The organism is Inquilinus sp. 2KB_23 (assembly GCF_052115705.1).
Taxonomy (GTDB): Bacteria; Pseudomonadota; Alphaproteobacteria; order DSM-16000; family Inquilinaceae; genus Inquilinus; species Inquilinus ginsengisoli_A.
The window spans coordinates 1-110,440 of record NZ_JBFRHF010000011.1; the positions used below are offsets into that span (position 1 = coordinate 1).

At 68.6% G+C, this 110,440-nt stretch carries 105 protein-coding genes, 1 tRNA gene, 7 pseudogenes, 1 riboswitch and 1 other annotated feature (1 of these 115 cut by a window edge); of the genes and pseudogenes, 54 read left to right on the forward strand and 59 right to left on the reverse strand.

Annotated features, from left to right (window positions below; genetic code table 11):
- Positions 1–566 precede the first annotated feature (566 nt).
- Positions 567–827, forward strand: a complete 261-nt coding sequence (locus tag AB4112_RS15450; protein ID WP_309791981.1) for a DUF1127 domain-containing protein — start codon at positions 567–569, stop codon at positions 825–827.
- Here the strand turns inward: AB4112_RS15450 and AB4112_RS15455 are convergent, their stop codons facing one another.
- From AB4112_RS15455 to AB4112_RS15465, 3 genes are all read right to left on the reverse strand, one after another.
- A complete protein-coding gene (locus tag AB4112_RS15455; RefSeq protein ID WP_309791982.1) occupies positions 828–2,087 on the reverse strand; it encodes an MFS transporter in 1,260 nt (419 codons plus the stop codon).
- Between the two features lie 262 nt (positions 2,088–2,349).
- Complete coding sequence (locus tag AB4112_RS15460) at positions 2,350–3,729, reverse strand: glycerophosphodiester phosphodiesterase family protein (RefSeq protein ID WP_441720794.1); 1,380 nt, start codon at positions 3,727–3,729, stop codon at positions 2,350–2,352.
- 131 nt (positions 3,730–3,860) lie between these two features.
- Entirely contained in the window at positions 3,861–4,751 is an 891-nt protein-coding gene (locus AB4112_RS15465) for a 50S ribosomal protein L11 methyltransferase (RefSeq protein ID WP_309791985.1), read from the reverse strand.
- A 205-nt stretch (positions 4,752–4,956) separates the two neighbouring features.
- On the opposite strand from AB4112_RS15465, the gene AB4112_RS15470 reads away from it, so the two are divergent.
- The 5 genes from AB4112_RS15470 to map all read left to right on the forward strand — a co-directional run bounded on the left by AB4112_RS15470 (position 4,957) and on the right by map (position 7,473).
- Positions 4,957–5,415, forward strand: a complete 459-nt coding sequence (locus AB4112_RS15470) for a hypothetical protein (protein ID WP_309791986.1) — start codon at positions 4,957–4,959, stop codon at positions 5,413–5,415.
- An 81-nt stretch (positions 5,416–5,496) separates the two neighbouring features.
- On the forward strand, positions 5,497–5,814 hold the full coding sequence (locus AB4112_RS15475; RefSeq protein ID WP_441720797.1) for a GFA family protein: 318 nt from the start codon (positions 5,497–5,499) through the stop codon (positions 5,812–5,814).
- 116 nt (positions 5,815–5,930) lie between these two features.
- Positions 5,931–6,407: an NUDIX hydrolase gene (locus tag AB4112_RS15480; RefSeq protein WP_309791989.1), complete on the forward strand. Its 477-nt coding sequence runs from the start codon at positions 5,931–5,933 to the stop codon at positions 6,405–6,407.
- An 89-nt stretch (positions 6,408–6,496) separates the two neighbouring features.
- Positions 6,497–6,709 (forward strand): ParD-like family protein, encoded by a 213-nt coding sequence (locus AB4112_RS15485; protein ID WP_309791990.1) that lies wholly within the window; start codon positions 6,497–6,499, stop codon positions 6,707–6,709.
- On the forward strand, positions 6,706–7,473 hold the full coding sequence (map, locus tag AB4112_RS15490) for a type I methionyl aminopeptidase (RefSeq protein ID WP_441720800.1): 768 nt from the start codon (positions 6,706–6,708) through the stop codon (positions 7,471–7,473). The genes AB4112_RS15485 and map overlap by 4 nt, the downstream gene beginning before the upstream one ends.
- Here the strand turns inward: map and AB4112_RS15495 are convergent.
- Together AB4112_RS15495 and AB4112_RS15500 are read right to left on the reverse strand one after the other, a co-directional pair.
- Complete coding sequence (locus tag AB4112_RS15495) at positions 7,459–8,124, reverse strand: hypothetical protein (protein WP_441720802.1); 666 nt, start codon at positions 8,122–8,124, stop codon at positions 7,459–7,461. The genes map and AB4112_RS15495 overlap by 15 nt on opposite strands.
- Before the next feature lie 20 nt (positions 8,125–8,144).
- Positions 8,145–10,391 (reverse strand): ATP-dependent helicase, encoded by a 2,247-nt coding sequence (locus AB4112_RS15500; RefSeq protein ID WP_309791996.1) that lies wholly within the window; start codon positions 10,389–10,391, stop codon positions 8,145–8,147.
- A 103-nt stretch (positions 10,392–10,494) separates the two neighbouring features.
- Between AB4112_RS15500 and AB4112_RS15505 the strand changes: the two genes are divergently transcribed.
- Together AB4112_RS15505 and AB4112_RS15510 are read left to right on the forward strand one after the other, a co-directional pair.
- Complete coding sequence (locus AB4112_RS15505) at positions 10,495–10,977, forward strand: GNAT family N-acetyltransferase (protein ID WP_441720804.1); 483 nt, start codon at positions 10,495–10,497, stop codon at positions 10,975–10,977.
- Positions 10,977–11,639 carry an HAD-IA family hydrolase gene (locus AB4112_RS15510; protein ID WP_441720806.1) on the forward strand — a complete coding sequence of 221 codons (663 nt, stop codon included), beginning with the start codon at positions 10,977–10,979 and terminating at the stop codon, positions 11,637–11,639. Before AB4112_RS15505 ends, AB4112_RS15510 begins: the two co-directional genes overlap by 1 nt.
- A gap of 9 nt (positions 11,640–11,648) precedes the next feature.
- Here the strand turns inward: AB4112_RS15510 and AB4112_RS15515 are convergent, their stop codons facing one another.
- The 12 genes from AB4112_RS15515 to AB4112_RS15570 form a co-directional block, all read right to left on the reverse strand.
- Positions 11,649–12,041, reverse strand: a complete 393-nt coding sequence (locus AB4112_RS15515; protein ID WP_441720808.1) for a hypothetical protein — start codon at positions 12,039–12,041, stop codon at positions 11,649–11,651.
- Positions 12,042–12,127: 86 nt separating this feature from the next.
- Positions 12,128–12,661, reverse strand: a complete 534-nt coding sequence (locus AB4112_RS15520; protein WP_441720810.1) for a hypothetical protein — start codon at positions 12,659–12,661, stop codon at positions 12,128–12,130.
- 37 nt (positions 12,662–12,698) lie between these two features.
- On the reverse strand, positions 12,699–13,220 hold the full coding sequence (locus AB4112_RS15525) for a pentapeptide repeat-containing protein (RefSeq protein ID WP_441720812.1): 522 nt from the start codon (positions 13,218–13,220) through the stop codon (positions 12,699–12,701).
- A 74-nt stretch (positions 13,221–13,294) separates the two neighbouring features.
- Positions 13,295–14,221 carry a DMT family transporter gene (locus AB4112_RS15530; protein ID WP_309792006.1) on the reverse strand — a complete coding sequence of 309 codons (927 nt, stop codon included), beginning with the start codon at positions 14,219–14,221 and terminating at the stop codon, positions 13,295–13,297.
- Positions 14,222–14,371: 150 nt separating this feature from the next.
- On the reverse strand, positions 14,372–15,307 hold the full coding sequence (locus AB4112_RS15535) for an ABC transporter substrate-binding protein (protein WP_441720814.1): 936 nt from the start codon (positions 15,305–15,307) through the stop codon (positions 14,372–14,374).
- 80 nt (positions 15,308–15,387) lie between these two features.
- Positions 15,388–16,383, reverse strand: a complete 996-nt coding sequence (locus tag AB4112_RS15540; protein ID WP_441720816.1) for an ABC transporter permease subunit — start codon at positions 16,381–16,383, stop codon at positions 15,388–15,390.
- 14 nt (positions 16,384–16,397) lie between these two features.
- Positions 16,398–17,987: a sugar ABC transporter ATP-binding protein gene (locus tag AB4112_RS15545; RefSeq protein ID WP_441720818.1), complete on the reverse strand. Its 1,590-nt coding sequence runs from the start codon at positions 17,985–17,987 to the stop codon at positions 16,398–16,400.
- The gene (locus AB4112_RS15550) at positions 17,971–19,224 is read right to left on the reverse strand and encodes an ROK family transcriptional regulator (RefSeq protein WP_309792011.1); all 1,254 of its coding nucleotides are present in this window, start codon (positions 19,222–19,224) and stop codon (positions 17,971–17,973) included. The genes AB4112_RS15545 and AB4112_RS15550 overlap by 17 nt, the downstream gene beginning before the upstream one ends.
- A gap of 312 nt (positions 19,225–19,536) precedes the next feature.
- Positions 19,537–20,262, reverse strand: a complete 726-nt coding sequence (locus tag AB4112_RS15555; protein WP_441720821.1) for a hypothetical protein — start codon at positions 20,260–20,262, stop codon at positions 19,537–19,539.
- Positions 20,263–20,270: 8 nt separating this feature from the next.
- Positions 20,271–21,206: a methylenetetrahydrofolate reductase [NAD(P)H] gene (gene metF, locus AB4112_RS15560; protein WP_309792013.1), complete on the reverse strand. Its 936-nt coding sequence runs from the start codon at positions 21,204–21,206 to the stop codon at positions 20,271–20,273.
- Positions 21,203–22,153 (reverse strand): ArsR/SmtB family transcription factor, encoded by a 951-nt coding sequence (locus AB4112_RS15565; RefSeq protein WP_441720823.1) that lies wholly within the window; start codon positions 22,151–22,153, stop codon positions 21,203–21,205. Before AB4112_RS15565 ends, metF begins: the two co-directional genes overlap by 4 nt.
- A gap of 199 nt (positions 22,154–22,352) precedes the next feature.
- Complete coding sequence (locus AB4112_RS15570) at positions 22,353–22,964, reverse strand: HAD family hydrolase (RefSeq protein WP_441720825.1); 612 nt, start codon at positions 22,962–22,964, stop codon at positions 22,353–22,355.
- Between the two features lie 67 nt (positions 22,965–23,031).
- Here AB4112_RS15570 and maiA point away from each other — a divergent pair, with 67 nt between their 5' ends.
- From maiA to AB4112_RS15585, 3 genes are all read left to right on the forward strand, one after another.
- Positions 23,032–23,673, forward strand: coding sequence for a maleylacetoacetate isomerase (maiA, locus tag AB4112_RS15575; RefSeq protein WP_441720827.1), 642 nt, complete (start codon positions 23,032–23,034; stop codon positions 23,671–23,673).
- A gap of 174 nt (positions 23,674–23,847) precedes the next feature.
- Positions 23,848–25,122, forward strand: a complete 1,275-nt coding sequence (locus tag AB4112_RS15580; RefSeq protein ID WP_309792018.1) for an MFS transporter — start codon at positions 23,848–23,850, stop codon at positions 25,120–25,122.
- Complete coding sequence (locus AB4112_RS15585; protein WP_441720829.1) at positions 25,109–25,996, forward strand: amidohydrolase family protein; 888 nt, start codon at positions 25,109–25,111, stop codon at positions 25,994–25,996. The genes AB4112_RS15580 and AB4112_RS15585 overlap by 14 nt, the downstream gene beginning before the upstream one ends.
- Before the next feature lie 27 nt (positions 25,997–26,023).
- Here the strand turns inward: AB4112_RS15585 and AB4112_RS15590 are convergent.
- Positions 26,024–26,992: pseudogene (locus AB4112_RS15590) on the reverse strand (quinone oxidoreductase family protein); the annotation flags it as partial.
- A gap of 94 nt (positions 26,993–27,086) precedes the next feature.
- Here AB4112_RS15590 and AB4112_RS15595 point away from each other — a divergent pair.
- Positions 27,087–27,965 carry a LysR family transcriptional regulator gene (locus AB4112_RS15595; protein ID WP_309792021.1) on the forward strand — a complete coding sequence of 293 codons (879 nt, stop codon included), beginning with the start codon at positions 27,087–27,089 and terminating at the stop codon, positions 27,963–27,965.
- Positions 27,966–28,074: 109 nt separating this feature from the next.
- Here the strand turns inward: AB4112_RS15595 and AB4112_RS15600 are convergent, their stop codons facing one another.
- The 3 genes from AB4112_RS15600 to AB4112_RS15610 are packed head-to-tail and all read right to left on the reverse strand — an operon-like array spanning position 28,075 to position 30,719.
- Complete coding sequence (locus tag AB4112_RS15600) at positions 28,075–29,376, reverse strand: O-acetylhomoserine aminocarboxypropyltransferase (protein WP_309792022.1); 1,302 nt, start codon at positions 29,374–29,376, stop codon at positions 28,075–28,077.
- 11 nt (positions 29,377–29,387) lie between these two features.
- Complete coding sequence (locus tag AB4112_RS15605; RefSeq protein ID WP_309792023.1) at positions 29,388–29,891, reverse strand: CoA-binding protein; 504 nt, start codon at positions 29,889–29,891, stop codon at positions 29,388–29,390.
- Positions 29,892–29,894: 3 nt separating this feature from the next.
- Entirely contained in the window at positions 29,895–30,719 is an 825-nt protein-coding gene (locus tag AB4112_RS15610; protein WP_441720832.1) for an enoyl-CoA hydratase, read from the reverse strand.
- 128 nt (positions 30,720–30,847) lie between these two features.
- Between AB4112_RS15610 and AB4112_RS15615 the strand changes: the two genes are divergently transcribed.
- The gene (locus tag AB4112_RS15615) at positions 30,848–31,270 is read left to right on the forward strand and encodes a PaaI family thioesterase (protein WP_441720834.1); all 423 of its coding nucleotides are present in this window, start codon (positions 30,848–30,850) and stop codon (positions 31,268–31,270) included.
- Positions 31,271–31,273: 3 nt separating this feature from the next.
- On the opposite strand, the gene AB4112_RS15620 is transcribed toward AB4112_RS15615, so the two are convergent.
- Both AB4112_RS15620 and AB4112_RS15625 read right to left on the reverse strand, forming a co-directional pair.
- On the reverse strand, positions 31,274–32,848 hold the full coding sequence (locus AB4112_RS15620) for a calcium-binding protein (protein WP_441720836.1): 1,575 nt from the start codon (positions 32,846–32,848) through the stop codon (positions 31,274–31,276).
- Positions 32,849–33,181: 333 nt separating this feature from the next.
- Positions 33,182–36,016 (reverse strand): beta strand repeat-containing protein, encoded by a 2,835-nt coding sequence (locus AB4112_RS15625; RefSeq protein WP_441720838.1) that lies wholly within the window; start codon positions 36,014–36,016, stop codon positions 33,182–33,184.
- 271 nt (positions 36,017–36,287) lie between these two features.
- On the opposite strand from AB4112_RS15625, the gene AB4112_RS15630 reads away from it, so the two are divergent.
- The 3 genes from AB4112_RS15630 to rpsI all read left to right on the forward strand — a co-directional run bounded on the left by AB4112_RS15630 (position 36,288) and on the right by rpsI (position 38,623).
- Positions 36,288–37,451, forward strand: a complete 1,164-nt coding sequence (locus tag AB4112_RS15630; protein ID WP_441720840.1) for a helix-turn-helix transcriptional regulator — start codon at positions 36,288–36,290, stop codon at positions 37,449–37,451.
- 232 nt (positions 37,452–37,683) lie between these two features.
- Positions 37,684–38,142, forward strand: coding sequence for a 50S ribosomal protein L13 (rplM, locus tag AB4112_RS15635; protein WP_309792029.1), 459 nt, complete (start codon positions 37,684–37,686; stop codon positions 38,140–38,142).
- A gap of 4 nt (positions 38,143–38,146) precedes the next feature.
- Positions 38,147–38,623: a 30S ribosomal protein S9 gene (gene rpsI, locus AB4112_RS15640; RefSeq protein WP_374710592.1), complete on the forward strand. Its 477-nt coding sequence runs from the start codon at positions 38,147–38,149 to the stop codon at positions 38,621–38,623.
- A 4-nt stretch (positions 38,624–38,627) separates the two neighbouring features.
- On the opposite strand, the gene AB4112_RS15645 is transcribed toward rpsI, so the two are convergent.
- Both AB4112_RS15645 and AB4112_RS15650 read right to left on the reverse strand, forming a co-directional pair.
- Positions 38,628–39,476, reverse strand: a complete 849-nt coding sequence (locus tag AB4112_RS15645; protein WP_441720843.1) for a hypothetical protein — start codon at positions 39,474–39,476, stop codon at positions 38,628–38,630.
- 162 nt (positions 39,477–39,638) lie between these two features.
- Positions 39,639–40,181 (reverse strand): helix-turn-helix domain-containing protein, encoded by a 543-nt coding sequence (locus tag AB4112_RS15650; RefSeq protein WP_309792031.1) that lies wholly within the window; start codon positions 40,179–40,181, stop codon positions 39,639–39,641.
- Between the two features lie 86 nt (positions 40,182–40,267).
- Between AB4112_RS15650 and AB4112_RS15655 the strand changes: the two genes are divergently transcribed.
- The 3 genes from AB4112_RS15655 to AB4112_RS15665 all read left to right on the forward strand — a co-directional run bounded on the left by AB4112_RS15655 (position 40,268) and on the right by AB4112_RS15665 (position 43,101).
- Positions 40,268–41,386: an aminotransferase class I/II-fold pyridoxal phosphate-dependent enzyme gene (locus AB4112_RS15655; RefSeq protein WP_441720845.1), complete on the forward strand. Its 1,119-nt coding sequence runs from the start codon at positions 40,268–40,270 to the stop codon at positions 41,384–41,386.
- A gap of 182 nt (positions 41,387–41,568) precedes the next feature.
- Positions 41,569–42,540 carry an N-acetyl-gamma-glutamyl-phosphate reductase gene (argC, locus tag AB4112_RS15660; protein ID WP_441720847.1) on the forward strand — a complete coding sequence of 324 codons (972 nt, stop codon included), beginning with the start codon at positions 41,569–41,571 and terminating at the stop codon, positions 42,538–42,540.
- Between the two features lie 9 nt (positions 42,541–42,549).
- On the forward strand, positions 42,550–43,101 hold the full coding sequence (locus AB4112_RS15665; protein ID WP_309792036.1) for a gamma carbonic anhydrase family protein: 552 nt from the start codon (positions 42,550–42,552) through the stop codon (positions 43,099–43,101).
- Here the strand turns inward: AB4112_RS15665 and AB4112_RS15670 are convergent.
- Positions 43,098–44,090, reverse strand: a complete 993-nt coding sequence (locus AB4112_RS15670; RefSeq protein WP_309792037.1) for a lysophospholipid acyltransferase family protein — start codon at positions 44,088–44,090, stop codon at positions 43,098–43,100. The genes AB4112_RS15665 and AB4112_RS15670 overlap by 4 nt on opposite strands.
- A gap of 253 nt (positions 44,091–44,343) precedes the next feature.
- On the opposite strand from AB4112_RS15670, the gene AB4112_RS15675 reads away from it, so the two are divergent.
- Together AB4112_RS15675 and AB4112_RS15680 are read left to right on the forward strand one after the other, a co-directional pair.
- The gene (locus AB4112_RS15675) at positions 44,344–44,547 is read left to right on the forward strand and encodes a hypothetical protein (RefSeq protein WP_309792038.1); all 204 of its coding nucleotides are present in this window, start codon (positions 44,344–44,346) and stop codon (positions 44,545–44,547) included.
- Positions 44,548–44,579: 32 nt separating this feature from the next.
- The gene (locus AB4112_RS15680; RefSeq protein ID WP_441720850.1) at positions 44,580–45,965 is read left to right on the forward strand and encodes a tetratricopeptide repeat protein; all 1,386 of its coding nucleotides are present in this window, start codon (positions 44,580–44,582) and stop codon (positions 45,963–45,965) included.
- Here AB4112_RS15680 and AB4112_RS15685 read toward each other — a convergent pair.
- Positions 45,937–46,734 (reverse strand): DUF6065 family protein, encoded by a 798-nt coding sequence (locus AB4112_RS15685; protein ID WP_441720851.1) that lies wholly within the window; start codon positions 46,732–46,734, stop codon positions 45,937–45,939. The two genes, AB4112_RS15680 and AB4112_RS15685, sit on opposite strands and share 29 nt — an antisense overlap.
- Before the next feature lie 96 nt (positions 46,735–46,830).
- On the opposite strand from AB4112_RS15685, the gene AB4112_RS15690 reads away from it, so the two are divergent.
- Positions 46,831–47,604, forward strand: coding sequence for a transporter substrate-binding domain-containing protein (locus AB4112_RS15690; protein WP_309792043.1), 774 nt, complete (start codon positions 46,831–46,833; stop codon positions 47,602–47,604).
- 80 nt (positions 47,605–47,684) lie between these two features.
- Positions 47,685–48,662, forward strand: a complete 978-nt coding sequence (locus tag AB4112_RS15695) for a Tim44 domain-containing protein (RefSeq protein ID WP_441720853.1) — start codon at positions 47,685–47,687, stop codon at positions 48,660–48,662.
- Positions 48,663–48,698: 36 nt separating this feature from the next.
- On the opposite strand, the gene coaA is transcribed toward AB4112_RS15695, so the two are convergent.
- Positions 48,699–49,637 (reverse strand): type I pantothenate kinase, encoded by a 939-nt coding sequence (coaA, locus tag AB4112_RS15700; protein WP_441720855.1) that lies wholly within the window; start codon positions 49,635–49,637, stop codon positions 48,699–48,701.
- A 178-nt stretch (positions 49,638–49,815) separates the two neighbouring features.
- Between coaA and ku (AB4112_RS15705) the strand changes: the two genes are divergently transcribed.
- On the forward strand, positions 49,816–50,610 hold the full coding sequence (ku, locus tag AB4112_RS15705) for a non-homologous end joining protein Ku (RefSeq protein ID WP_441720857.1): 795 nt from the start codon (positions 49,816–49,818) through the stop codon (positions 50,608–50,610).
- A gap of 137 nt (positions 50,611–50,747) precedes the next feature.
- Here the strand turns inward: ku (AB4112_RS15705) and ku (AB4112_RS15710) are convergent, their stop codons facing one another.
- A complete protein-coding gene (gene ku / locus AB4112_RS15710; protein ID WP_441720859.1) occupies positions 50,748–51,590 on the reverse strand; it encodes a non-homologous end joining protein Ku in 843 nt (280 codons plus the stop codon).
- Between the two features lie 132 nt (positions 51,591–51,722).
- Here ku (AB4112_RS15710) and ligD point away from each other — a divergent pair, with 132 nt between their 5' ends.
- Entirely contained in the window at positions 51,723–54,368 is a 2,646-nt protein-coding gene (gene ligD, locus AB4112_RS15715) for a DNA ligase D (protein ID WP_441720861.1), read from the forward strand.
- Between the two features lie 143 nt (positions 54,369–54,511).
- On the opposite strand, the gene AB4112_RS15720 is transcribed toward ligD, so the two are convergent.
- Complete coding sequence (locus AB4112_RS15720; protein WP_309792051.1) at positions 54,512–54,718, reverse strand: hypothetical protein; 207 nt, start codon at positions 54,716–54,718, stop codon at positions 54,512–54,514.
- Between the two features lie 68 nt (positions 54,719–54,786).
- A riboswitch (SAM-I-IV-variant riboswitch) is annotated at positions 54,787–54,896 on the forward strand.
- Positions 54,897–54,941: 45 nt separating this feature from the next.
- Between AB4112_RS15720 and AB4112_RS15725 the strand changes: the two genes are divergently transcribed.
- The gene (locus AB4112_RS15725; protein WP_309792052.1) at positions 54,942–55,220 is read left to right on the forward strand and encodes a hypothetical protein; all 279 of its coding nucleotides are present in this window, start codon (positions 54,942–54,944) and stop codon (positions 55,218–55,220) included.
- A gap of 24 nt (positions 55,221–55,244) precedes the next feature.
- On the opposite strand, the gene phaC is transcribed toward AB4112_RS15725, so the two are convergent.
- The gene (gene phaC / locus AB4112_RS15730; protein ID WP_441720863.1) at positions 55,245–57,068 is read right to left on the reverse strand and encodes a class I poly(R)-hydroxyalkanoic acid synthase; all 1,824 of its coding nucleotides are present in this window, start codon (positions 57,066–57,068) and stop codon (positions 55,245–55,247) included.
- A gap of 139 nt (positions 57,069–57,207) precedes the next feature.
- On the opposite strand from phaC, the gene AB4112_RS15735 reads away from it, so the two are divergent.
- The 6 genes from AB4112_RS15735 to AB4112_RS15760 all read left to right on the forward strand — a co-directional run bounded on the left by AB4112_RS15735 (position 57,208) and on the right by AB4112_RS15760 (position 63,907).
- Entirely contained in the window at positions 57,208–58,251 is a 1,044-nt protein-coding gene (locus AB4112_RS15735) for an OmpA family protein (protein ID WP_441720865.1), read from the forward strand.
- Positions 58,252–58,296: 45 nt separating this feature from the next.
- A complete protein-coding gene (locus AB4112_RS15740; protein WP_309792055.1) occupies positions 58,297–59,532 on the forward strand; it encodes an LL-diaminopimelate aminotransferase in 1,236 nt (411 codons plus the stop codon).
- Positions 59,529–60,821, forward strand: coding sequence for a homoserine dehydrogenase (locus tag AB4112_RS15745; protein WP_441720867.1), 1,293 nt, complete (start codon positions 59,529–59,531; stop codon positions 60,819–60,821). The genes AB4112_RS15740 and AB4112_RS15745 overlap by 4 nt, the downstream gene beginning before the upstream one ends.
- 178 nt (positions 60,822–60,999) lie before the next feature.
- Positions 61,000–61,971 carry a class II fructose-bisphosphatase gene (gene glpX / locus AB4112_RS15750; RefSeq protein ID WP_309792246.1) on the forward strand — a complete coding sequence of 324 codons (972 nt, stop codon included), beginning with the start codon at positions 61,000–61,002 and terminating at the stop codon, positions 61,969–61,971.
- A 10-nt stretch (positions 61,972–61,981) separates the two neighbouring features.
- Entirely contained in the window at positions 61,982–63,793 is a 1,812-nt protein-coding gene (gene recJ / locus AB4112_RS15755) for a single-stranded-DNA-specific exonuclease RecJ (RefSeq protein ID WP_441720869.1), read from the forward strand.
- A 38-nt stretch (positions 63,794–63,831) separates the two neighbouring features.
- Positions 63,832–63,907 (forward strand) — tRNA-Glu (locus tag AB4112_RS15760).
- A 519-nt stretch (positions 63,908–64,426) separates the two neighbouring features.
- Here AB4112_RS15760 and AB4112_RS15765 read toward each other — a convergent pair.
- From AB4112_RS15765 to AB4112_RS15795, 7 genes and pseudogenes are all read right to left on the reverse strand, one after another.
- Positions 64,427–65,527: pseudogene (locus tag AB4112_RS15765) on the reverse strand (recombinase family protein); the annotation flags it as partial.
- Positions 65,528–65,546: 19 nt separating this feature from the next.
- On the reverse strand, positions 65,547–65,720 hold the full coding sequence (locus tag AB4112_RS15770) for a hypothetical protein (protein ID WP_441720871.1): 174 nt from the start codon (positions 65,718–65,720) through the stop codon (positions 65,547–65,549).
- Positions 65,721–65,836: 116 nt separating this feature from the next.
- Positions 65,837–66,142 (reverse strand): helix-turn-helix transcriptional regulator, encoded by a 306-nt coding sequence (locus AB4112_RS15775; protein ID WP_441720873.1) that lies wholly within the window; start codon positions 66,140–66,142, stop codon positions 65,837–65,839.
- 305 nt (positions 66,143–66,447) lie between these two features.
- Positions 66,448–66,522: pseudogene (locus tag AB4112_RS15780) on the reverse strand (hypothetical protein); the annotation flags it as partial.
- Between the two features lie 169 nt (positions 66,523–66,691).
- Positions 66,692–66,988: pseudogene (locus AB4112_RS15785) on the reverse strand (phosphoketolase); the annotation flags it as partial.
- Positions 66,889–67,812, reverse strand: a pseudogene (locus AB4112_RS15790) (hypothetical protein). The pseudogenes AB4112_RS15790 and AB4112_RS15785, both read right to left, overlap by 100 nt.
- Positions 67,772–68,245 (reverse strand): hypothetical protein, encoded by a 474-nt coding sequence (locus AB4112_RS15795; protein WP_441720875.1) that lies wholly within the window; start codon positions 68,243–68,245, stop codon positions 67,772–67,774. Before AB4112_RS15795 ends, AB4112_RS15790 begins: the two are co-directional and overlap by 41 nt.
- A gap of 539 nt (positions 68,246–68,784) precedes the next feature.
- On the opposite strand from AB4112_RS15795, the gene AB4112_RS15800 reads away from it, so the two are divergent.
- Complete coding sequence (locus AB4112_RS15800) at positions 68,785–70,458, forward strand: Na/Pi cotransporter family protein (RefSeq protein ID WP_441720877.1); 1,674 nt, start codon at positions 68,785–68,787, stop codon at positions 70,456–70,458.
- A 315-nt stretch (positions 70,459–70,773) separates the two neighbouring features.
- Here the strand turns inward: AB4112_RS15800 and AB4112_RS15805 are convergent, their stop codons facing one another.
- The 6 genes from AB4112_RS15805 to AB4112_RS15830 form a co-directional block, all read right to left on the reverse strand.
- The gene (locus tag AB4112_RS15805) at positions 70,774–71,148 is read right to left on the reverse strand and encodes a hypothetical protein (RefSeq protein ID WP_441720879.1); all 375 of its coding nucleotides are present in this window, start codon (positions 71,146–71,148) and stop codon (positions 70,774–70,776) included.
- A 284-nt stretch (positions 71,149–71,432) separates the two neighbouring features.
- Positions 71,433–71,756, reverse strand: coding sequence for a DUF736 domain-containing protein (locus tag AB4112_RS15810; RefSeq protein ID WP_441720881.1), 324 nt, complete (start codon positions 71,754–71,756; stop codon positions 71,433–71,435).
- Positions 71,757–72,133: 377 nt separating this feature from the next.
- Positions 72,134–73,810 (reverse strand): ParB/RepB/Spo0J family partition protein, encoded by a 1,677-nt coding sequence (locus tag AB4112_RS15815; protein ID WP_441720883.1) that lies wholly within the window; start codon positions 73,808–73,810, stop codon positions 72,134–72,136.
- Positions 73,807–74,154 (reverse strand): hypothetical protein, encoded by a 348-nt coding sequence (locus tag AB4112_RS15820; RefSeq protein ID WP_441720885.1) that lies wholly within the window; start codon positions 74,152–74,154, stop codon positions 73,807–73,809. The genes AB4112_RS15815 and AB4112_RS15820 overlap by 4 nt, the downstream gene beginning before the upstream one ends.
- A gap of 47 nt (positions 74,155–74,201) precedes the next feature.
- Entirely contained in the window at positions 74,202–74,597 is a 396-nt protein-coding gene (locus AB4112_RS15825; protein WP_441720887.1) for a DUF2958 domain-containing protein, read from the reverse strand.
- Positions 74,588–75,487, reverse strand: coding sequence for an ArdC family protein (locus AB4112_RS15830; RefSeq protein ID WP_441720889.1), 900 nt, complete (start codon positions 75,485–75,487; stop codon positions 74,588–74,590). The genes AB4112_RS15825 and AB4112_RS15830 overlap by 10 nt, the downstream gene beginning before the upstream one ends.
- 397 nt (positions 75,488–75,884) lie before the next feature.
- On the opposite strand from AB4112_RS15830, the gene AB4112_RS15835 reads away from it, so the two are divergent.
- Positions 75,885–76,949 carry a tyrosine-type recombinase/integrase gene (locus tag AB4112_RS15835; RefSeq protein WP_441720891.1) on the forward strand — a complete coding sequence of 355 codons (1,065 nt, stop codon included), beginning with the start codon at positions 75,885–75,887 and terminating at the stop codon, positions 76,947–76,949.
- A gap of 122 nt (positions 76,950–77,071) precedes the next feature.
- On the opposite strand, the gene AB4112_RS15840 is transcribed toward AB4112_RS15835, so the two are convergent.
- The gene (locus AB4112_RS15840) at positions 77,072–77,527 is read right to left on the reverse strand and encodes a hypothetical protein (RefSeq protein WP_441721149.1); all 456 of its coding nucleotides are present in this window, start codon (positions 77,525–77,527) and stop codon (positions 77,072–77,074) included.
- Between the two features lie 31 nt (positions 77,528–77,558).
- Positions 77,559–77,696, reverse strand: a pseudogene (locus AB4112_RS15845) (hypothetical protein); the annotation flags it as partial.
- Positions 77,697–78,482: 786 nt separating this feature from the next.
- On the opposite strand from AB4112_RS15845, the gene AB4112_RS15850 reads away from it, so the two are divergent.
- The 7 genes from AB4112_RS15850 (at position 78,483) to AB4112_RS15880 (ending at position 84,554) form a co-directional block, all read left to right on the forward strand.
- Complete coding sequence (locus tag AB4112_RS15850; protein WP_441720893.1) at positions 78,483–79,541, forward strand: glycosyltransferase; 1,059 nt, start codon at positions 78,483–78,485, stop codon at positions 79,539–79,541.
- A gap of 9 nt (positions 79,542–79,550) precedes the next feature.
- Entirely contained in the window at positions 79,551–79,919 is a 369-nt protein-coding gene (locus AB4112_RS15855) for a VOC family protein (RefSeq protein ID WP_441720895.1), read from the forward strand.
- 9 nt (positions 79,920–79,928) lie between these two features.
- On the forward strand, positions 79,929–80,684 hold the full coding sequence (locus tag AB4112_RS15860) for a sugar phosphate isomerase/epimerase family protein (RefSeq protein WP_441720898.1): 756 nt from the start codon (positions 79,929–79,931) through the stop codon (positions 80,682–80,684).
- A gap of 91 nt (positions 80,685–80,775) precedes the next feature.
- Positions 80,776–81,786 (forward strand): zinc-dependent alcohol dehydrogenase, encoded by a 1,011-nt coding sequence (locus AB4112_RS15865; protein WP_441720901.1) that lies wholly within the window; start codon positions 80,776–80,778, stop codon positions 81,784–81,786.
- The gene (gene folE / locus AB4112_RS15870) at positions 81,783–82,385 is read left to right on the forward strand and encodes a GTP cyclohydrolase I FolE (protein WP_441720903.1); all 603 of its coding nucleotides are present in this window, start codon (positions 81,783–81,785) and stop codon (positions 82,383–82,385) included. The genes AB4112_RS15865 and folE overlap by 4 nt, the downstream gene beginning before the upstream one ends.
- Before the next feature lie 23 nt (positions 82,386–82,408).
- Positions 82,409–83,359 (forward strand): NAD(P)/FAD-dependent oxidoreductase, encoded by a 951-nt coding sequence (locus tag AB4112_RS15875; RefSeq protein WP_441720906.1) that lies wholly within the window; start codon positions 82,409–82,411, stop codon positions 83,357–83,359.
- Positions 83,346–84,554 carry an MFS transporter gene (locus tag AB4112_RS15880; protein WP_441720909.1) on the forward strand — a complete coding sequence of 403 codons (1,209 nt, stop codon included), beginning with the start codon at positions 83,346–83,348 and terminating at the stop codon, positions 84,552–84,554. The genes AB4112_RS15875 and AB4112_RS15880 overlap by 14 nt, the downstream gene beginning before the upstream one ends.
- A gap of 283 nt (positions 84,555–84,837) precedes the next feature.
- On the opposite strand, the gene AB4112_RS15885 is transcribed toward AB4112_RS15880, so the two are convergent.
- Positions 84,838–86,325: a SulP family inorganic anion transporter gene (locus AB4112_RS15885; protein ID WP_441720912.1), complete on the reverse strand. Its 1,488-nt coding sequence runs from the start codon at positions 86,323–86,325 to the stop codon at positions 84,838–84,840.
- A gap of 70 nt (positions 86,326–86,395) precedes the next feature.
- Positions 86,396–86,451 (reverse strand) — a sequence feature (sul1 is cis-regulatory element that is thought to sense ions involved in sulfur or methionine metabolism; They are found in Alphaproteobacteria).
- A 419-nt stretch (positions 86,452–86,870) separates the two neighbouring features.
- Here AB4112_RS15885 and AB4112_RS15890 point away from each other — a divergent pair.
- The 5 genes from AB4112_RS15890 (at position 86,871) to AB4112_RS15910 (ending at position 92,460) form a co-directional block, all read left to right on the forward strand.
- Positions 86,871–87,452, forward strand: a complete 582-nt coding sequence (locus AB4112_RS15890) for an AAA family ATPase (protein ID WP_441720915.1) — start codon at positions 86,871–86,873, stop codon at positions 87,450–87,452.
- Between the two features lie 68 nt (positions 87,453–87,520).
- Entirely contained in the window at positions 87,521–88,579 is a 1,059-nt protein-coding gene (locus tag AB4112_RS15895) for a tyrosine-type recombinase/integrase (protein WP_441720918.1), read from the forward strand.
- A gap of 559 nt (positions 88,580–89,138) precedes the next feature.
- Complete coding sequence (locus AB4112_RS15900; RefSeq protein WP_441720921.1) at positions 89,139–90,119, forward strand: ABC-three component system protein; 981 nt, start codon at positions 89,139–89,141, stop codon at positions 90,117–90,119.
- A complete protein-coding gene (locus tag AB4112_RS15905) occupies positions 90,107–90,592 on the forward strand; it encodes an ABC-three component system middle component 2 (protein ID WP_441720924.1) in 486 nt (161 codons plus the stop codon). Before AB4112_RS15900 ends, AB4112_RS15905 begins: the two co-directional genes overlap by 13 nt.
- On the forward strand, positions 90,589–92,460 hold the full coding sequence (locus AB4112_RS15910; protein ID WP_441720927.1) for a hypothetical protein: 1,872 nt from the start codon (positions 90,589–90,591) through the stop codon (positions 92,458–92,460). Before AB4112_RS15905 ends, AB4112_RS15910 begins: the two co-directional genes overlap by 4 nt.
- 432 nt (positions 92,461–92,892) lie before the next feature.
- Here the strand turns inward: AB4112_RS15910 and AB4112_RS15915 are convergent, their stop codons facing one another.
- The gene (locus AB4112_RS15915) at positions 92,893–94,185 is read right to left on the reverse strand and encodes a hypothetical protein (protein WP_441720930.1); all 1,293 of its coding nucleotides are present in this window, start codon (positions 94,183–94,185) and stop codon (positions 92,893–92,895) included.
- A 181-nt stretch (positions 94,186–94,366) separates the two neighbouring features.
- Here AB4112_RS15915 and AB4112_RS15920 point away from each other — a divergent pair, with 181 nt between their 5' ends.
- Positions 94,367–94,528 carry a hypothetical protein gene (locus tag AB4112_RS15920; protein ID WP_441720933.1) on the forward strand — a complete coding sequence of 54 codons (162 nt, stop codon included), beginning with the start codon at positions 94,367–94,369 and terminating at the stop codon, positions 94,526–94,528.
- A gap of 314 nt (positions 94,529–94,842) precedes the next feature.
- Complete coding sequence (locus tag AB4112_RS15925) at positions 94,843–95,562, forward strand: hypothetical protein (RefSeq protein ID WP_441720935.1); 720 nt, start codon at positions 94,843–94,845, stop codon at positions 95,560–95,562.
- Between the two features lie 125 nt (positions 95,563–95,687).
- Here the strand turns inward: AB4112_RS15925 and AB4112_RS15930 are convergent.
- Positions 95,688–95,852: pseudogene (locus AB4112_RS15930) on the reverse strand (helix-turn-helix domain-containing protein); the annotation flags it as partial.
- Positions 95,853–96,116: 264 nt separating this feature from the next.
- Between AB4112_RS15930 and AB4112_RS15935 the strand changes: the two are divergent.
- Positions 96,117–96,743 (forward strand): LysE family transporter, encoded by a 627-nt coding sequence (locus AB4112_RS15935; protein ID WP_441720938.1) that lies wholly within the window; start codon positions 96,117–96,119, stop codon positions 96,741–96,743.
- On the opposite strand, the gene AB4112_RS15940 is transcribed toward AB4112_RS15935, so the two are convergent.
- A complete protein-coding gene (locus tag AB4112_RS15940) occupies positions 96,624–97,262 on the reverse strand; it encodes a GIY-YIG nuclease family protein (protein ID WP_374710601.1) in 639 nt (212 codons plus the stop codon). The two genes, AB4112_RS15935 and AB4112_RS15940, sit on opposite strands and share 120 nt — an antisense overlap.
- Positions 97,263–97,298: 36 nt before the next feature.
- A complete protein-coding gene (locus tag AB4112_RS15945) occupies positions 97,299–97,937 on the reverse strand; it encodes a hypothetical protein (RefSeq protein ID WP_309793122.1) in 639 nt (212 codons plus the stop codon).
- Between the two features lie 165 nt (positions 97,938–98,102).
- Here AB4112_RS15945 and AB4112_RS15950 point away from each other — a divergent pair, with 165 nt between their 5' ends.
- The 4 genes from AB4112_RS15950 (at position 98,103) to AB4112_RS15965 (ending at position 101,118) form a co-directional block, all read left to right on the forward strand.
- Complete coding sequence (locus AB4112_RS15950) at positions 98,103–98,378, forward strand: helix-turn-helix domain-containing protein (RefSeq protein ID WP_309793121.1); 276 nt, start codon at positions 98,103–98,105, stop codon at positions 98,376–98,378.
- A 228-nt stretch (positions 98,379–98,606) separates the two neighbouring features.
- On the forward strand, positions 98,607–99,014 hold the full coding sequence (locus AB4112_RS15955; protein ID WP_309793120.1) for a hypothetical protein: 408 nt from the start codon (positions 98,607–98,609) through the stop codon (positions 99,012–99,014).
- Between the two features lie 161 nt (positions 99,015–99,175).
- Positions 99,176–99,451, forward strand: a complete 276-nt coding sequence (locus AB4112_RS15960) for a hypothetical protein (protein ID WP_309793119.1) — start codon at positions 99,176–99,178, stop codon at positions 99,449–99,451.
- A complete protein-coding gene (locus AB4112_RS15965) occupies positions 99,448–101,118 on the forward strand; it encodes a recombinase family protein (protein WP_309793118.1) in 1,671 nt (556 codons plus the stop codon). Before AB4112_RS15960 ends, AB4112_RS15965 begins: the two co-directional genes overlap by 4 nt.
- A 271-nt stretch (positions 101,119–101,389) precedes the next feature.
- Here the strand turns inward: AB4112_RS15965 and AB4112_RS15970 are convergent, their stop codons facing one another.
- Positions 101,390–103,624 carry a copper-transporting P-type ATPase gene (locus AB4112_RS15970; protein ID WP_309793117.1) on the reverse strand — a complete coding sequence of 745 codons (2,235 nt, stop codon included), beginning with the start codon at positions 103,622–103,624 and terminating at the stop codon, positions 101,390–101,392.
- 158 nt (positions 103,625–103,782) lie between these two features.
- On the opposite strand from AB4112_RS15970, the gene AB4112_RS15975 reads away from it, so the two are divergent.
- On the forward strand, positions 103,783–104,160 hold the full coding sequence (locus tag AB4112_RS15975) for a DUF427 domain-containing protein (RefSeq protein ID WP_309793116.1): 378 nt from the start codon (positions 103,783–103,785) through the stop codon (positions 104,158–104,160).
- Positions 104,161–104,203: 43 nt separating this feature from the next.
- On the opposite strand, the gene AB4112_RS15980 is transcribed toward AB4112_RS15975, so the two are convergent.
- The 7 genes in view from AB4112_RS15980 to AB4112_RS16010 are tightly spaced (at most 42 nt apart) and all read right to left on the reverse strand, a layout consistent with a single transcriptional unit that may run on beyond the window.
- Entirely contained in the window at positions 104,204–104,947 is a 744-nt protein-coding gene (locus tag AB4112_RS15980) for a VOC family protein (RefSeq protein WP_441720946.1), read from the reverse strand.
- An 18-nt stretch (positions 104,948–104,965) separates the two neighbouring features.
- A complete protein-coding gene (locus AB4112_RS15985; RefSeq protein ID WP_441720949.1) occupies positions 104,966–105,571 on the reverse strand; it encodes an alkylhydroperoxidase domain protein in 606 nt (201 codons plus the stop codon).
- A gap of 10 nt (positions 105,572–105,581) precedes the next feature.
- The gene (locus AB4112_RS15990; RefSeq protein ID WP_441720952.1) at positions 105,582–106,181 is read right to left on the reverse strand and encodes a CMD domain protein; all 600 of its coding nucleotides are present in this window, start codon (positions 106,179–106,181) and stop codon (positions 105,582–105,584) included.
- Between the two features lie 42 nt (positions 106,182–106,223).
- Positions 106,224–107,291, reverse strand: a complete 1,068-nt coding sequence (locus AB4112_RS15995; protein WP_441720955.1) for a putative FMN-dependent luciferase-like monooxygenase — start codon at positions 107,289–107,291, stop codon at positions 106,224–106,226.
- On the reverse strand, positions 107,288–108,934 hold the full coding sequence (locus AB4112_RS16000) for a dipeptide ABC transporter ATP-binding protein (RefSeq protein ID WP_441720958.1): 1,647 nt from the start codon (positions 108,932–108,934) through the stop codon (positions 107,288–107,290). Before AB4112_RS16000 ends, AB4112_RS15995 begins: the two co-directional genes overlap by 4 nt.
- A complete protein-coding gene (locus AB4112_RS16005; protein WP_441720960.1) occupies positions 108,931–109,833 on the reverse strand; it encodes an ABC transporter permease in 903 nt (300 codons plus the stop codon). Before AB4112_RS16005 ends, AB4112_RS16000 begins: the two co-directional genes overlap by 4 nt.
- On the reverse strand, positions 109,830–110,440 hold the 3' portion of the coding sequence (locus AB4112_RS16010) for an ABC transporter permease (RefSeq protein WP_441720963.1). It continues 334 nt past the right edge of the window; 611 of the gene's 945 nt are visible here — the last part of the coding sequence; the start codon falls outside the window, past its right edge; its stop codon occupies positions 109,830–109,832. The genes AB4112_RS16005 and AB4112_RS16010 overlap by 4 nt, the downstream gene beginning before the upstream one ends.

The window sequence follows — 110,440 nt, forward strand, 5'->3', positions numbered from 1 at the left end:
CGGCTCGGTCGCGTCGGGCGCCACCAGCTCCAGCCACGCCGCCTCATCCAGCGCCGCCGGCGCGGCGACCACGCCTTCCAGCAGCTCCTGCAGGGCCGAGGCGTCGTAGCGGCCGCCGGTGTCGGCCGCCGCGGCGGCGAGGGCGTCGTGGAGATCGGTGGTCATCGGCGGCAGCGTCCATGGGCTGGGATGCCCGGCCAGGCGGGCTTTGGAGTCTTATCGCGCATCGACCGTGGGAGGGGAAGCCGGCGCGGCCGGTTACGGCCGTCGCCAGGGTGGCCACTTGGTCATCCCGGGGCGGCCGCTTGGCCGTCCCCCGGCGCGGCCGGTTACGGCCGTCGTCAGTACGGCGTCGCGACGCTCTATGCTGTTATGCACAAATTCGATGTTGCGATGCACAAAATGCCGTGCATTCTGATGCTGCGGATCCCGTCCGACCGGCGGCCATCCGATAACAAAATCCTGGAAACGTCCCTCTGAAGCAGCGTTCGCCTGCGTCGCCGCGCTATGTGGCCGGCGATGGTGCAATGCAATAATTCTCGCGCAAGCGGGAGCGGAAACGGGACATGACCATGGGATACCAGCTTCTCGCCTACCTCATCCGCGGTGTCTTCCGCCTGCGCGGCAGCGTCGACCGCAGCCTGACCTATCACGAGCTGATGGAGCTGACCGACCGCCAGCTCGAGGATATCGGCCTGACCCGCAACCTGATCGAGACGGTGCTGGTGCAGGGCGACGAGGACGTGACCGCCATGCTGCCGGAAGGCGCCGTGCGTGCCTCGCTGCAGCGCGCCGCCAACACCAACCGGATGGCCGGCGTCGCCTGATCAGCCTTTGCCCGTGGGGGCCTCGACGGCGGGCGCTTCCGGCGCCCGCGGGTCGAGCCCGACCACGCCATGGGTCGCCGGCTGCAGCGGCACGAAGCCCGGCCGTGACTCGGCCGGGGCACGGGCGCGGCGTCCCATCCGGTACAGGGTGAAGGCGGCCAGCGCCAGGGTCACCACGGCGACGAAGGCGAACAGCGTCTGGGGGCCCAGATGCACCATCAGCAGGCTGGCCGGCACTGGGCCCGCGACGGCGCCGATGGCGTAGATCAGCAGCAGCCCGCTGGAGGTCTCGACGAACTCGCCCGCCTGCACCTGGTCGAAGGTGTGGGCCAGGGCCAGCGCGTAGAGCGGCAGCGAGAAGGCGCCGTAGCAGAAGATCAAGCCGAGCACCGCCTCCGCCGGCAGCGCGCCGACGGCCAGCAGCGCGATGCCGGCCGCCGCGGTGCCGACGCCCGAGATCACGATGGTCCAGCGCCGGTCGATCCGGTCGGACAGCCGGCCCAGCGGCCATTGCCCGACGGCGCCGCCCAGCACGCCCACGCTCATGAACAGCGCCACCGTCGCGGCGTCGAAGCCGCGCGCCTGGGCGAAGACGGGGCCCAGCGACCAGAAGGCGGCGTTGGAGATGCCGACCACCAGGCAGGCCGCGGCCCCGACCGGCGAGGTGGCGACCAGCCGGCCCAGCCGCAGCCGCACCACCTGCGGCACCGGCGGGGCGGCCGTCCGGGTCATGGCGATCGGCAGCACCGCCAGGCAGATCATCACCGCGATCCAGGTGAAGGCGGTCATCGGGTTGCCGGTCTCGACGCCCAGCAGCATCTGGCCGACCGTGATCGCGACCAGGGTGACGATGGTGTAGAGCGACAGCACGGTGCCGCGCGTCCGGCTGGTGGCCTGCTCGTTCAGCCAGCTCTCGATCACCATGAACACGATGGCGAAGCAGAAGCCGGTGCCGCCGCGCAGCACGATCCAGGGCGCCGGGTGGACATATTGCGGGAAGGACAGGGCGACTGCCGCCGCCAGCGCCGCCACCGCGGCGAAGGTCCGGATGTGGCCGGCGCGGCGGATCAGGTGCGGGCCCAGCAGGCAGCCCAGCACGAAGCCGGCATAGTAGCCGGAACCGAGCAGGCCGGTGACCACGGTGCCGAAGCCGGCATCGGTCGCCCGCACCGCCACCAGCACCGCCTGCAGCCCGTTGCCGCACAGCATCAGCCCGACCCCGGCCAGGAGTGCTGCGACGGAGGAGAGGACGGCGGACATGGGATGGACCTCGGCGGCGTCGGCGGCAGAAAATTCCGCCGCCGGAGACCCAGCCTAGGCCGGCCAGGGACCGCGATTTTGTCCGAAAGCGACAGTCGCTGCAGCCGGTGCGCTGCGCTGCCGTTCTCGGCTGATGTGAACTCTGATCGTCATTGCGAGGAGGCGAAGCCGACGAAGCAATCCATGGCGCCGCCTGGCATGGATCGCCACGTCCCCCGGATCAAGTCCGGGGTCCTCGCGATGACGGAGAGGGGCGACCGTATCAGCGGCCCAGTTCGTGCAGGTAGGCGGCGCGGGCGGCGACGCCGGCGTTGGTGAAGTCGGTGAACACGCCGTCGATGCCGAGGCGGAAGAACTTCAGGTACTCGGCCTGCGCGTCGCCATTGTAGTCGGCGGCCAGATACTTGCCTTCGTTGCGGAAGGTGAAGACATGCACGAACAGCCCGGCCTTGTGCGCGTCGGCGACCAGGCTGGTCGGCGGCTGGGTGGTGGCCTCGCGGGTCGATCCCGCATACGCCGTGCCGTCCGGGTTCTTGTCCTTCCAGGGGACGATTTTCACCGGCACGATCTGCGGCTTCCACGGCCCGATGCCGTCGGCATAGGTCTTGATCTCGGCCAGCCCGGCCGGGGTCAGCATCGCGTCGAACCAGCGCGGGTCGCCGGCCACCGTCCAGTCATAGGGCCGGCTGTCGACCACCTCGTTGTAGATCACCGCGCCGGTCTTGAAGTCGACGTCGTAGCCGTCGATCAGCTGCACCACCTTGGTCTTCAGCCCGTGGGCGCGCATGTATTTCAGGCTGCCGGGCTCGAAGCTCTGCACGAAGATCGGCGCGTCCTTCGCGTTCAGGCCGTTGGCGTCGATGATCTTGATCATCGCGTCCTCCAGCGGGTGGCTGCCGGGCGCGCCGCAGCCATTGGCGATGGCCTGCTCGTCGTTCCAGGTCGGGTTCTTGCTCTCGGGATAGACCGAGATCACCCGGCCGGTGGCCTGGCTCTTGGCCTTGGCCAGGTCGATGATCTCCTGGAAGCTCAGGATCGGGAACTTGCCGTTGAACTCGGCCGGCCGCTCACTGGCGGCGTCATAGGTGGTGCCGCCCAGCCACTGCTTCAGCTCGGCCAGGGTGAAGTCGGTGATCGACCAGTCGCCGGTGTGGTCCTCGCCGTCGACGATCAGGGACTTCAGGACCGATTTGGGATCCTTCGGGTCGGTCAGGTCGGTCAGGTATTCCGACGGCCCGCTGGTCGGGGTCTGGGCCCAGGCCACCTTGACCATGACGCCCGGCACCGTGCGCTTGCGCGCGGCGATCTCGGGGTTGGTCTTGGCCACCTCGGCGATATCGGTGTTGTCGCTCAGCCAGGGGTTGTGGCGGGCGACGAGGATGCAATCCTTGGTCAGGTGGAGGTCTTCCTCCAGCGCGTCGGTGCCGAGCGCCGCGGCCATGTCGTAGGACGGCAGCGTCTCCTCGGGCATCAGCCCGGGCAGGCCGCGATGGCCCACCACCAGCGGCGGCTTGCCGTCCAGCGTCAGGAACGGCTTGGCGCCGGCGGGCGCCTCGTCGGCCAGGATCGCACGGCCCCCGGCCAGCAGGGCCACGGCGGCAACGGCGATCAGGGACGCGGATCGGGGGCTGAAGCCTCTCATGCGGGCGACTTTCCAAGACGGGACAATGATGGCCCAACCTAGCGAGACGCCATGACACCCCCGTGACTCCGCCGCCGGAATCGGCGGCCGGGATCATGAAGAATTGGCAATGTTCCGGGCTGTCCCGCCCCTCAGTGCAGGATCAGGGTCGGCCAGCCGCGGATCGGGATCTTGTCCGCCAGGGTCAGGCGCTGCAGCCGGTGCGCGGCCAGCACCTGCGGCGCCTGGCGCTCCAGCAGCCCGGCCAGGATCGCCATGCCGCCCGGCGCCAGGTTGCGGCGCAGATCGGCCGCCATGCTCATCAGCGGCCGGGCCAGGATGTTGGCGATGATCAGGTCGTAGGGCCCGTTCTCGCGCACCACGCGGCTGGCGTAGCCGTTCGAGACCACGGCGGTGATCGGGTCCGCCAGCCGGTTGATCCGGGCGTTGATGCGGGTGACGCGGATCGATTCCGGGTCGATGTCGGCGGACAGCACCGGGGCGCCGAACAGCCGGGCGGCGGCGAAGGACAGGATGCCGGTGCCGCAGCCCATGTCGAGGATGCGATGGAAGCGGCGGCGGCGCGACAGCCGGTCCAGCGCCCGCAGGCAGCCCTCGGTGGTCGGGTGCTCGCCGGAACCGAAGGCGGTGGCGGCGTCGATGCACAGCGGGATGCTGCCGGCCGGCGGCCCGTCCTCGATATGCGAGCCATGGATGAAGAAGCGGCCGATGCGCAGCGGCGGAAAGGCCTGGTAGGTCGCGGCCAGCCAGTCGGTCGGCGGCACCTTCTCGACCATCGGGTCGGGCAGCGGCACATCGATCATCGCCGCCACCAGGGCCAGCCGGCTGCGCAGCGCCGCCTCGTCCGGCGGGTTGCGGTCGATGCCCTCGATGATCCAGTCGCCGCCCTCCTCGATCTCGAACGCCGCGACCGAGGCGAAATGGTCGTCGAAGGCGGTCTGCACCGCGTCGCCGATGGCGGCGTTGACGACGATGCTGGTGCGCCAGGCGGCGGCGGCTTCGGACGGGACGGTGCGGCTCATCGGGATTCCAGGCGGGACGGACTGGCCGCACAGTATCGGCCCGGGCCCCGGAATGCACCCGCCTTCATCGGACGCCGCCGCCGGCGTGGCCGGAAATGGCAAACGCGAGGCGGGCGTCCCGGCTCGGCCGAGATTCCAGCACCGGGCAGGTGTCCGTCGGGCAAAGCGGCCCTAACTCCCTGGATGACCCCGATGGAGGCGGCCGATGAAGGCGCTGCAGTTCCTGGCCGTGGTGCTGACCGCCCTGGCGCTGGTGCCGGCCGGTGCCCATCTGCTCGCCTTGCCCAACAAGATGGCGCTGGACGAGACGACCTATCTCACCGTCCAGGCGATCTATCGCGGCTGGTCGCTGCTCGGCTTTGTCCCGGTGGCGGCGCTGGCGGCCGATCTGGCCCTGGCGATCGGGGCGCGGCGACAGCCCCGTCCAGCCCGGCTGGCCCTGGTCGCGGCGCTGTGCCTGGCCGCGACGCTGGTGGTCTTTTTCTTCTGGACCGATCCCGCCAGCCGGGCGACCGCCGATTGGACCAGCAGCTCGGCCGCCTGGCTGACCCTGCGGCGCCAGTGGGAATATTCCCAGGTCGCCAATGCCGGGCTGACCTTCGTCGCCCTCTGCCTCGCGGTTGGCTCCGCGCTGTGCTGGCGGCGGGAATTCCGGCAACCCTGACGCAGGCTCGGGCTTGGCCTTGTCCCGGCTCCCGCTCTAAGGTCCGGACCCGATACCGGGCCATCATGCAGGGGGGATGCCATGCCGTTTCCGGGAAGCTGCCTCTGCGGGGCGGTGCGCTATGAGATCGACGGCCTCGACATGCCGGTCGGGCATTGCCATTGCACCACCTGCCGCAAGGCCCATGCCAGCGCCTTCACCACGACGGCCGGCGTGCTGCGCGAGCATTTCCGCTGGATCGCCGGCGAGGACCTGCTGCGGGACTACGAATCCTCAGCCGGCAAGCTGCGGCGCTTCTGCTCGGTCTGTGGCACGCATCTGGTGGCGGACGGCCGGCGCAGCCGCATGTCATCCTGCGGGTGGCCACGCTCGACCAGGATCCCGGCCAGCGGCCGGTGATGCACATCTGGACCTCGCACGACGCCCCGTGGCTGTCCGATGACGGCGAGGTGCCGCGCCATCCCGAATGGCAGCCGGGACGCTGACGGCGGCCGCGACGAAGGGGAATCGAGCGCATGCCGGACATCCCGATCCGCTGCTTTGCCGTCTCCGTCGTGGTCCTGAGGGGAAGCAGCGCGGCGACCGAGATGCTGCTCCTGCGGCGCACGCGGTCGCTGGCCGGGGAGTGGTGCCAGGTCGCCGGCGGCATCGAGGCCGGCGAGACCGCCTGGCAGGCCGCGCTGCGCGAGGTCCAGGAAGAAACCGGCCTGGTGCTCGCCAGCCTCTATTCCGCTGACATCTGCGAGCAGTTCTACGAAGCCGACCGCGATGCCATCAGCCTGCTTCCGGTGTTCGTGGGATATGCGGGGGCCGAAGACACGGTGACCCTGAACCCGGAGCACAGCGAGTTCCGCTGGGTCTCCGTCGCGGACGCCTTGCAGATGGTGCCCTTCGCGGGGCAGCGGGCGGTGATCCGCCACATCGAGAACGAGTTCATCCACAGCACGCCGAGCCGGTGGCTGCTGATTAGCCCGAAGGTCGCGACACCGTAGATCCATCGTCGGCCGCCCGACGCTGCGCTTGGCTTTCTCGTGCATGGCATACATATGCTCCATATACGTATCGTATATGGAGCAGCCCGATGGGCATTGTGAACATCGATGACGATCTGCACGACCAGCTGCGCCGGGCGAGCAAGGTCTCGTATCGGTCGATCAACGCGCAGGCCGCCTACTGGATCAAGCTCGGCATGCTGTGCGAGAGAAATCCCACGCTCAGCTTCACCGAGATCATCGAGCGGGAACTGAGTTCCGCAGGCGTCTCGGCTCAGCCATTGGCTGAGAGTGCAGCATGACGAAGCAGCCTGAAGAACTGGCGCTGCTGGCCGAATCCGGCCGGCTGCTGGCGTCCGTGTTCGGGCTGCTGGACCGGACCCCGCTGGTCGGCATGTCGACGCTTCAGGTCGACGCGCTGGTCGAGCGCTTCATCGTCGACGACCTCCAGGCGCGACCGGCCAGCAAAGGCCAATACGGCTATGGCTTCGTGCTGAATTCCTCGGTGAACGAGGTGGTCTGCCACGGCGTTCCGGCGGAATCGCACGTGCTGCGGAACGGCGACATCGTCAATTTCGACATCACGCTCGAGAAGAACGGCTATATCGCGGATTCCAGCAAGACCTATCTGGTGGGTGAGGTCGACCCGGCCGCCAGGAGGCTGGTCCGGACCACCTACGAGGCCATGTGGCAGGGCATCCGGGCGGTGCGGCCGGGCGCGCGGCTCGGGGACATCGGCTGGGCGATCGAACGGCATGCCAAGCGAAACGGCTATTCCGTGGTGCGTGAATATTGCGGCCACGGCATCGGCCGCGAGATGCATGAGGAACCGCAGGTCCTGCATTTCGGAACGCCGGGAACCGGCCTCGCCCTTCGCGAGGGCATGGTCTTCACCATCGAGCCGATGCTCAACCGAGGCCGGCGGAACGTGAAGACCGAGGCCGATGGCTGGACCGTCGTGACCAGAGACGGGTCGCTGTCCGCCCAGTTCGAGCACACCGTTGCCGTGACGGCGTCCGGCGTGTCGGTGCTGACGTTGCGTCCGGACGAACTAGTTCTCCGGTAGCAGGCTGCCCTTCAGCTCCAGCGGCGACAGGTCGGTGACCTTGTCCTTCAGCGCCGCGGCCAGGCCGGCCGGGCAGGGGGTGCCGGCGCCGGACAGCACGCAGACCCGGATGTCGTCGATGTCGGCGCCGCCGGCGGCGATGGCCTCGTTCGACAGCGGGACATGGGTCTTGTCATAGGCCGGCAGCTTCCAGAAGCGGCGGGCGACGTATAGCGCCTCGCGCCCGACCACGATGTGCATCAGCTGCAGCTCGCCGACGCCGTTGCTCTTGCGCCGGGTGCAGCCGATGGCGGTGCGCACCGTGCCGCCGGCCTTGTCCGACCGGACGTCACCCGCGACCACGTCGTCGCATTGCGATTTCAAAGCCTCGACGTTGCGGCGGATAAACTCGGCCGGGTCGCTGCCGCCCAGGCCGCCGATCCGTCCGACCATCATCACGTTGTCGACATTGTCGCTGGCGGCGCCCTGGTACCAGGAGATCGAGGTGTCGTTGCCCTCGATCGCGCTGGCGCCGCGGGTCCAGCCGGCCGGCACGGCCATGGTGAAGATCTCACCGTTGCCGCCGGGCACGACCACGGTGGTTGTGGGCCCCGCGGCGTGGGCGCCGGACACGGTGAACAGGGCCAGCGCGGCCAGGGCCGCGCGTCGCATCGTCAAACGCATCTGCAAGCTCATCCTGCTTCGGCGGCGGGGACGACGAAGCTGTCCATCACCCGCTTCTCGCCGGAATGGTCGAAGGCGATGGTCAGCTTGTCGCTGTCGACGCTGCGGACCTCGCCATAGCCGAACTTCTGGTGGAACACCCGGTCGCCGATGCCGAAGCTGCGCGACGGGCGCGGCCGTTCGCGCACCTCGTAGCCGCTGCCCTCGATCGTCACCGGCGCCCGGCGCATGAAGCCGCTCTGGGCCGGCGCGGTCCACAGCCGGGTTGGTGCTGCGTCGGCGAAGCGCTCATTGCCGAAGCCGGTGCCGGAGGTGACCTCGACATTCGCATCCGGCAGCTCGCCGATGAAGCGCGAGGGCAGGGCGTTCTGCCACTGGCCGTGGATGCGGCGGTTGGCGGCGGCGGCGACATAGGCGCGGCGCTTGGCCCGGGTCAGGCCGACATAGGCCAGCCGCCGCTCCTCCTCCAGCGCGGCGATGCCGCCATCGTCCAGCGCGCGCTGGTTCGGGAACACCCCTTCCTCCCAGCCCGGCAGGAAGACATGGGCGAATTCCAGCCCCTTGGCCGCGTGCAGGGTCATCAGCGTGACCTGCGGCCCGGTCTTGCCGGATTCGTTCTCCATCACCAGGCTGACATGCTCGAGGAAGGCGAGGAGGGTCTCGAACTCCTCCATCGCATTGATCAGTTCCTTGAGGTTGTCCAGCCGCCCGGCCGCCTCCGGCGATTTGTCGGCCTGCCACATCGCAGTGTAGCCGCTCTCGTCCAGCAGGGTCCGCGCCATGTCGACATGCGATCCGGTTTCCAGCATGGCGCGCCAGCGCTGGAAGTCGCCCATCAGGCTGCGCAGGGCGCCGCGCGGCTTCGGCTTCAGCTCGTCGGTCTCGATCAGCCGCAGCGTCGCCTCGGTCAGCGGCACGCCGAGGGCGCGGCTGGCCTGGTAGAGCAGCTGGATGGTGGCGTCGCCCAGGCCGCGCTTCGGCGTGTTGACGATGCGCTCGAAGGACAGGTCGTTGTCCGGCTGGGCCACCACCCGGAAATAGGCGATAGCGTCGCGGATCTCCTGCCGCTCGTAGAAGCGCGGGCCGCCGATGACGCGGTAGGGCAGGCCCAGGGTCAGGAACCGCTCTTCGAACTCGCGCATCTGGAAGCCGGCGCGGACCAGCACCGCCACCTCGTTCAGCGGCACCTTCTGGCGCTGCAGCGTCTCGATCTCGTCGCCGACCCAGCGCGCCTCCTCCTCGCCGTCCCACACGGTGCGGACGACCACGGTGTCGCCACCCTGCTCCTCGGTGAACAGGGTCTTGCCCAGGCGGCCCTGGTTGTGCGCGATCAGCCCGCCGGCGGCCGCCAGGATGTGGCTGGTCGAGCGGTAGTTCTGCTCCAGCCGGATCACGGCGGCGCCGGGGAAATCCTGCTCGAAGCGCAGGATGTTGCCGATCTCGGCACCGCGCCAGGAATAGATCGACTGGTCGTCGTCGCCGACGCAGCACAGGTTGCGGTGCTTCTGCGCCAGCAGGCGCAGCCACAGATACTGCGAGACGTTGGTGTCCTGGTACTCGTCGACCAGGATGTACCGGAAGCGGTCCTGGTAATCGGCCAGCACCTCCGCATGCTCCTGGAAGATGGTCAGGTTGTGCAGCAGCAGGTCGCCGAAATCGCAGGCGTTCAGCGTGCGCAGCCGCTCCTGGTAGGCGACGTACAGCTGCAGCATGCGGCCCTGCGCGACCTCGCCGGCATCGGCCGGCTTCAGCTTGGCCGGGGTCAGGCCGCGGTCCTTCCAGCGCTCGATCACGCCCAGCAGTACCTTGGCCGGCCAGCGCTTCGAATCGATGCCGTCGGCCTCGATCAGCTGCTTGATCAGCCGGATCTGGTCGTCGGTGTCGAGGATCGAGAAGTTGGAGCGCAGGCCCACCAGCTCGGCGTGGCGGCGCAGGATGCGGGCGGCCAGGGCGTGGAAGGTGCCCATCCACCAGCCCTCGGTCGGGGTGCCCAGCAGATGGGCCACGCGTTCCCGCATTTCTCGTGCGGCGCGGTTGGTGAAGGTGACGGTCAGCACCTGGCTCGGCCACGCCCGCCGGGTCGACAGGATGTGCGCCAGACGAGTGGTCAGCACCCGGGTCTTGCCGGTGCCGGCCCCGGCCAGTACCAGCACCGGGCCGTCGACCGTCTCGACCGCCTGGCGCTGGGCCGGGTTCAGGTTCTGCAGGTACGGCGGCTCGAAGCCGGCCGGGATGTTCCGGGAAAGTTCGACCATCCCCTGTCTATAGCATGACCGGCCTGCACCGGAACCGCTGGCGTCGGGTTGACGCAGGGAAAGGCTCCGCCGAGGATCGCCGCGACCTGATGACGAGAGCGCCATGACCCAGCTGCTGATCCGCCCCGCCGAACCCCGCGACGCCAGGGAGATCCTGGCGATGATCACCGAACTGGCGGTGTTCGAGAGGGAGCCCGACGCGGTGCTGGCGACCGAGGCCGACCTGCTGCGCGACGGCTGGGGGCCGCATCCGAAATTCGAGGCGCTGATGGCCGAGCGCGACGGCCAGGTGCTGGGCTTCGCCCTGTTCTTCTCCAGCTATTCGACCTGGGAAGGGCGCGAGGGCATCTATCTCGAAGACCTCTATGTCCGCGACGCGGCGCGCGGCCTCGGCGTCGGCCGGGCGCTGGTGGTGCGGATCGCGCAGCTGGTGGCCGAACGCGGCGGCAAGCGGCTGGACCTCTCGGTCCTGACCTGGAACCCCGCGCGCGACGTCTATGTCCGGCTCGGCTTCGACCACAAATCGGACTGGACCGGCTACCGCCTGACCGGCGACGCCCTGGCCGCGCTGGCGGCGGGCCGGTGATGGCGGCGATCGCCGACCGCGCCTTCGCCGCGTTCCTGTTCGACATGGACGGCACCATCCTCAGCTCGATCGCCGCCGCCGAGCGGATCTGGACGCGCTGGGCGGGCCGCCACGGGCTCGACGTCGCCGCCTTCCTGCCGACCATCCACGGCATGCGCGCGGTCGACACCATCCGCCGCCTCGGCCTGCCCGGGGTGGATGCCGAGCGCGAGGCCGCGGCGCTGACCCTGGACGAGATCGCCGATGTCGACGGTGTGCAGCCGATTGCGGGCGCGGTGGCGTTCCTGGCGGCGCTGCCGGCGGACCGCTGGGCGATCGTGACCTCGGCGCCGCGCGACCTGGCCCGGGCGAGGCTGGCCGCGGCCGGCATCGCGCCGCCGGCGCTGGTGGTGACCGCCGAGGACGTCGCGCAGGGCAAGCCCCGGCCGGACTGCTACCTGCTGGCCGCCGAACGCCTCGGCTGCGACGTGCGCGACTGCTTGGTGTTCGAGGACGCCCCGGCCGGCATCCAGGCGGCGGAGGCGGCCGGCGCGACCGTGGCGGTGGTCACCGCGACGCATCACCAGCCGATGGCGACGCCGCATGCCACCTTGGCCGGCTTCGACCATCTCCGGCTGCGGGCCGGCGAGGACGGGCTGCGGCTGACCGGGCTGGGGCGGTAGGGCCGGGCGTCAGCCCTCGGGGAACCGGGCGCTGTCGCTGACGCCGGAGATCATCCAGCGCCCGTCGATGTGGGCGAGGTTGATGATGTTGGTGCCGCTGTGGGTGATCCGGCCGTCGACCCGGAAGTCATAGGCGCACCAGATGATGCCGATGTCGCCGTCGGTGCGGACCAGCGGGTCGTAGATCCGCTCCTCCAGCACCGAGGTGCCCTCGGTCGGGAAGATGTCGAGCAGCCCGGCCAGGGTGAGCCGCTGGACCTCGCCCTTGCTGATCCGGGTCCCCATTCCCTCGGGCATGATCATGTCCCGCAGCGATTCGGGCTGGCGTTGTTCCATGCCGCGCAGGAACGCGTGGAACAGGTCCAGCACCGCCTGCTCGTCGGGGGTCAGCTGCTGCGGCATGTCGGGTCTCCGGTTGCGGTCGGCGCCAGGCTAGGCCGGCCGCATGTCGGGATGATGTCGGGCGGGTTGCAGACGACATATGGTCGCTACCAGTTCTGGCGCCGGGAATATTCCAGGATGACGCACAGGATCACCGGCAGCAGGTTCACCCCGATGATCGCGCCGGGCAGGCCGGTGTCGAGGTAGAGGCCCAGGGACAGCAGCCCCTGGAACGGGTCCAGGCCGATGCCGTAGGCGGGGGTGGTCGAGGCGGCCGCGGTGCTGGCCGACAGCGTGACCACCAGCCGGGCGACCATGTGGAAGTGATAGATCAGGTCGCCGGTGTAGATGATCGGGATCTGCAGCACCTGCACCAGGATCGAGAGGACATAGCCGATCGGGCGGCGGCGCCACAGCAGCCCCCCGGCGAGGATGCACAGCAGGAACAGCAGGGCCGCGGCGCCCAGGACCAGGCCCTGGGTCAGGGCGATGATCGCGGGGGCGTCGCGGTAGATCTGCGGCGCCATCACCCCCAGGCCGACCAGCCCGCCCAGGATCTGGACCAGGGCGATGACGCGGTCGAGCGGGGGGAAGCCGGCCCTCCGGCCCGATCCCTTCGGAGTGAGGTTGCTTGCGGTCATCGGTCTTCTCGCTTCCGCCTTCCAGCGGGGCTGCGGGCTATTCGCACAGGCCGGTCGAGCCTTCGGCGCAGATCTTGGTGCCGTCGGTCCAGGTGGCGCCGGACAGGTCGGCGTCGCGGAACACGGTGCCGCGCAGCTCCGCCCCGGTGAGGTTGGCGCCGCGCAGCTTGGTGCCGACGAAGCGGGCGTTGCGCAGGTCGGCCTTGGTCAGGTCGGCGCCGGACAGGTCGGCGTCGGTGAAATCGGCATTGCCCAGCTTCGCGCCGTCCAGCTTCGCGCCGCGCAGGTTGGCGTTGCTGAACCGGGCGCCGAAGGCCTCGGCCCCGGTCAGGATCGCGCCGTCCAGCACCGCCCGGGTCAGGCTGACCTCGCGCAGTTGGGCGCCGGTCAGGTCGACCTTGCTGAGCACCCGTTCGTCCTGCAGGCAGCGCCGCCAGTTGACCTGGGGGCCGGCGGCGTCGGAACAGCCGGCCTGGGCCGCGGCGGCCAGTCCGAGCAGCAGGGCGAGGGCGAAGGGGAGGGCCCGGACGAATCGGGGGCCGAGCGATGCGACCGACATGGCGGGACAGTCTCCGATCGCCCCGTTCTGCGCAAGGGCGGCCTGGGACACGGACCGGGGGGCCGCGGGTCGGGTCAGAGCGACTTGGCCACCGGCCGCACGATCCGGCGCTGCCGTTCGCGGAAGGCGATGAACAGGCTGGAGGAGACGATGACGGCGGTGCCGACCAGCTCGATCGGGGTCGGGAACTCCGCCCACACCACCAGGCCGAGGCCGAGGGCGAAGACCAGCGAGGCGTAGTCGAAGGGCGCGACCACCGAGGCCGGGGCCAGCTGGTAGGCCTTGGTCATCAGGATCTGGGCGACGCCGCCCAGCAGCCCCACCGCGATCAGGATCGGCACGTCGATCAGGTCGGGCCACACCCCGATGAAGGGCAGGGTGGCGGCGCCGGCGATGGTGCCGGTCAGGGTGAAATAGAAGACGATGGTGACGTTGGATTCGGTGTCCGCCATCTTGCGGATCGAGACCATGGCGAAGGCGGTGGCTAGCGCCCCGCCCAGGGCGACCACGGCGCCGAAGGAGATGCCGGCGGTGCCGGGATGCACCACCAGCAGCACGCCGACGAAGCCGATCACCACCGCGCTCCAGCGGTAGATCCGCACGGTCTCGCCCAGCAGCGGCACCGCCAGGATGGTGATGAACATCGGCGCGGCGTAGCCCAGCGCCGTGGCGGTCGCCAGCGGCAGCATGCCCAGCGCGGTGAAGCCCAGGAACATCGAGCACAGGCCGGAGCCGGAGCGGCGGAGATGGCCGCCCAGCCGCTCGGTGCGCAGCACCCGGAAGCCGCCGAGGCGATGCACCAGCCACAGCACCGGGATCATGGCGAACAGGCTGCGCACGAACACGATCTGGCCGACCGGATACTGGTCGCCGAGCTGCTTGATCAGCGCCGACATGCAGGTGAACAGGGCGGCCGAAGCCAGCTTGTAGCCGATCGCGGGCAGGTAGGAGGCCGGGGCCGACTCGCTCGACCCGTTCGGTCCGGCCTGGGAGATGGTCATCGGAAGCGGGGCCCGTCGCGGCTCGTTCGTTTCGCCAGACTAGCGCCCGCCGAATCGGCAGGGCCAGCGCCGATGACGCCGGGGCTGCCATGCGGCGGACAGCAGAAGGGCGCCGGCCGGAACCGGCGCCCAATCGCGGTGAGGCCAGCCTTACTTGCCGGTCCAGCCCTTGTAGTCCTTGACGTTGTCGCGGGTGACCAGGTTCGACGGGATCAGCGTCGGGTCCTGGGCCGGCTTCTGGCCGTTGAGCAGGCCGACGCCTTCCTCCACCGCCTTGCGGGCCATGGAGAACGGGTCCTGGGCCGAGGAGGCCTCGATCAGGGTGTTGCCCTTCAGCGCGTCGACGATGTCAGGGGCGCCGTCGACCGAGGTGATGACGATGCCGCTGCGGCCGAGCTGCTTGGCCGCCAGGTCGGCGCCGATCGCGGTCGGGTCGTTGATGGCGAAGACGCCGTCGATCTTCTCGAACCGGGTCAGCAGGCCCTGCATCACCTGCAGGCCGCCGTCGCGCGAGCCCTTGGCGTCCTGGTCGGCGGACAGGATCTTCAGGTCCGGCAGCTTGTCCCAGACATTGTGGCAGCCCTTGACCCGGTCGGTCACGGCCGAGACCTGCGGGCCGTTGACGATGATGACGTTGCCCTTGTTGCCCAGCTTGTCGGCGATGTACTTGCAGGCGATCTCACCGGCCTGGACGTTGTCGGTGGTGACCGTGGCGTCGGCGCCCTCGGCCGCGGTGTCGACCGCGACGACGATGATGCCGGCGGCCTGCGCCTTCTTGATCGCCGGGCCGATCGCCTTCGGATCGCCCGGGTTCAGCAGGATCATGTCCACGCCGGCGGCGATGAAGTTGTCGATCTGGGTGAACTGCTTGCCCAGATCGTAGTCGTAGCCGACGGCCTGGACCACGACATCCGGGTTGGTCTTCTTCGCCTCGAACTCGGCGCCGTTGGCCAGGGCGACGAAGAACGGGTTGCCCATCGAGCCGAGCGAAACGCCGATCTTCTTCAGATCCTTGGCTTCGGCGACGCTGGCGGCGCCGATCGAGAGTGCCAGCGCGACGCCGGCGAGCAGAACATGTTTCAGCACGTGATTTCCTCCCCTGGTCGGTTCGATGAGGCCGGCGGGTGACCAGAGATCCCGCCGGCCTGTCGCGAAAATGCGGACACTCAGGTGCGGGCCGACCCCTGCAGCCGCAGCCGGTCGAGCGTGACGGCGCCGATGATGATCAGCCCCTTGATGATGTACTGCCAGACATCGGGCACGCCGACGAGGATCAGCCCGTTCGACAGCACGGCGATGATCAGCGCGCCGACCAGCGTGCCCCAGATCGAGCCGATGCCGCCGACGAAGGACGTGCCGCCCAGGATCACCGCGGCAATGGCGTCGAGCTCGTAACTGGTGCCGAGCTGGGTGCCGTTGGCGGCGTAGAGCCGGGCGGCCGACATCACCCCGCCGAGGCCGGCGAGCAGGCCGGAGACGCCGTAGACGAACAGCAGCACCCGCCAGACCTTGATGCCCGACAGCCGGGCCGCATCCGGGTTGCCGCCGACCGAATAGATGTGGACGCCCAGCACGGTGCGCCGCAGCACCAGCCAGGACAGCACGATGATCACGAAGGCGATGATCACCAGCCAGGGCACCCCCAGCACGGAGGCGTTGCCGATGAAGTCGAAGGACAGCGACGAGTTGAACACGGTGGTGTCGCCGCCCATCAGCCGGGCGATGCCGCGCACCGCGGTCAGCGATCCCAGGGTGACGATGAAGGGCGGCAGCCGCAGGAAGGCGATCAGGCTGCCGTTGGCGAGGCCGAAGACCAGGCCGCAGAGCAGCCCCAGCGGAATGCCGAGCAGGCCCAGATCCGGGATCAGCGACCCGATGACCGCGGCCATGGCGGAGGCGGCGAGGATCGAGCCGACCGACAGGTCGATGCCGCCGGTCAGGATGACGAAGGTCATGCCCGCGGCCAGCACCGTGTTGATCGCGGCCTGCTGCATCACGATCGAGATGTTCTGCCAGGAGGCGAAGCGGCCGTTCTCGCTCATCAGGTAGAAGGCGATGCAGAGCAGGATCAGCACCGGCAGCATGCCGACGGTCCGGATCAGGCTCTGGATCATCATCCGGCGTTCGGCGTCGCGGTTGACGGCGGAGGTGGTGTTGGCCATGCGGTGATGATCCTTCACTGAATGGAGACGGCGGGCGCGGGGGTGGAGAGGCCGGTGGCGAGGGCCATGATCGCCTCCTGGGTCAAAGGCTGGCCGGACGACCCGCCGACCTCGCCCTCGATCCGGCCCTCGCGCATGACCAAAGCGCGGTCGGCGATGCCGATCACCTCGGGCAGCTCGGAGGAGATCACGATGATGCCGATGCCGGCCTTCGCCAGACCGTCGATGATGCGGTAGATCTCGGATTTGGCGCCGATGTCGACGCCGCGGGTCGGCTCGTCCAGAATCAGGATGCGCGGCTGGGTCTCCAAGAGGCGGGACAGCAGCACCTTCTGCTGGTTGCCGCCCGACAGCGACCCGACCGTGACCTCGGGGCTGGCCACCCGGATCGACAGGGCGGCGATGGCGTCCTTGGCGCGGATCTTGGCGCGGGCGAGGTCCAGCCAGCCGCCGGTTTTGGCGTCGGTGCCGCAGACCACCAGGTTGATGTTGTCCTGCACCGACATGTCCAGGAACAGCCCCTGGCCCTTGCGGTCCTCGGTCAGGTAGGCGATGCCGGCATCGATCGCGTCGCCCGGCCCGGTGATGTGCAGAACCTTGCCTTCCAGCGTGACCTCGCCGCTGGCCTTCGGCTCGGCGCCGAAGATCAGCCGGGCCAGTTCGGTGCGGCCGGAGCCGACCAGGCCTGCGATGCCCAGCACCTCGCCCTCATGCAGGTCGAAGCTGCAGCCGCGCACGCGGTGCCCGTCGCCGACGTCGCGCACCGACAGCACCACGCGGCCGGCGCCCTGCGACGCGTCATGGTCCTTCTTGTAGAAGCCGGAGATGTCGCGCCCGACCATCATCCTAACCAGCGCCTCGGCCGACAGCCCGGCGCGGTCCAGCGTGCCGACCTGGCTGCCGTCGCGCAGCACCGAGACGCGGTCGGCCAGCTCGTAGATCTCGGCCATGCGGTGGCTGATGTAGATGATCGCCAGCCCTTCGGCGCGCAGCCGGCGGATCAGTTCGAACAGCCGGTCGGTCTCGCGCGCCGACAGGGCGGTGGTCGGCTCGTCCATCACCAGGATGCGGGCCTCGGCATGGATGGCGCGGGCGATCTCCACCAGCTGGCGCTCGGCGATCGACAGGGTGCCGACCAGCGTGGTCGGCCGGAAGCTGGCGCCCAGGCGCTTCAGCACCTCGGCGCAGCCCGCCAGCATCGCCTTGCGGTCGACGAAGAGGCCGGATTTCGGCTCGCGGCCGAGATAGATGTTCTCCGCCACCGTCAGGTTCGGCGACAGGCTCAGCTCCTGGTAGATCACGGCGATGCCCAGGCGCTTGGCCGCCAGCGGGCCGGCGATCGCGACGTCGCGGCCGTCGACCCGGATGGTGCCGCCGGCATCGGCCTGGTAGGCGCCGGACAGCACCTTCATCAGGGTCGACTTGCCGGCCCCGTTCTCGCCCATCAGCGCGTGGATCTCGCCGGGATAGACGGTCAGGTCGACCCGGGTCAGCGCCCTCACGCCCGGGAAGGTCTTGGAGATGCCGCGCATCTCCAGCACCGGGACCGGGCCGTCGGCAGGATGGGGGGCCGGGGCCTGCGGGTGGTCAGTCTGCGGCTGCATGGTCGCGCCATCCCCTTTCATCGGCGCTGCGGGTCAGAATCGAGGCCCGCGGCGAGAAGCTGAAGAACATCGGCAGGCTGGCCGCGCCGATCGCGCCGGCATCGCAGCCGAACGACCCGTGCAGCAGCCGCGGCGGTCCGCTGGCCTCCGGCGCGGTCGCGGCCAGGCGCCGCTCCAGCCGGGCGATCAGCGCGTCGATCAGCCCGTCGTCGACATCGGCGTCGATGATCACGCTGGTCACCTCCAGCAGGGCGGACGAGGCCCAGATCGCGTCGGTCAGCGCGTCGACGCAGTCGTCGAGCCATTCGGAGACCGCCGGCAGGCCGGCAGCGACGGCGGCGGCCAGCTCGGCGCGGCTGCCGCCGGCCAGGCCGCGGAACTGCAGGTGGCGGGTCAGGGCGTTCAGCGAGGCCCGGGTCAACAGGATGTCGCGGCCCTTCGGCGCCGGCGGGGCAGAGGGCAGGCGGCCGGGACCGACCGGCAGCAGGGCGACGTCGCCGGCATTGCCGGTCGGGCCGCGCAGGCAGTCGCCGCCCAGCACCACGCCGCCGCCGATCGCCGGGCCGATGAACAGGTACAGGAAGTCGTCGAGGCCGCGGCCCAGCCCGTAGAACAGCTCGGCCACGGCGGCGGCGGTGCCGTCGTTCTCGCCGAACACCGGCAGGCCGGTGGCCTCCTCCAGCAGGGCGGCGAAGTCGACCGTGTCCCAGGCCGCGAAATCGGCCGGCGGCAGGTCCAGCTGGTGCAGCCAGGCGCCGAGATTGTAGGGCTGGGCCAGGCCGATGCCGGCCAGCTTGGACCGGTCGGCCGGGTCCAGCGCGGCCAGCAGCTCGGCCACATCCAGGCGCACGATGTCCAGCGCCTCGGCCGGGGCGGGCAGCAGCCGGTCATGGGCGCGGCGGGCGATCAGGGCGCCGTCGAAATCGATCAGCACCGTCTCCAGCGCCCGCCGGTCCAGCCGCACGCCGATGCCGTAGGCGCCTTTCGGGGCCAGCCGGTACAGCGTCGCCGGCTGGCCGCGGCCGCCGTCGTGGCGCTTGCCGGCCGAGGCGATCAGCCCGTCATCCTCGAGCTGGGCGATGATGCCGCCGATGGCGGTGTTGGTCAGTTCGGCCTGCCGGGCCAGCTCGGCCTTCGACGCCTCGCCGGCGCGGCGCAGGGTCTGCAGCACCAGCCGCTCGTTGTAGCGGCGCAGCTGCACGGAGTTGGTGCCGCGGCGGATCGCGGAGCGTCGCACTTCCATCCTCCCCCGGCACCGTTCGTGATTAATTGAACGTGATGCAATTAATCTGTCCGGTTTCCGCCGTCAAGGACCGTTTCTCTCGTTTCCGAGCGGAATTCGGACAGGAGCTTTCTAGCGCGCCGGACAATCGTATTCTTCCCACCCCGTCATTGCGACCCCGGCCTTGAGCCGGGGAAAGCAATCCATGCCAGGCGGCGCCATGGATTGCTTCGTCGGCTTTGCCTCCTCGCAATGACGATGAAGGGCGATCGAAGGAAGGGAGAGTCGTAGGTTGGGTTCGCCAGGCGAACCCAACCTACACGGCGGTCACCCCGTGGCGATCTCCGGCAGGTCGGTGATGCGCCACAGGCCCAGCGCCTTGTCGCGGTAGGCGCCGCCTTCCTCGGTGCAGCCCTCGACGATGATGCGGTGCGGCGCCGGCAGGGCGAAGGGCGGGCGCTGCAGGTTCAGCGGCCGCCAATCGCCATCGGCGATGGCCCGGTTGGCCTGCAGCTCCAGGAAGGTGGTGGTCAGCAGCCATGTCGAGCCGGAGCGGCGGAGATTGGCGAAGGATGCGGCGATGCTGGCGGCCGACAGATGAACCAGGCAGTCGCGGCACAACACCACATCGGCCCGGGGCAGCTTGTCTCGGGTCAGGTCCAGCCGCAGGAAGCGCCGCCGGTCGGTCTCGCCATACAGCACGACGTTCTTGGCGACCAGGTCGGCGACGATGTCGGCGCCGGTGTAGGCGATGCCGTCGAGGTCGACCCGGCTCATCCAGCCATAGTCGCCGCAGGGCAGGTCGAGCAGCGTGGCGGCGCCGAGATCGCGCAGCAGGGCTGGGATCGCGCGGCGCAGCTCCGCCGTGCCGTCGAGGCCGGACCCCAGGCCCGAGCGCGACTCCTCCGCGCCCCAAACGTTGTTGCGCCAGATGTAGTCGAAGGTGTCGGCCAGACCGAGGCCGTCCAGCGCCCGGGTGTGCCTGACATACACGCGCTGGGCCAGCGCCGCCGGCCGGTCGGCGTCGGACAGCGGCTTCGGATCGTCGGTCATAGGGGCCTTCAGGCGGCGACGGCCTCGGCGCGGCGCGGGCGGATGCCGAGGAAACGGCAGATCGCCAGGGTCAGCTCGGCCCGGTTCAGGGTGTAGAAGTGGAACTCCTCCACCCCATGGGTCTGCAGCAGGCGGCACTGCTCGACCGCGACCGAGGCGGCGACCAGCTGGCGCGTGTCCGGCGTCTCGTCCAGCCCCTCGAACAGCATCTCCAGCCAGTCCGGCACCGCGGCGCCGCAGGCCTGCGAGAACTCCTTGGTCCGGGCGAAGTTGGTGATCGGCAGGATGCCCGGCACGATCGGCAGGGTGATGCCGGAAGCGGCGGCGCGGTCGCGGAAGCGCAGGAAGGCGTCGGTGTCGAAGAAGAACTGGGTCAGCGCCCGGTCGGCGCCGGCATCCGCCTTGCGCTTGAGGTTGTCGAGATCGAAATCGGCCGACGGCGCCGACGGATGGGTCTCGGGGTAGGCCGCGACGGAGATGTCGAAGGGCGCGATGCGGCGTAGCCCCGCCACCAGGTCGGCGGCATAGGCGTAGCCGTCCGGCCGCACCTGGTAGGGCGCGCCGCCCGGCGCGTCGCCGCGCAGTGCCACGATGCGGCGGATGCCGGCGGCCCACAGGGCGCGGGCGACGTCGTCGATCTCTTCGCGCGAGGCGCCGACGCAGGTCAGGTGCGATGCGGTGGGCAGGCCGCTGCCGTCCTGGATCTTGGTGACGATGCCGAAGGTGCGGTCGCGGGTGGTGCCGCCTGCGCCGTAGGTGACCGAGACGAAGTCCGGCGCCAGCGGCGCCAGGCGCGTCACCGTCTCCATCAGCGTCGCCTCGGCCGCGTCGGATTTCGGCGGGAAGAACTCGAAGCTGACGATCGGGTCACGACGGCCGATATCGGCCGCGGCGGGATCACGGCGAGAGGACTCGGCCGTTGCGGTCGCGGAAGGGGAGGTCATGCCGCGGCTCTCCGTTGCATCGCCCGCTTGGCGGGCCAGATGGTGACGGTCAGGGGGGCGCCGGGCAGGTGCACCGGCGGTTCGGTATCGAAGCCGGCGCGCTGCAGCCAGCGGGCGAACAGGTCGTCGGGGAAGCCCAGCCAGCGATGCGCATGGTCGGCGCGCAGGCTCTCGACGTCGTGCGGGGCGAAGTCGGCGACGATCAGCCGGCCGCCGGGGCGCAGCACCCGCGCCGCCTCGGCGATCGCCGCCGCCGGGTCCTCGAGGTGATGCAGCACATGGTGCACCAGCGCGACGTCGAAGGACTGGCCGGGCACCGGCAGCTGGTACAGGTCGCCCTGCCGCACCTGGCAATGGCGCTGCAGCCCGGCGCGCTCGATGTTGGCGCGGGCCACCGACAGCATCTCGCGCGACAGGTCGATGCCGACCGCGCGCCGCACCCGGTCGCCCAGCAGGATCAGCATCCGGCCGCTGCCGGTGCCGAGGTCCAGCAGGTCGCCGATCTCGCCCGGCGGCAGCAGGTCGAGGATCGCCTGCTCGACCGCGCTGTCGGCGATGTGCAGGGTGCGGATGTCGTCCCAATGCGAGGCGTTGTCGCGGAAGTAGCCGGCCGCGGCCTCGGAGCGCTGGCGCTTCACCGCCTCCAGCCGCTCCAGGTCCAGGCCCACCGTGGTGTCGGCGTCGGGGATCAGGTCGACCAGGCTGCGCGCCAGATCGGCCACCGTGCCGCTCTCGGCCAGGCGGAAGAAGGCGAAGGTGCCCTCGCGGAAGCGGTCCAGCAGCCCGGCCTCGGCCAGCAGCTTGAGATGGCGCGAGACCCGCGGCTGGCTCTGCCCCAGGATCTGGGTCAGGTCTGTCACCGACAGGTCGCCATGGGCGCACAGCATCAGGATCCGCAGCCTGGTCGGCTCGGCGGCAGCCCTCAGCCCCTGCAGCAGACGTTCCACGACCTTATCGCCTCCCGCTCCGGATCCACGCTCGCGAGCAGGATAGCAAACTCTCAGAGAGACATAAACATGTCTTTATGTGTTTGCTCCCATTCCCGTGTCATCCCCGCGAAAGCGGGGATCTCGTCCCGGCGGAACCGGAGGGAGATTCCCGCTTTCGCGGTAATGACGGGAGAGGGGACGGGGGCCGAAGAGCCGCCTACAGCGCCCCCATCTCCACCAGCTCGCGGCGCAGCTGGTCGGGCGACTCGAACTGGATCGCGCGCATGCCGACGGCGCGGGCGCCGACGACGTTGCCGGGGTTGTCGTCGATGAAGATGCAGTCGGCCAGCGTCAGGCCGAAGCGGCTCTCCAGCAGCCGGTAGATCCGGGCGTCCGGCTTCAGCAGCTTCTCATGGGCCGAGACGATGACGCCGTCGAACCAGCCGAGGAACGGGTACTTGCCCTGGGCCACCGCGAACTTCTCGGCCGAGAAGTTGGTGATGGCATAGACCTTGTCGCCGCGGTCCTTCAGCCCCTTCAGGATCTCGACGGTGCCGTCGATGACGTGCGGCGCCATCTCCTCCCAGCGTTCGTCGAAGGCGCGGATCAAAGTCTCATGGTGCGGGAACTCGGCGACCTTCTCGGCGATGCCCTCGGCGAAGGGCTTGCCGCCGTCCATCGACAGGTTCCAGTCATGGGTGCAGACTTCGGCCAGGAAGGCTTCCATCGCCGCCTCGTCCGAGAACAGCTTGCGATAGAGATGCCGCGGATTCCACTCGATCAGCACCGCGCCGATGTCGAAGACGATGGTCGGACGTGACGAGGGCATGGCAAGACGCTCCGCTTCGGGCTATGTGGAATCGCTGGTAGCACGCGGGGAGAGCGGAACCCAAGCCATGAAGCTGCATACCTATTTCCGGTCATCGGCCGCCTACCGGGTCCGCATCGCGATGGCGCTGAAGGGCCTCGACTACGACTCGGTGTTCCACCACCTGCGCCGCGGCGAGCAGGCGATCGAACCCTACCGCTCGCTGAACCCGCAGAAGCTGGTGCCGGCGCTGGAGGGCGAGGGGCCGGTGATCACCCAGTCGCTGGCGATCATCGAGTATATCGAGGACACGCATCCCATGCCGCCGCTGCTGCCGCCCGACCCGGCCGGCCGGGCCCGGGTGCGGTCGATCGCGCTGTCGATCGCCTGCGAGATCCACCCGATCAACAACCTGCGGGTGCTGCGCTACCTCAAGACGCCGCTGGGCCATGACGAGGCGGCGATCGAGGCCTGGTACCGGCACTGGGTGGCGGAGGGCTTCGGCGCGCTGGAGACCCAGCTGTCGCGGTCGCCCGACACCGGCGCCTTCTGCCATGGCGGGATGCCGACCATCGCCGATTGCTGCCTGATCCCGCAGCTCTACAACGCCCGCCGCTTCGACTGCGACCTGAACCCGTACCCGACCCTGCTGGGGATCGAGGAGCGGGCGGTGGCGCTGCCGGCCTTCGCCGAGGCGGCGCCGGAACGCCAGGGCGACGCCGAGGCTTGAAGACCATTTGTAAACACGCCGGCGCGGCCGCCTGATGGCGGTGCCTGCGCTTCCGGTGCTCACGGACCAAACGTCCGCTGCGCTCCGGTTCTCGGCACCACCACCAGTCGACTCACGCCAACGCGTTTCCAAACGGTCTTCGAACTTTCAGGGCCGGTAACACCAGGGGGCAGCATGACGACCGAGTCGATCGAGGACAGCAACAGCCCGACCGCCTGGTTCAAGGAGATGACGCCGCCGGAGCGGCGGACCTTTTGGGCCTGCTTCTCCGGCTGGGGCCTGGACGCCATGGATGTCCAGATCTACAGCTTCGTGATCCCGACGCTGCTGGCGCTGTGGGGGCTGACCAATGCCCAGGCCGGGCAGCTCGCCACCGTCACCCTGCTGTGCTCGGCGGTCGGCGGCTGGGCCGCGGGCCTCCTGGCCGACCGCATCGGCCGGGTGCGGACGCTGCAGCTGACCATTCTGTGGTTCTCGGTCTTCACCTTCCTCAGCGGCTTCGCCCAGAGCTACGAGCAGCTGTTCATCGCCCGGGCCCTGATGGGCTTCGGCTTCGGCGGCGAATGGGCGGCCGGCGCCGTGCTGATGGGCGAGGTGATCCGGCCGCAGCACCGCGGCAAGGCGGTCGGGTCGGTGCAGTCCGGCTGGGCCATCGGCTGGGGCGTGGCGGCGATCGCGGCCACCGTGCTGTTCCAGCTGTTCGATCCCACGGTCGCCTGGCGCTACCTGTTCTTCATCGGCATCCTGCCGGCCGGGCTGGTGTTCTTCCTGCGCCGCTTCGTCGACGAGCCGCCGGTGTTCGCCGAGACGCAGCGGCGGATCGCTCAGACCGGCGACCGGCCGGGGCTGCTGGAGATCTTCTCCGGCCCGGTCTTGAAGACCACGATCCTGACCTCGCTCCTGGCCACCGGGGCGCAGGGCGGCTACTACGCCGTCACCACCTGGCTGCCGACCTACCTCAAGACCGAGAAGGGGCTGTCGGTGCTGAACACCGGCGGCTACCTCGCGGTGATCATCGCCGGGTCGTTCACCGGCTATCTCGTCGGCGCCTACCTCGCCGACCGGATCGGCCGGCGGATGCTGTTCTTCGTGTTCTCGCTCTGCGCCATCGCGGTGGTGTTCGCCTACACCAGCCTGGACATCGACAACACCACGATGCTGTTCCTGGGCTTCCCGCTCGGCTTCTTCGGCTCCGGCTACTTCAGCGGCGTCGGCGCCTTTCTGACCGAGCTGTTCCCGACCCGCGTCCGCGGCTCCGGCCAGGGCTTCGCCTATAATTTCGGCCGCGGCGTCGGCGCGCTGTTCCCCAGCTTGGTCGGCACCCTCAGCGCCACCATGCCGCTCGGCCGGGCCATCGGCCTGTTCGCCGTCGCGGCCTATGCCCTGCTCTTCATCGCCGCGCTGGCCCTGCCCGAAACCAAGGGGAAGACCCTGCATGCCGACGGCTGACCCGCTGCCCACCGCCCCGATGTGCCCGGCGCCGAACCCGGCGCCGCGGCCGCCCCGCCGCATCGCGCTGCCGGAAGGGGCTTGCGACACCCACGCCCATGTCATCGGCGGGCCGCCCGGCTATCCGCTGGTCGACAGCCGCAGCTACACCCCGCCCGAGGCGCCGCCGGCGGCCTATCTCGGCATGCTCGATGCCGTCGGCATGGCGCGCGGGGTGCTGGTCCAGGTCAGCGTGCACGGCACCGACAACCGGCTGATGGTCGAGACGCTGGAAGCCAACCGGGGGCGGCTGCGCGGCATCGCCGTGGTCGGCGCCGACGCCTCGGATGCCGAGCTGGTGCGGCTGAAGGCGGCCGGCGTGGTCGGGCTGCGGCTCAACGTGCTGTTCGGCGGGGGGGTCGGCTTCGACCAGCTCGAACGCCTCGGCGACCGCTGCCGCGAGCTCGGCTGGCACCTGCAGTCCCTGCTCGACGCCCGGACGCTGCCGGAGCTGGCGCCGCGGCTGGAGCGGCTGCCGGTGCCCTTCGTCGTCGACCATATGGGCCACATGCCGGTCTCGGCCGGGATCGACCATCCCGGCTTCCAGGCGCTGCTCGGACTGCTGCGCCGGGGCAAGGGCTGGGTCAAGCTGTCCGGCGCCTTCCGCACCTCGGTGGCCGGGCCGCCCTATGCCGACACCATCCCCTTCGCCCGCGCCCTGCTGGCGGCGGCGCCGGACCGCATGGTGTGGGGCAGCGACTGGCCGCATGTCGCCCATGCCGGGCCGATGCCGAATGTCGGCGACCTGCTCGACCTGCTGGCCGACTGGATCCCCGACCCGGCGCAGCGCGACGCCGTCCTGGCCGCCAACCCGGCCCGGCTCTACGGGTTCTGAGGGGGTTGGGTTAGGCAGGAGAACCGACCCCGTCGTCCGCCCGGTCTCCAGCGCGCGATGGGCCTCCGCCGCCTCAGCCAGGGGATAGACGGCGCCGATGACCGGCTTCAGCCCGGCCGCCACCTCCGCTAGCACTTCGGCGGCGGCGCGCGGATAGATCGCCAGGTCCGGCAGGTAGTGGCGCAGCACGCTGGGCCGGGCCAGGGCGATCGACCGCGCCGGGCCGAGTTCGCCGACATCGATCCTGGGCAGGCTGCCGCCGACCTGGCCGACGCTGGCGATCAGGCCGTAGGGGGCCATGGCGTCGAAGGTCCGCAGGAGGGTGTCGCCGCCGATGCCCTCGATCGCCATGTCGGCGCCGCGCCCGCCGGTCGCCGCGCGCACCGCCGCGACGAAGTCGGTCTCGCGGTAGAGGATGGTGTGGTCGACGCCGTGTCCGCGCGCCAGCGCCGCCTTGCGGGCGTCGCCGACGGTCCCGATCACGGTGGCGCCGCGCCGCTTCGCCCATTGCGTCGCGATCAGGCCCAGCCCTCCGGCGGCGGCATGGATCAGCACGATGTCGCCGGGCCTCAGCGGCCGCACCCGCTCGAACAGCATGTGGGCGGTCAGGCCGCGGACCAGCACCGCCGCCGCGGTGTCGAAGCCGACCGAGTCGGGCAGGCGGATGGCGCGGGCGGCGGGCAGGATCCGGCGCTCGGCATAGCCGCCGGCGGGCAGCCCGGCATAGGCGATGCGGTCGCCCTCCCGGAACCCGGTCACATCGGGCCCGACCCGCTCGACCTCGCCGGCGGCCTCGACCCCCAACCCGGCCGGCAGGGCTGGGGCGCCATACAGTCCGGTCCGGTGGTAGATGTCGACGAAGTTGACCCCGGCGAAGCGCTGCCGGACCAGGATCTCGCCCGGCCCCGGCTCGGCCAGGGTCACGGTGTCGAGCACCAACGCCTCCGGGCCGCCGGGGGCGTGGATGCGGATGGCGCGGGTGGTGATCGGGGGCATGGTCGCTCCTGGGCTCCGGGAAGCCCAGCATGCGGCCGTCACATTTCGTTCGGAATTCGGAGAGTCCGCACCGGATCTGTGCAATCCTGCACGGATGGAATGGGGCGATGTCCGATACTTCCTCGCCCTGGCGCGGGCCGGCTCGCTGTCGGCGGCCTCGCGCCGGCTGGGGGTGGAGCACACCACCGTGGCCCGTCGGGTCGACGCGCTCGAGGCCGCGCTCGGCATGCGGCTGTTCGACCGGCTGCCGCGCGGCTGGGTGCTGACCCCGGAGGGCGAGGGGCTGGTCGCGGATGCGGCGCGGCTGGAGGAGGAGGCGCTGGCCTTCGCCCGGCGCGCGGCCGGCGCCTCCGGTGTCGCCGGCGAGGTCCGGGTCTCGGCACCACCGGTGCTGGCCAGCCATTTCCTGGCGCCACGGCTGGGCCCGTTCCTGGCGGCGCATCCCGGCATCGTCCTGACGCTCGCCGGGGAAAAGCGCGCGGCGCTGCTGGGCCAGCGCGAGGCCGACCTGGCGCTGCGCCTGTCCCGCCCGGCCGAGCATGGCGTGGTCGCCCGGCGCGTCGCCACGCTGACCTTCGCCCTCTACGCCGCGCCGGCCTATCTCGACGGAAGGCGGCCCGAGGAGTGGTGCTTCCTCGGCGACGACGAGTCCCTGGGCGAGCTGCCGCAGCAGCGCTGGCTGCTGGCGGTCGCGGGGGCGCGGCCGCTGGTGCTGCGGACCAACGACCTGGCGACGCTGGTCCACGCGGCCCGCGCCGGCATCGGCGTCGCCGCCTTGCCCTGCTTCATCGGCGACGCCGACCCGGGGCTCCGCCACGTCGCAGCGGATCGCGACGGCGCCGCCAGCCGCGAGATCTGGATCGCCATCCATGAGGATCTGCGGCGATCGCCCCGGCTGCGGCTGGCGATGGACGCGATCGGCGAGATCTTCACCCGCGACCGCTGGTTGCTGGAAGGAATGGCCGGACGTTGAGCGGGCGGAAGCGAACGCACGCGGCGATGCGTGAGCCGGGCGCGGCGAGCCGCTCCGAGGCCGTGGCGCAGGGCCTGCTGAAGGCCTGACGCCACGGCCCCGGCTGGGTTTAGGCTTTTGTCGCCGCCCGCAGCGCCTGGTCGAGGTCGGCGATGATGTCGGCCACCGATTCCAGGCCGATCGACAGGCGGATCACCTCGGGCCCGGCGCCGGCTGCCTTCAGCCCTTCCGGCGTCAGCTGGCGGTGGGTGGTCGAGGCCGGGTGGATGATCAGCGACCGGGCGTCGCCGATATTGGCGAGGTGGCTCAGCAGCTCCACGCCCTCGACCATCTTGACCCCGGCGTCGAAGCCGCCCTTGACCCCGAAGGTGAAGACCGAGCCGGCGCCGCGCGGCAGGTACCGCTTCGCCAGCTCATGGTACTTCGACGATGGCAGCCCGGCGTAGTTCACCCATTCCACCGCCGGGTGGGTCGAGAGGAACTCCGCGACCTTCTGGGCGCTCTCGACGTGCCGGTCCATCCGCAGCGACAGCGTCTCGATGCCGAGCAGGGTGAGGAAGGCGTTCATCGGCTGCTGATTGACGCCGAGGTCGCGCAGGCCGACGGCATGGCCGTAGAAGGTGTAGGCCAGGTCGCCGAAGGTCTCGTGGAAGCGCAGGCCGTGATAGCCCGGCTCCTCGCCCGTCAGCCCCTTGAACTTGTCGGACTGGGCCCAGTTGAAGCGGCCGGAATCGACCACCACGCCGCCGATCGAGGTGCCGTTGCCCGACAGGAACTTGGTGGTGGAATGCACCACGATGTCGGCGCCGTGCTCGATCGGCCGGCACAGATACGGGGTGGCCATGGTGTTGTCGACGATCAGCGGCACGCCGAGGTCATGCGCCACCTTGGCGATCGCCGCGATGTCGCTCACCACGCCGCCGGGGTTGGCCAGGCTTTCGATGAAGATCGCGCGGGTCTTGTCGTTGGCGGCGCGGCGGATGTTCTCCGGGTCGTCGGCATCGACGAAATGGGTGACCCAGCCGAAGGCGCGCTTGAAGCTGTTGCCCAGCTGGTTGATCGACCCGCCATACAGCTTGTTGGCGGCGACGATCTCGGCCCCCGGCTCCATGAACGGGAACAGCGCCAGCAGTTGGGCGCCGTGGCCCGAGGCGGCGGCGATAGCGCCGACCCCGCCTTCGAGCGAGGCGATCCGCTCCTCCAGCACCGACACGGTCGGGTTGGTCAGCCGGCTGTAGATGAAGCCCAGCTTCTGCAGGTTGAACAGCGACGCCGCGTGCTCGGCATCCTCGAAGACGAAGGAGGTGGTCTGGTAGATCGGCGTCTGCCGCGCGCCGGTGGCCGGGTCCGGCCGGGCGCCGGCATGGATGGCCAGCGTGTCGAAGCCGGGGCTGCTGCTGTTCTCGGACATGAGGCTGTTCCTTACCCTTTTTTCTGCATCTTCGACGAAATCACGCGCGACGAGGTGCCCATCCAGCCCAGCTCGCCGTTCAGCCGCGCCCATTCGATCTTGGGGCAGCGGTTCATCACCACCTGGATGCCGGCGGCCTCCGCCTTCGCCGCGGCCGCGTCATTGCGCACGCCGAGCTGCATCCAGATCACCTTCGGCGGGACGGGCAGGGCCAGCGCCTCGTCGACGATCCCGGCCGCCGCCTCGCTGTTGCGGAAGATGTCGACCATGTCGACCGGCACCGGCACATCGCGGAGCCGGGCGTAGACCGTCTCCTTCAGGATGGCCTGGCCGGCCACGCCGGGATTGACCGGGATGACGCGGAAGCCCTTGCCCTGCAGATAGGTCATGGCGAAGTAGCTCGGCCGGTTCCAGTTGGGGCTGGCCCCGACCATGGCGATGGTCTTCACCGTGCGCAGGATGCCGCGGAGATAAGCATCGTCGTAGCGGTCGTGATTCAGGGGGGCGTGATCCACCGGTCAGCGCCCCTGCCAGACGGGTGGGCGCTTCTGCAGGAAGGCGTCGATGCCCTCCTCGGCGTCGCGCGCCAGCATGTTCCGGGTCATGGTCTCGCTCGCATAGTCATAGGCGCTCTGCAGCCCCATCTCGGCCTGGGCGTAGAAGGCTTCCTTGCCGATGGCCAGGGTCAGCGGCGATTTCGCCGCGATCTGGCGGGCCAGGGCCTCGGTCTCGGCCGCCAAGCGGTCGGCCGGCGCCACCCGGTTGATCAGGCCCAGCTCGCAGGCGCGGTCGGCGGTCACGGCGTCGCCGGTCAGCAGCATCTCCATCGCCGGCTTGCGGCCGACGGCGCGGGACAAGGCGACCATCGGCGTGGAGCAGAACAGGCCGATATTCACCCCCGGCGTGGCGAAGCGGGCCTCCGCCGCGGCGACGGCCAGGTCGCAGGTCGCCACCAGCTGGCAGCCGGCGGCGGTCGCCATGCCCTGGACCTGGGCGATCACCGGCTTGGGCAGCCGGGTGATCGCCAGCATCAGGGCGGAGCATTGGGCGAAGGTGCGCTCGTAATGCGCACGGCTGGGGTCGGCGCGCAGCTCCTTCAGGTCGTGGCCGGCGCAGAACACCGGCCCGGCCGCCGCCAGGATCACCACCGTCACCGCGGGGTCCTGGCCGATCGCGTGCAACTCGGCCTCCAGCGCCGCCATCAGCCCCAGCGACAAAGCGTTGCGCGCCACCGGCCGGTTCAGGGTCAGGGTCGCCACGCCGTCGGCATCGCGGCGCAGCAGCGGGGCCTCGGCCAGGGCGGCGGCAGGCAGGGCGGCGGCAGGCAGGGGATGGGCGGACATGGCGGCTTCCTGTGCGATGCGGACGCACTCTACCCCGATGGCCCCTGGATGAAACAGAGACCAAACTGGTCCTTGCGAGGGCCCAAGCATTTCTCCCTACTGGCACAGGAAAAAGCGGGGAGGGCGGCATGGCGCCGGCGATCGAGGCCGAGACGGTGGAGGCGATCATCCGCGACGGCGTGCCGCTGATCGGCGCCTTCGGGGTGACGGTTCGGGCGCTGGGCGACGGCACCGCGACCCTGGTGATGCCGTGCCGCGACGATTTCGTGCGGCCCGGCGGCACCATCACCGGCCCGGCCCTGTTCGGCCTGGCCGATGTCGCGCTCTATGCCGCGGTGCTCAGCCGGATCGGCCGGGTCGAGCTGGCGGTGACGACCTCGATGGCGATCAACTTCCTGCGCCGGCCCGCCTTGGTGCCGGTGATCGCCGAGGCGCGGCTGCTCAAGCTCGGCAGGCGCCTGGCCTATGGCGAGGTGCTGCTGTTCTCGGAGGGCGAGGCGGAGCCGGTGGCGCATGCCACCGGCACCTACTCGATCCCGCCGCGGGGCTGACCGCTACAGCACGAAATCCGCCGCGACCAGGGTGAGCGCGCCGGTCAGGGTGATGGCGAAATCGGCCGCGCCGTCGCCGTCGACATCGCCGGCCACGATGGTGATGCCGCCGGCCACGGTGGCGCGCACCTCGCCGGCGTGATGGCCGAAGGCGGCCGCGCCGATGAAGCTGAAGGCCTGGTCGCCGGCCGCCGTGGTGTCGGCGTCGGCCAGGTGCAGGTCGATGCGGTCGGCCTCGGCATGGCTGAAATCGGCGATGAGGTCGGCATTGGTGCCGACCGCGCTATCGGTGACCGCGACGAGCATGAAGCGGTCGGCCCCCGCGCCGCCCATCATGGCGTCCCTGCCGCCCTGGCCGATCAATTGGTCGGCGCCGGCGGCCCCGACCAGGGTGTCGTTGGCGGCACCCCCGATCAGGATGTCATTGCCCTGGCTGCCATAGACCGCCTCGATCCCGGCCAGAATGTCGCCCTCGGCATTGCCGCCGCGGGTGGTGCCGTGGCCGTCGAGGTAGACGATGACGCCGACGCTGCCCTCGCTGTACATCACCGCGTCGAAGCCGGCGCCGCCGGAGAGCCGGTCGCCGCTGAGGCCCCCGGCACCCCCCGCGCCGCCGCGGAGCACGTCGTTGCCGGCTTCCCCGGCAAGCACGTCGTAGCCGCCGCCGCCCTGGAGGGTGTCGTTGCCGTCGCCGCCGGTGACGGAGTCATTGTCGGCGCCGCCGGTGATGGCGTCGGCGCCCGAGCCGCCGCGATAGTCCATGCTCTCGACGTTGATGACGCTGGTGCCGTCGCTGGCGGGGCCACCGTTCAGGGTGAAGGTGATCCCGACACCGCCGTCGCTGCGGTCGAGGCTCACCGTGTCGAAGCCGGCGCCGCCATCGACGGTGTCGACTCCGGTGCCGGCCTGGAGGCTGTCGTTGCCATCACCGCCGTCGAGGCTGTCATTGCCGGCATCGCCGATGAGAAAGTCGTTGCCAATCGCGCCGTCGAGCTGATCGTCGCCATCGCCGCCATAGTACAGGTCACTCCCCAGGCCGCCGTGAAGGACGTCGTTGCCGGCATCGCCGTAGACGGTCTCGCGTTCGGTGCTGGAGGTCTGAAAGACGTCGTTGCCGCCGCCGCACAGGATGGTGTCGGGCGTGCCGCCGCCTGACTGGATGGCATCGTCGCCGGCGCCACCCTCAATGTGGTTTACGCTGGAGGTGCCGCCGCCGTAGAGGGTGTCATTGCCGTCGCCGCCGTAAATGGTGTTGTAGGTATCCACGCCGCCGGTGATGGTGTCGGCGCCCGAACCGCCACGGTAGGTCATGAGTTCGATGTTGATGGCCTGGGTGCCGTCGCTGCCGGGGCCGCTGTTGAGGGCGAAGGTGACCCCGGCGCTGCTGCCGCTGCGGTCGAGATCGACCGAGTCGAAGCCGTCGCCGCCGTCGATGAAATCAGCTCCGGTGCCGGGATTGAGAATGTCGTCGCCGCCGCCGCCGTAGATCATGTCGTTGCCGGCCAGGCCGTTGATGGTGTCGAAGACGTCGGTCCCGGTCAGGATGTCGTCGCCGGCAGTTCCTGTAATGGTGGCCATGATGGAATCCTCAGTTGGAGTAATCCGCCTGCCTGTGGCGGGGCAGGCCAAGCCCGTCAGGACCCGGTGCCGCCGACGCCGATGAAAATTGCTTGTGAAAACCTGTGACGATGGACCCCGCGCGGCCGGTCTGCCCGGTCGGCGGCCTCCGGGATCAGGATCGAATATGGGCCTGGGAATCTCGGGAGAACCATTGGCCGCCCCACCGTTCCGCGCCGCAAACGGCACCGGCGGCTGATCCACCCTAACAGTGAACGGTGCCGGCGGCATCCCACCCAAATGGGAGATGCCGCCGGCGGGGGCCGGGCGATCGTCTCATCCGGCCCCTGATGGTCAGAGCGTGAAATCCGCGGCGACGAAGGCGATGGTGCCGATGGCGCGGATCTCGAAATCGGCCACCCCGTCGCCATTGACGTCGCCGGAGATCGTGGTGACGCCGCCGGCGCTGGCCGCCCGCAGCTCGCCGGCATGGTGGCCGAAGGCGGCGGCGCCGATGAAGGCGAAGGCCTGGTTGCCGGCCACGGCCGAGTTGGCGTCGATCGCCGCGAGGTCGATGCGGTCGGCCTGGGCGTGGCTGAAATCGGTGATCACGTCGCTGGCGGCGCCGACCGGGCTTTCGCCGATCGCGGTGTAGATGAAGCGGTCGCCCCCGGCGCCCCCGGTCAGCCGGTCGGCCCCGCCGGCACCGTACAAGGTGTTGGCGACGGCGTTGCCGATGAGGGTGTCGCCGCCGCTGCCGCCATAGACGATCTCGATCCCGGTCAGGGTATCGCCCTGGGCGGTGCCGCCGGTTGCGGTGCCGGTGGCGAGATTGACCTGCACCGCGACGGTGTTCTCGTTGTACAGCGCGACGTCGATGCCGGCGCCGCCGTCGAGATGGTCGGCCCCGGCTTCCCCGCGCAGCGTATCGTTGCCGGCCTGGCCCCGGAGCGTGTCATTGCCGGCGCCGCCCTGCAGCGTGTTGGCGCCGGCGTCGCCGCCCAGATTGTCTGCGAAGGACGAGCCGGCCAGGGATTCGATGGCCGAGAGCTGGTCGCCCGTCGCATCGCCGCCCGAGGCGGTGGCGGCGGCCAGGTCGACCGCCACGCCGGCGGCGCTGCCGGCGTAGCTGGCGGTGTCGCTGCCGTCGCCGCCGGACAGGTAGTCCGCGCCGGCGCCCCCGACCAGCGCGTCGTTGCCGGTGCCGCCATAGAGCGTGTCGTTGGCGGCCATGCCGTAGAGGGTGTCGTTGCCGGTATCGCCGGACAGGCTTTCGGCATCGGTCGAGCCGATGATGAGATCGTCGCCATCGCCGCCGCTCACGCTGCCGGCGCCGCCGCCACCGGTCTCCAGCCGGTCGTTGCCGCCGGCGCCATAGAGGTAGTCGGTGCCGAGGCCGCCGCGGAGGATGTCGTCGCCGTCGCCGCCGCTGAGGCTGTCGTTGCCGCCCTGGCCGTAGAGCGTGTCGGCGCCGCCGTAACCGCTGATGGAATCGGCGCCGGTGCCGCCGACAACGACGTCGTTGCCCGAGCCGCCGTAATAGGTCATCAGCTCGATGTTGATGGCGCGGGTGCCGTCGCTGCCGGCGCCGCTGTTGAGGGCGAAGGTAACCCCGAGCGAGGTGTTGCTGCGGTCGATATAAAGCGTGTCGGTGCCGGCGCCGCCGTCGACGAACTCGGCGCCGGTGCCGGGGTTGAGATAGTCGTCGCCGTCACCGCCATAAAGGGTGTCGTTGCCGGTGCCGCCATAGAGCGTGTCGTTGCCGGCCAGGCCCTGGATGGTGTCGTTGTCGGCATCGCCGCCGAGGCTCTCATTGTCGGCCGAGCCGATGATGAGATCGTTGCCGTCGCCGCCGGAGACGCTGCCGACCCCGCCGCCGCCGGTCTCCAGCCGATCATTGCCGCCGGCGCCATAGAGATAGTCGGTGCCGAGGCCGCCGCGGAGGATGTCGTCGCCGTCGCCGCCGCTGAGGCTGTCGTTGCCGTCCTGGCCGTAGAGCGTGTCGTTGCCGCTGTAGCCGGTGATCGAGTCGGCGCCGACACCGCCGACAACGACGTCGTTGCCCGAGCCGCCGTAATAGGTCATCAGCTCGATGTTGATGGCGCGGGTGCCGTCGCTGCCGGCGCCGCTGTTCAGGGCGAAGGTGACCCCGAGCGAGGTGTTGCTGCGGTCGAGATACAGCGTGTCGATGCCGGCGCCGCCATCGACGAACTCGGCCCCGGTGCCGGGATTGAGATAGTCATCGCCGTCACCGCCATAAAGGGTGTCGTTGCCGGTGCCGCCATAGAGCGTGTCGTTGCCGGCCAGGCCCTGGATGGTGTCGTTGTCGGCCTCGCCGCTGAGGCTCTCGTTGTCGGCCGAGCCGATGATGAGATCGTTGCCGTCGCCGCCGGAGACGCTGCCCACCCCGCCGCCGCCGGTCTCCAGCCGGTCGTTGCCGCCGGCGCCATAGAGGTAGTCGGTGCCGAGGCCGCCGCGGAGGATGTCGTCGCCGTCGCCGCCGCTGAGGCTGTCGTTGCCGTCCTGGCCGTAGAGCGTGTCCGCGCCGGCGTAGCCGCTGATGGAATCGGCGCCGACGCCGCCGACGACGACGTCGTTGCCCGAGCCGCCATAATAGGTCATCAGCTCGATGTTGATGGCGCGGGTGCCGTCGCTGCCGGCGCCGCTGTTGAGGGCGAAGGTAACCCCGAGGGACGTGCCGCTGCGGTCGAGATAGAGCGTGTCGATGCCGGCGCCGCCGTCGACGAACTCGGCCCCGGTGCCGGGGTTGAGATAGTCGTCGCCGTCGCCGCCATAGAGCGAGTCGTTGCCCAGGCCGCCATAGAGCGTGTCGTTCCCGGCGAGGCCCTGGATGAAGTCGTTGCCGGCGTCGCCGCTGAGGGATTCGGCGTCGCCCGAGCCGATCACGATATCATCGCCATCGCCGCCGCTGACACTGCCGGCCCCGCCGCCGCCGGTCTCCAGCCGGTCGTTGCCGGCGCCGCCATAGAGGTAGTCGAGGCCGTTGCCGCCGCGGAGGGTGTCGTTGCCGTCGCCCCCGGTCAGGCTGTCATTGCCGTCGCCACCCTCCAGGGTGTCGTTGCCGAGCCCACCATTGAGCGAGTCGTTGCCGGCCAGGCCGGTGATGGTGTCGTCGGTGGTGGTTCCGGTCAGGGTGTCGTCGCCGGGGGTTCCTGGAATGATGGCCATGATGAATCCTCTGCTGCGGTGATCCGAACGCCCTTGGTGGGGCAACAGGGCCGGTCAGGGCCCGAAATCCGAAGCTGCGAGGGGAGCCCGGCCGATCATCGGCCCGGCTCGCCCGTTCGTGCTGCAAACGGCACCCGCGGCTGTCACCAGCCTGCCTGGGAACGGCGTCGGCGGCATCGGCCGAACGGAGGATGCGCGCTGTCCCGGATGCGGATATTTTGATAGGTTTCGGTCCGGACGCGGAGGGTCGGCTCTTCTGACGGGGGGGTGGATGGACCGGGCAGATGCCATTCTCGAGGCCGTGCAGCGGACCTACGACGCCGCGGTGTCGCCGGATGCGTGGCCCAGCGCGCTCGAGGCCATTACCGATACCGCCCGCGGCCTGCGCGGCTTCCTGGTGGTCGAGAACCGGCTGCAGCAGCGGGTGGAGCTGTGCCTGCTGGCGCGGCACGACCCGGTCCATGTCGAGCGCTTCGCCGCCGCAGCCGAGGCCGGGATGCTGCCGTCCTGGATCTCCGGCATCGGCGTCGGGCGGGCGGTGCGCTCCTCGGCGATGCAGACCGACCGCGACTACGCCCGATCGGATTTCTACAACGAGGTGGTGCGGCGGAACGGCTGCTACCACGGCGCGGTGGCGCAGGTGTCGGACACGCCGACCCATCGCGGCGTCCTCTCGCTCTGCCGTGCCCGGGGCTGGGACGACTATGGCGACGAGGATGTCGCGGCGCTGCAGGTGGTGCTGCCCCATCTCACCCGGGCCCTGCAGCTGCGCGAGCGCATCGGCGACGCCGACCTGCGCGCCGCCGATGCGGAGGCGGTGCTCGACCGGCTCGACGCCGGCGTGATCCTGGCCGATGCCGGGGCGCGGCCGATCCGCCTCAACCGCCGCGCGGAAGCGATCATCGCCCAGACCGACGGGCTGTCCTCCGGGCTGGCCGGCCTCGCCGCGGCGCTGCCGGAAGAGACCCGCCGCCTGCAGCATGCCATCGCCTTGGCCGCTGCTGTTGGCGCCGCCGTCGCCGGGCTTGACGCGGCGAGCCGTGTCGCCTCGGCCGGAACCCGGATGCAGGTGTCGCGCCCCTCGGGGCGCTGCCCGCTGCTGGTGACCGTGATCCCGATCCGGGGCGCTGTGGCCGAGGGGCGCCGCCGGCCGGCCCCGCAAGTGGCGATCTTCGTCACCGATCCCGATCGGGTGGACGTCCCGGCCGCGGCGTCGCTGCAGGAGCGGTTCGGCCTGACCGCGGCGGAGGCCGCCTTCGCCGTCGAGATCGGCTGCGGCGACGGGCTGCAGGCGGTGGCCGAGCGCCTGTCGATCGCGCGCAGCACCGCCCGCACCCATCTCGCCCGCATCTTCGACAAGACCGGCACCAGCCGCCAGGCGGAGCTGGTGCGGCTGCTGATGCGCTGCGACCAGCCGATGCTGCGTGACGGGTGAGGCCGCGAGTGACGGGTGTCGCCCGTCACAGCCCGAAATCCGCGGCGCCGAAACCCAGCGCTGCGGCCATGTTCGTGAGAGGTATTATAATACCTTGGCGCTAAGATGCTGGTGTTTCGATGCTTTTTCCGTTGACGTCGGGGAACGCCCCGCGTAAACAGCCGCCTCTCGCCGGTGCCCCTGCCAGGGGTGGCCGGCGGCATCCGTTCCCGACCCCGATCAAGGGCCCGTCATGAAGACATATTCCGCCAAGCCTGCCGAGGTGGAGAAGAAGTGGATCGTGGTCGACGCCGAAGGCGTCGTCCTCGGCCGGCTCGCCAGCATCATCGCGATGCGCCTTCGCGGCAAGCACAAGACCATCTTCACCCCGCATGTCGACACCGGCGACAACGTCATCGTCGTCAATGCCGAGAAGGTTCATCTGACCGGCAACAAGCGCCAGGACAGTGTCTTCTACTGGCACACCGGCTTCCCCGGCGGCATCAAGGGCCGTTCGAAGGGCCAGATCCTCGACAGCGCCCATCCCGAGCGCGTGATCGAGAAGGCCGTGGAGCGCATGATCACCCGCGGTCCGCTCGGCCGCAAGGTCATGGGCAACCTCAAGGTCTATGCCGGCGCATCGCATCCGCACGAGGCTCAGCAGCCCGAAGTGCTGGACGTCGCTGCGATGAATCCGAAGAATAAGAGGTAAGGCCGTGGCCGATCTGCAGTCCCTCTCCGATCTGAAGCCCGCCCTGGACAGCGTCGCGGTCGAAGTCGCTCCGGTCCAGCCGAAGCGCGACGCCCAGGGCCGCTCCTACGGCACCGGCCGCCGCAAGAACGCGGTCGCCCGCGTCTGGATCAAGCCGGGTTCCGGCAAGGTCACCGTCAACGGCCGCGACCAGGAAGTCTATTTCGCCCGCCCGGTGCTGCGCATGCTTCTGCTGCAGCCGTTCGAGGTGTGCGACCGGGTCAAGCAGTTCGACATCATCTGCACCGTCAAGGGCGGTGGCCTCTCCGGCCAGGCCGGCGCGGTCCGTCACGGCCTCAGCCGCGCGCTGGAGCATTACGAGCCGACCCTGCGCCCGACGCTGAAGGCCCATGGCTTCCTGACGCGCGACTCGCGTGTGGTCGAGCGTAAGAAGTACGGCAAGTCCGGCGCCCGCCGCAGCTTCCAGTTCTCGAAGCGCTGATCGTTCAGACCGCTCGCGGGGCAACCCGCGGACGGGACCTTCGGTTCGGCAAGGGGCGCCCTCGGGCGCCCCTTTGTCGTTCCTGGAGGTGCCGTCTCAGAGGCCTCGGGTGCGGCGTGGTGGCGACCAGGGTCGGGACCACCATGGCCGGGTCAGCCGTGGCGGGGGCAACCGGACCTTGCGTCGCCGAGGTGGGGGCCACCAGTGTCGGCATGACCGCCGGCCGGGTCGGCTCGATCGCGAGGAAGCCGGCGAAGCGGCGGCCGTAGTCGCTGATCCGCATGCCGTTGTCGTCGGCCGGGTCATAGGCGCCGCCGGTGGCGATGAAGCGCTCGGTCCCATCCGGGCCGCCCAGATGCATCATGGCGCGCAGCCCGTCCCAGGTGATCGGCACCCCGGCGACGTAGAGGCCGATCTGCCGGTCCAGGCCGCGGCGCTGGATCTCGCTGTCGAGATAGGCAAGGTGCATGCGGAAGGCCGCCTGCTGCGCCGCCGGCGTGTCCAGGAAATCGCCGATGGTCCTGACCTCGGGATAGCCGGGGATGTGGAAGGTGCCGCGCCAGCGGTTGCGGGTGTCGTCCGCTGTCACCGGGGCCCCCGGGTCGTACAGGCCGGCGACCGCCGCCGCGGCCTCGCCCAACTGGAACAGCCCGGCATAGCCGCCCTTGTTCATCTGCAGCGGGTCCCGGCTGCTCTCGGCCGTGGCCAGCAGGGCGGCGAAGACCGGGTCGCTGGCATGCGGCGACCGGATGTCGGGGCCGAGGGGCGGGAAGGACACGGCAAGGCCCGGCGCGGTCGGAACATGCGCCGATGGGGCCGTCAGCAGCAGGCTGCCGGCCAGAATCGCCAACACAGCGTTGCGTCGCGATGGTGTCATCCGATCGCCGCTCTGGTGGATCCGTGGGCCGCACTGTGCCGGCCGGGGCCGTCCGGGGCAAGCCTGCATCGCCAATGCCCGCGCCGCCTCGGCCGAGCTCAGGACCCGATGCAGATTGAGCCGGAACGTCGGCCCGACTCAGCTCACCACCTTGACGAACCGCACCGGCCCGCCCTCGGCGCGGTAGGCGTAAGCGCGGTCGCTGGCCAGGCGCAGGGCGTGGCCGGCGGGAACGGCATGCGTGGCGCCGTCGACCTCCAGCACCAGCACGCCCTCCTGCACCTGGATCAGCTCCATCGTCCCGGCCGGGTCCGGCGAGGCGTCGTAGCGGCCGCCGGTCTCGATCCGCCAGTCCCACAGCTCGGCCTTGCCGCCGGAGGCCAATAGCCGGGCGCTGCCGGCCGGCGACTGCCACACCGTGGCGAAATCCTGCGGCGGGATCACCCGGGCCGCCGCCTCATCGCCGCTGCCGACCAGCGCGCCGAGGCTGATGCCCAGGCCGGCCGCGATCTCCGCCAGCGTGGCGATGCTCGGGTTGGTCTCCGCCTTCTCGATCAGCGCCAGCATGCGCAGCGACACGCCGCTGCGCTCGGCCAGCGCCGCCTGGCTGAAGCCCCGCGCCTGGCGCTCCTGGCGCAGCCGCTGCGCGATCCGGTCCAGCACCTCTCGCGACGATGTCATCGCCGGGCCTCGCTTTCACATCTTGTTGCCGATCAAGATGTAATATATTGCATATGGGATTGCGATCGATTTCCGGGGATGCGGCGATGACCTTCCAGCCTTTCGCGCTCGAGCAGTGGCAGTCGGAGTGGGAACACACGGTCGAGATCAACCTCGCCGACAGCTCGGTGCGCTGCGCCACGCTGCGCGAGGTGCTGGGCGCCGGCGCGGTCGACCGGCTGCTGGACCAGGTGCTGTTCTATCCCCAGGTCAACGGCACCGACGCGCTGCGGACCCGGATCGCCAGCCTCTATGCCGGCGCGCAGGCCGACCAGGTGCTGGTGACCACGGGGGCGTCCGAGGCCAACCAGATCCTGTGCCAGGCCCTGCTGTCGCCGGGCGACGAGATCGTGGTGATGGAGCCGGGCTACCGCCAGGTCTGGGGCATCGCCCGCAACCTCGGCTGCACGGTGAAAAGCTTCCCGCTGCTGCCCGACCAGGGCTGGCGGCCGGATCTCGATGCGCTGGAGGCGGCGGTCGGGCCGCGCACCCGGATGATCGCCATCGTCAACCCGAACAACCCGACCGGCAGCATCCTGACGGTGGAAGAGGCGGCGCGGATCACCGCCATCGCCGCCAAGGCCGGCGCCTGGCTGCATGTCGACGAGGTCTATCGCGGCACCGAACGCCTGACCGATGCGGAGACGCCGAGCTTCTGGGGCGGCTATGAGCGGGTGGTGGTGGTCGGCAGCCTGTCCAAGGCCTATGGCCTGGCCGGCCTGCGCATCGGCTGGCTGGTCGGGCCGAAGGATCTGGTCGAGGATGCGTGGCGCCGGCACGAATACGTCGTCATCGCCGCCGCCGGCCCGTCGATGCTGCTGGCCGAGATGGCGCTGGAGCCGGCCACCCGCGCCCGGCTGGTCGGACGGCAGCGGGAGCTGTCGCGCAGCGGCTGGGCCGGGCTGGAACGCTGGCTGTCGGCCCATGCCGACCTGGTCTCGGCGGTGCCGCCGGCGGCCACGGCGCTTGGCTTCGTGCGCTATCACCTCGACCTGGATTCGGTCGCGGTCGCCGATGTCATCCGGCGCCGGACCTCGGTGCTGGTGGCGCCGGGCGTCTATCTCGGCGCCGAGCACCATCTGCGCATCACTCATGGCTACGAGCACGCCCCGGCGGCGCTGGACCGCATCTCCACCGTGCTGCGGGACCTGAAGACCGGGCGCTGACGCACTCTTCCTTTTCTGTCATTGCCCGGCTTGACAGTTGAGAGAGTGGCTGGGTGAAACGGGACCTCTTCGCCTGCAACCGGCGTCCCGCAGATATCCGCCATGACCGCGATGCCGGTTCGGCGGCGCCCTCACCTATGGTAAGTACTCACACACTTATATCCCTTTCCGAGGGCAGGGCGATGCCGGCAACCGTGTTCATCGATGGCGAGGCTGGAACCACGGGGCTGCAGATCCGCGACCGCCTGGCCAAGCGCGCCGACATCGAGGTCGTCAGCCTGGCCGATTCCGAGCGCAAGGACCCGGCGGCGCGCCGCCGGCTGCTGAACGAGGTCGACGCCGCGATCCTGTGCCTGCCGGACGATGCGGCGCGCGAGGCGGTGGCGATGGTCGAGAACCCCGATGTGCGGGTGATCGACGCCTCGACCGCCTATCGCACCGCCGAGGGCTGGACCTATGGCTTCGCGGAGCTGGCGCCCGGCCAGGCCGAGGCGATCGCCAGGTCGAAGCGCATCTCCAACCCCGGCTGCTATCCGACCGGCGGCATCGCCCTGCTGCGGCCGCTGATCGACCGCGGCCTGGTGCCGGCGTCGCATCCCGTTACCATCAATGCGGTCAGCGGCTACACCGGCGGCGGCAAGAGCCTGATCGCCCGTTACGAGGCCGCCGATGCGCCGGCCGCGGGGAAGGTGCCGTTCTTCCTCTACGGCCTGAAGCTGGCCCACAAGCATGTGCCGGAGCTGAAGCGCTGGGCCGGCCTCGGCCATGCGCCGATCTTCGTGCCGTCGGTCGGGCGCTACGCCCAGGGCATGCTGGTGTCGGTGCCGCTGCCGCTGTGGTCGCTGCCGAAGCGGCCCTCGGCCGCCGATCTGCATGCGGCGCTGGCAGAGCATTACCAGGGCCAGCCCTTTGTCACCGTGGCGCCGCTGGCCGAGGCCGCGGCGGCGGCCGAGCTGGAGCCCGAGGCGCTGAACGGCACCAACGCGCTGCGCCTGTTCGTGTTCGAGAACGCGGCGGAGCAGCAGGCGCTGCTGGTCGCTCAGCTCGACAATCTCGGCAAGGGCGCGTCGGGGGCGGCGGTGCAGAACCTCAACCTGGCGCTGGGGCTGGACCCGACGGCGGGGCTGCTGCCGGCGCGGTCGCAGGCGGCCTGAGGCCGCGGCATGTCCACCGGCGCGATCATCCTGCCCTATCGCGACCGGCTGCCGCGGATCGCGGCCGACGCCTTCATCGCGCCGGGCGCGGTGGTGATCGGCGATGTCGAGATCGGGCCGGGCACCAGCGTCTGGTTCGGCTGCGTCATCCGCGGCGATGTCAGCCCGATCCGCATCGGCGCCCGCACCAACATCCAGGACGGCACGGTGGTGCATGTCGCCACGGCGGACGGCCCGAGCCATATCGGCGACGACGTCACCATCGGCCACATGGCGCTGATCCACGCCTGCACCCTGGCCGACCGCAGCTTCGTCGGCATGAAGGCCTGCGTCATGGACCGGGCGGTGGTGGAAAGCGACGCGATGGTCGCGGCCGGGGCGCTGCTGACCCCCGGCAAGCGTGTGCCGGCCGGCCAGCTCTGGGCCGGCAGCCCGGCGCGCTTCGTGCGGACCCTGACCGACGACGAGCACGAGCATCACCGCAAGCTCTGCGAGGGCTATGTGTCGCTCGGCGTCGAATACCGCGCCAACGTCCTGCTGGACGCCGGGTCGGCGCTTTAGCCTTCGTCGCCGCCTGCGGCCAGGCTGGCCTTGTAGGCCAGCACGCGTTGCCGCAGCTTGCGCGGGCGCGGCATCATCCAGCGCTTGTGCAGCCACAGCCACTGTTCCGGCCGGCCGCGGACCCAGCGTTCGATCGCCTCGTTCATGGCGATGGTCGCGGCCTCGACATCGGCCTTGCGGTCGCCGGTGCGCTCGATCGCCAGCGGCGGCTCGAACACCGCGCGGTAGTTGGCGCCGGCGGTGCGCTCGATCCGCACCGGGATCACGGCGCAGCCGAGATGGTAGGCCATGGCCACGGCGCCGGGCGAGGTCATGGCGTCATGGCCCATGAACGGGACCTTCAGCCCGCCATTGTAGCGCTGGTCGACCATCATCCCCAGCACGCCGCCGGCGCGCAGGATCGACAGCGCCTTCTTGGCGTCCGCCCCCTCCATCCGCTTTTCCAGCATGATGGTGCCGACCGAGCTGCGGATGCGGTGCAGCAGCCAGCCGACCATCGGGTTCTTCGGCGGCTTGGCGATGGCGGTGAAGGGCACGCCGTGGTTGGCGGCGACGGCGGCGCCGACCTCCCAATTGCCGAAATGGCCGATCGCCATCACCACCGGCCGGCCTTCGCCGCGGGCGGCCAGGAAATGCTCGATGCCCTCGACCTGGACCCGCTTGGGGCGCCTGGCCTCGCTGCGGCGCAGCCGGCCGAGATGCGGGAACTCCGCGATCACCCGGCCGAGATTGTCCCACATGCCGCGGATGACGCGCTGGCGGTCGGCGGCCGACAGCTCCGGCATGACCAGGCTGAGATTGGCGTCGGCCCGGCGCGAGGCGCCGATGCGCGGCCCGAAGGTCCGGCCGACCCAGCCGCCCAGGGCCGACGCGCTGCCGATCGGCAGGGCCCGCATCACCCCGTATAGCGCATAGATCGGCATCGCCTGCACCAGGGTCGTGGCATGGCGGCGGCCGTGCTTCCGCAGCTGTTTCCTCAGCCGGTGCATGCGCTTCGACCAACCGGCTCTGGCCGGGTCCGGGGTGTCCATTGTACCGGTGATTTGGCTACCTCGCCATGCACAGGACACCGCCCGCCAAGCGGGTCCCGATGGGGTTCATTCGATCCTACTCGTGGCATGAACCCCTGTCCGTCGCCAGATGTTTCCGACATTCGACAGGAATCCGGTCGGCACGCGGCGCTTGCATCCGGGCCCGCCGATGCCATATCAGCGACCGTCCAGCCCCTGAAAGGAAAGGCAGATGAAGAAGCCCAAGCCCCCGATGGCGGGGCCGAAGCGGCGCGATCCCTTCGCGCTGGTCGCCCGCCGGCTCGGCCACCGGATCGTCCGGTCCGACAAGGTCTACAGCCGCAAGGACAAGCACCGAAGCCCCCGCTCACCCGACGGGGGCTTCGCTGTTTTCGGGGTGACGCAGGTCACGAGCTGCGTCGGACGCGCGGCTTAGGCTATCCTGGTCCGGACCACAGGAGGATGGTGATGGGCCTTCACGACAGCCGCGGCGTTCCGGTCTCGACCACCAGCCGCGCCGCGCTCGACCGCTACGAGATCGCGGCCGACCGGCTGCACAGCTATTTCCGCGACCCGCTGGCCGAGATCGAGGCGGCGCTGGCCGAGGATCCCGGCTTCGTCATGGGCCATTGCCTGCGCGGCACGCTGATGGCGCTGGCGACCGAGAAGGCGGCCGAGGCGCCGCTGCGCCAGAGCGTCGAGGCGGCCGAGGCGCTGCGCACGGACGCCAATGAGCGCGAGCGCGGCCACATCGCGGCGCTGCGGGCCTGGCTCGACGGTGATTTCGCCGGGGCGGTCGACACCTGGGGCCGGGTGGCCGAGGCGCATCCGCGCGACGGGCTGGCGCTGCAGGCGGCGCATATCGGCGACTTCTATCTCGGCCACACCCAATTGCTGCGCGACCGCATCGCCCGGGCGCTGCCGGGCTGGGACGAGTCGGTGCCGGGCTACGGCTATGTCCTCGGCATGCACGCCTTCGGGCTGGAGGAGACCGGCGACTACCGCGCCGCCGAGGCGACCGGCCGCCGCGCCGTGGCGCTGCAGCCGCGCGACCCCTGGGCGATCCACGCCGTCGCCCATGTCATGGAGATGCAGGGCCGCCTGCCGGAGGGCGTCGCCTGGCTGAACGGCCGCAGCGGCGACTGGGCGCCGGACAACATGTTCGCCTTCCACAACTGGTGGCATCTGGCGCTGTACCATCTCGACCTCGGCGACACCGCGACGGTGCTGCGGCTCTATGACGAGGCGATCCGGCCGCTTCCGTCCCCGGTGGCGCTGGAGACGCTGGACGCGACGGCGCTGCTGTGGCGGCTGCATCTGCGCGGCGTGGATGGTGGCGGCCGCTGGGCCGAACTGGCCGACAGCTGGGCGCCGATGGCCGAGGACGGCTACTACGCCTTCAACGACATGCACGCGATGATGGCCTTCGTCGCCACCGGCCGCGGCGCCGATGCCGACCGGCTGCTGGCGGCCCAGGCCCGGCGGGCGGCCCAGGTCCAGGGGGCGGCCGGAGGCACCAATGCGGCGATGACGGCGGAGGTCGGGCTGCCGGTCTGCCGCGCTCTGCGGGCCTTCGGCGCCGGCGACTATGGCACGGCGGTGGAATTGCTGGCCCCGGTGCGGTCGGTGGCGCATCGCTTCGGCGGCAGCCACGCCCAGCGCGACGTGCTGGCCCTGACACTGGTCGAGGCGGCGCTGCGTGGCGGCCAAACCGATCTGGCCCGGACGCTGGCGGCCGAGCGGACCGAGGCCAAGCCCGGCAGCCCGTTCAACTGGCGCCTCACGGCCAGGGCGTTGCGGCTGGCCGGGGATGAGGCGGGGGCCGTCAAGGCGGAGGCTCGGGCCGGCGCTTAGGTGCGTGTTGCCTCTCCCGTTTACGGGAGAGGCAATCAGTCCACCCCTCCTTGAACGGTTTGACCCGGAGCTTGGTCTGGTGCTGCGGCGCCGCCTTGCCCTCGGTGTCGAGGCCGCGGTAGTAGCCCTTCTGCCACTTCGCCTCGTTGGCGTCGGTGCCGGGCACGGGCAGGTCGGCCAGGAAGCTGCTGCGGCCCTGGTGGAAGGCCCAGTAGCGGGCCTCAAGCTCCGGATCGTCGCTCAGCGGCCGCACCTCCGGCTCCACCGCCTCGACCATGTCGCGGGCCAGGGGGAAGAACAGGCAGAACGGCTCTCCGGCCGCGAACTCCACCAGGTGGTTGGGCCGGGTGAAGCGCCAGTTCATGGTGAAGCCGTAGGGCGACCAGTCGGTCTCGACCACGCCGGTCAGGGCGGCGATGCCGTCCTTCGGCGCGTTGGTCGGGCCGGAGACCCAGAGGTTGGCCCCCGGCTCGGTGCGCAGCAGCAGCGGCACATGGAAGGTCAGGATGCCGGAGCCGAAATGCCCCAGCGCCGGGGCCGGGGCGTCGCCGTCGACCTCGACGCGCACCGATCCGGGGGACGTCCCGCCGTCCCACCAGGCGCGGATCGCGGTGGGGCACAGGATCTCCCAACCATGGGCGTTGGCGATGTTCAGCGGCAGGCAGCGATAGGCGAAGCCCTCCGGCGTCGCCGACATCCAGTCGCGGGTGGCCGGGGCCGGGCGGATGACGGGCGGCGCGCCGCCGATGGTGTGGGCGATCAGCTTCATCCTGCGACTCTAGCGACGGCGGCCGTCCGCGACGACCCTGTTGGTGGCCGCGCATGGGTCCGATTAAGATCCTAGCCTACTCGCTCCGGAGGTCTCATGCGCCCGCTTCTCGCTGCCGCCCTGCTGATCGCCCTGCCCATCGCCGCCGCCCGGGCCGAGCCCGCGGACCGGCTCGCCGCCGTGACCCAGGCCGGGGTGCTGAAAATCTGCACCACCGGCGACTACAAGCCCTTCACCTATCTCGATCCGGCCAAGAACGCGTTCGAGGGCATCGACATCGACATGGCCAAGGATCTCGCCGCCGCGATCGGGGTGAAGGCCGAATTCGTCAAGACCAGCTGGAAGACGATGATGGCCGACTTCACCGGCGGCGCCTGCGACGTCGCCATGGGCGGCATCAGCATCACCCTGCCGCGGCAGAAGCAGGCCTTCTTCAGCGTTCCGGTCATGGTCGACGGCAAGACCCCGATCACCCGCTGCGAGAATGTCGACAAGTTCGAGACCATCACCCAGATCGACCGGCCCGACGTCACGCTGGTGGTCAATCCCGGCGGCACCAATGAGAGCTTCGCGCGCGAGACGATGAAGGCGGCGAAGATCGATCTCTTCCCCGACAACACCAAGATCTTCGACGAGATCCTGGCCGGCCGCGCCGACCTGATGATCACCGATGCCAGCGAAACCCGGCTGCAGCAGAAGCTGCGGCCCGGCCTGTGCGCGGTGCATCCGGACCAGCCCTTCACCTTCGCCGAGAAGGCCTATCTGCTGCCGCAGGGCGACGAGGTGTTCAAGGCCTTCGTCGACCAGTGGCTGCACCTGCGCCTGCACGACGGCGGGTACCGCAAGATCAGCGCCGCCTGGCTGGGCTGAGGCGAGAGACCCCCTCCCATTGCCGCCGAGATTCACCATATGTGGCGGGCCATGAAAACAGAACGCGACCGGAAAGAGTGATGAGCACCTTCTTCAGCCGATCGGGCAGGATCTTCGCGACCCTCGCCCTCGGGCTGGGTGTCATGCTGGTCGCCGTCGACCATGCCGATGCGCGGCGCATATCTCCTGGTGGGGGCTTCGGCAGCCGCGGCGAGCGGACGTACCAGTCCCCGCCCGCCACCCCCACCGCACCCGGCACGGCGGCGCCGATCGATCGGTCCATGACGCCGCGCAGCCAGGCGGCCCAGCCGGCTCAGGCCCAGCCGGCGCCCGGCATGCAGGACCCTGCGCGCGGCAGGTTCGGTGGCTTCGGCGGCATCTTCGGCGGCCTGATGCTGGGTGGTCTCGTCGGCATGCTGCTCGGCAACGGCATCGGCGCCGCCGCCGGCCTGGTCGGGCTGGTTCTGCAGATCGGCCTCGTCGTCCTTGCGGTGATGGCGTTCAGGCGCTTCTTCGGGCGTGGGGCCGCCTATGCCGGTGCGGCAGCGCCTTCCATGCAGCGCCAGGCGTCCGGCGGCCTCGCTGCGGGGCTGGCGAATTTCAGGTCTGCGCCGCAGCCAGGGGCGTCGACGCCCCGGTCATCGGGAGACGAGATCGGCATCGGTCGTTCGGACCTCGACGCCTTCGAGCGGCTGCTCGGCGAGATCCAGGCCGCCTATGGCGCCGAGGATTTCGCGCGCCTGCGCGCTCGCACCACGCCGGAGGTCATGTCCTTTTTCGCCGAGGAACTGGGCCAGAACGCGACCCAGGGCGTGAAGAACGAGGTTTCGGACGTTCGCCTGCTGCAGGGTGACCTGGCGGAGTCGTGGCGCGAGGGCGACACCGACTACGCGACCGTCGCCATGCGGTATTCGAGCGTCGATGCCACGCGCGACCGGGAGACCGGCCGGATCGTCGAGGGCGACGCGGAGAAGCCGACCGAGACCGCCGAGATCTGGACCTTCGCCCGCCGGAATCGCGCCGATTGGAAGCTCTCGGCGGTTCAGGCGGCCGCCTGAGGCGACCGGGGCCTGCTCCAGAGCTGGCCCCGCCGCTTACATCCGGCGCAGGGCGATGCCGTCGACCGAATGGTCGGCCGCCTTGTGCAGCACCAGCCGGGCGCGCTGGCGGGTGGGCAGGATGTTCTCGCGCAGGTTGACCCGGTTGATCTCGTCCCAGATGCCGCGGGCGACGCGGCGGGCCTCGGTCTCCGGCAGGTCGCGGTGGTGGTGGAAGTAGGAGGTGGGCTGCTGGAACGCGGTGCGCTGCAGCAGCAGCCGGCGCTCGACGAACCAGCCGGCGATGTCCTCCTCATCGGCGTCGACATAGACCGAGAAGTCGAAGAAGTCCGAGGTCACGACCGACGCGCCGGACGGGGCCTGCAGCACGTTCAGCCCTTCGAAGATCAGGATGTCCGGGCGCCGCACCACCTGCTTCTCGCCCGGCACGATGTCGTAGGCCAGATGGGAATAGACCGGCGCCTCGACCTCGGGCCGGCCGGCCTTCACCGCCGAGAGGAAGCCGATCATCCGGCGCAGGTCGTAGCTTTCCGGGAAGCCCTTGCGCCGCATCAGCCCGCGCTCCTCCAGCTCCTTGCCGGGCAGCAGGAAGCCGTCGGTGGTCACCAGCTCGACCCGGGGATGGTCGGGCCAGCGCGACAGCAGCAGGCGCAGCAGCCGGGCGAAGCTGCTCTTGCCCACGGCGACGCTGCCGGCGACGCCGATGATGTAGGGCGGCGGCGCGCCGGGCCGGCCGAGGAACGCATCCTCCACCCCGCCCAGCGCCCGGGCGGCGGCGACATGCAGGTTCAGCAGGCGCGACAGCGGCAGGTGGATCTCGGTGACGTCGGCCAGCGACACCGGGTCGTTCAGCCCGCGCAGCTCGGCCAGCTCGGCATCCGACAGCGCCAGCGGCGTCGCCGCCCGCAGCGCCGCCCATTCGGCCCGGGTGAAGCGGTCATAGGCGGCGGGCCGGGCCGCGAACAGGTCGGGCACGCGCGACGACCGATTGGGGGAGACCCGAGGGGAGGGGGCTGCTGGCGGATTCGACATCGGGCACTCGCCGTGGACAGGCCGGCAGGGTCCGACGATCCGGCCCCTGAGGGCAAGGCCGATGGAACCCCGGGGCCCACCCGTGGCTTTCTACGGCAGGCATGCGCAGCGGAGGCAGGCGATGGCGGGTCGCAGTTTCTGGTCCGGCTACCTCAAGCTCACCTTGGTCACCTGCCCGGTGCAGATGACCCCGGCGGTGACCCAGGCCGAGCGGGTGCGGTTCCACACCCTGAATGCGGCGACCGGCAACCGCGTGGTCAGCCGCTATGTCGACGGCGTGTCCGGCAAGGCGGTGGCGGAGGCCGACCAGATCCGCGGCTATCCCGTCGGCGAGGACGAGTTCGTGATGCTGGAGGATGACGAGCTCGACGCCGTCGCCCTCGAGACCACCCGGACCATCGACATCGAGACCTTCGTGCCGCGCGATTCGGTCGGTCTGCTGTGGCGCGACCGGCCGCACTACCTGGCGCCGAGCGAGCCGGTCGGCGAGGAGGCCTTCAGCGTCATCCGCGAGGCCATGGTCGCGACCAGGACCGTGGGCCTGTCCAAGCTGGTGCTGTACCGCCGCGAGCGGCCGATCATGATCGAGCCGCGCGGCCTGGGCATGGTGGTGTGGACCCTGCGCCAGGCCGACGAGGTGCGCGACGAGGACACCTATTTCCGCGGCATCAAGCCGGTCGCGCCGTCGAAGGAAGCGATGACCCTGGCCCTGTCGGTGATCAAGGAGCGGCAGACCGACTGGAGCGAGGAGCTGCTGGGCGACCGGGTGCAGGCGTCGCTGAAGAAGATCATCGCGCGCAAGAAGAAGGGCCAGAAGGTGGTCGCATCGAAGCCGGCGCCGGCCGAGACGGGCAAGGTGATCGACCTGATGGCGGCGTTGCGGAAGAGTTTGGAGGCGGACAAGAAGAAGCGGTGAGGGGGCGTCGCCTCTCCCGAGGGGCGCACCCCAACCCCGTCATTGCGAGCGCAGCGAAGCAATCCATGCCAGGCGGTGCCATGGATTGCTTCGTCGGCTTCGCCTCCTCGCAATGACGGAGGGGGGCGCTCTACCGACTACCCGGTCTTTCGCTTGGGCGAGACCGTCTTCCGCTTCGTCTTGCCGGCCGCCTTGGCTTTGGCCGCCTTCACCCCCGCGCTCTCGCGCAAAGCCGCCATCAGGTCGATGACCTGGCCGCGCTTCGGGGCCGGCGGGCGCTTGATGGTCTCGCCGCGCTGCTTCGCCCTGATCAGCTCGGTCAGCGCCGCCTCGTAGCGGTCCTCGAACTTCTCCGGCTCGAACTTGCCCTTCTTCTTGCCGATGATGTGCTCGGCCAGCTCCAGCATCTCGCCGCCGATCTTCAGCTTCGGGATGTCGGCGAAGGCGTCGGCCTCGTCGCGCATCTCGTATTCGAAGTGCAGCAGGTTGGCCAGGAAGCCGGGGCCCTCGGGGCACAGCAGCACCACCCGGTCGCGCCGGAACAGCACGGTGCGGGCGATGCCGACCACGCCGGCCTTCTCGGTGGCGGCGCGGATGACGCCGAACGCCTCCTCCGCCACCTTGTCGGTGGGTGCGAGGTAGTAGGGCCGGTCGATCGCCAGCCGGTCGACCTGGGCACGCGGCACGAAGGCCTCGATCTCGATGGTCTTGGTGCTGTCGGGGATCGCGGCCTCGATCTCCTCCTCGGTCAGGACGACATACTGGTCGTTGTCCAGCGCGTAGCCCTTGACCTGCTGGTCGCGCTCGACCGGCTTGCCGGTCTCGTCGTCGACGAACAGGCGCCGCAGCCGGTTGCCGGTGCGGCGGTTGACCATGTTGAGATGGATCTCGTCGCCGTCGCTGACGGCCGAATACAGGGCGACCGGGCAGGACAGGAAGCCCAGCTTCAACGTGCCCTTCCAGTTCGCGCGCGGCGCCATGGCGTCACCCCGGGATCGACCAGCCTCTTCCCGCAACGGCCGAAGCGACTTTATCGTTCCCGCGCGGGGCGCAGCCGCCGGAACGTTCACCGGCCCGGCGTCGTTGTCCCGGCAGGGAATGCGGAGGCGCCGGTGGCCAAGAGCAGCCTGTCGACCTACAGGACCAAGCGCGACTTCACCAAGACCGCGGAGCCGAGCGGCGCCGACGCCGTGGCCCCGTCCGAACACGGGCGCTTCGTCATCCAGAAGCATGCGGCGACGCGGCTGCACTACGACCTCAGGCTCGAGCTCGACGGCGTGTTCAAATCCTGGGCGGTGACCAAGGGGCCGTCGCTCGACCCGCATGACAAGCGCCTGGCGGTCGAGGTCGAGGACCATCCGCTCGACTATGGCGACTTCGAGGGCACCATCCCCAAGGGCCAGTATGGCGGCGGCACCGTCCAGCTGTGGGACCGCGGCACCTGGGAGCCGGAGGGCAAGCTGTCGCCGCAGCGGGCGCTGGCCAAGGGCGACCTGAAGTTCACCCTGCATGGCAAGCGCTTGCACGGCAGCTGGGTGCTGGTGCGGATGAAGCGCGACCGCACCGGCGGCCAGCGCACCAACTGGCTGCTGATCAAGCATCGCGACGAGCATGCGGTCGAAGGCGACGGCGACGCGGTGCTGGCCGAGGACCGCTCGGTCGCCTCCGGCCGCGCCATGGCCGACATCGCCGCCGGGCGGGGACGCGGGCCGAAGCCGTTCATGCTGGCCGGCAAGGCCGCCGCCAAGGCCGATGCGGTGTGGGAGTCGACGCCGGAATCGGGGGCGGCGAAATCCGGCACGGCGAAGCCCAAGGCCACCCGCGCCCGCAAGGCGCCGGCCGCGGACATGCCCGATTTCATCCCGCCGCAGCTGGCCCAGTCGGTCGACCGGCCGCCGACCGGCGGCGGCTGGGCGCATGAGATCAAGTTCGACGGCTACCGGACGCAGCTGCGGATCGAGGACGGCACCGCCACGCTGAAGACCCGCAAGGGGCTGGACTGGACCCAGAAGTTCGGCGCCATCGCCGCGGCGGCGAAGGGCTGGCCGGACGCCATCATCGACGGCGAGGTGGTGGCGCTGGACGAGAACGGCCATCCGGATTTCGCTGCGCTGCAGGTGGCGCTGTCGGAGGGCAAGACCGAGGATCTGGTCTTCTTCGCCTTCGACCTGCTGTTCGAGGGCGGCCGCGACTGGCGGGCCGATCCGCTGTCGGCGCGCAAGGGCCGGCTGCAGGAGCTGCTGGCGGGGCAGGGGGCCGACGCCACTTCCGCCATCCGCTATGTCGAGCATTTCGAGGAGGCCGGCGACGCGGTGCTGCGCTCGGCCTGCCGGCTGTCGCTCGAAGGCATCATCTCGAAGCGCCTCGACGCCGCCTACCAATCCGGCCGCACCGACCGCTGGACCAAGGCCAAGTGCCGCGGCGGGCACGAGGTGGTGATCGGCGGCTGGTCGACCACCGGCAACCGCTTCCGCTCGCTGCTGGTCGGGGTCCATCGCGGCGGCCATCTCGTCCATATCGGCCGGGTCGGCACCGGCTATGGCGCCGCCAAGGTCGCCCGGCTGCTGCCGAAGCTGCAGGCGGTGGAGGCCGAAACCTCGCCCTTCACCGGCCCTGGCGCGCCCCGCGGCGACAAGACCATCCATTGGGTGAAGCCCGAGCTGGTGGCCGAGATCGAATTCGCCGGCTGGACCGGGTCGGGCATGGTCCGCCAAGCCGCGTTCAAGGGCCTGCGCGAGGACAAGCCGGCGGCGGAGGTCGAGGCCGACGCCCCGGCGCCGCGGACGGAGCTGGCGGAGCCGGTGCCGGCCAAATCCGCCGCTCCGGCGCGCGGCCGCGCCACCAGCGGCGGCAAGCCGGTGGTGATGGGCGTCGCCCTGTCCCATGCCGACAAGGCGCTGTGGCCGGATGCCGGCGACCGCAAGCCGGTGACCAAGCAGGATCTGGCGCTGTATCTGGAGGCGGTCGGGCCCTGGATGCTGCCGCACATCCAGGGCCGTCCGTGCTCGATCCTGCGGGCGCCGGACGGGATCGGCGGCCAGATCTTCTTCCAGCGCCACGCCATGCCCGGCACCTCCAGCCTGATCTCGCTGGTCAAGGTGGCGGGCGACCGCAAGCCCTATCTGCAGATCGACCGCATCGAGGGGCTGGCCGCGGTGGCGCAGTCGGGCGGGCTGGAGCTGCACCCCTGGAACAATTGGCCGGGCGAACCCGACCGGCCCGGCCGGCTGGTGTTCGACCTGGATCCGGGCCCCGGGGTCGAGTTCGCCGCGGTGGTCGAGGCCGCGCGCGAGATGAAGGACCGGCTGGAGGCGTTGGGCCTGGTCCCGTTCTGCAAGACCACCGGCGGCAAGGGGCTGCATGTGGTGACGCCGCTGGCCAAGGCACGCAGCGTCGACTGGCCGGCGGCAAAGGCCTTCGCCCGCGAGGTCTGCCGCCGCATGGCCGAGGACCAGCCGGACCGCTATCTCGTCACCATGGCCAAGGCCAAGCGCGAGGGCCGCATCTTCCTCGACTATCTCCGCAACGACCGGATGTCGACCTCGGTGGCGCCGTTGTCGCCGCGGGCCAGGCCCGGCGCCACGGTGTCGATGCCCCTGACCTGGGACCAGGTGCGCCACGACCTGGACCCCAAGCGCTACACCCTCCGCACCGTGCCGGCGCTGCTGGCCAAGAGCAAGGCGTGGGACGGCTACGACGCCGCCGCCCGCCCGCTGGACGGCGCGATCAAGCGCCTGGAGGGAAAGAAGGCGGCCTGAGGGGGTGGCACGGCCTCACCATCCCCACCGTCGTCATTGCGAGCGCAGCGAAGCAATCCATGGCGCCGCCTGGCATGGATTGCTTCGTCGGCTGCGCCTCCTCGCAATGACGAAAGAGGGGAAGGCCTCGAAAAATCCGCCCTTTACCCCGTCTCCGGCCCTGCGCGTCGCTGTCCGGCATAGGGTGACCCCGGCGGCTTGTCCCGGGCCTCGGCCTCCGCCCAGTCCTCCTCCGCCCAGGGGCTCCAGTCGGGTTCGATGCCCAGCTGCCGGCACAGCCGGGCCGCGGCCTCGCCCAGCGGGCGGTCCAGCACATCAGGGTCCAGCACCGGATCGATCTCCGGGAGCATGTGTTTGCAGGTCGGGACAGTGCGTCGCCGATCCCTCTTGCGCATCGCCGGGCGCCGCGTTAAACCCGATCCCGCATCCAGAGCTGGGCTGACGCCCACGCCAACCTGCCTCCCGGGCAAGGTGGTGGCTCCTCGCAAGAGGGGCGATGCGGCCAGACCGGCAAACAAACGGGTCGAAAGCCGCGCGTCAGCCCTCCTCGCAACCGCGATGGAGGGTTTTTAAATGTCCGAGATCAGCCCCGCCGAGATCCCGCTCGCCGGCCCCGAAGACACCGTCGAACGGCTCGACGAGCGCCCCTGTCCCGGCCGCCACGACCCCGACCGGCGCGAGATCCTCTACGGCGTGGTCCATCGCGGCGCCGGGCTGTGGACCCATCTCTACCGCGTCGTCATCGCCCGCGCCGCGGTGCGCCCGGAAATCCATCTCGACCGCGTGCTGCCGGGCGACCGCCTGGGCGACCTGCGGCGGGCCTATGGTGTGGCGGCGGAGCTGGCGGCGTAAGCCGTCGCGGATCGCGACGGCCTTTCAGGCCGCCCGGACGTAGCGGCCGGGGGCGTCTTCGATCGGGGTCAGTTTGCCGTCGCCGGGCTGGCGGGCCGGGACCTGGCCGCCGGCGTGGCGGGCCACCCATTTCTGCCATTCCGGCCACCACGACCCCTCCACCGCCGTGGCCGCCTTCAGCCAGGCCTCGGGGCTCTTCGGCGTGCGGGTGTTGACCCAATGGCTGTACTTCTTCGCCGCCGGCGGGTTGACCACCCCGGCGATGTGGCCGGAGGCGCTGAGGCAGAACCGCACCGGCCCGCCGAACAGCTGGGTCGCGGCATAGGTCGAGGCCCAGGGCGCGATGTGGTCCTCGCGCGTCGACAGCATGAAGGTCGGGGTCTTGATGGTGCCGAGGTCGATCGGCACCCCGGCCAGGCTGATCCCGCCCGGCTGCGCCAGCCGGTTCTCCTGGTACATGTTGCGCAGGTAGAAGCTGTGCATCGCCGCCGGCATGCGGGTGGTGTCGCTGTTCCAGTACAGGAGGTCGAAGGGGAAGGGGTCCTTGCCCAGGAGGTAGTTGTTGACCACGAAGGACCAGATCAGGTCGTTGGCGCGCAGCAGGTTGAAGGTCGACGCCATCGCCCCGCCCTCGAGATAGCCCTTGCCGGCCATCCGCGCCTCGATCGCCTGCAGCTGCTCCTCGTCGACGAAGATGCCGAGCTCCCCGGGATCGGTGAAGTCGGTCAGGGTGGTCAGGTAGGTGGCGCTCTTGATGCGGTCGTCGCCCTTGGCCGTCATCCAGGCCAGGGTGCTGGCCAAGAGCGTGCCGCCCAGGCAGTAGCCGACGGCGTTGACCTCGCGCTCGCCGGTCGCCTGCTCGATCGCGCCCAGCGCCGCCAGCGGCCCCTCCAGCATGTAGTCGGCGAAGCTCTTGCCCGCCAGCCGGCCGTCGGGGTTGACCCAGGAGATCACGAAGACGGTGTGGCCCTGCTCGACCGCCCAGCGGATCAGGCTGTTCTGCGGCTTGAGGTCCAGGATGTAGAATTTGTTGATCCAGGGGGGGATCACCAGCAGCGGCCGCCGCGCCACCGTCTCGGTGGCCGGGTGGTACTGGATCAGCTGCATCAGCTCGGTCTCGAACACCACCTTGCCCGGGGTCAGGGCGATGTTGCGGCCGATCTCGAAGGCGTCGCGGTCGGTCATGCTGATCGCCAGCTCGCCGCGGCCGCGCTCCAGGTCGGCCAGCATGTTCTCCAGCCCCTTGACCAGGTTCTCGCCGCGCGACTCCAGGGTGCTGCGCAGCACCTCGGGGTTGGTGGCGACGAAGTTCGAGGGCGCCATCGCGTCGATGAACTGGCGGGTGTAGAAATCGACCTTCTTGGCGGTCTTGGCGTCCAGCCCCTCGACCTCGCGCACCGACCCCTGCAGCCAGCGCGCGGTCAGCAGGTAGGACTGCTTGATGAAGTCGAACACCGCGACCTCGTTCCAGGCCGGGTCCTTGAAGCGCTTGTCGCCCTTCTCCGCCGTCACCAGCGGCTCGGCCTCCTGGCCCATCAGGCGCTGGGTGGTGCGGCTCCACAGCGTGGCGTAGTCCTGCCACAGCGACATCTGGGTCTGCAGCAACCGGGTCGGGTCGCTCATCATCCGCTTGGTCATCGCCAGGAAGGCCGAGCCGATGTTCAGCGGGTCGATCTCCGGCGTCTCGCCGTGGCGCTGCTTCTCCAGGAAGGCCGTGACCAGGCGCGAACTGCGGTCGGCGATCTCCATCATGCGGCGGCCGAGTTCGGCCGGATCGGCGGTGGGGGCTTGCGCTGCGGCCGGGCCGGGCTTGGCCGGGTCGGAGCCGGCGCGGACGCGTTCGGTCATGGACGGCGGTCTCCCCTGCGGATCTGCGGCGCTGCCCGATGCGACCGTTTCAACGGGTCGAACGCCGCTTATCCGCCACTTTGCACGGCCATCCTCTTTCCAGTCCACCCTTTCAACGAAGTGTGCTAGGCACGTGCCCATGCGTCGCACCGTCCCTCTCTCGATCGTCTCCGCCCGCCCCCGGCTTCCGGCCCGGGGCGTCGTCGCCGCCACTGTCCTCGGCCTCGCTCTGGCAGGCTGCGGCGGTCGCCTGTTCGACGGCACGCCCTATGCGGGCGATGTGCAATCCTCCGTCCCGAAGGCCGAGACCGCCGAGGTCACGCCGCTCGGACCAGCCGAGGCACCGCCGGTGCCCAGCGTCGGCGGGCCGCTCGGGACCGAGCAGACGGCGAACACCAAGACCTATCAGGTGCCGCTGCTGGCCCAGACCGACGCCGACCGCGCGGCGATGCAGCAGGCCCAGGCGCAGCAGCGGGCAGGGCAGCAGGCCCAGCAGCAGCAGCGCCAGGCGCAGCTGAACGCCCAGCGCCAGGCCGCCTTCGAGGCCCAGCAGCGCCAGGCCGCGGCGCAGCAGCAGGCCCAGCAGCAGCCGGCCCAGCAGCCCACCGGCACCGTGGCGCCCCTGACCTTCGGCCAGCGCCGCGCCACCGCCGCCCCGTCGGCGATGGAGGCGATGCCGCGCCCGGCCTCGCCGCAGACCTATCCCAATCTCGGCAGCGTGCCCGAGAAGCCCGAGAACCTGCCGACGCCGGAAGAGCGGGCGGCGGTGCGCAACCAGCTCGAGGCCGACCGTGCCGCCTCCGGCGCGCCGGGTGCCTTGAGCTTCGGCAACAAGGCGGCGGGCACCGCCCCGGCCCCGGCGGAATCGAAGCCGGCCTTCAGCTTCAACAACCGGGTGGTCGGCACGGTCAAGTTCGACAGCGGCAGCACGACCATGCCGGCCGCCGGCAACAGCACCGTCGAGACCGTCGCCAAGACGGCGCAGAGCCCGAAGCTGCGCGTCGTCGGCTACGGCGCGGGTGACGGCGCGGCCCAGGCCAAGGCGCGGGCCGAAGCGGTGGCCGCGGCCCTGCGCGCCGCCGGCGTCGACCCGGCCCGCATCGTCACCGGCGGTTCGGCCGACACCCGGGCGAACATCACCGACGAGCAGGCCGCCCGCGTCGAAATCTACCTCGCCAACTAAGCCACGCACCGGACGCCCCGACATGGGCGTCGGGGGGATACGTCGATGACCGACCAGGACTTCCACCGAATCAAGCGCCTGCCGCCCTATGTGTTCGCCGAGGTGAACGCGATGAAGGCGGCGGCGCGAGCTCGGGGCGAAGACATCATCGACCTCGGCATGGGCAACCCGGACGGGCCGCCGCCGAAGCATGTCATCGAGAAGCTGGCCGAGGCGGCGCAGAACCCGCGCAGCCACGGCTATTCGACCTCGCGCGGCATTCCTGGGCTGCGCCGCGCCCAGGCCGCCTACTACCAGCGCCGCTTCGGCGTCGACCTCGACCCCGAGAGCGAGATCGTCGTCACCATCGGGTCGAAGGAAGGGCTGGCCAACCTGGCCCAGGCCATCACCAGCCCGGGCGACATCATCCTGGTGCCGAACCCCAGCTACCCGATCCACATGTTCGGCTTCATCATCGCCGGCGCCTCGGTGCGGTCGCTGCCGCCGATCGCGCCCGGGGGCAGCTTCCTCGAGGTGCTGGAGCGTGCGGTGCGGCACAGCGTGCCGAAGCCGACCGCGCTGGTGCTGAACTACCCGTCGAACCCGACCGCCGAGGTGGTCGACCTCGACTTCTACCGGCCGATCGTCGAGTTCTGCCGCCAGCACGGCATCTGGATCCTGTCTGACCTGGCCTATGCCGAGATCTATTTCGACACCGCGCCGCCGCCCTCGATCCTGGCGATCCCCGAGGCGCGCGACATCGCGGTCGAGTTCACGTCGCTGAGCAAGACGTACTCGATGGCCGGCTGGCGCATCGGCTTCGCCGCCGGCAACAAGCGCCTGATCGCCGCCCTGGCGCGGGTGAAGTCCTATGTCGACTACGGCGCCTTCACCCCGTTGCAGGTGGCGGCGACGGCGGCGATCAACGGGCCGCAGGATTTCGTCGACGAAATGCGGGCGCGCTACCGCCTGCGCCGCGACACCCTGGTCGACGGCCTGCGCGCCGCCGGCTGGGCGGTGGAGAAGCCCGAGGCCAGCATGTTCGTCTGGGCGCAGATTCCGGAGCCCTTCGCCAAGATCGGCTCGCTCGCCTTCTCCAAGCTGCTGCTGGAGGAGGCCGGGGTCGCGGTCGCGCCGGGCGTCGGCTTCGGCGAATACGGCGACGGCCATGTCCGCATCGCCCTGGTCGAGAACCACCAGCGCATCCGGCAGGCCTGCAAGAACATCAAGACCTTCCTCAGCCGGCGCCGCAACGACCCGGAGCCGGCCAGCCTGAAGCCCGGCCTTAAGGCGGTGTCGTGACCCCCGTGCTTCGCATCGGCATCGCCGGCCTCGGCACGGTCGGCGGCGGCGTGCTGCGCCTGCTGCAGGCCAATGCGGACCTGCTGGCCCAGCGCAGCGGCCGGCGCATCGTCGTCGCAGCGGTCTCGGCCCGCGACCGCCACCGCGACCGCGGCATCCCGCTCGACGGGGTGCGCTGGTACGACGACGCGGTGGCCCTGGCCGCCGATCCCGAAATCGATGTGGTGGTCGAGCTGATCGGCGGGGCCGACGGCGTCGCCCGGACGGTGTGCGAGACCGCGATCGCCCATGGCAAGTCGGTGGTCACCGCCAACAAGGCGCTGCTGGCCCTGCGCGGCCCGGCGCTGGCCGCCCAGGCCGAGGAGGCCGGCGTCGGCCTGGCCTTCGAGGCGGCGGTGGCCGGCGGCATCCCGGCGATCAAGGGGCTGCGCGAGGGCCTGGCCGCCAACCGCATCGACGGCGTCTTCGGCATCCTCAACGGCACCTGCAACTACATCCTGACCGAGATGCGGACGACCGGCCGGGAGTTCGCGGAGGTCCTGGCCGAGGCGCAGAAGCTGGGCTACGCCGAGGCCGACCCCAGCTTCGACGTCGACGGCGTCGACGCGGCGCACAAGCTGGCGGTGCTGGCGGCCCTGGCCTTCAACGCCCGGGTCGAGTTCGACGACCTGCACATCGAGGGCATCCGCCACGTCTCGGCGCTCGACATCGCCTATGCCGAGGAGCTGGGCTACCGCATCAAGCTGCTCGGCATTGCCCGGCGCACGACCGAGGGGCTGTCGCTGCGGGTGCATCCCTGCATGGTGGCCGCGGCCTCGCCGATCGCCCATGTCGAGGGCGTGTTCAACGCCGTGGTGGCGCAGGGCGACTTCGTCGGCCAGGTGATGATGACCGGCCGCGGCGCCGGCGCCGGCCCGACCGCGTCGGCGGTGGTGGCCGACCTGGTCGATCTCGCCCGCGGCCTGCGGGTACCGGCGCTGGGCATCCCGGCGGCGCGGCTTGAGGCCGCACCCATCGTGGCGATGGACCATCGCCGCGGCGCCTACTACCTCCGCCTGATGGTGGTGGACCGGCCCGGCGTGATCGCCGACGTCGCCGCCGCCATGCGCGACCAGCAGATCTCGGTGGAAAGCCTGCTGCAGCGCGGCCGGTCGCCGGGCGACGCGGTGCCGCTGGTGATCATCACCCATGAGACCGACGAGGCGGCGATGAACCGCCTGCTGGCCACCATCGGTTCGCTCGACGCGGTGCTGGAACCGCCGCATGTCATCCGCATTGAAGACCTGTGATCATCCCGCGTGCCGAGCGTCACGGAAGCTTGGTACACCCGTCGCTGACTAGAATAGAACGGTGCCGGTCCTCGCCGAACCAAGCCGCAGCCCCCAGGGCCTCGGATGGTGGCGATGACGCGGACGAGGCAAGAGGATCCGAGAGACGATGAAACGGCCGGAAGCCAAGACCCAGGTGATGGACCGCAACCTCGCGCTCGAGGTGGTGCGGGTGACGGAAGCCGCAGCCCTCTCCGCCTCGCGCCTGATGGGCCGCGGCGACGAGCGCCAGGCCGACCAGGCCGCGGTCGACGCGATGCGCCAGGCGCTGAACAGCCTCGCCATCGACGGCGAGGTGGTGATCGGCGAAGGTGAGCGCGACGAGGCGCCGATGCTCTACATCGGTGAGAAGGTCGGCACCGGTGAGGGCCCGGAGATCGACATCGCGCTCGACCCGCTGGAAGGCACCACCATCACCGCCAAGGGCGGCCCCAACGCGCTGGCGGTCATCGCCATGGCGAACAAGGGCGGCTTCCTCAAGGCGCCCGACGTCTACATGGACAAGATCGCGGTCGGCGGCGACCTGCCGAAGGACCTGATCGACATCGACGCCACCCCGGCGCAGAACCTCAAGGCGCTGGCCCTGGCCAAGCGGGTCGACGTCTCCGACCTCGTGGTCTGCGTGCTCGACCGGCCGCGCCACCAGGAGCTGATCACCCGGATCCGCGAGGCCGGGGCCCGGATCATGCTGATCTCCGACGGCGACGTCTCCGGCGTGATCGCGACGGCCGAGGCCGGCACGGGCGTCGACCTCTATCTCGGCACCGGCGGCGCGCCCGAGGGCGTGCTGGCGGCCGCGGCGCTGCGCTGCATCGGCGGCCAGATGCAGGGCCGCCTGCTGTTCCGCAACGACGACGAGCGGGAGCGGGCGAAGCGCCAGGGCATCGAGGATTTCAGCCGCGTCTACGGGCTGATGGACCTGGCCGGCGGCGACGTGATGTTCGCGGCCACCGGCGTGACCTCGGGCCCGATGCTGCGCGGCGTCCGCCTCATCCCGGGCGGGGCCATCACCCATTCGATCATCATGCGGTCGAAGAGCGGCACGGTGCGGACGATCGAGGCGACGCACAATTTCCGCCGCAAGACCGGCTTCGAGTTCATCGGCGGGTGACGTCGAAGCCATGACCGGGGCGGCCGTGGCCGCGCCCTCTCCCGAATTCCCGGCGCCGGCGCTGTTCGGCGTCGAGAGTTCGGCCAAGGGCGCGCGCTGGATCGGCCGTGCCGCGGATGACCGGCTGGCGCTGGCGCTGGCCCAGCGCCATGCCCTGCCCGAGATCGTGGCCCGGGTGCTGGCGGCACGCGGCATCGGCCTGGACGACGCGAAGGATTTCCTCAATCCGACCCTGCGGGCGCTGCTGCCCGATCCCTTGGTGCTGCGCGACATGGACCGCGCCGCCGACCGCATCGCCCGGGCGGTGACTTCGGGCGAGGGCATCGCCATCTTCGGCGACTACGACGTCGACGGCGCCACCTCCACCGCCCTCCTGACCCGCTATCTCCGCGCGGTCGGGGTCGAGCCGCAGATCCACATTCCCGACCGCATCGCCGAAGGCTACGGCCCCAACGCCCAGGCGTTGGAGAAGCTGCGCGCCGGCGGCGCCGGGCTGGTGGTGACCGTCGATTGCGGCACCACCGCCTTCGAGGCGCTGGAAGGCGCCATGGGCAGCGGGCTCGACGTCGTGGTCATCGACCACCACACCGCCGAGCCGCGGCTGCCCAGGGTGGCGGCGGTGGTCAACCCCAACCGCCTCGACCAGGATCCCGGCCTCGGCCAGCTCGCCGCCTGCGGTGTGGTCTTCCTGGCGCTGGTGGCGCTGAACCGCGTGCTGCGCCGCGCCGGCCTGTTCGCGAACCGGGCGGAGCCGGATTTGATGGCGCTGCTCGACCTGGTCGCGCTCGGCACCATCTGCGACGTGGTCCCGCTGACCGGGCTGAACCGGGCTTTGGTGGGGCAGGGGCTGAAGGTGATGGCCCAGCGCCGCAACATCGGCCTCGCCGCCCTGGCCGATGTGGCGCGGGTGACCGAGACGGTCGACGCCTATCACGCCGGCTACCTGCTGGGGCCGCGGATCAATGCCGGCGGCCGCATCGGCCGGGCCGATCTCGGCGCCCGGCTGCTGGCCACCGAGGACCGGGAGGAGGCGACCCGGATCGCGGCGCTGCTCGACGAGCACAATGTCGACCGCAAGACGGTCGAGGCCGACGTGATGGCCCGGGCGATCGCGCAAGCTGAGGCGGCCGGCGCCGGCCCGATGATCCTGGTCGCGGGCGAGGGGTGGCATCCCGGCGTGGTCGGCATCGTCGCCGGGCGGCTGCGCGAACGCTACGGCCGGCCCGCCTGCGTGGTGGGTTTCGAGGGCGGCATCGGCAAGGCTTCGGGCCGTTCGGTGCCGGGGATCGACCTCGGCGCCGCGGTGATCGCGGCGCGCCAGGCCGGCCTCCTGCTCTCCGGCGGCGGCCACCGCATGGCGGCGGGCTTCACCGTGCGGCAGGATCTGATCGCCGAGCTGCACGACTTCCTCTCCGGCCACATCCACGGCCAAAGCAACGCGCCGATGGTGCCGGTGGTCGAGCTCGACGGCACGCTGGTGGTCGAGGCGGCGACGGTCGGCCTGGCCGAGACCCTGGCCAAGCTGGGGCCCTACGGCGCCGGCAACCCGGAGCCGCGCTTCGCCCTGCCGCGGGTGCGGGTGGTGGCGGCCTCGGTGGTCGGCAGCGGCGGCCATGTCGCCTGCACCCTGGTCGGGCCGGACAATGGCCGGCTGCGGGCGATCGCCTTCCGCTGCGCCGACCAGCCGGTGGGCCAAGCGCTGCTGCGCCGCGACGCGCTGGTGCATGTCGCCGGCACGCTCAGGCTCGATCGCTGGAACGGCACCCTGCGGGTGCAGCTGTTCATCGAGGATGTGGCGCCGGTCTGGGCGGAAAGCGCTTGATTTCCGGCGCTGCTACGGCTAGGTCTCTGCGCCGCGCCGACCCCTTCGTCTAGAGGCCTAGGACACCGCCCTTTCACGGCGGTAACACGGGTTCGAATCCCGTAGGGGTCGCCACTTCGGTACAAAACTAAGTACCTCTGGGCCCGCGCTGGGCGAAGCGGCAAGGGTGCGCAGCAGTGCGGTTTTCGAGCCTGTAATTCGGATCTCTCGTCCGTCGATGACGTCGACGCGCTGCGCCAGCGCGCGGAGATGATCGCGCTTGAATGTTCCGTCTCCATTCCGCAGCCTGCGCCGCGCCGCCTGGGCGAATCGCCGCAGGACCTCCGGGGTGATCGTGGCGCCGACCCCGTCGACGAGTGCGGCCATGCGGTCGGCATCGGTCCGCGCCTGATCGCGGATCGCAGCCAACTCCGCCAGCCGGTCCTTTAGAGCCGGGTCGCTCAGGTCGGCGATGCCGTTTTCGATTGCCTGATAGAGGCGCTTCAGCTTCGCTTCTGCTTCCGTTGTCCGCTTGCGCAACTCGGCAACATGGCCGCGGCGGCGTTCGATCCATTCCTCACGCCGCTCCAGAAGGTGTCTCAGGATTTCATGGAGGCGGCGGGGGTCCAGCAGCCGCCATTCCAAATGGTCGACCACCACGTGGTCGAGCTTGTCCATCCGCACGCTTTGGCCCCGGCAGCCCTGTTTTCCTTGGCGGGCCGCCGTCGAGCAGGTGTAATAGCGGTATTGGTTGTACTTCCCGGTGCGCAGCGTCATTGGCCCGCCGCAGCTCCCACAGAAGCAGACGCCGGTCAGCAGGGTCGGACTGCTGACCAGACGCGGCGCCCTCCATTGTGGGCTGCGTGACCGCAGGAGCTTCTGGACTGCATCGAACTCCTCCTCGGTCACGATCGGAGGGACCGCGATCTCAACGATCTCGTCCTCCGCCTTCGGGACCCTGGTCTTGAAGTTGAGCTTGTTAAAGCGGTGCCGGCCGATATAGCTCGTATTGGTGAGGACCTTGTGGACCGAGGCGATGCCCCAGCGGCCGCCGTCGCGGGTACGGATGCCGCGCTCATTGAGATGGATGGTGATCGACTTGATCCCCATCGGACCGCTCTCCCCGTCCCCCTGGAGGGCCAGTCGGAAGATCAGGCGCACGGTGTCGGCGTGGAGGGGATCGATCTCGAGCTTCTTCTTGACCTTCTGCCCGCGCTGCTCGGCGGCGACGATGCGGTAGCCGATCGGCGGACGGGCGCCGTTCCAATAACCCTGGCGCGCATTTTCCTTCATCGCGCGCAGCGTGTGCTTGCCGTTCTCCTTCGACTGGTACTCGTCGAATAGCGCCATGATCTGCCGGATCATGTTGCTCATCGGATCGTCGCCGAGCTCCTGGGTGATCGAGATGAGCCGGACGTTGTTCTTGACGAGCTTCCGGACATAGAACTCCAGCTGGAACTGGTCCCGGAAGAAGCGCGAGAAGGAGTGGACGACGATGATGTCGAAGGCCGGCGGCTTGGAGCACGCGGCATCGATGAGGCGCTGGAATTCCGGGCGCCGGTCGTCCGTCGCCGACAGGCCCGGCTCGACATATTCTGCCACCAGCTGCCAACCTTTGAGGCGGCAATAGGCCTCGGCCTGACGGCGCTGATCGGGGATCGACAGATCGCTTTCGGCCTGTCGCCCGGTGGAAACACGGAGGTAGAGCGCGGCACGCAGAGTGTTGCCGTGTGCGTTCCGTGCTGATGTGGTCATGTCGGTACTCTCTCCTGGATCACCGGCTTAAGATCTCGTCAAGGAAGCCTCCGAAATAGGCCTCGAACACCTGCAGCTCTGCCTCGGTGACCGGCACAATCTCCGGCCAATCGTCCACAACGATCAACTCCGGATGGTGCGCCTCGGGGGGAGCCGGGCTCAGCTGCTCTCTCCGGTCCGTGTCCTCCGGCATCGCTCCGCTCCAGGACAGTGGCTCCAGGAGACAAGATCTGCGCCCGCCACGCGGGCGGATCAACGCGCCGAGGCCGACCGAGGCGGGATAAGCGGGTTGCCGGCGGCAGAGGCGCTCTAGATGCCGGAGCTTGGCTTCTTCAGCCGCACGCCGGGACCGCCCCCGTTCTCCGGGATGAACTCGATTCCAGCCGCCTCCAAGGCAGCTCGGATTGCAGCCTTATTGTTGGGGAACGGGGTACGCGCACCCCGCTCGAAGTCAACGATCGTCTGCCGAGCAACACGCGCTTCTTCAGCGAGTTTGGTCTGCCTCCATCCGAGCATGGCGCGAGCGCCCCGGCACTGCTCAACAGATATTTCATTGTCGGGCACCATAACACGTCTTTTTGATTGATGTTGGTCATTGTGATCAGCTACGGTCATGAAACTTTAACCTCATTGACCCTAGAGGCGGCCGGGGCGAGGTGGTGGCACACCTCGCCCAGCCCGACCACAATCTAGCAGCAAGGAGCCGGATCATGGCTGATTCCGATGATACCATGACTTTGCATGCGCTCAGCCGCCGCGACCAGCTTGGCGGCGTGACCGTCCTGCCGATTGGCGCGGCTGACGCCTGACGCAGCGGCGCCAGCTCCGACCCGGTCCTTGATCTGTGGAAGGAGTGGCGGACTCTCCATTCCGAGCTGGATGCCTGGCAGGACGATTGGCAGAAAAGGGACCACGTCGGGGTCGCCGTCGCCCTCGTTGCTGGCCCAACCCCAGCGGCCGATGCCGGCTCGGCAATGGGCGGCGGCTTGGTCCATTGCGGCGACGGCTCCTTGCCCGCGACGACGACGTTGATCCGGTCATAGGTGTGCAGGATGTGGTCGGTAACCCACGGCAGCGTGTGGGCGTCCGGCGGCAGATAGATGGAACGATATCCGCCTTCTTGTTGACGACATGGTCGATGAAGCCCGGGTCTCGGTGGCTGAAGCCGTCGTGGTAGTTCAGCGACGAGATCGGCTGCCGCCATTCCAGCTCGCGGGTGACCTTCAGCCACTTGGCGTGCTGATTGACCATCGAATCCACGATGTGGATGAAGGCCTCGTAGCAGGAGAACAGGCCGTGCCGGCCTGTCAGCAGGTAGCCTTCCAGCCAGCCCTGGCACAGATGCTCGCTCAGCACCTCCATCACCCGGCCCTCATGCGCCAGGTGGAAGCCCTCGGGCAGGATGTCCTCCATCCACGCCCGGTCAGCCACCTCGAACACGGCGTCGAGGCGGTTGGACATGGTTCGTCTGGTCCCATCAGCCGGAAGGTCTCCGGGTTCTGCCGGATGACATCGCGCAGCAGCTGGCCCATCGCCCTCGTCGCCTCGCCATGGCTGCCGCCGGGCTCCGGCACCTCAAGGGCGAAGCTCCGGTAATCGGGAACCTCCAGCTCCCGGCGCAGCCGCCCGCCATTGGCATGCGGGTTGGCGCCCATGCGCCGATCGCCCTGCGGCGCCAGCGCCTGCAGCTCCGGTAGCAGCCGGCCGGTGTCGTCGAACAGCTCCTCCAGCCGGTAGCTGCGCATCCAGGCCTCGAGCTGGGCGAGGTGTTCCGGCTTGTCGACCAAGCCGGACAGCGGCATCTGGTGCTACCGCCCGAAACCCTCGGTCTTCAGCCCGTCGACCTCCTTCGGCCCGGTCCAGCCCTTCGGCGTGCGCAAGATGATCATCGGCCAGGGCGGCCAGGGCATGCCGTCGGCCTGAGTGCCGGTCCGGATCTCGCGGATCCGGCCGATCACGATGTCGAGGGTGGCGGCCATGGCCTGATGCGTCGGCGCCGGATCCGAGCCCTCGACGAAATACGGCTCGTAGCCGAAGCCCTTGAACAGCCGCAGCAGCGACTCGTCGGTCATCCGGCCGAGAATGGTCGGGTTGGCGATCTTGTAGCCGTTCAGATGCAGGATCGGCAGCACCGCGCCGTCGGTCCTCGGATTGAGGAACTTGTTGGAGTGCCAGGAGGCGACGAGGGGCCCGGTCTCGGCCTTGCCATCGTCGATGACGCAGGCGACGATCAGCTCCGGATTGTCAAAGGCGGCGCCATAGGCATGGGCCAGGGCATAGCCCAGCTCGCCGCCCTATGATCATGACCGGACGACCGCTGCCGAGCGCGAGTTCCGCCAGAAGCCCGAACGGCGGGGATCGTGGCTGGGATTGGTCTGGTCGACGACGATCACGTCGGTATAACGCCCCATTGAACCCGATGCTCTCCACCAGGATGCCACGCTCGCAGCGCCATTCTGATCTGCCGGGGTAGCCGTGTTGCTCGACGGCTTTGTCGAAGCGCGATTTGGCCGCTTCCAGCTCCGCAGCCGCGGCTTCCTCGAAGGCTTCGGCGATAGATGGCGGAATCGGTTCGATGCCGTACATGCCGAGATCCGCACAACCCTTGACGCCGAGACCGATCAGCCTGGCATCGTGGCGGCGCGCCAGGCGGATCGCCGCAGCGAGTGCCGGCGTCTCGGCGGCACTGACATGAACGAGAACGTCTTCAAAGGACATCGGCGTACCTTTTCCTGGGGCATTTCGGAGGCACATGTGTCCGGATGGTGAGAGGGCTCACCGCCGACGCTTTGATCCTGATCAAGTACGAGGCCGGCGATCGGTGTCCTGATCCACGTCAAGGCCGATGGCATTCGGCTGTGGTGGAGGCCTTCGACCCGGGCATAGGCCATGACCGCACATCGCCCGCACGATGACGCCTGGGTGGTCGTCTGTGACGCGACCAAAGGCGTTCCTGAAGAAGCAGCGGCGATCAGCTCTGTCCCGACCAGTGTCTGGTCGAGCAGATCGACGCTGCGGACACCATTGGTCAGCAGTCGGAGGAAGCCGCAGGTGATCGATGCGCAACCCCGCATCCGGCGAAGGCGAGGACCAAGGGAATCCAGTAACGAGAAAGGAGGTCGTCGGCGAATAGCCCACTGTCTCGAATTCGCCACCGCATTGACGATTGCGCACCATTGCCCGCATGGCCCGCATCCTAAGGTCCGGGATCCCTTCATTCCCGACTGATGGTGACCCGCGTTGTTCCTGGGGGCCGCATGACCGGCACGCTGACCCTCCTGACGCTGGCAGGGCATGTGGCGCTACTGCTGTGGGGCGTGCATATGATCTCGACCGGGGTATTGCGAGCCTTCGGCTCCGACCTGCGGCGGGTGCTGGGGGCAAGCCTGCGCTACCGCGCCAACGCCTTCCTCGTCGGGCTCGGGGTGACCGCGGCATTGCAGAGCAGCACCGCCACCGGGCTGATGGCGACCTCCTTCGTCGCCTCGGGCGTGATCGGCTTGGCCCCGGCGCTCGCGGTGATGCTCGGCGCCAATGTCGGCACGACCCTGATCGTGCAGATCCTCTCCTTCAGGATCTCGCTGATCGCGCCCATTCTCGTCCTGGTCGGCGTCATCGCTTTCAAGCGCGGCGGCCGCACCCGGACCCGCGATCTCGGCCGGGTCTGGATCGGCCTCGGCCTGATCCTCCTGGCCCTGCACCTGCTGGTGGTGACGATCGAGCCGGCGGCCCAGATGCCGGCGTCGCGCGCGGTGTTCAGTGTCGTCGCCTCGGCCCCGGTTCTCGGCGTGCTGATCGCCGCGGTCCTGGCCTGGGCGGCCCACTCTTCGGTCGCCGTCGTCCTCCTGGTCATGTCCCTGGCCGGCGCCGGCGTGATCCCGCCGGAAGCAGTGATCGCGCTCGTGCTCGGGGCCAATCTCGGCAGCGCCATCAACCCGGTGCTGGAAGGCGTGGGCAGCGGCAGCCCGGCTGCCCGGCGGCTGCCGGTCGGCAACCTCCTGACCCGTGTCACCGGCGTCGTCATCGCGCTGCCGCTGGCAACCCCGATCATAGAGCTGCTGCTCCGGCTCGAAGCCGATCCGACGCGCCTGGCCGCCAATTTCCACGCGGCGTTCAATCTTGTGCTCGCCATCCCCTTCTTCATCGTCCTGCCGGCGACCGCGCGACTCCTAGAGCGCTTGCTGCCGGACCCGCCGGCCGTGGGCCGGGATCCGGGCACGCCGCTCCATCTCGACGAAAGCACATTGTCCGACCCGCACCTCGCCCTGGCCAACGCCGCTCGCGAGACACTGCGAATGGCTGACCTCGTCGAGACGATGCTGTGCGGCGTGATCGACGCCTTCCGGATCGACGATCGCAAGCGCGTCGCCGAGATCAGCCGGATGGACGACGACGTCGACAGCCTGTACCGCGCCATCAAGCTGTACCTGACCAAAATCAGCCGCGACGGCTTCGACGAGGAGGCCAGCCGCCGCTACTCCGATGTGCTTAGCTTCGCCATCAACCTCGAGCACATCGGCGACATCATCGACAAGAATCTGATGGAGCTGGCGACAAAGAGGATCCGCTTCCGCCTGACCTTCTCGCCGGAGGGGACAGGTGAGATCCACGCCATGTGCGAGCGCCTGCTCGGGAACCTGAAGCTCGCCATCGCCGTGTTCATGACCGGCGATGTCCATGCCGCCGCCAAGCTGATCGCCGAGAAAGAAGTGTTCCGCGAGCTCGAGCGCCAGGCCACAGACGCGCACTTCAAGCGGCTGCGAGAAGGCCGGCCGGAGAGTGTTGAGACCAGCGCGCTGCATCTCGACATCCTCCGGGACACCAAGCGCATCAACTCCCACATCGCCGCGGTCGGCTATTCGGTCCTCGATGCGGCGGGAGGCGAGAGGCCGGCGCGGCGTGGCATCGAGGCGCCCCGGCCGTCAGGTTGACGCCCGCGTCCGGACGAGCCGCCTGCGCTGGGGCTGGAAAGACCGCTCGGAGCATAGTGCCGCGACGGTGCCGGGCTTCACGCCTCGGCACCATGCCGAGGCGCCAAATAAGGATGTGCAGGCAGACACTTACGGCGCCGCCTCGCAGAGGTGGTGCCGGTGTTTCATCTTGCCCTCCCGCCGCCTTTCCCGACCCTCGCCGCCCCAAGCCTGCCCATCTGCGATCCCTCAAATCCAATCTATCGGTCTCCAGGCGCCTGAACCCGGAGAGCGGGCGGCCGTTTCGACCGCTCTCCGGGACCTTGATCGGGCCTCTCAAGCGCGGTTTCGGAAGGCGAATTCCGCGCTCGGAAGGTCGTCGAAATCATCGATGACGAGCATCATCTGAAGCCTGCGGAAGCGGTCGACGATGCAGGTCGCGACGCGATATCGGCCGCGGAAGATGCTCAAGGTCCGCACCCGTTCCGAGCCCTCGAACTCGTCATCGTCGAAGCTCTCATAGGCTCCGAGATCGCGTTCGGCGATGCGTCCGTCCCAGACGAACTCGCCCAGCTCGGCCTCGACGAAGCGCTCGACCACGGCATCGAGTCCGTCCGGTCCGAACTCGAGTTCGAGGTCGCGGACGAGCTCCGGGAAGCGGTCGAACGAAGCATGCGGATGGTCGAAAGAGCACATCGGATCCTCCGTCATTGAGCCGTCCTCCTCGTCGAGGACGTGTCCCGGGAGCAGCCGGCGGAGGCTCCGTCAGGGACGCCGAAGGCGCCGCGGAGCGGGGCGCGGGGGAGCCGAGATGCGAAGCATCTCGGGGGGGCCGCGCATCCTTGACGGAGGCTTCGCCTCCGGCTGGTAGGATGGGAGGACCGAGACGAAGCCCCTGTCACGGCGGTGCCGCTGGGTGGCGGCTCTGTCGGCCGGAGCCGCGATTCCTGGCGAGAAAGCCGCCCCCGCGAGGTGCGAGGGCGGCGGGCCGAGGTTTAGTCTATCGGGTTCCAGATCAGGGCGAAGACATCGGGATCGTCCTGTCCGGCGGCGCGGCCGAGATTGGCGTAGAGCTTGCGGGGGCCGAACTCGGGGGCGGCGAGGGAGAGGCTGACATAGGGCTTGCCGGAGGCCTCGCCGGTGCGGATCCAGCCGGCGCCGATGTCGACGCCCTGGGTGAGGACGCGGAAGTCGGGCTGGGTGTCGCCGGACTTCGAGCTGTTGGGGACGATGTCGATCTCGGCGCGGATGGAGAGGGTCTTGACCTGGCCCTTGTAGCCGCCGGTGGCGAGCTTGGTGACGTGGCCGATCGCGGGCATGGCGTTTCTCCTTCTGAATGTCGCGGGGCCTGTCCCGCCGCGATGGCGGACCGAAACGGGCGGCGGTGGGCGGGGCCAACCCGAAGGGCCGAAGGGCCTGGACGGACCGGTTTTGTGGAGCGAAGCGGGCGCGAGGAGCCGCCGCAGGCGGCGGGGAGAAAACCGGTCCGGGAGGGCTTGGGGCCGGCCGCAGCCGCCCGTAGGTCCAAAGCCAGCCGCGACGGGACAGGCCCCGGCCGGACAGCGGAGACACGATGCCGGCCGGGCAACGCGGGCCTTCGCTGCCGGCGGCATGGCGCAGCAAAAGACCGCTCCCGCGCGGGGCGGGAGCGGCCAGGAAGGGCAGGGACGGCAGCGCCGCCCCTGCATCAGCGTCCTCAGGCGTGGGCGCCGCGATCGGTGTAGGACCGGGCCGGGAAGGCCATCCAGGCGGGCGTCCAGCCCTCGACCTTCTCGCGCCCGTTGGCACCCTCAATGCAGTCGCGGACGATGGTCTTGCGGACCTTGAGCGTCGCCGAGAGGTTCGCATCGGCCACGGCCCGGCCGGCAACCTCGGCCAGGATCGCGTCCACCGCCTCGCGGTCGCGGACAAGATCGAAGAAGGCATCGTCGGCCTGCCAGGCTTCGGCCATGCGGACGCCGAGGCTGGTGCCGGCCGCATCGATGACTGCGCCGCCGGCGGCGAGCGTCTCGCCGATGGCGACGGCGAGGATGCGCATCACCTCCTCGTCGGAGAGCGCCGCCAGCGCCTCGAACGCGGCGGCGGTGGCGTCCTCGCCCGCGAACCGCCCGGTGGCGAGCGTGTCATCCCCGGCGCGACCGAGCCGCTCCAGCACCGCCCGGCGTTCGGTCGCGAACCTCGCCTCCGACGTGCTGCCGTCGAGGCTCGCGGCGACAGCCTCGTTCGGCGCCTCCTGGCCTTCGCGCTCCACCTGCCAGTGGCCCGAAGGCGCAATGACATGCGCCAGGAGCAGCCGCAGCGCGATGCCCGGATGGCCGGGCAGGGCCGCCCGCACGGCAGCATGCCGGTGCAGATCGAGATAGCGCCGGAGCGCCCGGCTGACCTCCGGCCGTGCCACAGATTCCCGCTTCTCCGCGTCCTCCTTCGGCCGCAGGCGGCGGGCTTCCTTGCGGGTGAGCCAGCCCTCGTGCAGTTCGATCTCGCCCTGGTGCGAGACGGTGATGAAGACCTTGTCCCCCTTCGCCTTCGGCACGCGCTCATGCTCCCATTGCGCGAAGTGGCGGCCCGTCTCCAGCACCTCGACGGCCGTCCAGCCCTGGCCGAGGAGGGCATCGCGCCGGGCGGCGATCGCCGCGCTCTGGAGCGGCCAGAAGGCCTCCGGGTCGGTGAAGTAGCGCTCCTCCCGGAACAGGTCGGAGACGATCCGGCCGGGGTAGCCGTCGAGCGGGAAGAGCGCCGCCGCGACCGGGATCGCCTGCCCCCCGAACAGCCAGCGCTTGGCCTGGAGCCCGGTCGGCGTCCACTGCTTCGGATCGTCGAACAGCGCCAGCCATTCGCGCTGCTTGCCCTTCGGCGCCATGGTCAGGTGGCGGATGGTCTCGGCATCGATCTCCTGCCGGCGGTAGAGGTCGCGCAGCCGGGGCAGCAGGTTGCCCAGTGCGAGGCGCTGCTTCACCATCGTCTCGGTGAGGCCGAAGGTGGCGGCGATCTGGACGATGCTGCGGCCCGCCCGGATGAGCCGGACCATAGCCTCATGCTGGGTCATCCCGTCCGGATCGAGCCGGGCCATGTTCTCGATCATCGAGGCTTCGATGGCGGCGGCGTCGTCGCCCGGCGCCAGCACGCCGCAGGGCAGGGGCTCGATCTCGCCGGCTTCCGCCTCGACCGTCCGGGCCGCGAAGTAGCGGCGCTTTCCGGCGACGATCTCATAGCGCTCGCCGTCCGGCCGGACGAGGAGCGGCACCAGGATGCCGCGCGCCCGGACCAGCGGCAGGATGTCCGAGACGTCCGGCTCGGCCTTGCCGTGCCGCATGTTCAGCGGCGACGGATAGAGCTTGCCGAGGGGGATATGGAGCAGTTCCGTGAGGGTCATCCTTCTCGTGAGGGATGGGTGAACCGGCCCCGTCCGTCCATCCGGCAAGATCGCCGGACGGGGCCGGGCTGCGCCAGCGGGCGCAGGCTCAACCGCCCGAGGTCGGGCGGAAGGGGGATGAATCTGCCGTCCCGTCCGCGATCGGGAAGGCACCGTTCGAAATACGCATCGGCGTGGGTGAAGATCTGGATCCCGTCCGCCGTCGCGAGCACGGAGAAGGCCATGCCTTTCTCCAGCAGCCTGGAAATCGTGCGGTGGGCGATGTCGGGATCGACATCGCGAGGCATGGTGACGCCGGTCTCCCAGCCGAATGCATCGACCATGCTGGCGACTGGATCGGTCATGGCGTCTCTCCTTCGGGCATGTCGGGATGGGCCGCGCCGGCACGGGCTCAGCGGGCCGGAGCCGGCGGAGGCGGGGACATGTGGCGCACGGCGTCGGCGAGAAGCGCCTCGTCCTCGACGACGTAGCCCCAGAGCCGGGCGGCGCCGGCATAGACCGAGAGAGGGCGGGTCGGCGCGAAGCGCTCGTCGCGCCGGATGCCGAGGCCGAGGGCGCCGCGCAACGCCTCCAGCTCGGCCCAGCTGACATATCCGAGTTCGGGACAGCCCAAGCCGAGATCGCAGAGGCCGAAGAGGGTGTTGCCGTCATCCATCAGTTCGGTGATGAGCCAGCAGGCGACGCCCCAGGGGGCATAGAGCTTCACCACCGGCACGGGGTCATGCCTGGGGCCGGCCCGGAAATTGGCGACAAGCCGCTCGCGCAGGGGATCGGGAATCAGGAGCATGGCGCCGCCTCCAGGATCAGGTCGGCGGCCCGGCTGGCTTGGCTGGCGCGGAAGATGGCGCGCACGTCCTCGCGCAGAAGCTCGAGCCAGGCACCGAGATAATCGGCGTGGCGAACGGTCGGGACGATGCCGAGCGAGGCGCAGACGAAGGCGCTGGCCATCTCGGCGACCAACTCCTCGCGGCCATAGGCGACCGAGCCGTAGACGCCGGAGAAGTCGCGGTCGAGCCGCGAGGGATGGCCGGTCCAGTGGCCAAGCTCATGGAAACAGGTGCGATACCAGTTGATCGGCACGAAGAAGGATGCGCGCGGCGGCACCTGCAGGAAGTCCAGGCTCGGGACATAGAGGGCGCGGTCGCCGCCGATGCGCACATTGGCCCCGGTCGCCTCGATCAGGGCATCGGCCTCGGGCACGATGGCGTCCTCTGGCACCATCGGCACGGCGCTTCCGATGCGCTCGGGCAGGCCGTCGCACTGGGCGGCGTTGAAGACGGTGAAGCGCTTGAGGAAAGGCACGCCGGCGGGCTCGTCGTCCTCCCGGTCGGCGCGCTCACGCTCGGCGCGGGGCACGAAGCGGTCGGCATAAACCACAGTCGTCCCGCGCTCGCCCTTGCGGACATGACCGCCGAGATCCATGGCCTGCCGATAGGTCAGCCAGTCGTGCGAGGGGAAGCCGGCCGCGATCCCCGCATCCCACAGAATCAGGATATTGATGCCGGAATAGCGGCGGCCCGAGGCGGCATTGCAGGGCAGGCCGAGAGGGCTGGGGCTCCGGCCCCAGGGCTGGACCCAGGGCACCCGGGCCTGCTCCAGTTCAAGGACGATGCGGCCGGTCACCTCGGTATAGAGGGACGGCCGGTCGGGTTCCGGGCGGCGTTCGACAGCGGGCATGGGCCTCTCCCTTGGCTCTCCAAACCGCCCGTCCCCGGATAGCGGGGTGGGCGGCGAAAAGCGGCCGGGAGGCCCGCCAGCAAGGGCTGGACGCACCGGAAGGCCGGAACGAAGTGGAGGACCCGAAGCGAAGCGGAGGGTTGCGCCCGGCCCGGGCGGGCCCACAAGGGCGCGACGCCCACCCCGCAGACGGGGGCAGTAATCGTGCAATATTGCTATCGGATACTGCTTAGACTTCGTTGAATGTTGAGGCTTGCGGTCAATTGCGAAATATAGATTAGCCCGTTAAGGGGGATTATCGATCGTTGCGGCGTGGCGCGAAGCCATTTGGCGCGCTAGACTCGTCGCCGGCGGCCGACCATACGACCGCAGGGCGCCTGGAAGGGCAGGGGGGAGAATGCCGGACATCCTGGTGATCGCAGAGGCGTCGGCCCCCGCGGTGGCCGCGGCCGAAACCCCAGAGCCTATGGCCCTGACCGACATCCAGATCGCCGAGATCCGCGCGCTCGCCGCCAAGGCGGACGAGCTGGTGAGCGCCGCATCCTCTGCCAACACCAAGCTCGCCTATGGCAAGGCCTGGCGGGCCTGGAGTGAGTGGTGCCTCCGCTTCGGCCTGAACCCAGCGGGTGCCGACAGCCGCTGGCTGGTGCTGCACCTCACCGCCCTGGCCGAGACCCGGTCGCTTGCCACCATCGAGTTGCGGCGCTCCGCCGTGGTGGCCATCCGCAAGCGCCTCGGCCACCCCGTGAACCTCGATCTCGCCGGCTTCGACGACTTCATCAAGGGCCTGCGCCGGACCAAGGGCGCCCGGCCGACCCGAAAAGCCGCCCTGCTCGAGGAGAATCTGCGCGCCGCCATGCTGCTGATCCCGGCCGACGACGGCCCGGATCCCGAACGGGCCAGGCGGCTGCGCGACCGTGCCCTGCTGCTGACCGGCTTCGCCGGCGGCTTCCGCCGCTCCGAACTCGCCGGCTTCGACCTGCGCCATGCCACCTTGTCGGCCGAGGGCCTGGTGCTGTTCGTGGCCGGGTCCAAGACCGACCAGGAGCGCGACGGCGCCGAGGTCGGCATCCGCGCCGTCCCCGGCTCGCCGCTCTGCGCCGTGACCGCGTTGCGCAGCTGGCTCGGCGCCCGCGGCGACGCGCCCGGGGCACTGTTCTGCCGGATCGATCGTGGCGGCCACCTGGTGACCGGGAGCGACGGCCGCCACCCCGCCATCGCCGGCCGCACCGTGGCGCTGCTGGTCAAGCGGGTGATTGGGCAGGCCGGGTTGGACGCGGGGGAGTTTTCTGCGCACAGTCTGCGGGCCGGCATGATGACCGCGGCCGACCGCAAGGGCGTGCCGCTTGAGCGCGCCATGGAGCATGGCCGCTGGAAGAGCCTGGCGACCGCACGGGGCTACCGGCGGCACTCTAGCCTGTGGGTGGGGAATTTTACCGAGGCGTTGCTGCGCGACGAATAGCAGTCCAAGGTCGATTGTCGCTGAGCAATTGGGGCGGAAAGCGTCACGGGATCAGCTGGAGGCGAGAAGATCGAGTCATTGGTCCCATTCCAGAGCCGACAGTTTCCGAACCGACAACCAGTTCAGCTACTCAGCGCAATGACCAGACGGTCCTTTCGCGAGCGGAAATACTCCTTCACTCCCTTTTGCAACGTCTTCAGGTCTCCATCCAGTAGAAGTTCGATATAGGTGTGCATATACGTCGCGCGATCGCCAGTTCTCCCCTGTTCCCGAAAATCGGCTGCGGTCACCGCCTCAACACGGTCGCTGACATTGCGCAGATAACCACCATGCGGTTGCTTATAGTTCGTCACAACAATGTCTACCAATGCGGAGTGTGTTTCATTCTTGCCGGCCGGTTCGCTGGAGACGCCGCGCTTGGACTTTTCATACTCCAATTTGAGGCTGGCGAGCCGGGTGGGATGGGCAAAAAAAATTTGCGGCGTCCACGAGAAAATATTCGAACAGCTCAAAACTGGCGACCAGCTCGGCGACACCAACTGCCCGCCCAAAAAATCCGCGACCGGGAATGAAGTCAACAAGGTCCTCTTTGGCGAGCTCGATCAAGGCCTCCCTAATTGGAATCGTGCTCGTGCCCAGCTCGCGCTCTAATTTTCGAATATCTATGGGATCATTCGGCGAAAACTCTCGGTTAATTGCACGATAACGCAAATCGGCAGTCAAAGGCCGGCTTTTTGTGATCGCCATTGCCACACATCCCTACAAACACATGTCCCGCGTTAGTCCAACGTCAAAGCATTCTTGGAGGCGGTCAGCCGGTCCGACGGAATCGGACGCGGTTGACGCCCGGGATCCTCTGCGAAGGTCCATGACAATCGCTTGCTCGTGCCCAGCAGCACCACCCACCACTGCATAAAAGCACCGATGACCACAGGGACATTATTCCGGCCTCTGTGGGAACACGATCATATGCCGACGGCTCTTGATCCCAAGAAGCAGCGTCAATCTCACTGAATTTGGCAGACATCCTCCCTCCTATTCCACTGCCTAGATGGCAGATTTTGAAATATAATAACGCCAACGGATTCCGCTACTGCCCGCTGGGCACATCCCGATAGCCAGACTAGCGCAGTGTCGCCGGCATCACCAAACCGGGAATTGGTGAATGCCACACTCGCCGGAGTTGTATCCAACCGAGGCATCGCCGGCTACCGACAAAGCACGCAGCGTTGGAATCCTAAATTTTCTCAAAAGTCGCACAACTTTTACGCGCACTCTTCGAATGCTACGCATGGTGCTGTTCCTGGGGATACGCCGGCCATCGATGATGACGCGGCGCGCCTAGCGCCGGATGCCCCCGGCGTCAACAGGGCAGCATGATTATAGGGGGAATATATTCTGCAAATAGCGGCTCCGCCGGCCATGCTCAGAACTCCGACGCGGCACGATCCGCCACTGCTTACCATCCGTACCGGCGACTCAAGGACCGACACCGGTGTCGGCCGCCTACGCCAATAACCTGTCGGAGCACCGATGACGATCGACACGCACGTCGAGGCTACTGGAGCGCCCAGCGCTGGCCCGAAGCACCCATCTATCAGCGTCGTTATCTGTACCTATGGGCGCTCCTCACCGGTGCTCCGCTCCTGCCTCGAGCCTCTGATGGCGCAGACAATCTCCAAGCTCGACTATGAGATCATCATCGTCGACGACGGCAACAACGAGCCACTGGTCCAACAAGCGCTTCCAATGCGGATTGCGGACCATGGGCCAACGATACAGGTCATAAGAGCCAGTCACCGTGGCCTGGTCACTGCGCGCAACATCGGGTGGCGCGCGGCCCGGGGTTGGCTGGTCGCCTACATTGACGACGACTGCGTGCCCTCGCTGGGTTGGCTACAGGCGCTTCGGCAGTCTTTCACGGATCCGGACACGATGGGTGCCGGGGGTCCTAGTTTCCCTTACACCGCGTCCACACTCGTGGGCCGTTATACGCGAAAGTTCGACAATCAGCTGCAAAGCCAGCTCGATGACGGGCAGGTTGACGTTCTGTTGGGGTGCAATGCCTGCTTCCGACGCTCACTGCTTGAAGAAATAGGCGGCTTTTCGGAGCACTTCAGTTTCTTTGAAGGCCTTGGCATCCCGACAGGGTACGACGACGACGAGATCTGCGGTCGCGTGCGGGCCAAGGGGTATCACCTTCGGTACAACGCCGCAGCATTTGTCTACCACATGCAGCGGTCGACGCTAAAGGCGCTGTTGCGGCAGTGGTACAACTATGGGCAGGGCGCCGCAGGCTATGTCTCCATCTCCCAGATGGATACCAGGGCGCTCAAGCCCTTTCCGGTAGAGGACGGGGTCCTCCGCCGCGTTCGGACGAGGTCGCGGCGCGCCATCCAGATTTTCGGCCAGGCGCGTCGGACCGGATCGAGCGTGCTCGAAGCCCTTACCTTCGCCGCCATCGATTTTCTTCAGTCGCGCGCATTTTTGCGCGGTTTCTCGAAGGGTCGCCGATCCATTGACGAGGCCGAGGCCTCTGGCCGTGTGCCGCCACCCGTCGATCCCCACCAGGTTGCGATTCTACTCAGCTGAAGGAGCGTGATGGTGCCAATGCCACCGATAAAGCGTATCGCCGAGGTCGTGTTCGAAACTCCAGATCTGCAAGCCTCAATACGATTCTATCGAGACGTTCTGGGCCTCGACCTGTCGGAATCAGATGACAATTCGGCATGGTTCCGCTTCGGAGATCAACTCGTCGCCTTCTTCCATTCGAGCTTCGTCGGCCCGACAGGGGACGAGCCTCATACAACATTCGAGATCGAGCGCGCAGATCTTGGCAAGGCAATTACCTGGCTTGGCTCGAGCAATATCGAAATTCGGGCGCAGCGAATATTCGATGACGGCGCGGTTGGGTTGTTCATAACTGACCCGAACGGCAAGACACTCGAAATCTACTGCCGCAATTCATAGGAGGGTATCATGAAGGTAGCCGCAATCTCGTACTGCTTCAATTCTCGGCCGCTCGCGGAGGCCATGGATCGCATCAAGGCTGCTGGTTACGATCATTTCGAAATTTGGTCACGCCACCCGGGAGCCGAGGCCGACTATCGGGACCAGAGCGAGGAGCGAGCGGGGGAACTGCGACAGCAAGCGGCGGACCGAGGCCTCAGCATCGTTTCGTACTGCGCCGGCGACGTGCAGGCGACGGACAACGATCGCATTCCGCATCTCTTCAGCTTTTGTCGGGCTCTCGGCGCGACGGTGGTCAACGGCGACTTCGTCGCGCCGGAGACGCTTGCAATTCTCGACGCCGAAGCAGAGAAGTCGGGCCTTCGCTTCTGTGTTGAGAATCACCTGAATTCTCCAAGGTTCGAGCGACCCGAGCAGTTGCGCTCGGTGCTGGCGCAAAGCTCGCCAGCCATCGGCATCAACATTGATATCTCCCACCTTGTCGCTGCCGGATTCGACCCGGTCACGACAATCGATGGCTTTTTTGATCGCCTCTACCACGTCCAGTTTGAGGACAATTCCAGAACTGACGAACTGGGATTCGCTCTTTACGGACACGGTGTCGCCAAACTCGACAAAGTGGTGCGTCTGCTCGCTGACCGAAGATATTCGGGCATTCTCTCCGTCGAACACCATGAAGAGTACCCGTACGATCCCGACGCTGCTTTGAAGGTTGCAAGGGCGTACATCGAGACGCATCGCTCCGCACCGCATTACAGCAACTGATCAACACAATCCCGCCTTTAGATCTGGCAGTCCCCTGGGGCGATCGGTCGGGCGGTGGAGCGGTCGCATCCCACCTCTCTCGGAGAACCGAATGAACATCAAATTAGCCCGGGTAACTGGGCCCAGGCGCATGGAGGTGTTTGAGGCGAGCCGACCGGTACCCGGGCCGAACGAGATGCTCATCAGGGTCGTGGCGGCCGGCGTGTGCCATTCGGACATCCCGGCATTTGCCGGGACACTGGCGCCACCCGCGGATCCGACTGGGAACACTTCGGACGGGCCGCGCCTGGGCTATCCCTACACCCTTGGCCACGAGCCGACGGGAATTGTCGAAGAGCTAGGTTCCGGCGTCTCGGAATTCGCCATCGGAGATCTTGTCTCTGGCGTCGGGTGGTATGCGGCGAACCAGTCGTTTGCCAGCCACGCCTTGCTTCGGGAGAACCTATCCGTACCAGTCCCCTCCAAGGTCCAAGCTGAGCATGCCCTCGCTGAACCGCTCGGTGCAGTCGTCAACATCGTTCGATCGAGCGGAATCAAAGTCGGAGATCGAGTGGCGGTCGTAGGGTGCGGATTCATGGGGCTCTTGACGCTGTCACTATTGCGCCGGAACCCGGACATCAACGTGTCGGCGATAGACATCCGGGACGATCGATTGAATTTGGCCGCTGAACTCGGCGCGAGTTGCATACTCTCAGCCTCCGACGACGTCGCGCTCAACCGCTACTACAAGGGCCCGCGGTCGACAGCTGGCGCTGATGTTGTGTTCGAACTCTCCGGACAGATGGCAGGCTTTGGTCTTGCGCTCAGGCTCATCAAGCAGCGAGGAGGCCGGATTGTAGCGTCATCGACCTACACTGGCACTCAGCTGTTCACGTTTGGCGAAAGCTTCATGATGAAGGCGCCAACGGTGCTCGCGGTCCATCCCGACTTTTCTCCTGACTTTCGAGACGACATGGCGACGGCGATGGCTCTGCTGGCGAGGGGTGCTTGGCCAATGGAGCAACTTGTGACGCATCGCTATTCGCTTGCGGAGTGCGAAATCGCGCACGCGGATGCGCTCGACAATAAAACTGGATACATCAAGGGAGTCGTTACGCCATGAATTCGATCAGTCCGGCAGTCGAAGTGAATAAGTCCGATCGGCAGTCGCTTCTTCGCTCCGCAGTGCGCGACATTCTTATTGCGATTGGGGAAGATCCTGACCGTGAGGGCTTATCCGAAACGCCTCGACGCGTCGCCAAGATGTATGAAGAGTGGTTCTCGGGATTGCATATCGACCCGAAGAACGTTCTCCAGACGACGTTTGCCGAAGAGAGCTATTCGGATGAGATCATCGCTGTCAAAGGGATCCCTTTCTTCAGCGTGTGTGAACACCATCTCCTCCCATTCATAGGGACGGCAACGATTTGCTACGTTCCGGCGCCAGGTCGTGTGGTTGGGCTGTCGAAGCTGGCTCGCGTCGTCGACGGATTTGCCAGGCGCCCTCAGGTGCAGGAGCGCCTGACGGCGCACGTGGCCGAGGCTGTTATGGAGGAGCTGTCGGCGACCGGGGTTCTCGTCATCATCGAAGCTGAGCACATGTGCATGTCTCTCCGGGGAGCACAAAAGCCAGGATCGAAGACGGTGACGACATATGGCCTGGGATCACTGAAGGACCTGCGCAGCCGACACGATACCCTCTCCTACCTTCGTGGGCTGTAACGGCCGCTAATACGAACCCCGTCATGCAGCCGGCTGTTCCTCGGACGATAGTCGTGGGCGCTGGTGCCGCCGGCTTAAGCTTGGCCATCTGGCTAAGGAGGCTCGGAGCAAGTCCGTTAGCACTCGAGCAGGACACGGCTGTCGGCGGACAGCTTCTGACGATTGGCAACACGATTCCTGACTACCCCGGCCTGCCAGACGTTGCAGGACCGATCTTGGCAGAGCAGATCGGCAGGCACGCACAGCTCGCCGGGGTAGAAGTTTCGTGTGGTCTTGCCGTGCGCTCGATCCTACCCCACCGCTCAGTCATCGAGACGACGGCAGGGCCAGTGCAGTACTCACGCCTCGTCATTGCGACAGGCAGCCGCCCTCGGCGGCTCGGCGTGCCCGGAGAGATGGAGATGGGTCGACGAGGAGAGGTCTATTCGGCGGCAAAGCATGCTAGGAATTTCACTCGACAGAGGGTGGCGGTGGTGGGAGGCGGCGATCGCGCGGTTGAAGGTGCGCTGCTGCTTGCTGCGGCCGGCGCGTCGGTCATACTGATCCATCGATCGCGCACCTTCCGCGCTCAACGCCATTTCGTCGAGCAACTGATGGAATGCGAGAATATAGAGGTTCGCGCCCCGGCCAACTTGGTGCGTATCATGGGGGAGGATTGTGTCCGTGCTATCGAAGTCCGGCAGAATGGAGTCCTTTCGGCGACCGACGTGCGCGCCGTGCTGGTACGGATCGGCGTCGTCGGGAATACCGAGTTTGTCGGCGGATGCGTGGCCATCGACGAAAATGGCCTTGTCGTCGTCGACGAGCTTTGCCGGACCACTGCTAGCGGCATTTGGGCTATCGGCGATGTGGTAGCGCGCTCAAGGGTATATTCCGTTTCGACGGCAGTCGGACACGCTGCGTTGGTTGCGAAGCAAATGTCGTTGGAGGCCGGCCCCATGGACTACCATACCGAGCGCCATGCGTGCGATTGAACGAATCCTAATTAACCGCAATTTCTCACTGTTCTGGACAGGCCAATCCGTCTCGCTTCTCGGGGACGCAGTTCTCGAAGTCATCCTCCCAGTGTGGATGGCGACATTATCTGGATCGCCCTCTCTGGTGGCGTTAGTTGCCGGTCTGCAGGTGCTTCCGGCAATCTTCGTGGGTCCATTTGCCGGCGTTTTTGCCGATCGATGGGACCCAAGGCGAACGATGGTGCTCTGCGATCTTTTGCGAGCAGTGACCCTGTGCGTGTTGCTAGTCCTTCCTTTCCAATATCTGCCGCATGGCATCTATGTCGTTAGTTTCGTGGCCGCGCTTTTTTCTTTGTTCTTTATTCCCTCGCGCGCAATATTGGTCCGTGGAATCGTTCCGGATCATGCCATCACTCAGTCCTGGGCACTTCTTAGAACCACGGAATCCTTGGCGCTCGTTGTCGGGCCGGCGCTGGGGGCTGGCTTGCTAGCTATTGGACCTAGGTGGGGAGTTTTATTCGACGTTGTGACCTACGCAGTCGGCGCGGCAACCCTGTGTATGATTGCCATTGGCCGATCAGAAAGACCAGTGCCACTCAAAGGTCGCTCCGATGGAGCACTGTTTGTAGAACTCCTCGACGGTATTCGTCACGTGCGGCACGGCGCGAAACTCATGGTCATTTTCGGTGCGAGTGCGATCGTCAATGTTGTGGGATTCATTTGGTTCACCGTCGACGCCTTCTTTGTAGAGCAGTCACTTGGGCTTCCCAAAGAAGCAGTGGGTCTGCTCTGGGCTTGCTCTGGGGTCGGTGGCTTTGTCGGTGGCGTTATGCAGGCGAAGTTTGCTTTCCATCCCCATCGGGTACTGAGCATAGGGATTCTCGTGAAAGGGATATCTCTTATTTTCTACGCAAATAGCAATCAGATCTATGCTGCTGCGTTGGCAGCCGGCGTTTCTGGCCTGTCTGGCGTTATAGTTACCATAGCAGCAATGACTATAATCGTTAACGATACACCTCATTCAGTTCTCGGTAGAGTGACGGCGCTCTACGAAACCACTTCGCATTTGACGACTTTGGTGGGGATCGCATTCATTGTGGCAATCGGAGCTTACGTCAAGGCGGCTGATATACTCTTTGTCGGTGGGATTTTTATGGTCTGCACCGGGATTCTCACTCATTTTGCATTGCAGAGGCGCGGGGGCGCTGATTAGGTGGCTTGACAATTATTTCGCGGAAAACATTCATTCGGTCCCGGCGGCCTGCTGGAGCTTGTACGACGTCCGACGCATGACCCTCGATATCTGGATAACCCAGCTCGATGCAATTGTCGATCGTCTGAAAGGCCAGCCTATCGGCCTAGTTGCTACGCGTTCCTTTCGGGCGCCCAAACGGTTTCGACGAAACCGTAGGTATCGTGGCGTCGCCAGAGGAAACTATCCTTTAGCCCCTTACCTTATATTAATACGCCGACCAGAAAAGGGATCGTGGGCTGCCTCAATGCGATGCGGAGGAATTGTCGGCAACTCCGTCCTTGTCATGCACCGCGAAGCGATCGACCATCGTCGCACTGGCATGGTTGAGGCCGATCACCTCGACCGCATGGCCATGCCGGCGTGCCTTCAGCACCACCCGGTCGAGCGCACCGATCGCCGAGATGTCCCAGAAATGGGCGCCGTCGACGTCGATCACGATGCGGTCCAGCGGCTCCAGCACGTCGATCGCATCCGAGAAGGTGCCGGCCGAGGCGAAGAACACCTGCCCCTCCACCCGATAGGTCCGGGTCCGCCCGTCGGCCGAGAGGGTCGAGGTCACCCGGCTGAGGCGCGACACCTTGCCGGCGAAGAACACGCCGGACAGCAGCACCCCGACCAGCACGCCCTTGGCCAGGTCGGCGGTGGCGACGACGGTGGCCACCGTGGCCAGCATCACGACGGAGGACGGAACCGGGTTGGTCCGCAGCCGGGCCAGCGAGCGCCAGGAGAAGGTGTTGATCGACACCATGATCATGACCGCGGTCAGCGCCGCCACCGGCACGATCGCCAGCAGGTCCTGCAGGGCGACCAGCAGCACCAGCAGGAAGCCGCCGGCGACCAGGGTCGACAGCCGGCCGCGGGCGCCGGAGGAGACGTTGATGACCGACTGGCCGATCATGGCGCAGCCACCCATGCCGCCGAACAGGGCCGAGGCGATGTTGGCGAGGCCCTGGCCGCGGCATTCCCGGTTCTTGTCGCTCGGCGTGTCGGTCATGTCGTCGACGATCTGCGCCGTCAGCAGGGATTCCAGCAGCCCGACCGCGGCCAGGGTCAGCGACACCGGCAGCAGGATGCGCAGGGTCTCGAGCGTGAACGGCACCGAGGGCAGGCCGAAGCTGGGCAGCGCCGAGGGCAGCTCGCCGAGATCGGCGACGGTGCGCACATCCAGGTGGAAGCCGACGCTGACGCCGGTGAGCACGGCGATGGCGACCAGCGGCGACGGGATCGCCCGGGTCAGGTACGGGAACCCGTAGATGATGGCGAGGCCGAGCGCGATCAGCCCGTAGGTCGCGCTGGGCACCCCCACCAGCTGCGGCAGCTGGGCGATGAAGATCAGGATCGCCAGGGCGTTGACGAAGCCGGTCATCACCGATTGCGAGACGAACCGCATCAGGCGGCCGAGCTTGAGGAAGCCGGCGACGATCTGGAACACGCCCATCAGGATGGTGGCGGCGAACAGGTACTGGATGCCGTGGTCATGGACCAGGCCGGTCATCACCACCGCGGTCGCGGCGGTGGCGGCCGAGATCATCGCCGGCCGGCCGCCGGTGAAGGCGATGACGATGGCGATCACCACCGAGGCGAACAGCCCGATCTTCGGGTCGACCCCGGCGATCACCGAGAAGCCGATCGCCTCCGGGATCAGGGCCAGGGCGACGACGAGGCCGGACAGGACATCGCCGCGGATGTTCGAGAACCAGTCGCGGACCAGGGAGGAACGCATGTTCATGGAGGGGTACCCGCAATAGACATGGGCCGCCGCCGCAGGTGCCTGCAGGGACGGTCTGTCTTGTCATTTGCGTTGTCCGGCGGATCGGCGGCCGGAAGAGCCACCCGGGATTTCACCGGGTCCAGTCGAATGATGATGCATAGCCTGAGGTCACGCTGCATTGCAACGTGTGATGCGATGTCTGACTTTGTTTGCCCTGAGAATGCCGGACGAATGGATCAGCCCTGACGCTGTTGATTGAGGTAGGTGTCATGGCGACATCAGACACTGTGCTTGCCGATCTTGGACCTCTATGCGCGTTGCCGCCGACGTGCCTGCCTACGCCGGCAGCCCCGGCTTGAGGACGAATCGGTGCCTGCGAGGACGTCAAGCTGAAGGTCTGCCTCAGCCGATGGCTCAGATAGAGCAACCTACTAACTCATTGTATTCATTGATCGATATTGACAGTTATCGCGCACTGGATGGTTTGTTTCGTGGTGATCCTGGGATAGAATCGCCCGTAGCGGCCGTCGTCACGGCCAGGAGAGCGGAGCGCGAGACGACCGATGATCGTCCACATCAACGGCTGGCCCGGGGTCGGCAAGCGCACCGTCGCGGCGCTTCTCGCGGCTCGGCTCGGCGCCCGTCTGATCGACAATCATCTGCTGCACGACGTCGCCATCCGATGCGCCGGCATCGACGACCCGGCGCGCTGGCCGCTCTACGAGACCGTCCGCGCGGCCGCTTATCGGGCTTTGGCGGATCGGCCGCGATCCGACACCTTCGTCATGACGGATGCCCTGTGCGCCGGCGCCCCTCGCGAGCGCGACGCCTGGCGCCATGTCGTCGCCCTGGCCGAGGCGCGGGGCGCGCCGCTCGTACCGGTGGTGCTCGAGGCCGATGAGGCCGCGCTCCGCGCTCGGATCCAAAGCCCGGACCGTCGCGGACGCAAGCTGGCCGATCCCGAGGCGCTGTCGGCGATGATCCGTTCGGACCGACTGCTGAAGCCCGATGTCCCCGAACGGCTCGACATCGACACCACCCATCTGGCCGCCGCGGATACGGCCGCCCTGATCGAGGCGCATGTGCTGGCCGCTCGAGGCGACCTGTTGCCGGCGAGCGCCCGCCATCTGGTGCTGGCGCCATGACTCAAGAGACGTCGCTCAGCGGCACGGTCGGGGAGGGCGCCCGCGCGGTCGACGGCGTGCCGGCAGCGATGGCGCTGCCCGACGGTGCTCTGACCGAGGCCCAGCGTGCCGAGATCCGCCGGCTCGCCGAGCGGGCGGACGAGTTGGTCGAGGCCGCTCTCTCCGAGAACACGCGTCTGGCCTATGGCAAGGCCTGGCGGGCCTGGAGCGAGTGGTGCCTGGGCTTCGGCCTCGATCCAACCGGCCAGGACTCGTCGGCCGCGGCCGATACCCGCTGGTTCGTCATGCACCTGACGGCGCTTTCGGAATCGCGCTCGCTGTCGACCATCCTGCTGCGCCGGGCCGCGGTGGTGGCGATCCGCAAGCGGCTGAAGCGGCCGCTCGCGCTCGACGACGCCGAGTTCGAGGCGTTCCTCAAGGGCCTGCGCCGGACCAAGGGCGCGCGGCCGACCCGCAAGGCGGCGCTGCTCGAGCCGAACCTGCGCGCCGCAGCCCTGGTGCTGACCCCGGGCACGCACCCGGATCTGGCCGGCATCGAGCTGGACGGCGGAGTAGGGGAGGGACGTCGCGCGCTACGCGACATGGCGTTGCTGCTGATCGGCTTCGCCGGCGGCTTCCGCCGTTCCGAGCTCGCCGCCTTCGATCTTCGGGACGCGACCTTCTCGGCCGAGGGCCTGGTGCTGTTCGTCGGCCGCTCCAAGGCCGACCAGGAGCGGCACGGCGCCGAGGTGGGCATCGAGACGGTGCCCGGTTCGACGCTTTGCGCCGTGACGGCGCTGCGCCGCTGGCTCGAGGTCCGCGGCGACGCGCCCGGGGGCCTGTTCTGCCGCCTCGACCGCGGCGGCAACCTGGTGGGAGGCGCCGACGGCCGGCTGCTGCCGATTGACCCGGCGACGATCGCCCGTCTGGTCAAGCGTGTGATCGCCCGCACCGGCCTCGGCACGGAGGACTTTTCAGCCCACAGCCTGCGGGCCGGGATGATGACCGCGGCGGACCTCCTCGGCATTCCGCTCGAGAAGGCCATGGAGCATGGCCGGTGGAAGAGCTTCAGTTCGGCCCGGATCTACCGCCGGCACGAGAGCCTGTGGGTGGGGAATTTCACCGGAAGGCTGCTCGCGAAGAAGTAGGCCGGAAGACGGCCGTCGATGGCCGGATCGTCCCCGTTCCGGTCGGCCGGGTCGGCTAGTGGGTGCCCGAAATCGGCCATCCAACACGGCGCCTCGAAGCGGACATGGCCGGATTCGACCCCAAGCGGTCGCGGGCATGGCGACCAGACGATTGGTCCGCATCCGGCTCATTTCGGACTGCCCCCGCGTTGCCTCTGGAGGCCGCTCCGTCCCCTTTGCCGACATCCGGAAGCAGTCCAGGCCGCTCCGAACCAGACACTGCCCGTCGCTGCGGCGGCTCTCCTATCGATACCCGCAGACAGACGGCTCGTGCACGCCTAAGCATCTTGGTTATGATGCGGCCAGGGCCGGGGATCAATGGGCAAAACCAGATTCTTAATGTAGAATCGAAAGAGGCTGGGGATGCAGGATTCATGACAGCAACAATAAACAAGTCGGGTTCGGAATCAGCGGGACAGCAACGTCGATCGAGTGCGGGATTTGTAGTTACGGATTGCACAGAGATCGCCTGTTTTATTTGTGCAAGTGCGCCGACGTGACTAGCCTCGCTGTTCGACTGATGGAGATCGACGACACGCAGCTCGAAGAATTTATCGAGCTGTGGGTGGAGCGTCGTTCCCAGCAATACGATCGGGTCGAGCGAATCGGCGCGGCAAACGACAAGGGCCGCGACGTGATCGGCTTTCTGACCCGCACCAGGCACGAAGGGCCTTGGCATCTCTTTCAGTGTAAACGGAAGACGCGAGGCGGCAAACTTGGAAAGTCTGAGGGGCTCGCCGAACTCGGCAAGGTGTTCTTCCATCATAGTCAGGGTGCGTACAAAACTCTCCCCGAAAAATATGTGTTCGTCGCGCCGCGCGGCATCGTCGGCTCGTTGATGGATCTGATTAACAACCCTTCGACTCTGGGAACCGCGTTGATCGAGGGCTGGGATGAGAACTGCTCCAAGAGCATAACCCGGCGAGAGACGGTGGCGCTAACGGCGGAAATCAGAGCGGCGATCGAGGGATTCGATTTTTCGCGCGTCGAGCACCTGACTGCCCCGATGCTCGTGAAGGACCAAGCCGCGGGACCAGCCTTGTCCAAGGTGCTTGGTTTGGTGCCGGACGAGGCGCCCGTGGGCGAAGCACCGCAGGCCATTCAGCCGGAGGAGGCGCAATATGTCGACCAGCTCCGTCACGTCTATGGAGAGGCCAGCGGAGGCACCTTCACATCGGCCGACGATGTCCTGGCGCATGCGGATCACGGCGAGCATTTTCGCGATCAGCGCACGCGCTTTTTCGAAGCTGCCTCTTTCAAGCGGTTTCACCGAGACAACACTGCTCCAGGCGCGATCGGGACGTTTGAGGACGATGTCTATCACGGCGTCATCGAGGTGCACCGCGATCGGCACGAGACTCTTTTGCGGCGTGTCGATGCGGTCATGAAGCACGCGTCGATCTTGCCGGCGAGTTTGATCGGCCGCACGGTGCGCGTCCCGGTAAAGCAAGGGGTTTGCCACCACCTGGTAAATGACGGGCGGCTGAAATGGGCACCGTGAGTGAGAGCGATTTCGGAGGATTGTTCAACTCTCCTCTCGAGGCGGGCATCAGAGCCGTCGTGGTGCTGGAGCATTTGCGGCCGGAGACGCTGGACCTCGCCGAGATGGTCCTATTCGACCACGTCGTGGTGCACACCGCTGATCTTGGCGGTCCGCCTAGCCTGCATCCCGAGGTCCCCGGCCGAAAAGGTGAGCTTCTCGTTCGGCGGAGATTGATCGAGGCGAGCTTGCTGCTCATGCAGCGATGCCATCTCATTGACCAAGAGAGCGCCGAGGACGGCTTCGTTTATCGCGCCTCCGAAGAGGCCGCGGCCTATGTCGAGCTGCTCGAAACGGACTACTCCGTGCAGATGAAGGCTTGTGCTCGTTGGCTCGCGGAGCAGGTAAGGAGCCACAGCAAGGCGCAGTTCAAGCGGCTGGTGCGGGAACGGATCGGCGATTGGACCGAAGCGTTCCAGACAGGCCCAACATGAGCACTTCCAATCCCGCGCGCTTCTTCCTTCGCCGTCTTGCGATTACGGGGCCTGAAAAAAAGCCCGTCACCCTCATGTTTGGAGAGCGCATCAACGTCATTTGGGGCGCCTCGAACAGCGGCAAGTCCTATATCGTCAAGGCGCTCGACTTCATGTCTGGCGCCAAGACGCCCCTGCCGCCGATCACGGAGGCCCAGGGCTACGACAAATGCTGGCTCGAGATCGAACTTCCTGTGACCGGCCCTGTGACGCTGGAGCGGGCGATGAAGGGCGGAGATTTCGGTCTCCACATCGGTTCGGTGGATCCGGAGTCTGCTGGTCGGCCCGATCGGACACTATCCTGGGATCACCGCGGCAAAGGCGAGAGCCTGTCGGGTTTTCTGCTCGGCGAGCTCGGGGTCGGCACGAAGGAGATTGCTCGAACCCTGACGGGCGACAAGAACGTTTTCACCTTCCGGCACTTTGCCGCCTACGTTTACACTGAAGAAACGAACATGATGGGGGAGTGGAGCCCCATTCGAATTTCAGACCGCAGTGGTGAAACATTCGACAAGAACGTTCTGAAGTTCATCCTGACCGGCCTCGACGATTCCGCGATCGTCACCACGCAGAACCCCGATTCCCAGCGAACCGCGAATTTGGGCAAAGTCGAAATAATCGACGAAATGATTGCGGCCGCGCAACTGGAATGGGAGCGGGATTATCCCGGCGACCCAGACTTAAACGATCAGGCCGAAAAGCAAACCGCAGCGATCCGCGACCTCCAGCAGACCATGGCGTATCGCCAATCGCTTTTGGACGAGCTTCGTCTGGATCGTCGGTCGAAAATGGAATCTCTCAGAGACACCCAGGAGCGTCGGACCGAGATATCACTCTCCCTGCAGCGATTTGCCTTGCTCAAGAGCGTCTACGAAAGCGACCTGCAGCGACTGGCATCGCTCGAGGAAGGGGGCGCGGCTCTGCTGGCGGGCGCACGCAGGCCCTGCCCGGTCTGCGGCGCGGATCCATCGCATCAGCTTCACGCGCATGGGATCGACGAGGTCGAGATAACCCAGAGGGCGGTTCGGGCCGAGATGGCTAAGATCGCGTCGGAGCGGGCCGACCTTGCGAAGGCAACACGTTCTCTGGAAGCCGAACAAGAAGGATTGCTGAAACGCGCCGAGCGGCTGTCAGACGAGATCGAAGGCGTTGACGGACAGCTCGATGAGGTGAAGCCGCTGGAAGTCGCCACGCGCCGAACCTACGAGGAGCTGGACGCGGCCCGCTTCGTGACCAAGCAGGGCCTCGCCCTGCGACAGCGCGTTGACGAGCTTCATCGCCGAAAGGCGCAGCTTGAGGCCTTCAAACCGAGGTCCCTGCCGCGCGGTAGCGTGACTTCCGGCATAGATGGAGTGACGGGACACGAATTTGCGACCACCGTGCAGACGGTGCTTCATGCTTGGCAGTTTCCAGGGCTACCGACCGTCTCCTTCGACGATAAGACGCACGATATTCTCATTGACGGAAAAAGCCGTCGCGCCAACGGCAAGGGCGTCCGGGCGTTGATGAACGCCGCTTTCAAGATCGGCGTCATGCTGTACTGCCGGCAGAAGGAGCTTCCCCATCCAGGAATCGTGGTTCTCGACAGTCCTCTGCTAAGCTACCGCGATCCCCTCACCTCCAGGCATGGCGAGTTGGGTGCTGACGAAAAGCAGGTGAAGGATAGCGGGCTCAAGGAACACTTCTATCGGTTCCTGGTGGAGCAGAAAGATATGGCTCAGTTCGTAATCATAGAGAACGACCCGCCTCCAATCCTCCTCGGCGAAGGATCGATCGTGACATCCTTCGCCGGTTCGCAGGGAACTGGTGAGCGGCGAGGCTTGTATTGAGGCGGAGATCCGGCAAGGCGCACCGCCGGTAGGATTCTGGAAGTTGCTTGGTCTCGATCGATCGCGCCTGGTGGGAGCATCTCGCTCCGAAAGCGATGCATCGCCGGTTTCGCTAGGGCGAGACATTGCGGCGCCAATTGTGTCGGTCCGAGTACGGCGCACACCGGCTTAGGATCGCAAGGCAGAAGCGCGGGGCGAGCCGCCCGATGCCGACACATTATCGTGGGAGCGGCCTTCTACGACGATAGCAATGGCGACACCGTCGAGTATCAACGCCGCATACGACTGACCCTCACTGACGAGGCGGTCTCCAAAACGAGGTATCTGAACGACGCGGCCTCTGGCGGCAGCTGTCGCTGTTCCCGAAGACCTACGAGGACGTCTGGCGCGAATGGTTCTTGCCGACCGCGTTGGGCGAGTGGACGTCGGCCCCTACGGTATGTGAACGGTCTCGGTCACTTCAGGGTCGGCGAACACGCCGCGTGCCCGCAGCGCATCAGCCTGCCGACGATAGTCAGGTGATAGATCTCTTGCGTCGAACACCCGGAGCAGCCGGATCGGGTCGTCCCAGGCGCGATTGTTGATCCCGAGCCCGACGATCGTGTCGCCGCCGAAGCGATCGGCCGCGACGATGATGTGGTCGCTCAGGTCCTGCAGGCACCAGCGGTCATGGTCGGCGATCGGCACCCCGGGTCGTGGTGGCGGAAAGGTCATCAACATGTAGCGGACGCCTGGGCTGGAGGCGCTCTCGAGGGTCAGCGCCCAGGACGCCGCCTGGTTGGGCTCGTCCAGCAGATCAAGAAAGCCGTCGACGATCATCCGGCGCGAGAAGCGCGACTCCTGGGCCAGCAGGCGCATGGCAGCCTCATGGTTGGGGGCGTCGGGGTGGCCGTCGCCCGCCTGCAGGGCCAGATATTCGCGGTGGAAGTCGTCGACCATCGCGTCGATCAGTTGGCTCGGCCGGTCCTTCTCGGCCGTCGCCAGATCGCGCTCGGACCCCGCGAAGCTGTCCCAGAGGCCGTCGATCCGGCGCGACAGCGTGGTACCCGGGCCGTCAACCCGATACCCCAGCCCCTGCATCCAGTTGATTGTCGCATGGGCCAAAAGGTCGAGTTCGCGGAAGCAAAACCCGCCGCCACCGGCCAGGGCGGCGGCGCGCGAGGCGAGGTATGCGATGAAGTCCGGGGCGGTATCCAGCCGTTCGAGCAGCAGATCGATGGCGTCGCCGTCGAAGAGGTGGACGAACTGACCCCGCAGCTCGAGCGGGCCCACTGTAAACGGCTTGCCGGGGGCTGCATCGTCATAGCTTAGTGGCGACCACCCCGGCGGCCGCACTGTGGGGTCCTTGGCCGGGCGAGCGACACCGACCAGGTGGTAGCGGCGCCGGTCGTGTGGGGCCAAGGGGAAGGCCAGCGGTTGGCGCGCGCCTGCGTCCACGAAGACGCGGGTCTCGGGCATCTCCAGCCGGCGCAGGGCGCCGCCCAATTGCTTCAGGCTGTCGTCCACCGCCGCCGTCGACCAGCGCGACCAGGCGATCTCTGGCCCGGCGGCGACTTCGAATTCGCAGGCCTTGTCCGAGATGACGATCACGTCATCGCCGAATGGGATGACGAGGTCTGAGATCTCCTTGCCCGCCTTGTAGGCCGGGCCGAGGATCGCCCAGGGCTTCAGGAAGGTCCGCTCGGCAAGCTGGAGCAGGAAGGATTCGGATCGGCTGGCGGGCATGAGACGGGCACGGTGATTGGGGCAGGGCCACAATCCAAGCGTGAGCTGGGCCCCGCTCTAGATTGGGTGGCGGGGCCCGTTCTGCTAGGATGATCTTGAGAGGAAGGAAACGTCGGACGACACCCAGCAAAAGGCGGACCCCGCGCAAGAACAGGCGCACGACGCCGACCACGTCGCGCCCGTGGCCACCTTGGCGAGCGGCGTACCGGGTGCGTCTTTCGACGAGCTCGAGAAGACCGAAGGCCTGACGGACAAGGCCGGCAAGCTGCGCGCCCTTGTCGTCGGCGACGGGGTCATGGCCGAGCCGGCCATGCGGGCCATCCTGTTCCCGGATACGACATGATCGATGGCAACGTCGGCCTTGGGTCGCGTGCGGTCAGGTCCGCTTCGTAGCCCTGGCTGAGACGGCCAGTTTCAGGCGCGATCTGAGACCCAAGCGGAGTGAGAATGGCCGGATCCTGCGGGTTCTAGCGACGTCCGGTGTTGGGGCGCCGACGCGATGACCACATATGGCGCGCTTCGGACGCGAAGCTGAGCGAGCTGGTAAACTCGGTGGCCGGAAACAAGGCATCTACGACGTTCGCGGGTGCTTGCCGGGCCCCTAGCCTCCAGGCGGCACAGGCCGGACTTTCTCGGCCACTGCAGGAGGAGCATGCCATGACAAAGCTCAGGGAACTCGCGATCGAAGCCCATGGGGGATTGCAGCGTTGGCGGCAGTTCGAACGGCTGTCGGCTGATCTTCAGCAGGGAGGGGTGCTGTGGCCGTTGAAGGGGCAGCCGCAGACCCTCGAACGCACCACGGTCACGGTGGACCTGCGCAGGGAATGGGCCTCCCATGCGCCGTTCGGCGCCGGGCACCGCCATTCCGAATTCGAGCCCGGGCGGGTGGCCCTGGAAGCCGCGGACGGGACAGTGCTGGAGGAGCTCCGGGATCCTCGAAAGAGCTTCGCAGGCCACACGCTGCAGACGCCGTGGACGGAGCTTCAACTGGCCTACTTCGCCGGCTGCGCCATGTGGACATATCTCAACACGCCCTTCCTGCTCGCCTGGCCRGGGGTTGAGRCCGAGGAGATCGAGCCGTGGCGGACGAGCAAGGGGCTCTGGCGCCGTCTCGCCGTCCGCTTCCCGGCTCACATCGCGACGCACAGCGCGGTGCAGACGCTCTACTTCGATGGCGAGGGGCTGCTGAAGCGGCATGACTATGACGTGGAGATCGCCGGCAATACGCCGGGCGCCCGCCTGGTCGACGACTATGTGGACGTCTCGGGCATCAGGGTTCCGACCAGGAGGCGCATCTTCGCGCGGCAGCCCGACGGCGGCTTCAGCGAAGAGCCGCTGGTGGTGTCGATCGATATGTCCAATATCCGGCTGAGCTGACGTCCGGTTTCTAAAGCATGGCGAGGCTGCCTGCTTCGTTGCGGATYGCTCTGGGCACCTCGCCATGCGCACGGATGAAGGCCTGGCGCATGCGCTCGCGGTTTGCGAAGCCCGACGACCTCGATGGGCAGCCGGCTCTGCTCCAGCATCAGTTTCGCGGCCTCGATCCGCAGGGCCTCGACCGCCTTCGCCGGGGTCGTTCCGGTCTGCGAGCGGAAGAGACGTGTGAACTGCCGYGGGCTCAGGCACGCCGCGCGCGCCAGATCCTCCGTGCTTAGGCTCTCGCGCAGATTCTGCCTGGCATAGGGGGTACCGGCSCGTGTGGCACAGCTATCTCATGGCGTGCCCGAAGGCGGTCTTGCGACCGGCAACTATTTCGCTGCGCATCATATGAACGRATGACGCCGCGTCGGCYCCGATATGGGAGTCTTCCTACGGCACCCTGAGGGCGCTAACGCGCGAGCATCCCGCAAGTGATCCGGCTGCAACAGCGGAGCGGCGCCTTCTCACCGGCGGCTCAGGAGCCRCTAGCCTGTTCTCTGCGGGATGAATCGATGACGTCCAACGCGACTTTCCAGACGATTGTGGGGTTCGCCCTGAGCTATGCGGGCATCCTTGTTATTCCCGGTCCCAACATGTTGGCCATCGGCGGCATTGCTGCCCTGCGGGGCCGGCGCGCGGCGCTGCCGTTCTGCATCGGCATGGCAATCGGCGCAGGCCTGCTGGCGCTGATGCTGCACCARGCCCTGAGTCTATCGGTGGCCCTGAGCRGGATCGCGTTGTCCGGACGGGCCGTCGGCGCGCTTCTTCTGGCGCTTATGGCGCTGCAGCTGCTGCGGCAGCGTGTGCCTGTCGGCGAGGTCGGGCTGGGACGCGGCGAAGGTCCGGTGTTCGTCGCTTTCGGGGCAGGGCTCTGCATCGCTGCCACCAACCCGTTGACCGGCGCGTTCTTCCTGTCGCAATTCCTGGTCATGGCGACACAGCTGCCCGAGCCGGCGCAGACTTGCGTGCTGCTGATGGTGCCGCTGGAGGCGCTCGGCGTCGCCCTGCTGGCGGCATCGCTACTCGGCAGCTCCCGGGCCAGGCGCGCGGCGCGGGCTTGGCACCGGCCGATCCGCTTCCTCGCCGCTGGCGCGCTCCTGGCTCTGGCGGCACGGTCTTTTTATTCGCTCGTCGGGTAGGGGTGACCGGTCTTGGTGATGATTTAGCCAGCGATTCAAAAGCTTATGGCCCTGTGCGGCTAGGCGCTCGACCCAGAGAGCTTCTGATGCAAGCGATCGCTCTTCAGTTTCGCAGATATCGAGCACTCGGAAGCGCGGCGTACTTCCTGTCTTAGTCACATCCCAGATCCAAGCCCGGATTGGACGGAGGCGGGAATGTGGCCGCTCCGTTCGTGTCTTCAGGTGATCTGCAATTCGCCTTGCGAAGCTGCCGCTCTGGCCCACATAGACGAATTCGTCGGTCCGTGGATCAAGGATCGCGTAGGTCACGTAGAGGCCCGCTGCCAGGTCCTCAACGCACCATAGACTCCCATCGTCCACGTGACGAAGCCATTCGATCGCCGACGCAGTGGCCGCCGGCTGCGCAGTGCGTCTGTGGGCGGCATGAACGTCGCGTTTGATGTGCCCTGCTCGATCGGTACAGGGTTGGCGTGAAGCAGCGCCGCAACGCCGGCAAGGATGTTCGAGCGGATCGGACATCGGCTGTCCCCGATGCAGCGCTGCACTCCATTGACGTCACGTCGGGTCCAAACTGACTGGCAACTCTACGAGCTGCTGCAGGTCGGCGAGAACAGATCGAAGCGGCGGCCAGGGGAACTCGTCGTCATCCGACCGAGACTGACCGATGGAGAGCACCATGGCGAGCTTGGCAGCCATGCCGGCCAACGTTCCGGCTGGCACCTGCCAGATGGTTTCGGTCAGCGTGTCCCAGCGGTCCCAGGCGAGATTGACACGTTCTTCCGCTGGACCGAACCCGATTGCCGCCGCCGCCATCTCCCAGCGGCGCCGGTGAGCCGCGAACTCGCGGTGCAGCCTTTGCCGAAGCTCTTCCGTCCCCGGCAGGTCCTCCAGCAGCGCGTCGATCTCTGCCGGCTCGCAGGCCGAAACCGGCTCCGCCTCGCCCGGAACTGGTACGATCACGCGCGGCATGCCGACGGTACGGAGCAGGACGCCCTCCTTCTTCTGCCAATCGTCCTGCCAAGCATCGAGCTCGGCATCGAGAGCCCGCCATTCCTGGAAGAGATCGAGTACTGGATCGGAGCTGGCGCCGCGGCGCCGGGCATCGGCTGCGTTGATCGAGAGGACGGTGGCGCCGCCGAGCAGGTCGCGGCGGCTGAGCGCAGGCAAAGTCGTGATATCGTCGGAATCAGCCATGATCCGGCTCCCTGAAGCTGGATTGTGGTCAGGCCGGGCGGGGTGTTTCCGCACCTCGTCCGGCCGCCTGTCCTAGACCGCTGATCAATCCTCACTCGACGAACGCGCGCAAGCGGTTGCTCACACGGCAATTCTGCCATAAGAGGGATTGATACCAACGGGATCATGCCCGTTGATCCTTTTGGGATCAAGAGGAAAGTGATAACACCAGGCCAGATTAGGGCGGCGCGCGGATTCCTTGGGATCTCTCAAGCCGAATTAGCTCGTGCGGCGGGCGTGTCGGTCCCCACGATCAAGCGCAGCGAAAGCGATGGCGAGCAAACTCTTAAGGTCAGTGACGAAATGCGAGCTCGGATCCGGGCGGCGCTGGAGAATGCCGGCATCGAGTTCACTAACGGCGAGGTTCCCGGCATTCGCATCAAGAAGCCGGTCCGGCCGTAGCGGCGGATCGAGCGACATAGGCTCCCAAGGCGCAGGAGGGGCGAAGGGCTCTGCCCCTCGCCCTGCAAGGGGCGGGTCCTCGCCATGCTCGCCGCGTCGCGTGCGCTCCCGCGGCTGCGCGTGGCTCTGGTCCCGGCGCCCTTGCCCCCACTCCCCGGTCCTCGCCGGACGGGCAGGGGTTGATGCAGCGGCATCAACCCGCTGCCGCGAAGCAAGGGGAGACTGCCAATGTCCGCTTTCGTCGTCGTCCAGGAGCATATCGACGAACTGGTCTCGGCTGCCATCGATCTGGAGATCCGCGCCCGCCTCGTGACCGACCGAGGCTATCGACAGGTGAACCACGAGAACGCCAACGATTTCGGCCGGATGCTCTGGGCCGAGAACATCCGCTCCGTCATTCATCGCTACCGACTGTCCGGCACCGAGGAGGCAGCGGAGTACGAGGCCGCAGTCGGGGCCAATCGCTTCACCTGGCGCCCTGTGCCGCCCGGTCGAGCTGCCAAGCGCTTGGCCTGCTTCGAGTACCAAGCCTGCGAATGCGAGGATTGGGAAGAGAGCCTGGCCTACGACTTCGGCTCTCAGATGGCCCGGGCGCTGATTACAAAGCTGCCGGGCTATGCCGAAGCGCCGTGGTGAAGTTCGATGCTGCCGGGTCGCGCTCGATGTGGCCCGGCAGGTAGAAGAGCGGGTGCATTCACCGATGCACTCTCGAATATATTCCAGAATGTATTCGGCCGGTTGCGCGTCGACCTGCGATCTTCTGCTATCATCATGCATGATCGCGGAGTTGAGTATCCGTGAAGGCCGGCAGCCGTATTGACCGGTTGTTGTCCCGGTTCGATGTTCGCCTGATGCCGAGCTGCGGCAGGAGATCGGCGATGGAATCGGACTGGGAACGGGCCGGCCAAGCACCGCCCGCCAACGACAATGCCGGCCAAGCCGGCAGGATTGATCCACGCCTGCTTGTGATCGCCTGGGCCATCGGCCGGCAGATCGCGCGGGAGCTGCTCCGGGCCGAGGCCGCCAATGACAACCGGCCGAACGTATCAGACCAGGGGAGAGACGAGATATGACCCAGGTTGCCCTTTACGCCCGCTATTCCGACGACAGCCAGAACGCCGCCTCGATCGAGGACCAGTTTCGCATCTGCCGGGAGCAGGCTGAGCGTGAGGGCATGGTCGTGGCCTGCACCTACCAGGACCCCGCTATTTCAGGCGCCAGCATCATCCAGCGGCCCGCCATCCAGGCCTTGCTCAAGGCGGCGCAGCGCCGCCGCTTCGAGGTGGTCATGGCCGAAGCTCTCGACCGGATCAGCCGGGATCAGGCGGATGTGGCGATCCTCTTCAAGCACCTCCGCTTCGCTGGCGTGCGCATCGTCACCCTGGCGGAGGGCGAGATCACGGAGCTGCATGTCGGGCTCAAGGGCACGATGAACGCCCTGTTCCTGAAGGACCTCGCGGCGAAAACTCATCGCGGCATCCGCGGCCGGGTGGAGAAGGGCCGGTCCGGCGGCGGGCTCTGCTATGGCTATGACGTGGTCAAGCGCACCGATGCCGAGGGCGACCCGCTCCGTGGTGAGCGGCGGATCAACGAGGCCGAGGCCACTGTGGTCCTGCGGATCTTCCGGGAGTTTGCGGCCGGCCGCTCGCCGCATGCGATTGCGACCGGGCTGAACGCTGACGGCATCCCCGGGCCACTTGGCCGGGAGTGGGCCGACACCACCATTCGGGGCCATGCCTCCCGCGGTACTGGCATCCTCAACAACGAGCTTTATGCCGGGGCGCTGGTCTGGAACCGGCTTCACTTCGTCAAGGACCCGACCACCGGCCGGCGGGTGTCGCGGCCGAACCCAGAGGCGAAGTGGATCCGCACCGAAGTGCCGGCGCTTAGCATCGTCGGCGATGAGCTGTGGCAGGCCGTGAAGGCGCGGCAGGCCGTCCTGGCGAAACAGTTCGAGGCGACCACGATCGCGGTGCGCAAGGCGCGGGCGAAGACAATGCACAGCCTGCGCCGTCCGGCCTTTCTGCTGTCGGGTCTGCTCATCTGCGGCTGCTGCGGCGGCAAGTACGGCATCATGGCCGCGGGCCGCTACGGTTGCCTCGCGCACTTCCGACGTGGGCGCTGCGATAACTCAAGGACGATCATGCGGGAGAAGATTGAAAAGCGCGTGCTGGCCGGCCTGACCGATAAGCTGATCTCGCCTGAAGCGGTGGCAGAGGCAGTGCGATCCTGTGTCGAGCAGACCAACCACGAGAACCATGAGCGGAGGGCGCGGGAGGAGGCGGATCGTGCCGCCCTGATCCGGATCGAGCGCGGCATCCGCGGCATCATGCAGGCAATCGAGGACGGCATGTACCAGCCGTCGATCAAGGCACGCATGAACGAGCTGGAGCGACAGAAGGCCGACATCGAGGCCCGACTCAACGAGGCGCCGGCCGACATCCCGGATGTGCATCCGAACGTGGCTGAGATCTATCGGCGGAAGGTGCGGGAACTCACGGAGACCTTGGCACATCCCGAGACCCGGGACGAAGCGGCGGAGGCGATCCGGTCGCTGGTGGGGCAGGTGGTGCTGACACCGGGCGAGGGCAGGGGAGTGGTCAAGGCCCGGCTAAGCGGCGAATTGATGGCTATCCTCGACTTCGCAGCCGGCCGCCGGCCGCCGCCCCGGCCCGAAGTGATAACAACCGCGGTTGCGGGTCCCCGATTTGAACCTGCGATCGATTTGAACCTGCACTGATCCGGGCGCACCACGAGTGACTGGGGTGCATCGAACGAAGGTGCAGTGTTCATCCGTGTACTGCAGTAGGGCGTCATGGCGGCCTCGTTCGGGGCAGGGCGAGATGCCGAGGTTTCGAAGGGCGGCAGGGTTTGTGAATGTGTTTCTAACCCATTGATTTGCTGCAGGCCCCGAACTGAGGTTTGTAGACGACAAGCTGTTGATTCATTGAGGATCTTTAGCTTCCACCCGGCTCGCCACTCCCCTTCGTGAAGCGCCCGATCGAGAGGCCTCAGCCGTCGAGCCGGGCCACGCGCAGGCGCAGCGCATTGGCGATCACCGAGACCGAGCTCAGCGCCATGGCCGCCGCCGCGATCTCCGGGCTCAGCAGGAGGCCGAAGGCCGGGTAGAGGATCCCGGCCGCCACCGGCACCCCGACCGCGTTGTAGAGGAAGGCGAAGACCAGGTTCTGGCGGATGTTGCCCATGGTCGCCTGGCTGAGCGCCCGGGCCCTTGCGATGGCGGCGAGATCGCCCTTCACCAAGGTCACATGCGCGCTTTGGATCGCCACGTCGGTGCCGGTGCCCATGGCGATGCCGACATCGGCCTCGGCCAGGGCCGGGGCGTCGTTCACCCCGTCGCCGGCCATCGCCACCACCCGGCCCTCGGCCTTGAGACGCCGGACGATCGCGCCCTTGTCCTCGGGCAGCACCTCGGCCTCGACCTCGTCGATGCCCAGTCGGCCGGCCACCGCCGCGGCCGTTGTCCGGCTGTCGCCGGTCAGCATGACGATGCGCATTCCCTCGGCGCGCAGCGCTGCGAGCGCGCTCTGGGTCGATGGCTTGATCGGGTCGGCGACCACGATCAGCCCGGCGACGGTGCCGTCCACGGCCAGGTGCATCACCGTGGAGCCGTCGCGCCGCAGCGTCTCGGCCTCGGCCGCCAGCGGCCCGGCGGCGATGCCCAGCTCCTGCAGCAGGGCGGCATTGCCGAGCGCGACCTCCCGGCCGTCCGCGCGGCCGGCGACGCCCTTGCCGGTCAGCGACCGGAACTCCGCCACCGGCGCCGGCGCCGCGCCGCGTTCCGCCGCGCCGGCCAGGATGGCGGCGGCCAGCGGATGCTCGCTGCCGCGTTCGAGCCCGGCGGCGAGGCGGAGAAGGTCGGTTTCGTCCCGGCCCGGCGCCGCGGCGATGCGGACCAGGCGCGGCTTGCCTTCGGTCAGGGTGCCGGTCTTGTCGAAGACCAGGATGTCGACGGTCTCGAGCCGCTCCAGCGCCTCGGCGTCCTTGATCAGCACGCCGAGCCGGGCGCCGCGCCCGATCCCGACCATGATCGACATCGGCGTGGCCAGGCCGAGGGCGCAGGGGCAGGCGATGATCAGCACCGAGACCGCGGCGACGAGGCCGTAGGACAGGGCAGGGGAGGGACCCCAGACCGCCCAGGCGACGAAGGCGAGCACCGCGATCAGCACCACCAGCGGCACGAACCAGCCGGAGACCCGGTCGGCCAGGCGCTGGATCGGCGCCCGGCTGCGCTGGGCCTGGCCCACCATCTCGACGATGCGGGCCAGCACGGTCTCGCCGCCGACCCGCTCGGCCCGCATGACGAAGCCGCCGGTGCCGTTGATGGTGCCGCCGACCACCTTGTCGCCGGTCGACTTCTCGACCGGGATGGCCTCGCCGGTGATCATGCTTTCGTCGATCACGCTGCGGCCCTCGGCCACCACGCCGTCGACCGGCACCTTGTCGCCCGGCCGGACGCGCAGCCTGTCGCCGACATGGACGTGTTCGAGCGGGATCTCCTCATCCGATCCGTCGTCGCGGACGCGCTGCGCCAGCTTGGGCGCGAGATCCAGCAGGGCCCGGATCGCGCCGCCGGTGCGCTCGCGCGCCCGCAGCTCCAGCACCTGGCCCAGCAGGACCAGGACGGTGATCACCGCCGCCGGCTCGAAATAGACCGCGACGATGCCGTCCATGCCGCGGAAGCCGTCGGGGAACAGGCCGGGCGCCAGGGTCGCGACCAGGCTGTAGAGATAGGCGGCGCCGGTTCCCAGCGCGATCAGGGTGAACATGTTTAGGCTGCGCCGGACGATCGACTGCCATCCGCGCACGAAGAACGGCCATCCCGCCCACAGCACGACCGGCGTGGCGAGGATGAGCTGGGCCCAGACCGCGGCGCGGGCGCCGATCCACCGGGCGACGTCGATCCCGAGCAGATGCCCACCCATCTCCAGCAGCAGGACCGGGATGGTGAGAACGAGGCCGATCCAGAACCGCCGGGTCATGTCGATGAGTTCGGGGTTCGGGCCGGCCTCCGCCGTGGCCCGCTCCGGCTCCAGCGCCATGCCGCAGATCGGGCAGTTGCCGGGGCCCTCCTGCCGGATCTCCGGATGCATCGGGCAGGTGTAGATGGTCCCGGCCGGAGCCGGGGCCTGGTCCTTCACCGCATGGCCATGGGCGGCCATCGAATGGCCATGGCCGGCGTGGCCGTGATGAGGGCTGGAATGGTCGTGGTCTGGGTGGCCCATCGTCGGCTCTCGTCACTGTGTTTTCAGAGAGATGGGGATTCCAGTTCCTGGAAGGTCAAGATGCCGGACGGCCCGGAATGGGGGTGGCTTCAGCCCCGCGGCGCCCCCATATCCAAACCTGTCCTCGAGACAGCCCGAAGCTGAAGGAAATCGAAGTCATGGCGGAAAAGCCGATCAAGATCCCCGGTCCGGACCATCCGATCACGATCGCGCCGAATCCGGGCCGCGTCGTCGTCACGGTCGCCGGCCGCGTCGTCGCCGACACCCGGGCGGCGCTGACGCTGCGCGAGGCCTCGTATCCGGCGGTCCTGTACATCCCGCGCCAGGATGCCGACATGGCGCTGCTGCAGCGCACCGACCACAGCACCTACTGCCCCTACAAGGGCGACGCGTCCTATTACAGCATCCCCGGCGGCGGCGAGCGGTCGGCCAATGCGATCTGGACCTACGAGGCGCCCCACGAGGCCGTCGCCGCGATCAAAGACCACCTCGCCTTCTACCCCGACCGGGTCGACGCGATCTCGGAGCAGCCCTGAGGGTTGGAGCGGCTCCGCGCGGTCGCCTGCGCGGAGCCGTCACCTATTCGGCGATCCGGGTCAGCCGGGCGCCGTGGCTGAGCGCCGGGTCGAAATCGCCGGTGGCGCTGCCGGGTGCTGTGCGCAGCAGCAGTGACACCGGCGCCTCGCCCCGCGCCGCCAGGGCCGCCGCAGCCCGCTCGGGGCCGGCCAGGCGGATCGACGCATTGCCGAGGGCGATCGGGGCGGCGGCGTCGGCCGGGGTGCCCAGCAGGGCGCCGTAGCGCCAGGCGCTGACCTGCGGATTCTCCACCGCGATCTCGATCGCGGCGACGCCGACCACGCCGTTGGCATGGCGCCGGACATCGCCTTCCGGCACCCGAAGGGCGCGCGGCGTGACGTCGCCACACAGGAACGGCAGGTCCGAGGTCGAGGCCCGGGCCGTGCGCCAGTCCAGCCGCACCCCGTCCAGCCGCAGCCGGCCGCCGTCGTTCGGGCCGTCGAGGTCGAGGCCGCGCGCCTTGGCCGCCGCGACATCGGCGGCGATGTCGCCGGGCAGCAGGGCATAGTCGACGAAGCCGTCGCCGGCCTCGTCCAGCACCCGCCACCAGCGGAACTCCGGATTCGGCCGCTTGAAGGCGATCAGCTCGATATAGGCGCCGTCGGCGAAGACGATCAGCGCGTTGTGGCTGGCGCCGCCGGTGTGCTCCCCACCCACCGTCACGGTGAAGCCGAGCGTCGTGTAGTCGGCGATGGTCCGGTCCAGGTCGCGGACGGCGATCACCACATGGTCGAGCGACAATCCCATATCAGCTCTCCTTCGGCCTCACGCGGCGCGCGTGTCCGGCTCGCCCAGCGACAGCATCAGCCGGTTGGCCCAGTTGAAGAAGGCGGCGCCCTGCACGACGTCGGCGATCGCCGCATCGTCCAGCCCGGCCGCGCGCAGCCGCTCGACATGCTCGGGCCCGAAGGCCGGCGGCGTCGCCGTCAGGGCCGCCGAGGCAGCGACGACCGCGTTCCAGCGTTCGCCGAGGTCGGCGCCGACGCCCTCGTCCAGCAGGCGCTGGACATCCTCGCCGCGCTTGGAATGGGTGGTGGCGAAGCGGGAATGGACCGAGGCGCAGTAGATGCAGCCGTTGAGGCGCGAGGCCGCGGCGGCGGCCAGTTCGCGCTCTGCGCGCGGCAGGCCGCCCTCGGGGTTGTAGAAGATGTCCTTGTCGGTCCTGGTCCGCGCCTGCAGCACGTCCGGGTCGCGCACCAGCAGCCGGAAATAGTCGGATTTGGCGCGGGCGGCATCGACCAGCCCGGCCCAGTGGCGTTCGGTCAGCTGGTCGGCCGGGAACGGCTCGAGCCAGGGCAGCCAGTCGAGCTCGGCCTGGGTGAAGGCGACGGGCGGATGGCCATCGGGATAGGTGAGGACGGTCTCGGTCATGATCGATGCCTCAGGCGGCGGCCAGGGCGCGCAGCCCGGCGACGACGCGGATCTGGAAGGACAGGAAGGCGACCAGCTGCGACAGGGTGACGATGTCGGTGGTCGACCAGCCGGCGTCGAGCAGCGCCTGCAGCGCGGCGGCACTGGCGTCGCGCGGCCGGAACACCAGCAGATGGGTGTGCTCCAGCGCCGCGGTCAGGCGGGGGCCGAGGACGCGCCGGGAGTCGTCCGCGACCCGGTGGACCGGACCGGACACATCCTCGACGCTCAGGGGGCCGGCGGGGTAATGGCCATAGGGGCCGGTCGCCGCCCCACGCTCCGCTTCCGCCGCCAAGGCGGCGGCAATGGCGGCGGAACCGTCCTGCCCGACCAGGGCGTCGGCGTAGAAGCCGGCCGGCGCCGGCTCGCGGTGCAGCGCGGCGACGAAGGCGGCGACGGCGCGGCGCTCCAGCGCCGTCACGGTGCCGGGGATCTCGGGCTCGAACAGCGCCAGCCAGCTCTTCTGCGCATTCTCCCGGGCCGTCGGCCGCTGCGCCCGGATGCCGTCGAGGCGGGAGCCCGGCTCGATCCCGGCCAGCAGGTCGATGACATCGGCCGTCGGTGCGGTCATGGTTTCCATCCTTCCAGTGTTCGTGGGGTGGCCGGGCGGCGCTCAGCGTGCCGCGGCGACCCGGATTCCGTCGGTGGCGGCCCGGCGCGCCCAGCCCAGGGCCGGCGCCACCTGTTGGGCGACCAGCTCGATCGAGCGCAGGATCAGCGGGTGCGGCGGGTCGACCGAATGCACCTGGACCACCAGGTCGGTGACGCGCTCCAGCGTGGTGTCCGCGGCCAGCGAGGCGATCACCTCCTCCGGCGTGCCGAGATGCACGTCGAAGGCGGCGATCAGCTCGTCCAGCGTGTCGGCCGGAGCGCCGCGCCCGGCGGCGGCGAAGCGGTCGGCCTGCCGGCGCAGGCCGCGTTCGGCGAAGCGCCGGGCCTCGGCGCGGTCATCGGCGACGAAGACGCTGCGCGATCCCAGGATGCGGGGCTCGATTCCGGCGGGCAGCGCCGCGAGATAGGCGTCGACGATCGGGTTCTGCAGGTCGGCGAGCGACGCGTCGGGGGCGGAGGCCGGGCGCGGCTGGGTGCGCGACAGCATCAGCCCGTCGCCGGCCGCGCCGGCCCGGGCGCCGCCGGCGACCGAGAAGGTCGCTTGCCACAGGCGGCCGAGCAGCTGCGGCGCCGCGGGGTACAGCCGGGTGTCGCCGCCGTCGAGCGGCCGGCCGCCCCAGGCGTCGAGCAGCACGCGCAGGTGCCGGCCGAAAATCTCCGAACGCTCGGCGCTGTCCAGGCCGAAGGCGGCGAAGGCCGAGGGCGTGCCGCCGGTGCCGAGGCCGATTTCGAGCCGTCCGCCCGACAGCAGGTCCAGCACCGCGGTGTCCTCGGCCACCCGCACCGGGTTCTCCAGCGGCAGGGTGATGATGCCGGTGCCGAGGCGGATCCGCGAGGTTCGCGCCGCCACCTGCGCCAGGAAGACCAGCGGCGCCGGCAGCCCACCCTCGGCCTCGTGGAAATGATGCTGGGCGACCCAGGCGGAATCGAAGCCATGCCGCTCCGCCGCGACGATCTGCTCGGTCGCCAGGCGATAGCGCTCCCCGGCGCTGGCCTCGTCGAGCAGGCGGGTGAAGAAGCCGAGCCGTTTTGCGTTCACTGCTGTCGTGCCTTCGTGATCTTGGGTCATGCCGGGACGGGGACCTTGCCGCCGGGCGAACGGGCCGACCCCGGTATCGCGTCCAGAAGCTCGCGCGTGTAGGCGCTGCCCGGGCGCAGGAACACATCCTCGACGGTGCCGCTGTCGACCTGGCGGCCATTGTGCAGGACCGACACGGTGTCGGAGATCTGGCGGACCACGGCGAGGTCGTGGGAGATGAACAGGTAGGTCAGGCCCAGCTCCTTCTGCAGCTCGTCCAGCAGGGCCAGGATCTGCGCCTGGACGGTGACATCGAGGGCGGAGACCGCCTCGTCCAGCACCAGCACCTGGGGGTCCAGCACCAGGGCGCGGGCGATGGCGACGCGCTGCCGCTGGCCGCCCGACAGGGCTCGCGGCCGGCGGGTCAGCACGGCCCGGGGCAGCCCGACCCGGTCGAGCATGTCCTGCACCTTGGCCGCCCGCTCGGCCTTCGGCAGCCGGTCGAAGTTCAGCAGCGGCTCCTCGATGATCTCGAAGATGCTCTGCCGCGGGTCGAGCGACCCGAACGGGTTCTGGTAGACCAGCTGGATGGTCCGGCGGAACCGGCGCAACGCCTCGCCCTTCAGGGTCGCCGGATCGGTGCCGTTGATCAGGATGCGGCCCGAGCTGGGCTTCTGGAAGCCGACCACGGCGCGCACCGTGGTGGTCTTGCCCGACCCGGATTCGCCGACCAGGGCGTGGGTGGTCCCGCGCCGCACCGCGAAGGACACGCCGTCGACCGCCCGGAACGGTTCGCCCCGCCGGCCGCCGGACGCGAAGTCCTTGACCAGGGCCTCGACCACGATGGCGTCATCGGCGCCGGCTTGGGGCCGCGGGCCGCGGAATTCGGCCTTCGCCATGGATGGGGCGTCGGCCAGCAGCTGCCGGGTGTAGGGGCTGCGCGGCGCCGCCAGGACCTCGGCGGTCGGGCCCTGCTCCTGGATGCGGCCGCCCTGCAGCACCACCAGCCGGTCGGCCCGGTCGGCGGCGACGCCGAGGTCATGGGTTACCAGCAGCACCGCGGTGCCGTATTCGCGGCGCAGCTCGTCGATCAGGTCCAGGATGCGCCGCTGCACGGTGACGTCGAGCGCGCTGGTCGGCTCGTCGGCGATGATCAGGGACGGCTGCAGCGCGATGGCGATGGCGATCAGCACGCGCTGCTTCATGCCGCCGGACAGCTCATGCGGATACTGCGTCGCCCGCAAATCCGGGTCGGACAGGCCGACGCGGCCCAGCAGTTCGATCACCCGGGCCCGGTTCGTCGCGCGGTCGCCGCGGCGGTGGATGGTCAGGATCTCCTCGACCTGGGCGCCGATGGTCTTGACCGGGTTCAGCGAGCTGCCGGGATCCTGCGGGATCAGGCTGATCCGGGCGCCGCGGATGGCGTCGAGCCGCTTCTGCGACCAGCCGGAGATGTCGGTCCCGGCCAGCCGGATCGCGCCATGGTCCAGCCGGCCGTTCTCGGCCAGCAGGCCGATGACCGCCTGGGCGGTCGTGGTCTTGCCCGAGCCGGATTCCCCGACCAGGGCGACGACTTCGCCCGGCAGGATCCGGAAGCCGACCCCGTCGACGACGCGCTGCGCGCCGTTGTGGCCGTCGCGGTAGGAGACGCTGAGGTTCTCGACCTCGAGCACCGGGAGCGCTTCGCCGGTCATGCCGCCTCCCGCCCGAGCGACCGGCCGATGCGGTTGGCCGACAGCACGACCAGCACCACGACCAGCCCGGGCACGGTGGTCAGCCACCATGCGGTGGCGATGTAGTTGCGGCCCTCGGCGATCAGCAGCCCCCATTCCGGGGTCGGCGGCGGGGCGCCGTAGCCGAGGAAGCCGAGGGTCGAGAGCCACAGGATGGCAGTGCCGAACTGCAGCGCCGACAGGGCGATCACCGAGGTCAGGGAGTTCGGCAGGATGTGCCGCCACAGCACCGCGCCGAAGCTGCCGCCGCTGCCGAAAGCGGCCTCGACATAGTCGGTCCGCCGCACCCGCACCACCTCGGACCGCGACAGCCGCGCGAACCGCCCGATGGTGGTCAGGCCGACGGCGATCGCCGCGTTCATGGTGCCGAAGCCCAGCAGGATGACGATGCTGAGGCACAGCAGCAGGGCCGGGACCGACAGCAGGACATCGACGATGCGCATGACGACATCGTCGATCCGGCGGCCGGCCGAGCCCGCGACCAGGCCCATCGCGGTGCCGACGATCAGGCCCACGGCGACCGCGACGAAGGCGCCGGAGAGGGAGTTCACCGCGCCATGGACGATGCGGGCGAACACGTCCCGGCCCAGGGCGTCGGTGCCCAGGATGTGCTCGATACTGGGCGGGCGCAGCTTTTCGCGCGGGACGCCCGCTATGCCGCTGTAGCTGGTGAACAGGCCGGGGGCGATGGCCCACAGCGCGACGATGGCGATCACCAGCCAGGACAGCAGCAGGCCCGGCTGCAACCGGCCGAGCAGCGGTCGCCGGCGCCGGTCGGCCGGCAGCGCGACCGAGGCGCGGACCTCCAGCCCCTCATCCGAAGGCAGCAGCGTGCGGTCGGCGGTGTGCAGCGTGGTCATGCGGCGGCTCCCAGCCTGGATCTGAGACGGGGGTCGAGCACCGGGACCAGCAGGTCCACGGCCAGGTTGACGGCCACGAACACCGCCGCCGACAGCACGACGACGGCCTGGATCACCGCCGTGTCCTGGTTGCGCACCGCGTGCTCGGTCATGCTGCCCAGGCCGTTCAGCCCGAACACCGTCTCGGTGATCACGGCGCCGGCCAGCAACTCGCCCGACAGCACGCCGGCGATGGTCAGGGTGGGCAGCAACGCGTTGCGCGCCACATGGCGCCACAGCACCCAGGCCCGCGACGCGCCCTTGGCCCGGGCCACCGCCACGAAGGGATGGGTCAGCACCTCGTCGATGTTGCGCACCAGGATCTGGGCCAACGGCGCCGAGATCGGGATGGCCAGGGTCACCATCGGCAGGATCAGGCCTTCCCACGGCCCGGGATTGATCACCGGGATCAGCTTCAGCCGGAACGAGAACAGCTGGATCAGCATGATGCCGAGCCAGAAGGTCGGCACCGACACGAACAGCGAGGGCAGGGCCTGGAGGACGGAGCGCAGCCAGGAGAAGGACGCGAGGCTGGACAGGGCGGCGATCGCCACCGCCAGCAGCACGG

Coding starts and splice junctions, on each gene's coding strand:
- AB4112_RS15450 (WP_309791981.1), top strand. CDS start 567: ATGACCATGGGATACCAGCTTCTCGCCTACCTCATCCGCGGTGTCTTC.
- AB4112_RS15455 (WP_309791982.1), bottom strand. CDS start 2,087: ATGTCCGCCGTCCTCTCCTCCGTCGCAGCACTCCTGGCCGGGGTCGGG.
- AB4112_RS15460 (WP_441720794.1), bottom strand. CDS start 3,729: ATGAGAGGCTTCAGCCCCCGATCCGCGTCCCTGATCGCCGTTGCCGCC.
- AB4112_RS15465 (WP_309791985.1), bottom strand. CDS start 4,751: ATGAGCCGCACCGTCCCGTCCGAAGCCGCCGCCGCCTGGCGCACCAGC.
- AB4112_RS15470 (WP_309791986.1), top strand. CDS start 4,957: ATGAAGGCGCTGCAGTTCCTGGCCGTGGTGCTGACCGCCCTGGCGCTG.
- AB4112_RS15475 (WP_441720797.1), top strand. CDS start 5,497: ATGCCGTTTCCGGGAAGCTGCCTCTGCGGGGCGGTGCGCTATGAGATC.
- AB4112_RS15480 (WP_309791989.1), top strand. CDS start 5,931: ATGCCGGACATCCCGATCCGCTGCTTTGCCGTCTCCGTCGTGGTCCTG.
- AB4112_RS15485 (WP_309791990.1), top strand. CDS start 6,497: ATGGGCATTGTGAACATCGATGACGATCTGCACGACCAGCTGCGCCGG.
- map (WP_441720800.1), top strand. CDS start 6,706: ATGACGAAGCAGCCTGAAGAACTGGCGCTGCTGGCCGAATCCGGCCGG.
- AB4112_RS15495 (WP_441720802.1), bottom strand. CDS start 8,124: ATGCGACGCGCGGCCCTGGCCGCGCTGGCCCTGTTCACCGTGTCCGGC.
- AB4112_RS15500 (WP_309791996.1), bottom strand. CDS start 10,391: ATGGTCGAACTTTCCCGGAACATCCCGGCCGGCTTCGAGCCGCCGTAC.
- AB4112_RS15505 (WP_441720804.1), top strand. CDS start 10,495: ATGACCCAGCTGCTGATCCGCCCCGCCGAACCCCGCGACGCCAGGGAG.
- AB4112_RS15510 (WP_441720806.1), top strand. CDS start 10,977: ATGGCGGCGATCGCCGACCGCGCCTTCGCCGCGTTCCTGTTCGACATG.
- AB4112_RS15515 (WP_441720808.1), bottom strand. CDS start 12,041: ATGCCGCAGCAGCTGACCCCCGACGAGCAGGCGGTGCTGGACCTGTTC.
- AB4112_RS15520 (WP_441720810.1), bottom strand. CDS start 12,661: ATGACCGCAAGCAACCTCACTCCGAAGGGATCGGGCCGGAGGGCCGGC.
- AB4112_RS15525 (WP_441720812.1), bottom strand. CDS start 13,220: ATGTCGGTCGCATCGCTCGGCCCCCGATTCGTCCGGGCCCTCCCCTTC.
- AB4112_RS15530 (WP_309792006.1), bottom strand. CDS start 14,221: ATGACCATCTCCCAGGCCGGACCGAACGGGTCGAGCGAGTCGGCCCCG.
- AB4112_RS15540 (WP_441720816.1), bottom strand. CDS start 16,383: ATGGCCAACACCACCTCCGCCGTCAACCGCGACGCCGAACGCCGGATG.
- AB4112_RS15545 (WP_441720818.1), bottom strand. CDS start 17,987: ATGCAGCCGCAGACTGACCACCCGCAGGCCCCGGCCCCCCATCCTGCC.
- AB4112_RS15555 (WP_441720821.1), bottom strand. CDS start 20,262: ATGACCGACGATCCGAAGCCGCTGTCCGACGCCGACCGGCCGGCGGCG.
- metF (WP_309792013.1), bottom strand. CDS start 21,206: ATGACCTCCCCTTCCGCGACCGCAACGGCCGAGTCCTCTCGCCGTGAT.
- AB4112_RS15570 (WP_441720825.1), bottom strand. CDS start 22,964: ATGCCCTCGTCACGTCCGACCATCGTCTTCGACATCGGCGCGGTGCTG.
- maiA (WP_441720827.1), top strand. CDS start 23,032: ATGAAGCTGCATACCTATTTCCGGTCATCGGCCGCCTACCGGGTCCGC.
- AB4112_RS15580 (WP_309792018.1), top strand. CDS start 23,848: ATGACGACCGAGTCGATCGAGGACAGCAACAGCCCGACCGCCTGGTTC.
- AB4112_RS15585 (WP_441720829.1), top strand. CDS start 25,109: ATGCCGACGGCTGACCCGCTGCCCACCGCCCCGATGTGCCCGGCGCCG.
- AB4112_RS15595 (WP_309792021.1), top strand. CDS start 27,087: ATGGAATGGGGCGATGTCCGATACTTCCTCGCCCTGGCGCGGGCCGGC.
- AB4112_RS15600 (WP_309792022.1), bottom strand. CDS start 29,376: ATGTCCGAGAACAGCAGCAGCCCCGGCTTCGACACGCTGGCCATCCAT.
- AB4112_RS15610 (WP_441720832.1), bottom strand. CDS start 30,719: ATGTCCGCCCATCCCCTGCCTGCCGCCGCCCTGCCTGCCGCCGCCCTG.
- AB4112_RS15615 (WP_441720834.1), top strand. CDS start 30,848: ATGGCGCCGGCGATCGAGGCCGAGACGGTGGAGGCGATCATCCGCGAC.
- AB4112_RS15620 (WP_441720836.1), bottom strand. CDS start 32,848: ATGGCCACCATTACAGGAACTGCCGGCGACGACATCCTGACCGGGACC.
- AB4112_RS15625 (WP_441720838.1), bottom strand. CDS start 36,016: ATGGCCATCATTCCAGGAACCCCCGGCGACGACACCCTGACCGGAACC.
- AB4112_RS15630 (WP_441720840.1), top strand. CDS start 36,288: ATGGACCGGGCAGATGCCATTCTCGAGGCCGTGCAGCGGACCTACGAC.
- rplM (WP_309792029.1), top strand. CDS start 37,684: ATGAAGACATATTCCGCCAAGCCTGCCGAGGTGGAGAAGAAGTGGATC.
- AB4112_RS15650 (WP_309792031.1), bottom strand. CDS start 40,181: ATGACATCGTCGCGAGAGGTGCTGGACCGGATCGCGCAGCGGCTGCGC.
- AB4112_RS15655 (WP_441720845.1), top strand. CDS start 40,268: ATGACCTTCCAGCCTTTCGCGCTCGAGCAGTGGCAGTCGGAGTGGGAA.
- argC (WP_441720847.1), top strand. CDS start 41,569: ATGCCGGCAACCGTGTTCATCGATGGCGAGGCTGGAACCACGGGGCTG.
- AB4112_RS15665 (WP_309792036.1), top strand. CDS start 42,550: ATGTCCACCGGCGCGATCATCCTGCCCTATCGCGACCGGCTGCCGCGG.
- AB4112_RS15670 (WP_309792037.1), bottom strand. CDS start 44,090: ATGCACCGGCTGAGGAAACAGCTGCGGAAGCACGGCCGCCGCCATGCC.
- AB4112_RS15675 (WP_309792038.1), top strand. CDS start 44,344: ATGAAGAAGCCCAAGCCCCCGATGGCGGGGCCGAAGCGGCGCGATCCC.
- AB4112_RS15680 (WP_441720850.1), top strand. CDS start 44,580: ATGGGCCTTCACGACAGCCGCGGCGTTCCGGTCTCGACCACCAGCCGC.
- AB4112_RS15685 (WP_441720851.1), bottom strand. CDS start 46,734: ATGAAGCTGATCGCCCACACCATCGGCGGCGCGCCGCCCGTCATCCGC.
- AB4112_RS15690 (WP_309792043.1), top strand. CDS start 46,831: ATGCGCCCGCTTCTCGCTGCCGCCCTGCTGATCGCCCTGCCCATCGCC.
- AB4112_RS15695 (WP_441720853.1), top strand. CDS start 47,685: ATGAGCACCTTCTTCAGCCGATCGGGCAGGATCTTCGCGACCCTCGCC.
- ku (WP_441720857.1), top strand. CDS start 49,816: ATGGCGGGTCGCAGTTTCTGGTCCGGCTACCTCAAGCTCACCTTGGTC.
- ku (WP_441720859.1), bottom strand. CDS start 51,590: ATGGCGCCGCGCGCGAACTGGAAGGGCACGTTGAAGCTGGGCTTCCTG.
- AB4112_RS15720 (WP_309792051.1), bottom strand. CDS start 54,718: ATGCTCCCGGAGATCGATCCGGTGCTGGACCCTGATGTGCTGGACCGC.
- AB4112_RS15725 (WP_309792052.1), top strand. CDS start 54,942: ATGTCCGAGATCAGCCCCGCCGAGATCCCGCTCGCCGGCCCCGAAGAC.
- phaC (WP_441720863.1), bottom strand. CDS start 57,068: ATGACCGAACGCGTCCGCGCCGGCTCCGACCCGGCCAAGCCCGGCCCG.
- AB4112_RS15735 (WP_441720865.1), top strand. CDS start 57,208: ATGCGTCGCACCGTCCCTCTCTCGATCGTCTCCGCCCGCCCCCGGCTT.
- AB4112_RS15740 (WP_309792055.1), top strand. CDS start 58,297: ATGACCGACCAGGACTTCCACCGAATCAAGCGCCTGCCGCCCTATGTG.
- glpX (WP_309792246.1), top strand. CDS start 61,000: ATGGACCGCAACCTCGCGCTCGAGGTGGTGCGGGTGACGGAAGCCGCA.
- recJ (WP_441720869.1), top strand. CDS start 61,982: ATGACCGGGGCGGCCGTGGCCGCGCCCTCTCCCGAATTCCCGGCGCCG.
- AB4112_RS15770 (WP_441720871.1), bottom strand. CDS start 65,720: ATGCCGGAGGACACGGACCGGAGAGAGCAGCTGAGCCCGGCTCCCCCC.
- AB4112_RS15775 (WP_441720873.1), bottom strand. CDS start 66,142: ATGACCGTAGCTGATCACAATGACCAACATCAATCAAAAAGACGTGTT.
- AB4112_RS15795 (WP_441720875.1), bottom strand. CDS start 68,245: ATGTCCTTTGAAGACGTTCTCGTTCATGTCAGTGCCGCCGAGACGCCG.
- AB4112_RS15800 (WP_441720877.1), top strand. CDS start 68,785: ATGACCGGCACGCTGACCCTCCTGACGCTGGCAGGGCATGTGGCGCTA.
- AB4112_RS15805 (WP_441720879.1), bottom strand. CDS start 71,148: ATGACGGAGGATCCGATGTGCTCTTTCGACCATCCGCATGCTTCGTTC.
- AB4112_RS15810 (WP_441720881.1), bottom strand. CDS start 71,756: ATGCCCGCGATCGGCCACGTCACCAAGCTCGCCACCGGCGGCTACAAG.
- AB4112_RS15815 (WP_441720883.1), bottom strand. CDS start 73,810: ATGACCCTCACGGAACTGCTCCATATCCCCCTCGGCAAGCTCTATCCG.
- AB4112_RS15820 (WP_441720885.1), bottom strand. CDS start 74,154: ATGACCGATCCAGTCGCCAGCATGGTCGATGCATTCGGCTGGGAGACC.
- AB4112_RS15825 (WP_441720887.1), bottom strand. CDS start 74,597: ATGCTCCTGATTCCCGATCCCCTGCGCGAGCGGCTTGTCGCCAATTTC.
- AB4112_RS15830 (WP_441720889.1), bottom strand. CDS start 75,487: ATGCCCGCTGTCGAACGCCGCCCGGAACCCGACCGGCCGTCCCTCTAT.
- AB4112_RS15835 (WP_441720891.1), top strand. CDS start 75,885: ATGCCGGACATCCTGGTGATCGCAGAGGCGTCGGCCCCCGCGGTGGCC.
- AB4112_RS15850 (WP_441720893.1), top strand. CDS start 78,483: ATGACGATCGACACGCACGTCGAGGCTACTGGAGCGCCCAGCGCTGGC.
- AB4112_RS15855 (WP_441720895.1), top strand. CDS start 79,551: ATGGTGCCAATGCCACCGATAAAGCGTATCGCCGAGGTCGTGTTCGAA.
- AB4112_RS15860 (WP_441720898.1), top strand. CDS start 79,929: ATGAAGGTAGCCGCAATCTCGTACTGCTTCAATTCTCGGCCGCTCGCG.
- AB4112_RS15865 (WP_441720901.1), top strand. CDS start 80,776: ATGAACATCAAATTAGCCCGGGTAACTGGGCCCAGGCGCATGGAGGTG.
- folE (WP_441720903.1), top strand. CDS start 81,783: ATGAATTCGATCAGTCCGGCAGTCGAAGTGAATAAGTCCGATCGGCAG.
- AB4112_RS15875 (WP_441720906.1), top strand. CDS start 82,409: ATGCAGCCGGCTGTTCCTCGGACGATAGTCGTGGGCGCTGGTGCCGCC.
- AB4112_RS15880 (WP_441720909.1), top strand. CDS start 83,346: ATGCGTGCGATTGAACGAATCCTAATTAACCGCAATTTCTCACTGTTC.
- AB4112_RS15885 (WP_441720912.1), bottom strand. CDS start 86,325: ATGAACATGCGTTCCTCCCTGGTCCGCGACTGGTTCTCGAACATCCGC.
- AB4112_RS15890 (WP_441720915.1), top strand. CDS start 86,871: ATGATCGTCCACATCAACGGCTGGCCCGGGGTCGGCAAGCGCACCGTC.
- AB4112_RS15895 (WP_441720918.1), top strand. CDS start 87,521: ATGGCGCTGCCCGACGGTGCTCTGACCGAGGCCCAGCGTGCCGAGATC.
- AB4112_RS15900 (WP_441720921.1), top strand. CDS start 89,139: ATGGAGATCGACGACACGCAGCTCGAAGAATTTATCGAGCTGTGGGTG.
- AB4112_RS15905 (WP_441720924.1), top strand. CDS start 90,107: ATGGGCACCGTGAGTGAGAGCGATTTCGGAGGATTGTTCAACTCTCCT.
- AB4112_RS15910 (WP_441720927.1), top strand. CDS start 90,589: ATGAGCACTTCCAATCCCGCGCGCTTCTTCCTTCGCCGTCTTGCGATT.
- AB4112_RS15915 (WP_441720930.1), bottom strand. CDS start 94,185: ATGCCCGCCAGCCGATCCGAATCCTTCCTGCTCCAGCTTGCCGAGCGG.
- AB4112_RS15940 (WP_374710601.1), bottom strand. CDS start 97,262: ATGTCCGATCCGCTCGAACATCCTTGCCGGCGTTGCGGCGCTGCTTCA.
- AB4112_RS15945 (WP_309793122.1), bottom strand. CDS start 97,937: ATGGCTGATTCCGACGATATCACGACTTTGCCTGCGCTCAGCCGCCGC.
- AB4112_RS15950 (WP_309793121.1), top strand. CDS start 98,103: ATGCCCGTTGATCCTTTTGGGATCAAGAGGAAAGTGATAACACCAGGC.
- AB4112_RS15955 (WP_309793120.1), top strand. CDS start 98,607: ATGTCCGCTTTCGTCGTCGTCCAGGAGCATATCGACGAACTGGTCTCG.
- AB4112_RS15965 (WP_309793118.1), top strand. CDS start 99,448: ATGACCCAGGTTGCCCTTTACGCCCGCTATTCCGACGACAGCCAGAAC.
- AB4112_RS15970 (WP_309793117.1), bottom strand. CDS start 103,624: ATGGGCCACCCAGACCACGACCATTCCAGCCCTCATCACGGCCACGCC.
- AB4112_RS15975 (WP_309793116.1), top strand. CDS start 103,783: ATGGCGGAAAAGCCGATCAAGATCCCCGGTCCGGACCATCCGATCACG.
- AB4112_RS15980 (WP_441720946.1), bottom strand. CDS start 104,947: ATGGGATTGTCGCTCGACCATGTGGTGATCGCCGTCCGCGACCTGGAC.
- AB4112_RS15985 (WP_441720949.1), bottom strand. CDS start 105,571: ATGACCGAGACCGTCCTCACCTATCCCGATGGCCATCCGCCCGTCGCC.
- AB4112_RS15990 (WP_441720952.1), bottom strand. CDS start 106,181: ATGACCGCACCGACGGCCGATGTCATCGACCTGCTGGCCGGGATCGAG.
- AB4112_RS15995 (WP_441720955.1), bottom strand. CDS start 107,291: ATGACCCAAGATCACGAAGGCACGACAGCAGTGAACGCAAAACGGCTC.
- AB4112_RS16000 (WP_441720958.1), bottom strand. CDS start 108,934: ATGACCGGCGAAGCGCTCCCGGTGCTCGAGGTCGAGAACCTCAGCGTC.
- AB4112_RS16005 (WP_441720960.1), bottom strand. CDS start 109,833: ATGACCACGCTGCACACCGCCGACCGCACGCTGCTGCCTTCGGATGAG.